The organism is Enterocloster alcoholdehydrogenati, from assembly GCF_013282095.1.
Taxonomy (GTDB): domain Bacteria; phylum Bacillota; class Clostridia; order Lachnospirales; family Lachnospiraceae; genus Enterocloster; species Enterocloster alcoholdehydrogenati.
In genome coordinates, this window is record NZ_BLTJ01000009.1 from 1 (window position 1) to 115,343 (window position 115,343).

A 115,343-nucleotide genomic window follows, 5' to 3' on the forward strand; every position below is an offset into this window, starting at 1 on the left:
GCGGTCATCTGCGCTTTCTTTTTCTTCTTTTCGGTCTTCCACTCTTCTGTAGTTAATTCTTTCTTTTCCATTTTTCTGAAAGGAACCTGCTATAGCATTACCCCGGCCGGAGGTTCCAGCTCCTTTCTTAAGTTTTAATTGTCAGTTTACCAAATCAGTTTCTGGCCACATCTATTACAATAATTCTGTGATCCCGAAACAACTCCAAGGCACTCTGGACAGTAATGTACCTTTGTTCCCGCTTTAAATACTACGATTCCTGCGCTTACATCTTCGTTTAAAATCTTTACTATCGTTTTTCTTGGGATTTGCAACTGCAATGCCGTATCTGCATCCTCTAATGCTTTGTATAAACTGTCATTGCACATATTACGTCCAGCATTTCCCATAAAATTTCGTATCACACTGATACTTCCAACTGCATCCACCTTTTTTTTCCTCCATCAAATCTTAATTTTCTTCATTCAGCCAGTCACGTATAAAATCCCGGCCAGCATCATGCGTACACGTTCCAAGGCAGCCATTCCCAAAACCAGGACATCTTTCCGCACAATCGAATGGAATTTCATGAAATAATTCCGTCAGTTCTTCTTCGCTCATGCTTTTTATGCGATCTATGTTTTTCATCTTCTCCTCCAAAGACTAAATTATCCCAAACTCACGTAACGTCAGCTGCGCCCTATGCGTTTCAAGCCTCTGTTTCGACATCTCATACCGATTAGGATCAATCTCAAATCCTACATATGGAATCTCAGCCTCCTCGTACGCTATCAGACTGCTTGCGCTTCCTACATGAGTGTCCAGTACCTTCCACCCGGGTTGTATGTACTTCTGGATCAGCCAGCGGTAGAGATTGACTGGTTTCTGGGTTGGATGGATCCGTTTCTCATTGAGTTTCTTATTTCCCTGCTGTATCCATCCTTCCTCTATGCTCTTTCCCTGCATCATCCCATTCCACATATACCGGAACAGACGGACTGAATCATGCAGGCTGCAGGAAGCTATCTCACAATCTGAGAAACTGCTGCTCCCATTGCACTTGTCCCACACAATTCTCCCCGCCGGGAAAATCCAGTTAAAATAATTACATCCCCATACGATCCGATGCTTGGAGACACGTTCCAGTTCCCGGAAGTAATCTTCCCCTGGCACCTCCCAACTCCCTGATGGCTCATAATGCCGCTGTACACCTATTGGGCTTACTTTCCTGCCGTAATATTCTCTGCGTTCTGGGCCAGAGAAGTAAGGCGGATCAACAATGGCAAGGTCAAAATACTTGTCCGAAAACTGCTTCATCCCGTCCATACAATCCATGTTGTAATATCCGAAATCCATACTCTCCTCACTCCTCTGGCCGGTATGGCTCCGGCAGCGGCTGCCAGGCATTAACATACAGATCCTCTGATAGACAGGTATCTCCCTCATCATTATCGCCCAGATAGAACGCTCCTCCACCATCATTATCAGCCTCATATCTTCCAATCAGCGGAAGAGAGAAATTGCTGAACGATAGTAGAATATAATTATCATCTTCCGGCAGCCTCTCCTCCACCGGGATCCAGCGGTGCTTGCGCTCCAATTCACGATATTTTTTTAATTCTTCAAGCCATTCTGCGAGTTGCTCATGCTCCTTTGCGCATTTAATGCACCCATCATTTTTCTTATTATTCTCAATATTTCCGCTATTCGCATAGCAGAGAAATCCTTCTATATATTTTTTCTCTGCCACCGCCCTTGCATGAATTATTGCTTCGTCAATGCTTAATCTCTCCGCTCTCGCTTCCTCCTCCCATTCAAGTGCCTCGCTGCATATCTGGCAGTATTTCTGCCCCGGCTCAATCCTCTCATTCTCACATACTGGGCACATAAATCTTTCTTTTCCCTGCATCAAAATCTTAGCCATGGCTATTTTCCTTCCTCTCACTCTTCAAAACGCCATCATCATTCTGGTGTCTATATTGATCCTTCGGCAGCCTCTGGATCTTAAACCTGTATTTTCGGGCATCGTCTCCTATTCGCTGAAACAATCTGGCTTCGGCCAGCATCGGCGTATCTTCGCAGATGCCAAACTGGAATTCCTTTCGGACGCTGTTCCAGATACCATATTTTTCTCCCTCACGGCCATAAATCCATTCAAAATGCTTCATTCTGTATCCTCCAACATCTCTATCTATTCAATCCCATCTATTTTCTTATTCTCCCACATCTGACGAAAACGTTCCCCTGCTGCTACCCGCTGCTCCTCTGAAACCTTCCTTGGAGGACTGCATTTAATCCAGGCAACTGGTACATGAAAAAATGCTGAACCGTCTTCATTAACCGCTATAACCTTTACATCCTCTGGATGTGATTCTGCATATCGGAGGAGTTTCGTTTTCCAAGCTGTACCACTGGGAACCGTCACACCTGCATAGTCCCGATCCTTTGTCCATTCAATCGCATATTCATTCATCGTCTTTTCCTTTCCTGACTGGCATACACCCATAATGGATATGCAGCTCTGTTCCTCTCCTTGTTTTGATATATACATGATCCCCGGCTATATCCTTCCCGCATATGCTGCAGATATAGACCGGTTCACTCTTTAGCTGTTTCATTTCTTCTGCCCCTTTCTGCTTCTGGCCTCCAGTTCATCCATAACAAAATTAACAAGTGGAGACGCTACCGGCTCTTCCTCCGTTGTAGGGGATGTACCTTCCCACTTCCGAACCATATGGTTCCCGTACTTTTCCTTGATTGCATCTGCTTCCGCTCTCAGTACATCCCATTCCCCTGAATCTTCTGGCGGCACACGGTCGCGCCATTTCATCCAGAACCGGTTATAGACATCCACGAAGATATCTGATATAGTTTTATTATCCATTTTTCCTCCTGTCGTCACAATGCGTTACAGCTTCATGTAACCAAATGATAGGCCTCAAACCCGCATAAATACTGGTTTTTTTATGACCGGTTACAAAGTTACAAGGTTACAACACTTTTTTCCCTATACGCGCGAGGCACATAGATGATTAAATTGTCTGACTTCTTTTACATACATATGCCTTCCTATAAGCTTATAAAAAACCTGTAACTTTTGTAACTTTGTAACCGCACCCCTCAAACCCGCATAAACACTGGATTTTTCGGTTACAAAATACGCTTTTTAAATTGTAACCCTGCCTCAGGATTCTGTAACGGCTTCATTTAAACGGCAGTTCGCCGTCCTCCACAGGGATAAATTCTTCCTGCGGGTAAATCTTCTCAGCCATGTTGATACACGCACACCGGGCCGCCTTTCCATTGACCTTGGCAGATTTATACAGGTTATCCTTCCCTTTTGACAGCCTTCCCGCCTGATCCAGCCATGACAGCAACGCTCTGGGATTGTATCCCCCTTCTTCACAGATGCGCTCAAACACGCTCTTGATTATACGCACCTCATCACCGGATACAGAGCCGTAGCAGGGATCTGCGCTGGGGTCAAACCTGGCAGCATTGCTGACATAAAAATCCTGGATATATTCATATCCGCGGGCACCGATATCTACCGCCTCCCTGGAATGGAGGTATGGTTCTATATCCCCAACCGTCAAACCCCTGCCATCGCAGAAGATCCATTCCGTAGCCAGCGCATCGGCTGTCAGCAGGATTGCAGCTGCCATGGTCTGTTTTTCCGTGCTGGATGTCCCTATATCACGGTAAAACTGCTTATAGATGCCGGCCGCCTTTTCTTTTGCCTGATCGGTGGATATAAATGCCATGAACAGTTTCCCGGCATACCCATAGTTAGACCGGATCACATCCAATACCTCAACTGCATCCTCAAACAGCATCTCCCTGCACTCAATTTCTATGATACGGTTTACCGCACCCGCACCGGATGCAGCATGGGTAATGGGGGATTCTCCTGATGTAATAGTGCAGTTCTTCCATGTAGGGGTCTTCTGTAAGCCTCCGGCTTTTGCCCCTCTTGTCTTCCCAATTCCTTCACACAGCATATATACGGTTTGTTCAAAGGATTTTTTATCTTTCACAAGCTGGAATTCATCCAGTATCAGGGGCAGGTTGTTCACAAAACCGGCCAGCTGCTCCAGGCCTACAAGGGTGCCGTTAAATGTCTGGAGATACCCGGCCCCGTCATTTGGGTCAGCCCATACAGAAACTGCCAGAAGCTGTGCCACTGTCTTTCCTGTTCCAGATCCGCCCCACAAATGCAGGAGGAAATTCAGCTTTCCAATGGCTTTAATGACGATTGATGCAAAGGCTGCTGCCAGAGCGATCCTCGCCGCCGATCCTGCCTGCCTGACTTTTCTTGTCATGCCGAGCCATTTCTCATAATCTCCATAAGGGTGCACCGATTCAAACACTTTCCGAAAGTTCTCCAGGCCGTCAAACTCCAGGTTTTCCATATACGGACTGAACAGCCCGTTGGATGTCCATCCCAGATGGCTCACGGACTGGGCCTCCGGGATGGTGTTATGGTTCAGATCCTCCAAGTCCTGAAGGTATTCCACCAGGAAGGCTGCGTTCTTGTCCGAGACCGAAATGTCCTTATCTGCCAGCTTCTTGATCTCCCTGGAACTGAAAAGGGTGCTTTTATTGGCAATCACCTCCCGCCAGCCGCGGAAATCCCTCCGAAACATAATCCGCAGCCGCACGGTCCCGTCATCAATATTTACCAGGCGCTGCACGGGCAGGATCGGGTGCACACAGGCAACATCCATCCCCTGTTCGCCGTTCCTCCGGAGGATCCCGTCATCATTGGCAATCCAGTCTCCGGTCAGCAGTTCAATGGGCTGGTCCTTAAAATCCGTCAGGTTATTTACCACGCTGCTCAGCCCGCTCCTGCGTTCTTCGTGCTGTTTCATATATGCCTTTACCATGGTCCCGAAACGCCTGAACCCGACACGTTCTGCGTTTGCATTCAAGTCATTATAAAGCTGCAGGTATGCAAACCCATTGTCCTTATGTTCAAACAGGAGACGGTATGGCTCTTCTGTATTAAATTCTTCCCTGCTGTACTCCTTCCTGATCTCATCCATCCCTGTTTTTCATTTCCTCCTGTTCCTGTTTCGTTCCAAATGCCAGTATCTCGTAATAATAGCGGCTCCTCTCCCTCAGGCTGACTGCTGCCTCCCAGACCTCCGAATACGGCTCCATACCAGGGATCAGCCTGTCCAGCATCCGGAGGGTCCGGCAGACTTCGCCCAGACGGCTCCATTTCCAGGCGGTTCTTTCCCGCTCCGCCTCACGCTGCTCTTCCCGTTCCCTTTTTATCTGTTCCCTCCGCCTCTGGGATGCAATCCGGCTGCAGGGCCGGTATGTGCCTCCCAGGCTCAGGAATGCTTCTTTGAATGAAACGCCCTCCATTTCCTGAACAAATGTAAAAATATCCCCGTTTGCCCCACAGGCATGGCAGTGGTAGTCTTTTTCATACACCTTCAAGGACGGGGTTCTGTCCCCCTGGTGGAATGGGCAGCTGATAAAGCCGGCCCGGTTCGGATGGAACCCATAACGCTCCACGATATCGCGCATACTGTATGTATTCTTAATCTCACTGCAATCCACATCTATCACCGCCCAAAAGCTCAATGATCCGTTTTCCCGTATCCTTCTTATCGCAGAATAGAAAAAGGCATCCATACTTTTCCTGGAATGTGCGCAATATCTTATACAGCTTGTCCCCTGTGATTGCTTTTGTCTCACGCTCCGTCCACTGGCCTGTCTCTGGATCTACAAACCGCTTATGCCGGCGTGGATTATCCCACCATATCACATCCTCCAGCTGTTCAATCCCTTTCCCATGTTCACACAGGATTATCATTTGTATTCCATGCTCCTGTGCCCGCAGTATTTCATTCCGAAACCGGCTGTGTCCCTGGCACACATTGCTGCACAGCTCTGTCAGGTTCTGTTTCCTGTCTATAATCAGACGGGGATTATCATAATTCATATAATCCCCCACATACAGCTTTGATACGAAATGATCCACGCCCCGGCGGTCAAATTCCTCTACAATCACTCGGATTGCCCTCGCTTTTTCCCTTGAGTCAATCTGTATATTCATGCAGCCACCTCTAGTTAAACGGCAATTCTTCGTCTTCTACATCATCCGGAATATCCATGAACCCATCTCCTATATCTTTTCCCTGGGATTGGGCCTGCCTGTCCCCCTGTTTACTGGATCCACTCCTGCTTTCTACAAATTCTGCTGTGTCCACCACAACATCTGTTGTATAGACTTTTTTTCCTTCCTGATTTGTATAAGATCCTGTCTGTATCCGGCCAGTCAGGCCCAGCCGCTGGCCTTTAAAGAACCATTTTTCCAGAAATTCCGCTGTTTTTCCAAATGCTACACAGGAAATAAAATCAGCGTTTTCTCCCCCTTCCTTTTTTATTCTTCGGTCCACTGCAAGGGTAAATCTTGTTACTGTAGATCCATTGTCCAAGTAACGGACTTCCGGGTCTCTGGTCAATCTCCCGACCAACTGAACATTATTCATTCTTTGGCTCCTCCCTCTTTTTCGTATAACTTCAACTTTTCCATGCAGTCCTTATACTGCTCTGTATCCATATCCGTAATTTCAGTCAACTTATACATGGAAAGGATTTTATCCATCTTAAGGCCCTTGGCACTGTAACGTTCTGTCATAGACTGCAACGTACGTATCATAGCTTCCGTAACCTTTCCTGCCTGTCCCTGGACTTTCCGTGCGTCATTTTTCCTGCTGCCCTTAGATGTCCCTTTCCCCGTTCCCCCGGAGGCATTATTCTGATTATCTGCATCCTTTACATCATCAATGCAAAACAGGCCATTCAGTGCATATTTCCTGGCATAGCTGCTCGTACTGCCAGTAACCTGTGAAACGTCCATGCCCTTTTTTTCCTGTTCTTCACGGGCATATGCCGTATTTTCCACAGTTTCTCCAGATTCGCAGTCTATGAACCTAGCAGTGGCCTTTATGTAATACCGATCTCCAATCAATACTAACTCATCCCCCACCACCAGCGCCGCCTTCACTGCTTTCAGGAGCGGCTTCACTGCCTCCTGAATATCTTCACAATTCCGATAATTATAACCGCCAAATTTGTTGTACTGGTTCTTGGGAGCCTTCAAATCGGATTGTACCTGCTGCAGTTTCTCATGTATGTTCATTCCATATCCTCCTCAATCTTAATAATCGTGTCATTGGACGCATATTTAATCATGCTGGATGCCAGTTCCTTTACTGACAGGCTTCCCCGCGCTTCACGGAGGAGCCGCTCCAGGGTATCCGCCGCTTCTGAGTTGATCTTTATCACTGCATCCCCGTGTACATCCCGGTTGATTTTCACGCCCTTGGGCTTCCTAACCATAATCACGTTAGGCATTTTCCACTACCTCCACAATCTCTTCCGGCTCCAACGCCAGGGTTGTATATATGCTGCCTGCGTGGCAGTCCACATTGATATATCTTCCATCCGGTTTTACCGCATCTACCTGGAACTTAACCCAGTTCCCGTAATCACCGTACTCCACCCGGATCGTCTGTCCTGAGATCAGTTCTTTTGCTTTCACTTTCATTCTGCTTTTCCTCTCTGTTCGTTGTCTTTATTCTCAGCCAGTTCAAAGCCCAGCGCCGCCGCAACCACTTCACGGTCAACGAAATACTTGCTTGCCTGGATAATCCCTGCCAGCGCATTGACCCGGCCCATAAGCATCAGAGCCTCCTCATACTGATTTTCAGCGCAAAATACATCATTTTTTCGATTTGCCATCTTGTTTCCTCGCTCATTCTCCCTTATAATAAGGGTGTGTTATTTGTTTTTTTGGACCCGCCACAGTTGCCGCTGTGCAGGTCCTTTTTCAGTTGCTTTAGCTGGCCGATCATCTCCCCTAGTTCGCCGGAACGGGTGATACGGGAAAGCAGCCGCTCTCCTATACCTACATACGGTTCCCAGCCATACCGAAACACACGTACACCCACACCTGCTGCACGGCCGTTAAACTCAAAAAATGCGGTGGGGTGATCCCCCGTAAGACTCCGCTTACTCTTCTGCAGCCCGTTGATCTGCAAACACAGATCCAGGGCCTCGCAGATCTGCTGCCTCCTGCGTTTCTCCGCCTTACGCTTCAATCTCTTGTTCATCCTTCCTCGCCTCCCTTCACAGCGCGATCACGCCATATGCCACCAGAAACAGCACCACTGATTCCGCTCCCAGCAGAAACGCCATCGCCGCGGCCAGGTTCCACGCCCAGCGGTTGTCCTGGCGGTATCTCTGAAGCTCATCCCCTACCAGGCCGCCCAGTGCCAGGATGTCGTCATATTCCTCCGGGGTGATGGTGATGGGGGCCTCTGGCTGGGGGGTATGTTTGATTACTTCCATAGCTTGTCCTTTCTGACCGCTCTCAGGCGGTCTTAGCTTTTTTTCTCATTTGGGCCACTGCCATGACCTGTTCCTGCATGGCGTATGCGACCTTCTTAAGCTCCTCAGGGCTGAGGGAATCCATTGGGACATCCTGCCCTGTATTTCCTATGTCGATGTAATTTGTGAAGCCGTATTCCCTCACTACAACCACCTCCTTCCTGATTCTATGCCTTATGGGCTGTACAACTTACGTTGTCCACCCTACCTAAGCTACTCCAAAATTCATTTGGGCATTGGCTATTTCAATTAGTTCTTCCAAAAATGTAGGAGCCTCGTAGCAGTCAATCAGCTCATGGGCATCCGCTATGTACTTCCGTTTCAGCGCCTTATAAGACTTCGGCCGTCCGCTGTCATCATAAATACCGAACTCCCTCTTGATCTGATCGTAAATATCCCGGTACACCTTGGAACGAATTTCTGTATCCTTATAAGCTTCTGACTGCTTTCCTCCTAATACAGACACGCCTTTGCGCTTAACATGACTGGACAGCTCGTCCGCTTCGGAACCATATAGAGGAATGTCATATTCCAGCTTATCCATACGCTGCTCCATCTTAACCTGCTTCTGATCGATCATCAGAATGGCTTTCATTTCAGTGGACAGATTAGGATTCTCGTAATATCCGTTTTGCCGGATAGCTGGGAGAACCTCATCAAACACCCAGCTTTCAAAACGTTCTGCTGATTCTAACTTGCTGTGTGTAATAAGGCGGTACATATCACCCTCTCCAATAAAATTCACATCCTGCATTTTCCCGCTGATAGGGGTAGAACGTTTCGTTATAGCCCTGCAATGGTCATTGATTGCTTTGTTAGGGTTTGTATATCCCAATGCCTTTGCTACATCACTTGCCATAAAGTATGGCTTTCCATCAATCTCGACCGTTCTGATTTGACCGAACTCCTCATTGTTAAAAATCTGTAACTCGTGCATTTTGTGTTTCCTCCTTTCTAACCTTTAAACTGCCTTGTCTTTTCTTCCCCTCCGCCCTATACTGTACTCACAGGCCCCGCTAGGCCGAGTACCAAAGAAAGGGGGAAATTGTTTTGACTAAAGAAACTGCCAAAATACTTGAAGACGCTATTTTGAAACGTATGGAAGAAATTTATCCGGAAGACAAAAGCGAGGATTACGCTCTTGCAAATGTCATTGCTCAAATTTCTGCCCGAACTGCTGTTGTTGCAATTTCTGAATATGAAAAGCTTAATCAAGATGATTGACTACAACCTTTTTTAATTCTTCAGCAAGTGCACTTGAAATATCGCTACCTCTTAACTGAGCTTTGATATTTTCAGAGAATCTTATCGGCTGGCTTTGAACTTGTCCTTCAAGGTCAGCTACTCTTTTTTCAAGAGCATCCCACTTCTTTTTTGAAATCCACACCTCTCTCACCTCCCTTCCTCTGATTTCCCGGAAGCTTTTGCACTTCTCTTTGCTTTCGCTTCCTTTTTCTTACTCATGGCAGCGGCCGTATTGATGGTTCCCATCATGTAGCCTTTTTCGTACTGATCCATTCCCGGAAGTACCTCTGCCAATGTATTAAGAATTTTTTGCTGTTTCTCCGACATTGTGATCGTCTCCTTTCTGCGCTTGTGAGGCGCTTTTTTGTTTCTGAGAATATAATACATCACAAAAACAAATTTGTCAACATTCATTTTTGTTTTTGTGAAGTTTTTTGTTTTTGTGAAGTTTTTTCTTGACTAAACAACTGAGGGGTTGTATAATCTTATATAGAAAGCGAGGTGAGCTGAATGACTACCGGCGAACGAATTAAGAAATTAAGAAAAGACTTAGATTTAACACAGCAAAAATTCGGTGAACGTCTTGGAATTAAAGGAAATACAGTAGCGCAATATGAATTAGGACGTAACGAGCCTATAGATGCAGTTTTATCCCTTATATGTAAGGAATTCCACGTTAATGAAGAATGGCTTCGCACTGGATCTGGCAATATGTTTGTAGAGCAAAGCGACGATGCTCAAATCGCTTCATTTATTGGAGATATCCTTAAAGATGAAGAAGAATCTTTCAAAAGGCGCCTAATCTCTGGCCTTGCAGCCTTAGATCAAAATGGCTGGGACGTTCTGGAGAAATTTTTGGATTCTATCCAAAAGAAAAAGGACTAGGCGTCACCCTAGTCCTAAAATCGCTTTGATATAGCAGTAAATCAAATGTAATCTACGGTTGTCTGCTTTGTCAAGCATTTCAATAATAAGTGTTTTATAATCCATATGACATCTCTCCCCAAATAGCACGTTTACTAAAAATTGCGGAACGGATTATGTGATTATGCGAGCAACACCGATAAAATCTGCATTGCTCCATTTACGAATACTGCCCCTATAAGGCTGTAATACGCACCATCAATATTTCGGCACTTGGTTTTCACTGCGATATATAATCCTTTAAAGAAAAGCACAAGGCCTACAACAAAGAAAACTACTAGAGTCACAAGAACCACATATCCTAGCACTATATTCTGACCTCCCTTCCTCAGTCTCTGCCTGCATTGCGGTACACTACTGTACAAACCTTTTGATTTCCCTTTGAATTTTCATAAGGAATTCTTGTTGGGTAGTTGTTTTCTGCCAGCCACGATCTCATATCTTTCAAAACGGATGGCTTGTACTGAATCGTTACATCATCATGTCCATTCCGACTAAATGCTGTAGTGATGATCTCGCTGTCTGGTATATGTAATTTCTTGATAATAACGCTTACGGCCTGATTGTGTGGATTGTTATTAGTGGAATAGATCCCCAGTTCCCTGGCTATCTCTGTACAATCATAAAGCTTTGGCATGGTCTCTTTATCCGTTATCAGAGGAGCCTTTACCTCGTATCCCAGATCTGTATACAGGCGTTTTACCTCAGCAGCAATAAATACAGGTTCAACTTTTGCCTTTTCCAAAACGCTCATGACATTTTTAACCATCATGTTAGCTGAGGATAATGCGGTACGGTTCGATTTGTTCTTTTTAGCTTTTGGCATTTCATAAGAACCTGTTTCGCGGAGCGTGGGAAGGACTTCATCAGTTACCCAATCGGTAAAGGCTTCTGCATTTGGTTTGCGGCTCTTAAAGACCAGCTTATACACACCGCTCTCGGTGAGGAAATTCTCTCCGGCGTTGTTCAGTTTTCGGAAGTTGGTTAAACCGACATCCGAATTTTTCACCTTTACAACCTGCTTTTTATTCATCTTGCTCATGTGATCCTTCACAGTTCCAGGTGCCATCTCAAGACACTCCCCCACATGATACGGATTAAAAAGTACGGCTCCATTCAATTCAAATACTTCTACTTCGTGACCTTCAAAAATCATTAACTCGTGCATCTCATTTTTTCTCCTTGAAATTCAATATTATTGAACTTTTTGTGTAAAAAAATATTTTTGAATCTCCTCGTTTTTTATCTTTAGTAGCTTCGTAGCTCGTGTGATTTCTGGTTGCTTCCAAAATACCTGATTACTTAATTTTAATGAACAGGTTCTTTGCGACCATCCCATTGCTGCTGCAAATAATTGCTGTTTTCCATAACACTCAATTATCCTCCCCCTTAATTTACTATAATCATATGACAAATATATCACCTCTCTTTTGCTCAATTTTTTTGAACATAATAATATTAACAAACCACACTCTATCTTGTCAATAGATTTATTCAAAATAATTGAATTTTTATCTTGAACTTTTGTTCAATGCGTGTTATTATTATTACATCAAATAAAAGGAGATTCATTATGAAGACTACGACTGCTAATCGGCTAAAAAAAGTCATGGACCAGAATGGTCTTAGGCAAGTTGACATTTTAAAAAAAGCCGAACCATATTGTAAGAAATTTGGTGTCAAGTTAGGTCGCAATGACTTATCACAATATATTTCTGGAAAAGTATCTCCTGGACAAGAAAAATTAACTGTACTCGCTTTAGCATTAAACGTTTCTGAGGCATGGCTCATGGGTTTTGACGTTCCTATGGAAAGAATTGATCCCGAATTATTGCAGTTGCAAAAAGAGTCCCGTAAAAATTTTGCTGAGAAATGGAATATTCAATATTATGAAAAACAATTATTGAAATATTTCACTCAGCTAATTGATGAAAACAAAAAAAGAGCCATTCGATATACAGAGAATCTCTGTAATGTTCAAAAAATGGAAGAAGAACAAGGATATAAATACATCCAGTCCCCAACTTCTGCCACCATTGTTGAATTTCACCCTAAGCAGGAAAGCAAGATTATTGCCCTCCCTTACTTCCGGGCCGGCGCATCCGCAGGAACAGGGATCTTTATTCTTGGAAATGAGGCAGAGGACGAAATAGAGCTTCCGGCTCTGCCAGAGTACGAAGCGGCTGATTTTGCTATTGATGTGAATGGTGACAGCATGGAACCTGATTTTTCCAATGAGGACATTGCTCTGGTACAAAGGGATGCTGAAATGTATGTTGGAGATATTGGCGTGTTTATAGTGAATGGGGATGCTTTTATTAAAGAATTAGGCGAAAAGGAACTTATTTCCAAAAATAAGGAATATAAAAATATTCCCATACGTGAAAACGACAATGTGGTTTGTATGGGGAAAGTAATCGGAAAAGTAATATATTGAATCGCCTCTGGCGTTTTAATAAAAATCAAAAGAAAGAGGAAATAGGTATGAGTATGATTAAATGCCCCGAATGTGGGAAAGAGATCAGCACAAAAGCTAAGTCTTGTCCGAATTGCGGATATCCACTCTCTAAAAAACATAGCGAACGCCAAAGCAAATATTATGTTTTTAATGTAATCCTGATCGTGTTTGGGATATTGATGGCACTCGCAGTCTTAAAAAGCAACGGAGGACTTCAGCAAAATCTTAATGCAGCACTAATTAGTTGGGCTTTAATTATTGGGGGTGTATTTTTCCTGACAGCGTTTAAAAAGAAGAATAAAGTTTTGATTTTAGTCGCTTCTGTTTTTTACGCATTGTCTTTCATTGCAGCCCTACGATCAATCCAAATTGCTCCCGCGTACTTAATGCTGGAGATTGCTATTGGTCTTGTACTTATTGGTAATATTGCTTTTGCCAAAAAAAATAGCATTATCTAAATGCAAAAACCGCCCCTGCGCCAACAGGAACGGCTTTAAATTAAAGAAAGTAATTGGAAAAGTAATATATTGAATCGCCTATGCGTTTTAATAAAGTAAACCAACGATTAGTGTTTTTACAGAATGGTGGTGACCTATTGGAAATACAATATTCTAAACAAGCAATCAAATTTTTAAAGAAACAAGACCTGCCGACCAGAAAGCGTATCATAACTGTAGTCAATGCACTTCCTGTCGGAGATGTAAAATCTTTGCAAGGACGCTCTGGATACTGCCTCCTGATTAGTGACCATAGAGTAATTTTCGATAAAGAAGGAAATATTCTCTATATTGAAAAAATTGATAACCGTGGACAAGTTTATAAAGGAGTGTGATTTATATGACTGCAATAAAAGAGCGTATTGTAGGTGCTGTCTCCCTGATGAGCGATCAGGAGGCTGCTGTATTTTGGAAGTTAATCCAGAACCGCTATATTATCACTCCCAAGACCCAAGATGCCTGGGATAGTGTTGAGGAAATCGAACCTGACGAATTTGATCTGGCTATGCTCAGAGAAATAGAAAATGATCCTGATTGCCACGAGTTTGTTTCCTCCAAAGATGCCATGGATGAGCTTGGTTTGTAATAAAGCAAGTAAAAACCTCCCCTGCCTCGCGCAGGGGCCGCCACCTTGACAATATAATATACTTAACCGAGCAGCCGGGAGGGCGTGCGTGCCATCCATCCTGAATCTTGACAGGAGGATGATGCTGAAAGTGGGGAAATTGTTATCGCAACTATAAATGGTACAGATGCAACCTGTAAGCGGTTAAGAAAAATACCGGGATGGAATTGAATTAATTTCCTTCAACCCGTCCTATGACCCCATGTTCTACAGCAACGAGGATATAGAAACAAAACCTGTTCGCATTGTAGGAAAAGTTGTGGAGCTGAGAGGGAAATTTTAAAGCGTTTAAATTAAAATCGCCGCTAGCGTTTTAATAAAATAATGGAGGTTCACTATGATTAATGAGGAAATGATAAAAAAATACGGTGTTGATTTTATAGGAAATGTAATACGAATTATTGATAATAGAACCCTTCTGGTAAATACCGGGCGGGGAGATTTAAGTGTTGGCCAAACAATCCAAGTCTACGAACCCGGCGAAGAAATCATGGACCTTGATGGCACTGTTCTTAGTAACTATTGCTTCATTAAAGATGAACTTGAGGTTATTCAGGTAGAAGATACCTATTCCGTTTGTCAAAAGCAAAAAGCTATTACCAAAAACATCAGTTTCGCCTTATCCCCTCTTTTGGAAACAAAAAGAACCGACTATATACCTTTAAATATTGATGAATCCGATATTCAGGAATTAAAACCAAAAGACCCCTTAGTACGAGTCGGAGACCCAATAAAATTAGCTTGACAAAGCATTATCAAAATGGTAAGATGGAGACCAACAGAAATGGTCGTTGTCGAGATGACTAGCAAAAGTCCCTCTTACCGGTTTTCGGAAGGAGGGACTTTTTCTTTTGCTATGGCAGAAACAATCACATATGATAAACCTTTTAAAACATATTCCGAAATGATAGACGTCTTAGAGTCTCGTAATATCATTATTGAAGATAAACACTTTGCTGAAGAAGCTTTAAGGAATTTTTCGTATTATGGTCTAATAAATGGTTACAAAAACACATTCTTGCAAAAACCTGGCAGCGATGATTTTAAAGATGGCACTCGTTTTGAAGAGCTTTACACACTTCATATTATAGATACTTCTTTAAACAGCATACTTTTTAAATATATTTTATATTTGGAAAGGGCGCTTAAATCCAGAATATCCTATCTAGTTTCTGAAAAGCATGGCGTATATACGGATTACCATGATTTACATTGCCTGAATCCTGATGATTATTTATATCTGCGTCATTACTCAAATGGTACTGGACGGCGGCTTAATATTTTGAAAAGTTTAAAGGAATGCATCACCCAAACGCGAAATAACCCTATGTTGCTTCACTATTTGAATGATAAAAACCATATTCCCGCTTGGATACTAACCACAAATATATCTTATGGTTTAACTATTGAATGGTACAGTATACTAAAAAACGAAGACAAGACCATCATCTGTGATTCATTTATATCTCCTGGATTGATAACAGAAGAGCAAACAAAAGAATTTGTTAAAAAGGCACTGACTTTAACAAAAGAATATCGTAATAAAATTGCCCATGGCAATAGAACCTTTAGTATTTTAAATCTTCCTCAATTACCCAGACAGCAGCTCTTGTCTCTTACTTACAATGTAATCTCTGAAGATGAATACAACGCTAAAATGGGCCAGGATGATACCTTAGCTATACTGTTTTCCATTATAATAATGCTTAGTGACCCTTATATAGTGACTAACTTTATTTCCGATTTAAAAATTGTTTTATCTCCTTATGAGAATACATCATTTAATGGAAACTCTGTTTTTAAATTGCTTGGTTTCCCAAACAACTTATTCGACCGATTAGAAAATCTAATGCAGAAAAAATATACATAAAGCAAAAACCGCCCCTGCGCCAACAGGAACGGCTTTCACATAGATTCTCTTGCCGGATACTCCAGCCATGATAAATCCAGACCAAACATCTGAATTATATCATTTCTGGTACATCCTGGCAAGGGGTGTATTTTTTACACCCATTTTTCATACAATCCACAAGGAGATGATATAATGCCGCCATTACCCACCAGTAATTCACAGACTTTGGAGATCGGCGCCGCCTACATCCGCGTCAGCACCGACGATCAGACAGAGCTTTCCCCGGATGCCCAGCTGCGTGTCATTCTTGATGCCGCCAAAGCGGACGGGTTCGTGATCCCTAAAGAATATATCTTTGAAGAGAAGAAAGGCATATCCGGCCGGAAGGCTGACAACCGCCCGGAGTTCCAGCGTATGATCGCTATTGCCAAGTCTCAGAAACCCGCTCCCTTCAAACGGCTGTACCTCTGGAAGTTTTCCCGATTCGCCCGGAATCAGGAGGAAAGCACCTTCTACAAGGGGATCTTACGAAAAAAGTGCGGAATCGAGATCAAAAGCATATCAGAGCCCATTATGGACGGAATGTTCGGCCGACTGATTGAAACGATTATCGAATGGTTTGACGAATACTATTCTTTTAACCTGTCCGGGGAGGTCATGCGCGGCATGACAGAAAAAGCCCTCCGGGAAGGCTATCAGACCTCCCCTTCTCTGGGATACAAGGCCGCCGGCGAGGGCAAACCATTTCTCATTGACGAGATGACTTACCCGATTGTGGAGTATATCTTCCGTACCTATCACGATGGCCGGGATATGACTGCCACTGCAAGGGCCGCCAACGCCATGGGCTACCGAACCCGCCACGGCAATCTCTTTGATCGTCGGGCAGTTTACCGCATTTTAACGAACCGGTTTTACAATGGAGAGGTTGTCTGGAACGGGATCACCTTTCAGGGATCACATGAAACCCGCCCCGCCGTAACCTCCATTTACGAGAACGTCCAAAATCGGATAACATCTGAATACCGCCCCCTCAAGCGCCGCGAGGCCTCTGCTAACGCGCATTGGCTGTCAGGGCTTTTAACCTGCAGCGTCTGTGGCAGCAGTCTGGGCTTTAACCGCTCCAACAATCAGAAAAAGCGTCCTGACTTCTTTCAATGCTGGAAGTACGCCAAGGGCGTCCACCCTGGTTCCTGCTGCGTATCTGCCCGGATTGCAGAGCAAACCGTGCTGAGTTCGTTGGAAAATGCCATGGGGCAGAACTATCTTGAGTATGAATATATCCCGAAAACAGCTGTGGAAACAAACGGAGAGGAGCTGGCCTTAAAAGAGGCTTTGGATCGGATCGCCATCAAAGAGCAGCGCATCCGGGAGGCATATGAGAATGAAATTGATACCCTGGAAGAATATAAGCAAAACAAAATCCGTCTGAATGCCGAACGGGAGCAGCTGACCGCCGCACTGGAACAACTTCGTCAGAAGATCCAGCAGTCCACATCCGCGCCGCCCAGTCAGGCCGAGGTCATGGCCAAAATCTCCTGTGTGTATCAGGTGCTTTCTGATCAGGAAGTCGATAACGAAACCAAAGCCAATGCCCTCCGAGCCATCTGTAAACAGATCGTTTTTGACCGTGAAACCCGGCGTTTTATCTTTTATTACTACACATCATAAGTTATTGCATTACGGGCCACCATACTGACTCATAATAAACTGTGCCAACTTTGCATTTGGTTCCTTAATATTAACCGGAAACTGCAGGCGTTTTTCATAAATCCACATTATACGTTCCCCCCTTCCCATGGCCATGGATCGCTGACCCAGGTCCAGTATGCGTTCTCAGGAACGTTTCCCGCATTCAAAGGGCCAAACTGTGTTTCATAGGCAGTCTTGGCCTGCTGGTAGGCCTGGGACATCTGATTAAAGTAAGAAAGAGCCTCTGTATCACAGGGATGTGTATCCAGATAGAGATTGGCTTCTATAACAGCAAATCCCGCCTGGTTCACGGCCTGAAGCATAGCCCCTCTGGCACTGTTTTGCATGGTTTCCATCATCGTCCGCACCTCCCATAATTAAACTGAAGATCCAGATCCGGGAAGATCGTCCCCTGCATGAGTCCCTGCTCCGGCGCATAGGTAGTCTGCCATTGCTGCCAGGGCACATAGGCCATGGCGACGGGGTAATTCTGCTCCAGATGGCTGGCGGCGGTATTCGGGCAGTTAGCAACCGGCCACACAAACGCCCTTTGATCTGAACCAGTTCCCATAGCCGGCTCCCCTCCCGTCTGAGGGTATGATGTCTGAGGATATCCCATTTGCGGATATCCATTTCCCATATACGGACAGGGCTGTGCCATATCCCGCCGTCCCATTTCCGGCATATTTCCGGAGTTTCCTGACATTCCGGCTCTTTGAGCGTTTCCGCTGTCCATACATCCCGGAATTACACGGTTTCTGCAGCCGCATCCACAGCCGCTGACTCTTCCATCCATGTAAGTTTCCATAGGTAATAGCTCCTTTTCCTTCTTTCTTTATCATATTATGAACCAATTACCAGAGGGTGACGCTTTTTATCCTTCATATGATATTCCTCCCTCAGACACACATTGTCCTCCTGTCCCATATAATATAGTACAAACAGCCGTTACCGCCCGGCAGACCTGCAGGCAGGTTTACCCGACGGATCGGCTGCACAGACAATAGAACCTGCTTTCCCCCTTCTATTGTCGTAATCAGGCAGAACCATATTTTTATAAGTGTTCTGCTGCCATCAATCAAAAAGGAGAGTTAATAATATGTGTTGTCTTTTTTCAAATTGCTGTAATAATCGCTGCTGGTGCGGAGGATGTGGAAATAATGGCTGTGGATGCCGGGGATTCAATGACAATGACGGCAGAGGTTCTAATGACGGACGCGGCGGATGCGGCTGTGGAGGCAGAGGCTCCAATGACGGGCGCAGCGGATGCGGCTGTGGCTCCAATGACGGGCGCGGCGGATGCGGCAGAGACTCCAATGACGGGCGCGGCTGTGATGGCCGAAATTCCTGGTGCGGATGCGGAAATAATCAGAATGACAGAGAACGCCGTGCGTTCCGGGAAGGTTTCCGGGACGGCTGGCGCCGCGGCTACTGGCAGGGCTTTCGCGATGCCTCCTGGGGCCGGGATTCCAGAGACGGCGAGTGCTGCGGAGATTAAATTTCTGTAAAGCTGACAAAACAGACAATGACGCATAAATAGCAAAAAGGTGTTTTCCTGCCTGGTCCTGGCCAGAGGAAAACACCTTTTTTTACAACTGATTCCTACAAACGGTTCCGCCACTCAAGCAGCTTCACAAGACATCTTGCCCCATCCTGATACCCCAGCTCATATACGCTCTGAAGCTTCTGAGGATTCTTTTCCATCCGTCCAATGGTCAAGGGAATGCTGGGACGGATCACAAAAGCGCTTCCCTCTTTTTCCAGGACCTCAATCTCTTCCAGTGTCCTGTTATAAACCTGCGGCCTCTGCTCCACCGCTTTGACAAACTCAGGATACCGGTGATAGCGGGCTCTGGTAATACTGCTGCCCTCGTCTTTCTTCCGATATCCCCTGTGCCTTGTAAGAATGACCACATTCCGTACATATCCCATTTCCATAAATGCCTTTACAGGGATACTGTCTGTACAGCCTCCGTCTAAAAGCAGCTTTCCTCCCGCCTTTACGATTCTCGATACAAGAGGCAGAGAGGCGGAAGCTCTGAGATAATCGATCTGCTCTTTCATATCTGTCAGATGCAGATATTCCGGTTTTCCCGTTTTCACGTTGCTGCAGCAAACATAAAACTCTGCCGGATTCCTGTTAAAGGTTTCATAATCAAATGGATCCAGCTGCTCCGGCAGCGTATGGTAGCAGAATTTTTCCCCTGCAATATTCCCCGTGAATAAAAGATTCCGAAGGCTCATGAATCTCCAGTCCCGGCAGTATTTCTTATAATAGCGAATATTCCTTCCTCTCTGTCCGGCAAGAAAGCTGCACCCATGGATTGCTCCTGCAGATACACCGATCACACCGTCAAAAGCCAGTCCCCGATCCATAAAAAGGTCCAACACTCCGGCTGTATAGATCCCCCTCATTCCTCCGCCTTCCAGCACAAGTCCGGTTTTCTTCATCTTTTGCAGTCTCCTGTCTCCATTTGATATCCTCTCTTAAGCCTCTGTCTGCAGCCCTGACTTATCCGTTTCCTTCACACCTTCTGCTTTTTTCTGAAACAGTTCCCGTCCGGAAGTATACACGATAATCACACCAAGTACCATCAAAAGAGCGGCGATAATCAGCTGCAGTCCCTCTACCATAAATACTGCCGTACCGGCGCCAAAGGCATTTACCAGGGCAATGGAGCGCTCGATCAGAGCGGTAAAGGTCACACACAGCATGATCACAAGGGGAATCAGCAGCGTCCGGTTCTCTCTTTGAGTCACCTTTAAGAATACGCACAGGGTAATGAGAACCAGACCGCTTAAAAGCTGGTTTGCGCTGCCAAACAGCGGCCAGATATTGGCATACCCGATCTTTGTCAGGATAAAGCCGCAGGCCAGTGTGACAACTGTTGCGAAATACTTATTGCAGAGTACCTTTCTCCATCCCTCGGCATATTTCATATCATCTGTGCTGAACAGTTCCTGAAAAGACATACGTCCGATCCTGGCAACTGAATCCAGACTTGTGAGGGCCAGAGCTGAAACACACATGGTCATAAAGCACTGCGCCGCATATACAGGGATTCCAAACATCTCCAGAAATCCTGCTACCCCCGCTGAAAAGATCTGGAATGGCGTTCCGGCAGCGGGAGTTCCGTCCGCCGATGCCGCAGCGCCTGCCACACAGAGAGCCAGGACAGCCAGAAGGCTTTCAAGAACCATTGCCCCGTATCCTACCTTCAGCATATCTCTTTCATTGGAAATGGTCTTTGAGGATGTTCCTGAGGATACCAGGCTGTGAAAACCGGATACTGCTCCGCAGGCTACCGTCACAAACAAGATCGGAAACATATCTCCCATCTGCTCATTCCTGAATCCGGTATATACCGGAAGATTCATCGAAGGATGAGCCACTGCCAGCCCCACCACTGCACCAATGATCATGCCCGCAAACATAAAGGTCGTCATGTAGTCTCTGGGCTGCATCAAAAACCACATGGGGAGCACAGCGGCCATAAAGATATAAGCAAATGTCAGATAAGACCATGTTTCCTTTCCTGCTGTCAGCGGAAATGCCATACCGATGGCAAAAGCCGCTGCCGTACAGGCCAGGCCCACAGCTGTTTCTTTCCATCCCGTCAGGTGAAGCTTCTTCTGGATCAGTCCGAATACCATGGCAAATACGATAAACAGCAGGGAAATGGAGCCGGCCGCACCATTGGTCTGCGCCGCCGGTGAAAGCGCTGTCACACCGTCCTTTACCGTATACGCGTTAAATGTGCCTGCCACCATATCAGCAAATGCGGCGATTACGATCAAAGTAAAAAGCCAGCAGAACAGCAGAAACAGCTTACGCCCTGTCTTTCCAATATACGTTTCAATGAGAAGCCCCATGGACTTTCCTTCATTCTTCACACTGGCATAGAGCGCGCCGAAATCTGTGACCGCGCCAAAGAAGATGCCCCCCAGGATTACCCACAAAAGTACCGGCAGCCAGCCGAATACCGCAGCCTGGATCGCTCCGGTCACAGGGCCTGCGCCCGCGATGGATGAAAACTGATGGGCAAATACCGTCCAACCGTCTGTGGGGACATAATCCTGTCCATCCTCCATCGCACAGGCAGGTGTTTTTGCCTTGGGGTCAACGCCCCATTTATTCGCCAGCCAGCGTCCATACAGGATATATCCCGCCAACAGACATACCGCTGCGATCAATACAATTACAAGTGTGTTCATACTCTTTTCTCCTTCCTCTTGATCCCTGTCCTCAGCCTTCCCTTATATGAAATGCCTTTAAACAAAAAACCTCCGTCTTCCTCAGAAATCATCTGCCGGAAGACGAAGGTAGTACCCCGCGCTGCCACTTTCATTGCCCGCTCGAATCTGTATCCGGGCACAGCCTCTCATCCAGGTTTCTGTATCTCTGTACAGACAACCTCTTTCCTGTAACGCAGGATATACGTCCTGTCCTGTTCTCGGCATTTCTCAGTGAAATGTTGAATTACTGTTATTATAATCATTTTTCCCAGGATGTCAACGGAGAAAGCTATACATGATTTTTATTGTTTTTATTCTTCCAGGTTATATCATTCCCACTGGATTATAACTGTTTGCCATATCATGCCCTGACCGGAAATACCATTCCAGTCCTAAGCTGGCCGCCATAGCCCGATCCACACCGCCCATCTGCCGCCGGTCCAGATGACCTATGTATTCCTTTAAGCGGCTGCGGTCAATGGTGCGGATCTGCTCTGTGAGCACAGTGGAATCCTGCTTTAAGCCGCAAAGCGTCCGATCCAGACTCACATGGGTGGGGATGGCGGCCTTGGTGGTGCGGCTGGTAATGGCGGCCACAATAACCGTAGGACTGTGCCGGTTTCCCGTATCATTCTGAATCACCAATACCGGTCGAATCCCTCCCTGTTCAGATCCCTTAACCGGCGATAAGTCCGCATAGAACAGATCCCCCCGGATCACGGTGCGGTAAGCTGCTTTATTTATATTCCATCCCGAATTTCTTTCCATGGCTTGTCTCCTTATTATGATCAATGTCATAGCCTTAGGATTACCATTTTTACAGATTTCAAACATTCTTTCCGCACCTTTTTTCCAATTTCACTACCATTTTTTTCAACCAGGGACTATAATAGTATCTGCTCCCCTTGTCCACTAAGACTGCCATCCGCAGACAGTGGAACCTGCGGTTTTCCGCCGCGGGATCCAAAGAGTGTGTCCCCCTGATCTGCTGACGGCAAAGAGAGGATATAACAAATATGAAAACTACGCACCAATCAAACCAGAACAAGGCGGTTTCCCCTTCAAAGCGCCGCCTGATCACCGCCTTCGGCGTTGCCGGCTGGCTTCTTCGCGGAATATTGTCGATCTTTACGGCGGTATTTATTTTTCTGGCTGCAGCCGGTCTAATCGTTTACGCAGCCGTCCGGCCAGAGCTAAACAAATGCCGTGAAATCGCCTATGACAAGCTGGCCCAAATGGACCGGTCCGACTTCTCCATGCTGTCAGATACGGTCATCTATGACAAGGACGGCCGGCAGATCGGCCTTATCAATGCCGGTCATTATCAATATGTGGATATTAACCACATCAGCATGAATCTCCAGAACGGCTACATTGCCCAGGAGGACCGGCGTTTCAAAAGCCATGGAGGAGTAGACTGGATCGCTACTTTCCGTGCAGGTCTGGCCCTTATAAAGCATGGCGGCCATGTGACCCAGGGCGGAAGCACCATCACCCAGCAGGTCATAAAGAATACATATCTGACCCAGGAGCGAACCTTTACCCGTAAGATTGTTGAGATCCTTCTGGCCCCTGAACTGGAAAAGAAATATTCCAAGGCAGATATTATGGAATTTTACTGCAACACCAATTTCTACGGCCATCAGTGTTACGGCGTAGAAGCCGCCAGCCTTTACTACTTTGGAAAACACGCCCAGGATCTGGAGCCTGAAGAAGCGGCTGTTCTCATCGGCATCAGCAACAGCCCCTCAGCCTATGATCCCGTTTCCCATCCTGACGCTTCCAAAGAGAAGCGCAATGATGTGCTAAAGAGTATGTATGAGATGGGCTATCTTTCAGATGAAGACTATGAAAAGGCTGTTTCCGCCCCACTTAAGATCGTTCAGCAGGAGACCGAGGGAACGGACGAAAACTACCAGAGCAGCTACGCCATCCACTGTGCTGCCCTCGAACTTATGAAATTGAACGGCTTTGAGTTCCAGTACACCTTTGCAGATAAAGAGGATTACGAAGCATATACCCAACGCTACACAGCGGCCTACTCCGAACAGTCTGACCGGATCCGCGCAGGAGGCTTTCAGATCTATACCTCTCTGGACAGCGATCTCCAGACCAGGCTTCAAAACCAGATCGATACCAGTCTCTCCGGCTTTACCGAGCTTCAGGAAAACGGTAAATTTGCCCTTCAGGGAGCAGGCGTCATCGTAGACAACCGCACCAACTATGTAACGGCCATCGTAGGCGGCCGCGGAACCAACGATCCCTTCAACCGGGCCTATTTAAGCGCCAGACAGCCCGGAAGCACCATTAAACCGCTCATCGACTACGGCCCTGCCTTTGACACCGGCGAATACTATCCCAGCCGCACGGTCAATGACCACAAATGGAAGGATGGTCCATCCAACAGCGGAGGACGTTACTTTGGAAATGTAACCGTCAGGGAAGCCTTAAACCGAAGCCTGAACACAGTAGCATGGCAGGTTCTAGAGGATATCGGCATTGATTACGGCCTGAATTATCTGGGCGAAATGCAGTTTCAGAAGCTGACCTACGTAGACAACGATGTTCCATCTCTAAGCATCGGCGGTTTCACCAACGGCCTCCGTGTGGTAGATATGGCAAAAGGCTACAGCACGCTGGCTAACGGCGGTGTGTACAATGACCGCACCTGTATCGTGAAAATTGTCCATGAACATGACGGAGAGCTGACAAAGGATATGAAGCCGTCGGCTAAACAGGTTTACCACAGCTATTCTGCCTTTATGCTCACAGATGTGTTAAAGGGCACCTTCACCGCTTCCTACGGCACTGGCCGAGGCCTGGGCCTTGAAAACAATATGCCGGCAGCCGGAAAAACCGGCACCACCAACAGCAGCAAGGATACCTGGTTCTGCGGCTATACCCGCTACTACACGACAGCCGTCTGGGTAGGCTACGATATCCCCCGCAATATGCCGGGTATATACGGAGCTACTTATGCAGGGAAGATATGGAAGAACGTTATGGATGAGATTCATCAGGGCCTGGAGCCCCTGGACTGGGAGCAGCCAGACACCGTTGAACGTCGGACAGATAAGAATAATGGCATTGAAGATTACTTCAGCACTACCGCCCAATTCCGGGCTGAACAGAGCCTTCACGAAAAAGAGCAGGCTGCTTTAGCTGAGAAGCTGAATACAGAAATCAATGCGTTCTGTACAAAGGAAATCGCTTCTGTAGAGGATACCTATACCATCAAAGATCAGTACAGCTCCATCACCTCACAGCTGCCTTTATTAGACGATGGGGAACTGCGGGCAGAACTGTTGGATAAGACTGAGAAACGGTACGATTATTTCAACGGGATCATAGCTCAGATGGGGGATGAGATCAAACGATATGAGGATCAGAAAGCAGCCGAGGCAAAAAAAGCCCAGGAGGAGGCAGCCCAGGCAGCGCAGGAACAAAGGCTGAAGGAAGATGCGGCCACTAAAAAGAACGCTTTCCTTCTGGCCCTGGAAGCCGTAGAGAACCTTAAATATCAGCAGGAAGATGCGGAAACCCTTGTAAACGATGCCATTGACAAGCTTTCTCTGATTGCCGGAGATGAGGAAGAGTCCTCTCTTTCCGCCCGGCTTCAGACAGCCATCAGCCGGATCTCCACCCTTCCCACCGCAGAGGAATGGAAGGCAGAACAGGCAAAGATGTCCGAGGAGGAGGCTCAGAAAGAGCAGCAGGCCCAGCTGGAAGTGCAGTCCCATCAGGAGCAGCTGCGTTCCACCTTAAATCAGGAACGTTTTAAATGGAACAATATGGAATATTACGGACCAGGAGGCCGGGGAGATTATGAGTGAAAACACAGCACACAAGCCAAAAATAAAGAAACGATCCTCTTTTCCCCTGTTTCCACCTAAACCCTCCGGAGCAGATGACTGGTTCTATACCTTCATGTGCATGAATATCCCGGTTTACGGATGGAAATACCTGAAACGGCTCCTGGAACAGGAACCAGAGGGAAGCCCTCAGAGAGAATTTGCAGCGGCTTACCTTTACTATAAACGGGTGTTTTTACGGATCTCGCTGCTGCTGACCGCCCTGCTGGCCCTTCTGGGGCTGGCAGGCTCTCTGTGGCTGATCGGATACATGACCCTGCTGTAAAACACGGCACAGACCGCAAAAAATGGCCCGCCGAATCTCCTTTATAGATTCGGCGGGCCATCTTTACTTTCTTATTTTTCCAAACTCTTTCTCAGTTCTTCCTTCAGACGCTTAATCTCCTCTTCCTGCTCCCTAAGTCTCTGATCCTTCTCATCCAGCTTTCGTCTCTGTTCATCAATAAACAGCTGGATCATCTTCTGATCTATAATTCCCTCAATGATTCCTCGCAGCTCGTCGACCGTCTGTCCCGGCGTCTTGCCTTCTTCATCGATGACAATATCCGCATATCTCTCATAATAAGGCACCCGCTCATTGTAGAGATCCCTCAGCGTAAAGCCAGGCTTTAAAGCCACTCCGCGGTCTACTACATTTCCGATTCGCTTTTCCATTTCCTCATAGCTCATCTTCAAGTAGACTACCTCGCTGATTTCCTTTAAATGCTTCATGGCCTTTTCGCCGTAGATTACGCTGCCTCCTGGAGCGATTACGGACATCTTCACATCCAGTCCTGCATTGATTGTCTCCTCCACCTTCAGAAAACCGTCCATGCCCTCATCTGCTATGATCTCCTTTAGCAGACGGCCCTCCTTCTCCTGGATCACAATATCCACATCCACAAAGGAAAAGCCAAGCCGCTTGGCGAGAAGCACGCCTACCGTGCTTTTTCCCGAAGACGGCATACCAATCATGGTAATATTGGGTTTCATCTTCCGCGCCTCCTTACCGTTTCTTCTTTCTGACCGGTTTTCTCACCGAGTATCCAAAGCTTCCCAGCTTCTTTCCCAGTTCAAAATACTCGCCGTGGGAGTAGGACACCAGGCCGGAAGTATTAAGGTTGAATCTGCCTTTTTCATCCATGTACTGATTATCAATGGTAACACCCGCGACCTGGGCCAGGAATAAGTCATGGCTTCCCAGTTCTTTCACCTCTGTCACCCTGCATTCAATATTCACAGGGCTCTCCTCGATCCCCGGAGCCTTCACGTATCGGGAAATCTGAGGCGTCAGCCCGGTTTCTTTAAACTTATCTGTATCCCGTCCCGACTTCACGCCGCAGTAATCCGTAGCCCGCACCAACCTCTTATTGACCAGGTTGATTACAAACTCCCCCGTCTCCTTTATGATAGCGTGGGAAAAACGCTCCTTTCGCACGGAAATGGATACCATAGCCGGATCGGAGCAGACGGTTCCGGCCCAGGCTACGGTAATAATATTAGGTTTCTCTCCTTCTCTGCCGCAGCTTACCATCACTGCCGGCACCGGATAAAGCATATTGCCAGGTTTCCAGTATTCTTTGCTCATGAAATAACATCCTTCCTTTCTGATACGCCATTCCGCCCGCATACTGTCAGACCGTCTGTCTGAACATGGATCTGATGCAGCAGTACAGTTCCTACTCCTGCTCTGCCAGCATCAGCTCAGGAATCAGCTGCTTCTTTCGTGAAACTACTCCCGGCAGACGCACCACCGGGCCCGCCGGCTCACCCTCGCCATCCTCTGTCTCTGTATGGAAGGCCTTAGATGCCAGCTGCAGCGCCCCATTTCCCTCGCAGATCAGATCCGTAGACTCGGTCAAAATATTGGTCAGCATGAAAAATACCATATCCAGGCCATTTGCCTGTCTCGCATTTTCCATATAATTCTGGATCCTGGGGCGAATACCTTCCAGCTCTTCCCCGTTTAAAGAAGTGATCTGTCCCACTCCAATCGCGATCTTTCCCGAAGTAAAGCGCTTGAAATCCTGGTAAAAGATTTCCTCATCGCCCTTTCCCTTTAAATTGCTGCCCGCGCCAAACATTTCCATGGCGTACTTCTCAATGTCCACGCCCGCGATATCTGCCAGAGTTCTTGCGGCCATCTCATCCATAGGCGTGCAGGTCGGAGAACGGAATAAAAGCGTATCCGACACAATGGCGCTGCACAGCAGGCCCGCAATCTTTTTCTCCACCTTCACCCCGGCTTCCTGATACATCTGATAAATGATCGTAGCCGTGCAGCCAAGAGGCTGATTGCGGAAAAATACAGGTGACATAGTCTGGATGGTTCCCAGCCTGTGGTGGTCAATGATTTCAAGAATCTCTGCATTTTCGATTCCCGCCACAGCCTGGTTCTTCTCATTATGATCCACTAAAATCACCCGTTTTCCCTTTGCACCCAACAGATTTCTGCGTGAGATCATTCCCAGATACCGTCCATCCTTATCAAGAATCGGGAAATCCCGATGACGCTTGCTGGCCATCACATCCCGGATCTCATCAATATAGTCGTCGCTGTTAAAGGTGATGAGATGTTCTCTTGTCATAAAGTAGCTGATAGGCATACTCTGATTGATGAGACGTGCTGCCGTATAGGTATCATAGGTAGTTGCAATGATGGTGCAGCCGCGCTCCTGCGCGATTTTTTTGATGGTCATGGACACTCCCGCGCCCTCGCATACGATGATGCAGTCCGCTCCCATCTCAATGGCGCAAAGCTGGGACTCGTAGCGGTTTCCCAGGATCACCAGATCATGGGGCTCAATATAAAATTCCATCAGGTCAGGATTAGCCGCCGCGATCAGCACCTTTCCTTTGCTGAAATAAGCATCGGCCCGGCCGATCACCAGATCCGCCTCCAAAGTCTCAATAATATTGGAATACTGGGTGTTTGCCTTTGAAAGGATGCTGCTGTCATAAATATTCATGTAGGTTTTTGTGATATCGCCCACGGTGATGAGTCCCTCCAGCGTGCCGTCCTCCCGCACCGCCGGAATCGTCACCACGTTATTCTCCTGCATAATATTCCAAGCCCGTTTTAAGGAAATGTTATCCGCAACGCCTTTTGTCTTGCGTATCTCAATATCGCGCACCTGCGTCCGCACATCCTCTTCCAGCTGCGGCTCCTCCACACCAAAATAATCCAGCACAAACCGCGTCTCCCCATTGACGTGGCCCGCCCTGGCCGGGATATATTCTTCTCCTGTTACCTTGCTCTTTAAATGAGCATAGCAGACTGCCGAGCAGATGGAATCCGTATCCGGGTTCCTGTGACCGATCACCAGTGTTTTTCTCTTTAATCCCTGATCCATTTTCTCTCCCTCTTTGCCCTGAGAACCTCCTTAACAAGACGCTCCCGTTGTTCTTATGAAATCGCTGCGAAACACTGTATTTTTTTAATGATTCATAATCTATTCACACAACATTCACAATTCGTTCATATTTATTATCTATACTTTTTATATAAACAATAAGTATTCACAATATGGTTTACTGGTAAAATTGCACATAGATTTTTCATAATTGCCCCGGCTGTCTGCAGCCGGGGTCTCCTCATTTCTCAGCGTTTTTCCTGTTTTTTGTGAGTCAAGTATAGCAGATGAGGGTAGGTTTTTCAACCTCTTTATCTCACATAAGATATCTCCCACCCCGCCGCCGGAAGGGCCGTTCCCTCCATGAGCTGTACCGCCTGGCCGCGGGATGTTTTTATTTCCCTGATCTGGCCTTTTTCAAGCTCATAGAGGATACCATCTGCTCCCTTATAGGTCTTTTCCTCTGTCAGGATACGGCCCTTTTCATCGGCCAGCCAGATCCGGTCTCCGATCTTAAAGGGAGCGCAGGAAGCCCCTGCAGGAGCGGCGGCCAGAAGGCCGTTGTAGTACAGGCAGCCGTCCGTAGATTTTCGCCATGCGGCGGCATTTTTCCAGGAGTTCTTCGTTCACCTCTCCCGGCAAAAGACGCCATTTCCAGTTTTTTCCCAGCGTAGACGGCTCGTTGATCCTGGCCTCCGTACCAAGCCCAAGATAATCCTGAACGGGGATCACAGCCAGCCTCGCCGGACTTGCCAGAGCCAGACGGATAAACTGCCAGGGCAGCTCTTTTTGCGGCACGCAAAGGCTGCCGGCGTATTCTCTTGCAAAGCTTTGATCCTTTTCGCTCAGAGAATCAAACCAGCCGGCCAGCGTATCATTGTCATGTGTTCCCGTATAAACTACACAATTTTCGCTGTAATTATGGGGCAGATAGCCGCTGGCCTCCGTATCGTCAAAAGCAAATTCCAATACCTTCATCCCAGGATAGCCGCTGGCCTTAAGCAGCGTGCGAACTTCCTGGGTAAGAAAGCCCAGATCTTCGGCGATCACCGGCAGTTCTGCGCCAAAATGCCTCTCCAGCGCTTCAAACAGCGAGATCCCCGGCCCCTTCTCCCAATGGCCGAATTCCGCCGTTGGATCGCCGTATGGTATGGAATAATAAGACTCAAAGCCTCTGAAATGATCCACCCGCACCACATCATACATCCGAAGGCTGTATTCCATCCGCCTAATCCACCACTCATAGCCTGTTTCCCTGTGATATCCCCAGTCATAAAGCGGATTTCCCCAGAGCTGCCCCGTAGCTGCAAAGGCATCGGGCGGACAGCCGGCCACAGCCTTTGGCAGGTTTTCCTCATCAAACTGAAACAGTTCCGGGTGGCACCAGCTGTCCGCCCCGTCAAAAGCTACATAAATGGGTATATCGCCTATGATCCGAATTCCTTTTTCATTGGCGTATGCCTTTAAAGCCTGCCACTGCTCCTCAAACTTGATCTGCTGAAACTCATAAAAGCCAATATCATCCGAGAGCAGCCGTCGGTAGCTTTCCATGGTTTCCGGCTTCCGCAGACGGATATCGCTCTCCCAGAGATACCAGCTCTTAGACTGAAAATGATCCTTAAGAGCCATATAGAAACAGTATTCCCTGGTTTCCCGGATCAGCCTTTCCTCAGAAAGCCTGTGTACCGCCGCCTGGATGCGATCGGTATACTCTGCCTTCCCATTTTCCTCCCCCTCATCCCCAGCCATGTTCCGTTTCCACCGTTCATAGGCCTTTCTTAAAAGAGGGAAGCGTTCATAATAGATCCTGTCATAGGAAATATACCGTCTCGACGGTCCAAAATCCGCCTGGTCACATTCCTCCTTTGTCAGCAGTCCTTCCGCGATCAGCTGCTCCAGGTCGATAAAATAGGGATTGCCCGCAAAAGCTGAAAAGGACTGGTACGGAGAATCCCCGTATCCCGTCGGCCCAAAGGGCAGCACCTGCCAATACCCCTGTCCTGCCCGTTTTAAAGCGTCTGCCCATTCATATGCTTCCTTTGAAAATGCCCCGATGCCGTATGGCGACGGCAGGCTGGCTACCGGAAGCAGGATACCACATTCCCGCATATTCGATCCCCCTTATTTTTGATGATACTTCTGGTATGCACGATCTGCATCTATCTCTGGTCTTCTGTCTTATCCTACTCGTCCCCGCCGCGATACTCCCCTGGCGTCATCCCATATTTCCTGCGAAACAGCCGGTTAAAGTAGGAGACATTCCCAAACCCGCACCGAGCTGCGATCTCTGTCACTGTATCCGAAGTAGTCCTAAGAAACCCTCCTGCCCTGAAAAGCCGGTAATCATTCAAAAAGTTCACAAAAGACTGTCCCGTATACTGCTTAAAGTATTTCATAAAATGAGACTGACTGTAAAAGCACAGTCCCGCCGCCTGTCCTGTATCAAGCGGTTCCCCATAATGCTCCTCAATATAACCCAGCACCTGCTTGATCCGTTCTCTGGCTTTGCCGGGACGTTTTTCCTGTAAAGGGATACCTGCCTGAAATACCTGATACATAAACTCATACAGCTGCCCCTTTACCGCCAGCTGATATCCCGTTTTCCTCTGCTCCGATACACGGTCAAGAAACGCAATGCACCTTTCAAACTCCCCATAATCCGCCATTCCCCTTCGCCGAAACAGCGGTGCCTTCATCTGCTCTTTGACAAGAGGCCAAAGGAGATATCCGGTACAAAGATCCTCCTCTCCTCCCATCAGAAGGGACAGCCTGAAAATGATATTTTCGTAATCCATCCGCTGTTCTCCGACGCCGCAGATGGAATGAAGCTGTCCGGGAAATATCCCCATGATATCGCCTTCCTCCACCTCATACTCCACCCGATCCACTGTTACTCTTCCATGCCCTTTTTTTATAGAAAGAATCTCCATCTCCTCATGCCAGTGAAGAGCTACATTTTTAAAATCTCCTGGAATGGAACAGGGATAAATGTTAAACGGAAATTCCCTTTGTCCATGGATTTTGGTCTCATGATACTCCGCAGATTCCATTTTTCCCCTGTCTTTCATCACGTTTTCCCCTTCCCTGTATACATGATGCAGGCTCCTGCAGACCACGGCTTCAGGCTGGCGCTTCGCAGCTCTCCCGTCACGCAGCGTGCATATACCGTATGAACAACGCTTTTTTTGTTTTGATCATATTGTACTATATTCCGCTGTCATTCTGCAAGAAAATTTCACCCGGCCATAGTAAAATGTACCTTAACCTGCAAATACCTGCTCCATGCAGAAAGGAAGATCTTATATGACCAAAAAAGAACTGGAAATCGCTCTGCGCAGCGCCTGTCCCCGGTCTGTCGCTGAGTGTACCAATGAAGAACTTTATACCGCCCTGCTTTCCATTTCCCAGCAGGCTGCCCGCGAAAAAAAGTCATCTCAGGGGAAGAAAAAACTCTACTACATTTCCGCGGAATTTCTTATAGGAAAGCTTCTGTCCAACAACCTGATCAATCTTGGTCTTTACGAACCGGCAAAGGAAATCCTTCTGGAAAACGGAAAATCTCTGGCGGCTATCGAAGAAACAGAACCGGAGCCATCTCTTGGAAACGGCGGACTGGGCCGGCTGGCAGCCTGCTTTCTGGACTCCATTGCAACTTTGGGATTAAATGGAGACGGGATCGGCTTAAATTACCATTTCGGCCTTTTTAAGCAGCTCTTTAAGGATAACAAGCAGAGCGAGGAGCCAAACCCCTGGATTCAGGAGGTCTCATGGCTTACCAAAAGGGATGTGACCTACAAAATACCTTATAAAAATTTCACCCTGACCTCCCGGATGTACGATATTGAAGTCACCGGCTATAACGGCCGTACCAACTGCCTTCATCTTTTCGATGTGGAAACCGTGGACGAATCCATTGTATCAGAAGGCATTTCCTTTGACAAAACGGATGTGGCAAAAAACCTTACCCTTTTTCTCTACCCCGATGACAGCGACCGTGCCGGACAGATCCTGCGGATCTACCAGCAGTATTTCATGGTAAGCAACGCGGCCAGACTGATCCTGTCGGAAGCGGCGGCCAGAGGCTCCAACTACCACGATCTGCCCGAATATGCTGTGATCCAGATCAATGACACACACCCAACCATGGTGATCCCTGAGTTGATCCGCCTGCTGATAACAGATCATGGTATGGAAATGAATGAGGCTATCGATGTGGTAAGCCGCACCTGCGCCTATACCAACCACACCATTCTGGCCGAGGCTCTGGAGACCTGGCCCATGGAATTTTTCAGGGAAGCCGTGCCTCAGCTGATTCCCATTATGGAAGTGCTGGACGATAAGATCCGCAGGAAATTTGACGATCCCTCCGTCTATATCATTGACAAAGAGGATCGAGTGCACATGGCCCATATAGATATCCACTATGGTTTCAGTGTAAACGGTGTGGCGGCCCTGCACACAGAAATTTTAAAAAACACGGAGCTTCACAATTTTTATCAGCTGTATCCTGAGAAGTTCAACAATAAGACAAACGGCATTACCTTCCGCCGGTGGCTGCTTTACTGCAATCCCCAGCTGACGGATTTCATCTCACGCTTTATCGGAAACGGCTTTAAAACGGATGCCTCCGAACTGGAAAAGCTGGATCAGCCTGCAATCTCCTGCAATCTAAAACATTTATACCGCCTGCTTTCCATCAAAGAACAGAAAAAAGCGGAACTGGCACAATATTTAAAGGAAACCCAGGAAATTGTGATTGATCCCGATTCCATTTTCGATATCCAGATCAAACGCCTCCATGAGTACAAACGCCAGCAGCTAAATGCCCTGTACCTGATACACAAATATCTGGAAATAAAAAAAGGCCGCAGGCCTTCCACTCCCATTACCGCTATTTTCGGCGCCAAGGCGGCTCCCGCCTATGTGATCGCCAGGGATATTATTCATCTGATCCTCTGCCTGCAGCAGATCATCCAGTCCGATCCTGAGGTACGTCCCTATCTCAATGTAGTGATGGTAAGCAACTATAACGTCACTCTGGCGGAAAAACTGATCCCGGCCTGCGACATCTCCGAGCAGATCTCCCTTGCTTCTAAAGAAGCCAGCGGTACCGGCAATATGAAGTTCATGCTGAACGGAGCCGTTACACTTGGAACCGACGACGGGGCCAATGTGGAGATCCACCAGCTGGTAGGCGATTCCAATATCTACATCTTCGGCGATTCCAGCGATACCGTCATCAGCCGGTACAGAAAAGGAGATTACTGTTCCCGTTTCTACTATGAGAACTCTCCAGAGCTGAAAGAAGCCGTGGATTTCATTCTGAGCAAAGAGATGCTCTCCGCAGGTGATGCGGAATGTCTCACCCGCCTTTACAATGAACTTTTAAACAAAGACTGGTTCATGACCTTCCCGGATTTCAACGCATACTGCCAGGTAAAGGAAAAGGCCCTGTCTGATTACGAGGACCGTGCTTCCTGGGCCAGAAAAATGCTGGTAAATATCAGCCGGGCCGGATATTTCTCCTCTGACCGGACCATAAACGAGTATAACCGGGATATCTGGAAACTTTAACCCTCCTGCCGGTTCTGTCTAAAAAACTCCGGGAAGTTCCTTTTACCAAACGCTGCGGTTCTGAAAATGGCACTTCCCGGAGTTTTCCATATCCGTCTCTTTTCATCCCTCTTCCCCCGAAGAAAGGCCTCAGTCTCCGGAAGCCTCTCTGGGAATGTCCTGATCCAGAATCTCTCCTGCAATTTCTCTGTCCTGCTGAATCTGCTGTCCGTATTTTCTCAGGCTGCAGAGCCGCTCTCCAAAGGCGGCAAGTACGGTCTGTACATCCTGCGCCAGCTCCTCTGCCGGCGAAAGCCATTCATTATTCACTACAAGGATCTCCATTTGATACCGATGGCAGAACTGTTCAAACCATTCATAGCCAAACCGTACAAACCGATCCCTTCCGGTAATCACGATGGTTTTTACCTGCCCCGCCATGACCATTTCCAAAAGACCGTTCCAGGCCTCTCTTTTATAGTCCAGTCCGCTTCCGTACTCCTCAATGCACTTCTCTACAATCATACCTCTGGCGTTGCAGAAAGTCTTTAAAAATGCAGTCTGGGCCATCAGTTCCCGCCTCCGGTTCCTGGATGATACCCTGGCATAGATCACCACCGCCCGTTCATCTTTCTCCGTGTGGATCCCCTGAAACGCACGGTACTGCTCTTCCGTATAATACCGCCGATTGGTAGGCGTCCGCTTCGCCTGCAGTACGCCTTCCCTATCCCATCTCTGTAATGTTTTCACCGACACGCCTAACCGTGCAGCAAACTCTTTTGGTTTGTAATTTGTGGTCTTCGTTGTATCCATAGCTTTTCCCTCTTCTTGGTTACAGTCTAACACAAATTTACATAAATATCACTACTCTTTCAGAGAAATTTACATATTTTTACAATATTTTTTATGCTGGTGTATCTCTGCAAGGATCCTGACTGTTCCCCACCCCACTATCGTTCCTGCAACATTGGTTGCAATATCATCAATCTGGAAGAATCCTCTGGCCGTCACAAGCTGCATTCCCTCAATCAGCCCGCTTATTGCCAGCCCTGCTGAAGCACAGTACCATCCATTCCGAAACCGCCCATGCAGCAGCGGCAGCAGGATCCCCAGCGGAATAAACATCAAAATGTTCTCAATCACATAGGCTCTGGATACAGCACTCTCCCCCCATGTATCAAACAGCCCCAGATCCATTCCGCTCCTGCTTCCCGGCTCCCGTGAAAAGAAAGCAGTCTGAAAGATTACCGTGGTATATATCCCTATCAGAAACACCGCCGTTTTTCTGACGCGCTGCCGACTGCTTTCTGCTTTACTGGCCCGCTCTTCTTTAGCGGATCTTTGCTCTCTTCCGGCATACCATTCCCACGCTGAACAGACGCACAGCGCCATCAGACCGAAACACATCCCAAGCGGCAGATATGATATAGGTTCCTGCATATCTTTACAAATATTAAATATAATATCCATTACACGGTTATCAATCGGAACAGCGTCCCAGCTGCGTATCCCCTTGGTTTATTGCATTCTATTCGCACAGTTTTTAGCAGCTGATATCGTTTTCCAAACATCTCCTTATATTTTAACAGCGGTTCACACTGCGCAGAAATCTTTTGAACGCTTTCTTACAAATCCTCAAACAGCTTCTCCTTATACACTCCGTTTTTGATCAGCTGTTCAAAGGATTTCACTACAAATTCCTTATCTTCCTTATAGGTCACGCCAAACCATTTGTCATTAGATTCCAGAACACGAACCGATGCCTGTCCCTTCTGAAGCAGTTCATCGATATATATAGGAAGAAGGTACTCTGCCTTTAAAATATCCTTTTCATTGTGCTTCTTAAAAAACTCCTCAAAACCACGCTCAAGCATCTCCAGAAATTCCGGAGTCAGGCCCCACATATTCATGGAAACGTAAGAATCTGCATCCACCGGGATACGAACGCCGTCTGTCTCTACTGCGGCTCCCTCTGCCGTCTTTACAATATTAGAAGTCTCGTGAACTGCTGTCAGATACTCTTTTTCATCGGTCTCACAGATACCTCTCGTCACTGCCCCGTTTTCACTCAATGTATTCTTAAGAATAAAGCCTGCCATGCAGAATGCATGGGGCTTTTCCGGTGAATACTGGATCAGGAAATCGTGAAGCTTCACAAAGGCCTCTTTCCCGTAATAATCATCAGCGTTGATCACGGCAAACGGCTCGTGGAGCACATTGCGGCAGGCAAGAACAGCCTGTCCTGTTCCCCAGGGCTTTGTGCGCTCTGCCGGGCAGGAGACTCCCTTCGGAAGATTCTCTCGCTCCTGATAGGCATATGCGATCTCCACTCCCAACTTCCCACAGATCTTCTCGATCCGATCGCCTATGGCCTCTCTGAAAGCCTCCTCTATATCCTTTCGGATAATAAATACGATCTTGTCAAATCCAGCTGCGATCGCGTCATGGATGGAATAATCCATGATGATCTCTCCATTCATTCCTACAGGCGCCAGCTGCTTGATCCCTCCGCCAAACCGGGAACCAATCCCGGCAGCCATAATTACTAATGCGGTTTTCATACTTGTGTTCTCCTTTGTCTTTTTAGCTAATTTTTATAAAGTAGAGCGCAAAACCATAAATAATTTTGTCCCTATCTCTACATCACCTTAAAAAATTTATATTTTATAGTATACCTATCGAAACGCTCTTAAATATGAACTCACATTACTTGCCTTGTTTTATGTAACACACCACTTTATAACCTTTATATTTTTTAAAGCACCACTGTTTATTTGTATTGCTGATCCTTACTTATCGTCTAACAACTAATCCCTCACTAATGCGCCTATCATACATATTAACAACATTACTTTTATTTACAAGACATAACTTAATTTATTTGTTTCACAGATCGTTTTCCAAAAAAACATCGGCAGTACCTGTTAACAGCTAACGTGCACACACACAGTAGACCTATTTCAAAGCAGTAGACCAGTAAACAGAGCAGAGTTCTACGCAGGTTATTTACTGACAAAAAAGATAGAAATCCTATTTTTTGAAACAGCAAATTAATCATCCCACGAATTCGATCATGAAGTAAATAAAAGATAAATGTATTTTGTCCACAAAACAAAACCAATTGATTTGGTGTAATCATATTCGATACACTGATTAATGCCGCAACTCCGGAAAATGTCAATACATACCATATACCATCCGGCAATACATATAAATTAATGTTAGCTGTTTCGTGAAAGCACACTGCAGATATAGCTACAAGAACAGCATACGAGAATACTAGAAACCACCTATTTTTTTGATTTTTTATACATTCAGTAAATTTCTCGCAATTTTGTAGACAATATCCGCATACAGAAAAAAACATACATACAAAAATAATATGCATATACCAATACGGAATCGTTTTCATGAAAAACTTAGTATACAAAATAGATGCTTCACAAAGTACTGCTGATACTAAAAACATTTTTTTTCGAGAGAGGAACTTACACATTACATACAGGGGAATTTCTGACAGAAATAAAACATATGTAAACCAAAGAACATCTCCTTGGCCACGTTGCTGACGAAGAAGAACACTCAAATCTCCCAGCCACTGTTGAATCGAATACCCTCCCTTGAGCAATGTTCCCATGTCTGTCGTATAAATAACAGAAAAAATAATCGTTGGAATCAAAATCGTGCTGATTCTTTTTTTTAGAAAAGATCCAAAATTATTTTTCACATGGAATGTGTATCCACTCATAAAGAAAAATCCTGTTAGAAAAATAGGTTTAAAAATGTACTCTGCATAACTTGGAACATACTCCATATGTGAAATCATTACCAACGATATACAAATAAATTTTGCTATATCCACCCACATAATTCGTGTTTTTCGTTGTATTCCGGAATCTTCCAATCTTTTTCCAGTCATTTTCTAATAACTACCATCCCTTCATATCTTGCTGGTACAATTATCGTACCATCAGAAGCAATAAATGGTGCATCTACAGCGCTGTCCACACAAAAGTCCAGCATAAGCTTTGGAATTTCCAAATTTTCTATATCGATTACAGAAATTCTTCCGGTTAGTGCATATGAAACAACCAGAACTCCATCACGGTAATTTGGAACACCCTTCAGAGGTAAATTATGTATGTTTACCTTTTCAGAAGCTGTTGTCAAATCCATCCCATTAGAAATATCCAACAATCGGTAACCATTCTGTGTAATCGCAAGAATTTGGTTATCCCTCGCATAAGTAAATCCTCCCGTGGACGTATAGAACGACGTATCATTGATCTGATTGTACTCGTATGTTCCATCTTCGTGAAACAGCAACTCTGAGATTCCTGCGGCTGTGGTAAGATAGATTGCATTTTTATTCGTATTAACTCCCTGGCAGACATTTCGATAATATGCTGCACCATTTTTCAGATACTCAACCACTTGAATATTGGTCGGATCAGATACATCTAGTAAAATAAAAAGATTTAATCTGCTAGTTACCACTGCATATTTCCCATCCGTAGAAACACCAATTTGATTACATACACTTGCTCTGTTTGGTTCAGAAAGAGCACTACCTCCCAATTTCGTAATTTCCATTTCTGAAATCTGATAAATACCAATTCCATCTACACTCTCTGCCGTAAAAATCTTATCTCCTATAATTTTCAGATCTCTAACAGCTGAATGAGTCTGCATAAAATTCACCGTTTTGAACTCTTTGTCTAAAACCACCATCCCATCAGATGTTCCAGCATAATAATATGTTCCATATTCCGCAATAGCAAATACCTGCCCTTTTTCCAGGGGAATCACCTCAATTCCATCTATCAGGAATTCACTGTAGACAAATTGACCTTCCTCAGAAAAATCAAATGATTCTTTTTCCTCTGCTGTCTTTGCATAGTGTGCTTCTACAACATGAACTCCCATAAGTTCGTCGGTAATGTAAAGAACTCCATTCCCTACAGAAACCGAGGTAATGGGAGATTGCATCTTCTGTGCTTTGTCGTAGGGAAATACAGTGCATTCTTCATTAAACTCTCGGTAATAAATACTTTTTCTATCTACGCAAAGAGTAATATGTTGGATTTCGATCGGTGCTTCTGGATTCTTAATGTCATAAACATACAGGCCGTTATAAAGATCTGAAAAATACACAAGATTTTCAACTACCATTACATTCCAGTAGTCTTTACCAATCTCATAGTACCTTCCGTCTGCACGAATTGTAGTTATTTCCTTTGGATTTTCTGGGTTCGCAATATTAAACAATGAAATTCCGTTGCCCGTACCATATCCAAAGTCTGTTGAATCTAATGCACTATTTTTGTTGGAATGGAATCCAGTAGATGCAACAAGAATATCTCCACTAACTTTTAGTCCATATGTATTGCCATCAGTATTTACATACCCCATATACTTAGGATAATAAATATTTCTTACATCATACACCTCAATTCTCTGCGTTCCCCAGACCCCTGCGTAAAGATAACCATTATGCACTGTACAGTCTATTCGTTCACTTGGCTCTGAAGATTTCATACAAGAGACAAACTCTGGATTGGATGGAATTGAGATATCATATATCTCAATTCCATAATAACGACTTGCAACAAATAAATACTTCCCGCAAACATCCATACCTGAAGCTAATTCTAATGTATCAATATGTCCAATAATCATCGGATTTTGAGAATCATGAACATCAATAAGATATACTCCATATTCACGGCTAGCTACTATCAGTGTATTCCTATCTTCGTTCAGCATTACTCGACGTACAGTACCTAATCCAGTAACAGCAGATATAGGAGTAAGCTCCTGATCCTTGCCAATCCGTATAACATCTACACGATCAAGAGAACCAACATATAACAGATTTCTATTCAAAACTGAATCTACAGCATTACTTATTTCTAATTCAGGAGTGGACAACTGAGTTCGTATGCAGTTATCATCAATTACAAAACTCCCATGCAAATACTCAGGAAAAGGTTCACTTCCAGATGTCAACAACTGCATATTACTGAGAACAATTCTCTCTTCCCCATCACTACTCCTAACTTTATATGTCACTTTCGAGAAAGACTCCTGCGAACTTAAAGGAATATAATATCCTGTTTTCTGTGCATTTAAGTATATTTCTATAGGTACTGACCGATGATCACTCAGATCATAAGTCGATACAGTAATTACAGAGCTTTTTGCAGCACTTGCTTCAAAATATAATACCATATTAGATGCCTCAACTTGATATCCACGACATTGTATCATATCAATGGAATTTGATATATCTATTCTTCCTTCCACAAATTGTTCTGGAGTCACCAAAACATCAATATTCTCCATTTTCTCATGCAAAGTTGTATTCACACTAGCAGTCAGTTTCATTTTCTGTTCTGCCACCACCGCTTCTCGTTCCAGCTTCTGTTGTTCCATAACTTCTAATAAATAGGCCTCATTATGTTTTTGCTCCAAATCCTCAAAGTATAACAATGCCATGATACCACTTGCAAACAAAACAATAAGCACCCAGACTATTTTTTTTGAAAAATCACGATGCCTCATAACTTTCCTCCAATTTCACTCACGACGACTTATATAAGATATTGCAAAGTCTTTTCCAATTCATTGTGACAATTATAATAGTCACAGCTACAAGTATTCCATACCGAATCAGCCAGTTTTCATAGTTCAAGATCAATACTACAGCCAAGGCACTTTCAATGATTATTGCTAAGTACATAACGCGATGATCATAAATATCTACATAAAGAATATATTTGGTAATTATATAATGAATAATCATCAGAACAAAATAACTAAAGAATGTCGTATACCCTGCCGCAATAAATCCATACTTGGGAATGAAAATAACATTTAGGATAATATTAAGGGTCGCAGCAATTACCGTTCCCATACCTATATAAGTTGTCTTCTTTAAATGAAGTTCAATATGCTCATAATTTCCATATATAAATTTACATACCAATCCAAGCACAATCGGTGCCACTACCCATTTACCAGACAGATAATCTTCACCACCTAAAATCCACATGGCCTCCGGTGCCACTGCAATACATCCAATTCCCAGATAGCAACCCAAAAGAATCAGGGGATTCAGGTTCTTTCGAATCTTTATAAAATCCCTTTTCTTATATGAATCATGGAACCATGGAAGCCATGCCTGACCAATAGAATCTAAAATGAGACTTACCAAAATTGAAAGCTGATATGCAATAGTATAAACTGCCGTACTCTCTGTACCGCAGACTTTTGTGATCACAACACGATCAGATTGAACTAGTATACTGAGTGAGACACTATTCAAAACCAACGGAAGAGAAATGAGCAATCCATATTTAGTAAATTCCCAGTTTGCCACCACATTGTGCTTACGAAATGCATTCCACCACAGAGCGATAGAAAGCAAAATAGTCGGAAAAACGATACCTATAATTCGCCCCAGATATCTTTCCTCTGGGAACACAAATAACAATCCAATAGAACATAAAACCGAAACTACTGTTGTATATAGTGAAATAAAAATATTCTCTTTGTATCGGTATTGATATTTAAATTTTGCTTGATATAAAGCAATAGTAGGCGCAAACACCAAATAAACAGCAAGAATTAACACAATATTTTTCGGAAGATCCAACAAATTCGATAGCTGACTACAAAATATAGTACCGGTTACTGCGAAGATAAGACTCATTATAAGGGAAAGTACCTGCATACAACCTACATATTGATCCAAACGTTCCGTATAATCTAACTTAGCTCGTCCGATACTATATGTCAGATTCAAAGAGCAAAAAGTTAATAAAAGTGTATACCATGAGGTAAAGGTTGCAGTAATTCCATAATCCTGTTGGGTCATAATTCTTGTAAAAATAGGTGTTGTCAATACAAGAATCGCTTTTGTTGCTACATTGGAGACTGTATACCATGCTCCCGCACGAAATGCCTTTTTATCAATATTATTTTCCCCTTTAGCCATAATTACTCCTTCTCTGTACTTTCTAAATAAGATTTCAGAATTTTCAAACTCCGTTCCCGTTTTTGCCTAATCAGAGTATTTATAGTACTGTAATCTAGTGGCTTTGCAATTAATACATCCACATTCATCCCGTTATGGTCTGTAATATTTAGCCATTGCCCAAGCGATTCCATTCTAGAGAAATTAGCACGGTTATAATAAAAAACTTCCTTCTCAAAATATAGTGAAAATAGCAAACCGTGATAAGATGCTGAAAACACATAGCGCGCAAATTCCACTAATCCCAAGAATTCTTCAATTCGTTCCGGCTGAATGGATTCCACATCCGCTTTCTTTTTTCCATAATTGATGTATTTGACAGGAATATGATATTTTTTCCCCATACGAATAGCATCCTTCAGAATTTTTTCCTCTGGATCACAAAAGTACACCAAAATATAATCTTGATATATTGGCTTTACAGCCATATTGTGCCAGTAATCACTCTCCCATAGCATAGTAGGGTCAGCAACTACATCCACTTTCATTTGATAAAACTCCTTAATCCACTCCGCAACAAGCTCTTCTCGCACACCAATATGATCAAATTTCTTAATTTCTCTGCCTATTGATTCCACTTTCTCATCCATCCATTTTAATCCTGCTGAAGATCCAAAGGCTATTCTTTTTTTTTTCGGTTCTACAAAATCTAAGAAATAAGACATATCATTTCCAGTCACATTCAACCCCCAAACAATATCGCTACCTACAACAAATGTATCAAAGTCAAAATTGACATCACCAATAGTCTGGCGGGTAAACGTTTGCGTTAGCTTTACATTTTCAGCAAAAAACTGATTAAATACTTTTGCCTTTCTGTGAATAACTGGTGTATATTTCATTTTTCTGTAAAACATACGCAAGCTTTTTACTGGACCAGTCATAAACTCTCGATTTTCTATTGCCTCACATCGATAATCAATAATGCTGATATCATATCCCATTTCACGAATTTTAGAATACAAGCCATAAGTCTGCAAAGCTGATCCAAAATTAGTTGTATGGTGGATTGTTAAAAGCCCTATTCTATTTGACATTTTTGATCTCCCTTTTCTATATATTTATCAATATGATCTCCATGCCAAGAAAAATACTCACTCAAAACCATTAGAACAAAAAAATAGTTCAATGATGACGGCACTTCGCTAACCATAGTGATCTCTAATCCTAAAATTCCCGCAAGCATGGCACACTTCAATTTTGAAGAAGAATATTTCTTAAAAAAACGTACTGCAAATACCAGAATCAGCACAAACAATGCTAAATCAACAATACCACCTTCTACACAGTGCTGCAAAAAATCATTGTGTACATACGATGTACTCGTTGCATACTGTCCCCTTGAAACATTGGCCATCGCATAACCGTATCCAAACAATGGTTTTTGTAAAAATGTTAATATGGCATTATTCCAAATCACGAGGCGCCCCGTCATTGTCATTGACTCCCCTAGCAAATTTTCAAAAATAAATTTCATATAATCAAAGTTTTGAAGAAAAACAATAGCAAAATTATAAATTACCAAAATGATTACATACACTGTTGCAGGAATCTTATCAAACTTGATTCGATAAAACACAGCATATAATACCAAGAAGATTACCATACCCAATATTGCTGTAGAAACTGACTCCTTTAGAATAAAAAAACTATTGATTAAAATAACAAGACTTGCATATCTTTGAAATCTTCGTCTATCCTGTCCTTTGGTATATGCCGCAACAAATATTACCATAATAAGCATCATAGGGAATGAAATAATCGTAAAATTTGTTCTTTGGCCAAACAAATATGTATTAAACACCATTCCATTACCAGCCAGTAAATTAAGCACCGTGTAAATCGTAAACATCAATGCAATTGTTCTGCACATACTTTTAGCATTTTTATTCAATTGATAATCGACAAGGAGACACACAATCGCTGCACCAAGCGTATTGCGAATCAAAGGGGTGCTAAATCCACCTTTATAAACAGTCAACAAAAACATATAAGCCTCTCGGACTATTACTATAGTCGTAACTACTGAAGGTCTGTAGCGATAACACGCTACCTTTAAAACAATACATACGCATGATAACACAAACCACATATCAAAAAGACTGCTGATCACCCTATATTCCGAAAAACCCGGTAATTTAAAAAAAGGGATCAACAAGAACAAATTTATAAGTAATTTCTTTGATATTTTCATTTTTCACATCCTTGCCTGTTAATATCAACGAACATTTAATTTACTGGGATATTTATGCTTATTCTTTATCCTTTATCCCTTTAACTATTATTTTATCAATAGCAGAACAGAGTACAGATTCTGTTTTAAGCAAAATAACGTCTATTTTAGTGGCCGTTATATCATATAATGGATATAAAAATTTCTTTTCTACACGACTAATTAGCAAATCAATTCCCCAGCAAACTATAAATACCAATGCTACCGCTACAATGGAGAAAGGGAAAAAAACGGCCGTTTCCAAGTAGCGCGACCCGCGGAAAAGTTTCTCAAATGGTGATACTGTGCTGTGCAGAATATAAATACCAAAAGTTGCTTTTCCCCAGCTATTAATCAGCATAGACTGTATTTTTATCTGTTTGCACCCCAAAAACAAGCATAGGCTTGCGACAAAAACAGGAAGATACCAGTTTGCTGTAAAATAGTAAATATGATCTCTAGCAACAGCAAAATACTGACCTAAGAATTTCAAACTTTGGACAGAACACCAAAGTCCAAATATCAGAATTGTAAATGTCAGAAAACACTTGTGGGAACTTATCGTTATCTCTGCTAGATAAATTCGAATATAGGCCGCCACACTATATAGATATATAAACCAAGCAAATCTGGACACCCAAATTTCTTCTAGTGTTATCATCGATAAAATGGTAAACAACACCCCTATAACCAAAAGCATCCGGAAATAATCTTCCTGCGGTAGTTTCATTAGCATCGTATTCAAAAACGGACTTAGCAGCAACAATCCAAGATGCATACTGACGTACCAATATTTCATCGTCAGAATTGGGAATAAATCTCTAATCCACTGCATCCCACTGTTGTTCGTATATCCAATACAGCCAAGCATACACACCGTTACAATTCCGTAAAGAAAAACCTTAGAATATAAATAAAAAATTTTTTTGGTGGAAAATTGCTTTTTGATCAAAAAATATCCACTGATTAACACAAAACAATTAACGCCTATTGTTCCAAATATGCGCATTAAATTCAGATACAATTCGTTTGGTGCCCAAACAAATATATCACTTTTGGCTGTCATTGCATCTCCCAAATGCTGGAATAAAATCATAATCATAGCTATGCAACGTAATAACTCAAAATTTGTACTTCTTTTTCCTACGTTAATTCTCTCATCCATCCTTTTTACCCCAAAAGTATTGTTTCAATGCCTCTTTATCTTCCCGATCCCATGGTCTGTCTTTACAAGTTTCTGCACGTCTCGCCGCCAATTCAGAAAGAAATCCAATTACCTTTGCAGGATTTCCGCCTACAATTGCACCCTCCGGAACATCCTTTGTAACTACGCTCCCCGCAGCTACCACTGCATTAGGGCCAATTTTAATATTATACAGTAAAGTAACATTGGCTCCAATAACACAATTATCCAGTATTTGAATTTTTCCCATATAAAATTGATTATCTCCACAGGGGTATTGGGGATCATTCATGTCCCTGAGCATAGACTGGATTACATCATGTGTAATAAAGCGCACATTGGCCGCGATATTCACGTTACGACCGATGGATACCAATTGGGGTTCACTTGGAATCGAAAATGGCTGGTACATCCCACCCTCTCCATATGAATGAAATATATTCCATTTTCGTAACAGATCCGCTCTTTTTCTACTATTATTGCCGCTTTTTAAAAACAGCCGCAGAGACAGTATACCTTTATTATTCAAAACTCGATGCCTTTTCACGTTTATACATCCTCCCTTAGGCTCTTATGAGCAAAACAGTTTATCATACCCCTCTATGAATGCTGCATTTCCATACTCATGTTTCAAAAGATACTGTGTGTACGTCTCCTTATATTCCTGCATTCGGATAATTCCTTGCGCAATTTTTTTAGGGTTCATCTCTACAATCATACCTTCCTTTTCGTTCAGTTGATCGTGGACAGTTGTATAATTGGTAGCTACTATCGGCTTTCCAAGAATTTTGGCTTCATCCAATACAATAGATTTACCCTCATATCGGGATGGCTGTACCACTATATCTGCACAGTGAAGATACGGATAAGGATTTAACTTTGAACCAATAAAAAAAACACAATCCGCCACATCAGAATTGTTCGCCTGATCCAACAATTTTTCTTCTAATTCACCAGACCCAAGAATATACCATTTAAAGCGGAAACCTTGTTTCTTCATAATTGCTGCAGCCTCTATCGCCATGTCAAATCCCTTTTGTGGATGAAGTCTACCAATTGAGACCAAAATCGTTTGATCCCCAGAATATTCTTTTGGAATAAATTCATTTGCCATATTGCGAATTACACTGGATGTGGTTAAATTTGGCAATACAGATATTCGTTCTGACAATCTAGGGAAAGTATTGCGTAGCACATCTGCACACTTGTCCGATATAGTTACAATATCAGATAACATTTCAAAGTACGGCAAATCTATTTCTGCAGACAGTCCCGTTTTCGTGTACTCATTATGTACCCAACCAATTTTTTTCTTTGCATGAACTTTATCTACAAGATAGTAAATTGGCTCGCTATGTAAATATGCAATTGCTGTATCATACTCCTTTTCCATTTCTGGAATAATATGTCGGTAAAACAATCTCCAGCGATACTGTTTAGATTTCAATTCTTTTCCTCCAATTATTCGAGAAATCACCGTAGAAACCACTCTATATCCTACTTTAAAAAAGCCTGATTCTTTGACTTGTTGCTTTAGTCTGCTATTCGAATACATACTTTTTAGAATCTTCTGTTCGTCAGTAATAATGCGAGCTTCTTTTGGCACTTGCTTTAAAAACATCCCTTTATCCTGAAACAGAAGAAGGTCTACATCATATACCGAATAATCCATGAGCTGTAGCAAGTTCACTAGGCTACGTTCTGCGCCACCACTATTCAGATTACTCATCACAAATAATAAGCGTTTCTTCACTTCAATTCCTCCATAACTCGCAATACAGCTGCGACCCATTTCAAGTAGATCTTTTCTACAGAAAGTCGTTCCACGGTCTTATGTGCAGCATATCCGAGTTGTTTTCTCATATGCTCATCTCTACCTAACTCCAACAACTTATTTGCAAGAAAATCTACATCACCAATTTCGAACAAATATCCATTTTCCCCCTGCTCAATCAATTCACTTGGACCACTCACACAATCGCTGGATACACATGGCAACATTGCATACATCGCTTCGCACAAAACATTAGGAAATCCCTCATAATAAGAAGAAAGGACAAAGATACTTCCCTTACTCATGTCGTAGAAAGGTCGCTCTGTGCGTCCACACAGTATTGCTCGTCCCTGTAATCCCTGTTTTTCAATTTCGTTCTGCAATTCCTGCTGCATTTCTCCAATGCCATAGATTTTCAGTTTCCACCCATCCATTTTGTTAGAAACTTTTGCAAATGCACGAATCAGTGTAACAAAATCTTTCTGCGGTTCCAAACGCCCCATAGATACAATAATTTTTTCACGTTGCAGTTTTTCATTATTAACTTGCTTTTGCAACATATTAAAGTCCACGGGATTTTCAATTACAGTAATTTTTTTTTGTAGGTAAGATGGATAAAAAGATCTAATTTTTTCTGTCTGCACAAAAATCCCATCTGCCCGGCGATACAATTGGCAGCTAAGCCAAAACACCAATTTAGAATGCTCTTTCAGAGGATTGTTTCTATCGCAAACAATTACTTTTCGTTTTGTTCCAAATGCCGCCAATAATGTCAGCATATTGCATCTACTTAAGAATGAAATTGTAACACCTTTTCCATTGTCACGCACATATTTTCTAATAGTGAGAAAATCTTGCCAATTTTCACGAATTTTCCCCAACTTTGTATGATTTGCATGGATAACCGAAACACGCCCATCAATTTGATAAAATTGGGGGCGCTTATCCAACGTCAAAATAGAAACATCATTTTCATCCTGAGCAAAGCTCTTGGCTAAAATTGAAAGAACCTTTTCAGCTCCTCCGCCAGACAAACTACTAATTAAAAATTGAATTTTCATATTATCTCCATATATTCTTAAGCAAAACTTTCTTTTTAGCGTCTTGCCTCATACCAGCTGTATGCAACACAAACGGAAAGTTACCTTGATAATATTCTTCTATTGTTTTAACTGGTCTTGCAGGGACTCCACAAGCAACTGTATTGTCCGGTATGTTTTTTGTTACAACGGAACCACAGCCAATAATACAGTTGTTACCAATTGTGACACCAGGCATCACAATCGTATTCCATCCGATATGGACATTATTCCCTACATGAATTGCACCAAATTTGTCTGCATTTTTCATATCATCTTTGCACCGGCGCAGTACCCACATTCCGCCATCATGCGTACAAAATTTCACACCATTGGTAATTCTTACATGATCTCCAATAATAATCAGATATGGCTCGCTACCAAAATTCACATCACGATAAATCTCACAGTTAGTCCCTATTTTTACTCCACTCTTTTTTAAAAGATTTGTTCTCTTTGTACATCCTGCCAAACTCCACAGTACCTTAAATAATACCTGATTCATTTTGTAATTTTTCTCCCAAATAACCAATTAAATAGTTTTCTTAATCTCTCAGGAAAATGTCTCTTGTATAAACTATATCCTTTACATCATCCAAGCACGTATCATATCGGTTAGCAATAATTGCCTGACTTTGAGCTTTAAACTGTTCCAAATCATTTATCACCTTGCTCCCAAAGAACGTTTCTCCATCTTTCAATGTAGGTTCATAAATAATAACCGTTGCCCCCTTAGCCTTAATACGTTTCATGACTCCCTGAATAGAAGACTGGCGAAAATTATCGGAATTTGATTTCATTGTCAGACGATAAACACCCACTGTAACTTCTTTTTCCTTGTTTTTATTCCACTCATCATTTGCTTCATAGGATCCAGTTAACTCTAATACACGGTCTGCAATAAAATCCTTTCTAGTTCGGTTGGATTCAACAATGGCCTCTATCAGATTTTCAGGTACATTTTCATAGTTTGCTAGTAACTGTTTTGTATCCTTTGGCAAACAATAACCACCATATCCGAAAGATGGATTATTATAGTGTGTACCAATTCTAGGATCAAGGCAAACACCATTAATAATTTCTTGAGTGCTCAGACCTTTCATTTCAGCATAGGTATCCAATTCATTGAAATATGATACTCGTAAAGCAAGATATGTATTTGCAAATAATTTTACCGCTTCCGCTTCAGTAAACCCCATAAAGAGAGTATCAATATCTTCCTTAATAGCCCCTTCTTGGAGCAATTCTGCAAATATATGGGCTGCCTTTATCAGCCGTGCATTCTTTGTGTCTGTACCCACAATAATCCTAGATGGATGCAAATTATCATACAAAGCCTTTGATTCTCTAAGAAATTCCGGGCTAAAAATAATATTATCACAATGATATTTTTCTCGAATAGACGCAGTGAAACCTACAGGTATCGTAGATTTGATCACCATGATTGCATCAGGATTATACTTGATAACCAGCTGAATAACAGCTTCTACTGCAGATGTATCAAAAAAATTCTTTTTAGGATCGTAGTTGGTTGGCGCTGCAATTACTACAAAATCTGCGTCTTTATATGCCACTTCTGCATCCAAGGTAGCAGTTAAATCAAGTTCCTTTTCTGCCAGATATTTTTCAATATACTCATCCTGAATCGGGGTTTTTCTCTGATTAATCAACTCCACTTTTTCAGGAACAATATCCACTGCAATGACTTTATGATGCTGAGAGAGCAAAGTAGCAACACTCAACCCCACATAACCAGTACCAGCAACCGCAATTCTAAGTTCTTTAAATTCTCTCATTTTTATTTCCTCCATCACCTACTATAAGTTCACACTCATATAAAAATCTTTGTACCACTGCGCAAACTTCCGCAGTCCAGTACGCAGCGACGTGGATGGTCTAAATCCATAATCATGCTCTAATGCTTCCGTATCAGCATAGGTAATTGTAACATCACCAGGCTGCATAGGTACCAGTTGTTTATGTGCTTCAAAATTATAATCCTCTGGTAATACGCCAGCTCTAATCAACTCTTCTTGTAAAATTTGAATAAAATCCAACAGTTTTTCTGGTTGATTATTACCGATATTATAAACTGCATATGGAGGAATTGGGAGACCATCTTCTCCATTCTTCTTTTCCGGAGCCCCCTGCATAACACGGATAACTCCCTCTATAATATCGTCTATGTATGTAAAATCTCTTTTACAATTACCATAGTTAAAAATTTGAATAGTTTCCCCATTTAACAATTTATTTGTGAAATCAAAGTAAGCCATATCCGGACGGCCAGCAGGTCCATAAACTGTGAAAAAACGTAGGCCCGTTGATGGAATGTTATATAATTTAGAATATGCGTGTGCCATTAATTCATTACTCTTCTTGGTTGCTGCATACAAAGACACTGGATTATCTACTTTATCTGCTGTGGAGTATGGTACCTTTTTATTAGTACCGTACACACTGCTGGAGCTTGCATATACTAAATGTTCTACACCTTTTTCATCATTATCATAAGAATGGCGACACGCCTCCAAAATATTGTAAAAACCAACCAAATTAGATTCAATATATGCATCTGGATTCGTGATAGAGTAGCGGACTCCAGCCTGAGCCCCAAGGTTTACAACTACAGCAGGCCTATATTTCTCAAAAATAGCAGTGATTAAAGATTTATCTGCCAAATCACCTTTAATAAATACAAAATTAGAATTCTTAGAAAGTTCTTGTAAACGTGTTTCTTTCAGTCGCACATCATAGTAATCATTCATATTATCAACACCAACGACTTTCACATCATCGATATCTGCCAATAATCTTTTTACAAGATTTGAACCAATAAATCCTGCAGCACCTGTTACAAAAACCGTTTTATTTTTTAATTCTACATACTGCATAATTAACATCCTCTTTAACTCTCTAATAAATGTAAAGTTCCAATGTTTTATCAGTAACGTCATTCCAACTATACTTATTACAAATAAAATCCACTACTTTATTCCTATATTCTGCAACAATTTCAGGATGATCACAAAGCATCTGACTTTTTTTCTTAAGGTCATTAACATTAGACTTTTCAAAAATAACAGCCTTATCCTCCACCACTGCTACACATTCTTCAATATCAGAAACCAAACAACAATTCCCGTAGCTCATTGCTTCCAGTAAGCTCAATGGCATTCCTTCCAAATCTGAAGGAAGTATGTAGACATAAGCGTTACTGTAAAGTTCCTCCAATAGAACCCCCTGAACAAAACCGGTAAATAAAATTCGCTCATCGCCTTCTGCCATTTTTTCTAACTCTTTCATAAATCCATCGGTATCAGAAGCCCCCCCAGCAACAACCAGTTTTTTATCCGTTTTTACATTCTTAAACGATTCTACCAAATATCGAAGTCCCTTCTCCGGAACTATCCTTCCTAAAAATAAGAAATAGCCATCTTTCGTTAAGCCAAACTTCTCTTTTATAAGATTTGCTTCTCTACAAACTGGTTTATTTACCCCATTCGGAATAAAATGTGTTTCTCTACCATAGGTATCCAAAAAGTATCTTTGAACTCCAGTTGATAAAACAATAATTTCATCTGCATACTTTACCGCATTGCGTTCACCCTGATGAATAAACTTAGAACCGAATCCACTTTTCCACTTTTCGCGGGACCAGTCAAGTCCATGCACCGTCACAACTACTTTTTTTTGAAACAGCTTAGGAATCCAGCAAAAAAATGCTGGTCCCTCTGCATGAATATGTACCACATCATAATTTCCCAGAGCCGTGAAAAGTGCTGCGAAAAATGATGATGATACTGCTGCAAGCCCCTTCTTTTTAATCGTCGGAACAATTTTTAATCGAATTCCTTTATAATCCTTTGTTGCTTTTGTATCGTATCCAGCACCACTCACGTGATGTCCTGCTCTGCTATAGCAGGTGATTTGGTGTCCTATCTGAACCATTCTGGTACACAGTTCTTCCACAACAATTTCTATCCCCCCCTCACGAGAAGGAATTCTCTTGTGTCCGAACATTGCTATTTTTAAATTACTTTTCATAAAACTCCTTATCCCCCTCTTTACTCCGCCCCTCTATGCATCAGCACCACCAGCACCGTCTGTACCAGTATCCTGCAGTCCAGCCAGATGGACCAGTTATCGATATACTCCAGATCCAGTTTCACCACATCTTCAAAGTTCTGGATCTCGCTGCGGCCGCTGACCTGCCACATTCCTGTAATGCCTGGTTTCAGGCTCAGACGTCTTTTGTGGTGTTCCTCGTACTGCATAAATTCGTCCAGCGTGGGGGGTCTTGTTCCTACCAGGCTCATGTCGCCTTTAAGCACATTGAAAAACTGGGGGAACTCGTCGATGCTGGTTTTTCTTATGAATTTTCCTACCTTTGTGATTCTTGGATCATCCTTCATCTTGAACATGAGGCCGTCCATCTGGTTCTGGGCCATGAGCTCTTTTTTGCGCTCCTCGGCGTCCATGTACATAGAGCGGAATTTGTAGATGGAAAACTGGCGGCCATTGCGGCCGATGCGGGTCTGTTTAAAGATCACAGGCCCAGGTGATTCCAGATAAATAGCCGGCACTACGAATATAGACAAAACCAATGTGAACAGAATTCCTACCAAACCTCCTGCGATGTCCATGGCACGCTTTAAGAACAGTTCTACAGGCTCAAAGATCCGCGGACAGTAGGTCAGCACTCGGTAGACACCGAAATTTTCTATGGCCTTTTCTTTTTCATCCATACCGAAGGTATTGACAGTGATATGTACCACAATTCCCAGTGCCTCCAGGCGTCGGATCAGGTCATTTAGCTTCTCTCGGCACATAGTGGGAAGGCATAAGAGGGCCTCGTCTACTACTTCTTTTTTCAGGTATTCCGTCAGGCCGTCCGGATTGGACCAGAGGTAGCTTCCGTTTTCGTTACGGCCTACCTGGTTTAATTCTACCTTTCCGTGGACGTACATCACTGCAATCGCTGAAACATCGTAGTCATACAGATTGGCATTGACAACCTGGTTCATTACGTTTAATACATTGCTGTCACAGGCGCAGATTAACAGACGTTTTCTGTTTTCCGGTTTTCCGTAGTGCCGAAACAGAAGAGTCTTGATCATCAGACGTCCCAGGTACATGGTCAGCGTATTAAACAGGAAAAATAATATATAAAACTTGCGGGAAGAATTGTCCCCCAATTTGAATGCAAATAGAATGAATGTCAGAGCCATTACCATATAGAAGTTGTCGGTAATGACCACACGCAGCTCGTTCCAGTGGCTGCGCTTCATAATAGGCTTGTCCGGCTGGTAGAATAGCAAAACTACCAGATAAATGAAGAGCATAAGGACACAGCCGTACCAGTGCCCAAGCTGGAAACTTCCGGCGTCCAGGGAAGCGAATCGACCCAACAGAGCCATTATAAATGACAAAATGACTGCAATGCTGTCTGCCAACATATAAAAGGATCTGTTTCGGATCAGCATACCTTATTTCTCCTCATTATTGTAATGTTTCTTAAAAATCCCCTTCTCAATGGCTGCTACCAGGCCAAAACCTGCAGCCAGAAACAATAGCTCGTATGTAAGGATATCCCAGTGAAACTCTCCCTGAAATGGGGTTGTTCTTTGAATTACTGCACAGTTTCTGATCTGGAATGCGGACCAGACCATCACTGCCGCCATCAGAATTTCAACTATTTTTCTCATACCTGTAGATTTCATTGATCTCTCCCCTTTTCCTCTGCATTTTTTCTTAATCCGGGCTGCTTTGGGCAGCCCGGGATCAGCATAAGATAAGCGTTTATCAGCGCTTATAGATAACTGAGAACGTTCCGGAGTTCGGAATGGTCACATGGATCATCTTATTTGCTGCATCAATAGAAGTGGGTGTAAGCAGCTCCCACTTGGATGTCATGTTGTTGTAAAACAGTACCTGTACTGTTCCAAGACCCTCTACCAGATTTGGTACATACAGCGGCAAATCAGTCGCTCCTGTTTTCTCTACTCTGGTGCCTGCCTGATAGGTCATAACAGCTGTGGTTCCCACCAGGGCGTTGTAGCCGTTTAAGTCCAGACCCGTTCCAGCCTGAGTCAGGCTGTTTCCGCTATTGATGGCCTGAATAGAAGATACTACATCTTCCGGCAGGCCACTTACTGCACTGTCGCTTCCCTGTACGAACTCAATGCCCGTATCGCCTACAACTGCCTGGCCGCCGCTGTGGCTGGCAGTTCCGCCCTCAGTAGGGGATGTAACGCCACTTGCAGTTTGTCCGCCGGGTGTTGAGGATGCTGCGCTATTTCCTGTGCCGGATGAGGATGATCCGCCCGTTACCCGGTCAACACGCTCACCGATATCGTAGTCGTCATCGTCATCATCGCTTGGAATCACAACGCCGGTTCCTGGACTGTTTGCCGCAAATACGGATGCATACTGGGAAACGGCCAAAGCCGCTGCCATTGCAATCACTACTGCTTTTTTCTTCATGATGATTTACCTTTCCTTTCCTTTTGATGGCTTGTTCTATGCTTCAACCCTGTAAAACAGGTCTAGAACCATTTGTTTTGTGTGTTCCAAATCCGGATAGTATTCGTCATAAATCTTTGTCTCTACCCCTTTTCCCGGCAGAATCTGAATATCGTCTCCGCTTAACTGCTGACTGCTGTTTAAAAATGCCATACACATATCCAGGTACTGGTCTTTAGAAAGATTCGTTACCATATACGGCGCGGCTATGTCCAGGAGTTTAAGAGCCAGTCCGTCTTCTTTAACCGCCTTTTCTCTCATGGAAGCGGCATAGCCGGTGATGTAGCTTTCCTGACGCTGCAGACGTGTAATGGCGCTCTGGTTCTTTTTTGTATCGCGGTAACGCAGGAAGGCCTCTGCCTGGTCTCCCATAAGGGTGATGGAAGAACCTGACTTAAAATCTGGATCCCGACTTTCTAATTCTGGATCATCAATGGCAACAGTAACTCCTCCTACGGCATCGTTGAGCTTCGCCAGAGCTCCCATGCTGACTGCCATATATCCGTCGATCTTTAAACCGCCCAGAAGTTCCGTTACTGCCTCGCACATATACTGGCAGCTCTTTTCCCGGCCGTCACCGTAGGCGTAAGCCAATGTGAGGTGCTGAGTATCATAGCCGAGGATATTTCCACTTAAATCTGTCAGGGGAATACTTGTCATGGTATCACGGGGAATCGCCAGGATTCGGACCGTGTCTCTGATTGTGTCCTGGGCTACAAGGAAAATGCCGTCAGACTGTCCGCCGGCTCCTGCTACAGTTGTCTGGGTCAGCTCATCCCTGCGGTCGATTCCCATACACAGGAATGCTTTTATATAAGTGTTGCGGCGGTATGTTTTCCCCTCATACTCTACCCGATCCCGATTCTGGCCATAAAACGATTCTTCTGAAGGTAAGGTTTCCTTTGCCTGGCTGTTCCAGGCCTGATTCTCCTGAACCGCCAATTTTTTTTCCTGCCAGAGATTCCAGGTCACGGCTGCAAAGAGGATCACCAGCACCATGGCTGCTGTAATAAGAAATTCCCTTAAATAACTTCGGGAGAATCCGGTCTGTTTTTTACCGTTCTGTTTCACAGCTCACCCTTTCCCGCACAGAATCATAGCCAATACTTTCGTCTGTTCCATATTTGCTGTAATATTTCTTATAGTATTTCCCATAGTACTTCTTATAGTATCCGGCCCCATATTCGCCGCCTACCCGATTGAGCACCGTTCCCAGAATCCGGCAGCCGCTCTTCTCCAACTGTGTCTTCACCTTCTGAACCATGCGGTAGCTAATAGCTCCGCTCTCTACTACAATAACCGCCCCATCGCACTGGCTTGCGATAATGGCTCCGTCGATCAGATTCAGCATGGGAGGCGTATCGATGATAATATAGTCATAAATCTCTCTGGCGTTCTCCAGCATCCGCTTAAACAGCTCGTCTTCCAGAAGTTCCGCCGGATTAGGGGAGTAAGGGCCTGCAAGGATCAGGTCTACATTTTCCACATTGGTATGGTACGTAACCTCTCCCAGTTTTTTCTGACCGCTCAGGTACTGGGACAAGCCATTGGGGCGTCCGCTGATCTCGTGGCGCTTGACCAGTACGGATTTGCGGATATCGGCATCCACCAGAAGAACCTTTTTTCCAATACTTCCCAGAGAAGCGGCTACTGCTACCGTAGTAGCGCTTTTTCCTTCTCCAGACACGGTACTGGTAAAAAGAATCGTCTTTATGCTGCTGCCGCAGAACTGAAGATTGGTTCGCAGGGTCTTAACTGCCTCTGTATAGTAATAATCACTTCTCTCCGTATTCTTAAGTTCCAGTCGCATCTCCATCATTTATACCTCCCCTTTCTTACTATTCTTTTTCCTGCTTGTTCCCTTTTTCTCAACGTTCTTGTTCTCATCTGCGTCAGGGACGGAAGCAAGGACGGTAAGCCCCAGATATTTCTCCACATCCTCCTCCGTCTTAATGGTATCATTCATAATCACCTTTAAGCATATGATGCCACTAATCAATATTGCTGCTATCAGTCCGCCCATAATCGCATTCTTTTTGGTGTTGGGCGAACTTGGATATACCGCCGGAACACCTTCTTCGATGATCTTTGGAGGAACCATTTCCATAATATCGCCTATGTAGTTGGATGAGGTCTTTGCTACTTCCTCAGCCAGTGCCTGAGCCCGGATGGGATCCGTATCTGAAATAGTAATGGACAGCACTCTCGTATCCGTTGGATTTCCGATACTGATTTTGTTCTTTAATTCTTCAACAGACATATTCAGACCCTGATTCTCAATCACCTGCTCTAATACAGGGCGGCTGGTTACCAGCACGCTGTAATCTTTCGTCAGCTGGCTTCCAATCTGCAGATCGGCTAGAGAAGTCAGCGTTGTTTCTTTTGAGAGAACATATACCATAGCCGTAGACTTATATATGGGTGTCAATACCATTTTGCTGTAAAATCCCGCGCCAAGTCCGCCTACGATAACCCCCAGAAGAATCAGCCACAGCTTTTTCTTTAAGGCGCAGCACAGCTCTAATAAATCAATCTGTATCTCGTCATTCTCTTCATGTCTCTTTTCCATAATTTTACAATCCCTTTTCCCTGTTGTAGTAAATATGTTACAGCATCCTGTCTTTCAGTATAAATACCTGATTATTTCCAACGATCCCCTGTATCTGTGCCGGAGACAATCGTTTCGCCAAACATTCTGCCGCTGCCTCAAGCCGCGGAGGCCGATGGCCTATATTGTGCATATCCGATGCAAGAAAATGAATGCGGCCCTGCATAACCGCTCTTCGGCACCAGAAAGCAGTCTTATCAAGAATACCTCCCAAAATACTTCCCGCATTTGCCTGAAGGTAAGCTCCGCTATCAATCAGTTCCTCAACTCTGCTGTCTTCTCTGAGGCACCGATACCGTTCCGCATGAGCTATAATTGGAAAATAACCGGTCTGTACCAGTTCCCGTACTGCTCTCCATACCCGCTGGTAGCTGTCATTCGGCTGAAATTCCACCAACACATAACGGCTTCCTGCCAGTGACAGAGCCTTTCCCTGCTCAAGATAAATGGGAAGATCTTCAAAATAGAGGATTTCCTGCCCAAGACTGACCGTTAATTCGAGTCCGGCATTCTGTGCCAGCTTCTGCGCCTGATCCCTGAGGCTTACCAGCTTATCAATATCAACCCGACTTGAATAATGAGGCGTGGCAATCATATGTATGGTTCCCTGTGCATATGCCGTCTGCATCAGCTGCAAAGTATCCTTCCAGGTCCCTGCCCCATCGTCTACTCCTGGGAGAATATGTGTATGTATGTCAATTATCCTAAACATGGATGCTCCCTCTTATCCGCACACGTCTTTAAAGTCCCCTGTACGAAGGAGGAAGAGATGCCGCGGCTGTTTCCGTATACTGGTAGTATAATTGATTCAAATAGGGAAGCACTTCTTTTCCCCAGGCATAGCCCGGCATATAGTTGCCTAAAAAACTGTGTACAAATGCAGGGTTTCCTTCAATAAATTCATATAAATCGCAGGTAAAGCTGCCGGCATTGACAGCGTAGCTTCCGCGCTTTTTAATCAGTATATTTTCAATCCCCCAGTCCTTCAGGATCTTTTTGAGACGATAATATATAACCCTGAGATTGTTCTTTGCGATCTGCTCCGGCGACTGCTCATACAGCAGCCATGCCATCTGAGATAAAGATACGCTGCTGCCCCTTCTGTCAACAAGAATAGCCAGCATCTCTTTTGCTTTTTCACTGGAAAAATAAATCCGTTCTCTGTTCACAAATACGTCAAAGCCACCAAAGGTTTTGATAAAAATATCCATTTCCTCCCTCTGATTCATTGATCTTCTCCTGTAATTTTTATATTTTGTTTATAATTTCGTAAGATTTCTTTTAATACAATACAACATAGCTACTTTCATAACCGTTACAGATTTTTCCATTTTTGTCATTTTAAGTAGTTTTATTACATTTGTTGTATTTTTCCGTTTACATCTTATTTTTTATATTTAATTTTAATTAAACAAAAAAAGGAACTGCATTTTTCCTCTGCAGTTCCTCATGTTTACTAATTTTTTTGTGCATATCTTTCTATTATTCTATAATCAAACCGCAACAGATCCACCTCAGCATGGTTTCTCTGAATCGTCTTATGATTGATCTATAGAAGTATCTTTCCATTGTTTCATATACCCCCCCCCCCACCCGTTTTTTGTGCCTCTATTTCATCAAATTTTTGAATTAGATACGATAATGTAACCTCTGCCCAACTGTATTCAGGCATATATTCCCCCATAAAATACCGATCTTGCGACTTCTCCATCATATCCCAGGAATCGCATTCAACCATGTCACAGTTAATTGAATACATTCCCCGTCCTTTTTTTACAATGCCCTCTATTCCGCAGGACTCCAGTGTTTTTTTCAGCCGATGCCAGGCCATATGCACACTCTGCTTTGCAGCGGCATCTTCTTTATCCGATAAAAAATGAGCAAGCTGGGCAAGACTGACTTCTTTTCCTCCATGATCCACCAGAATCGCAAGAAGCTCCTTGGCTTTGCTGTTTGAAAAATAAATGGCCTTTCCTTTATAGTACAGATCAAACCCATCAAATGTTTTTATGTAAACCTTATTGCTTTCCTTTGAACTTATCTTTCTGTACATTTATCTTCCCCCTCGAAACCATTTCTACCCTTATATTAGCACCAAAAGATATATAGTTCCAGTAAAATATATGCTAAAAACCAAAAAACACAAAAAGATCCGCAAAGCCTGATATACAGTTTCTGCGGATCTTTTTCATTTCTGTTTTCGGTTTTAAGACATCGAAGGGAAACTTATTTTTCTCCCTTCAAATACTCATGGATTCCTCTTGCTCCGGCCTTTCCTGCCTCCATGGCCAGAATTACCGTAGCTGCACCTGTCACAGCATCGCCTCCGGCATATACGCCTTCCTTTGTGGTCTTGCCGTTGTTTTCATCAGCGATGATACACTTCCACTTGTTTGTCTCCAGCCCTTCTGTAGTGGATGAGATCAGCGGGTTGGGGGATGTTCCCAGGGACATGATGACCGTATCTACATCAATGGTGTAGTCCGATCCTTCTACCTCTACCGGTCTGCGGCGTCCGGAAGCATCGGGCTCGCCAAGCTCCATCCTGCGCACGACCATACCGGTTACCCAGTCATTTTCATCAGTCAGAATCTCTACCGGGTTGGTGAGAAGATCAAACTGTACTCCCTCCTCCTTTGCGTGGTGTACCTCTTCCACACGGGCGGGAAGCTCAGCCTCGCTTCTTCTGTATACGATGTGAACCTCAGCTCCCAGACGAAGTGCAGTTCTTGCCGCGTCCATGGCTACGTTTCCGCCGCCTACTACGGCTACCTTTTTGCCGAGGAAAATGGGGGTGTCATAGTCATCTCTGAAGGCCTTCATCAGGTTGCTTCTGGTCAGATATTCATTTGCGGAAAATACGCCGTTTGCATTTTCACCGGGGATACCCATGAACTTGGGAAGTCCTGCGCCGGAACCGATAAATACGGCCTTAAAGCCCTCTTCCTCCATCAGTTCGTCGATGGTGACAGACTTTCCGATGATCACATCCGTTTCAATCTTTACGCCCAGCTTCTTTACGTTTTCAATCTCAGGGCGCACAACCCTTGTCTTTGGCAAACGGAATTCAGGAATGCCATAGGTCAGTACGCCGCCAGCCTCGTGAAGGGCCTCAAAAATAGTTACCTCATAGCCCATCTTTGCCAGGTCTCCGGCGCAGGTCAGGCCAGAAGGACCGGAACCAATTACGGCAATTCGGATGCCGTTGGTTTTCTCTGGCTTTGCAGGAACAACACCGTTTTCTCTGGACCAGTCAGCCACAAAGCGCTCCAGCTTTCCGATGGAAACCGGCTCGCCCTTGATACCGCGGATACATTTTCCCTCGCACTGGCTTTCCTGAGGGCAGACGCGGCCGCAGACGGCGGGAAGGGCACTGGACTCTGCGATGGTCGCTGACGCTTCAGAGAATTTCCCCTCTTTGACCTCTGAAATGAATTTTGGAATATTGATGGATACAGGACAGCCCTTTACACACTGGGCGTTCCTGCAGTTTAAGCAGCGGGCTGCCTCCTCCTGCGCCTCTTCCTGTGTATAGCCAAGGCAGACCTCTTCAAAATTCGTGGCTCTTACCTTTGGCTCCTGCTCTCTGATCGGTACTCTTTTTAATACGTCCATTATTCTTCACCTCCGCAGTTTCCGCAGCCGCCATGATGGGTTGCGCCTTCCTGAAGCTTGAGCGCTGCTCTGCCTTCTTCTGTCTTATACATCTGCTGACGCTTCATTGCCTGGTCAAAGTCTACCAGATGGCCGTCAAATTCCGGTCCGTCTACACAGGCAAACTTCACTTCTCCTCCAACAGTCACGCGGCAGGCACCGCACATACCGGTTCCGTCTACCATAATGGGGTTTAAGCTGACAATGGTGGGGATTCCCAGCTCTTTTGTAAGCTTACATACGAATTTCATCATGATCATGGGGCCGATGGCTACGCAGACATCATACTTCCTGCCCTGGTTTTCCACCAGATCCTTAATGACCTCTGTTACCATGCCCTTGCGCTCGTAGGAGCCGTCATCGGTAGTCACATAGAGGTTTCCTGCAGCGGCACGCAGCTCGTCCTCCAGGATCAGCAGATCCTTTGTCTTGGATCCCTCGATGACATCCACATCAATTCCATGCTCACGCATCCATTTTACCTGGGGATATACGGGAGCGGAACCTACGCCTCCTGCCACGAAGAGGTATTTTCTCTTCTTTACTTCCTCGATATCTTCCTTTACAAACTCGGAAGGCTGTCCCAGGGGGCCTACGAAATCCTGGAAGTAATCCCCGGCCTTTAACTCTGCCATGCGCAGGGTAGATGCTCCTACTGTCTGGAATACGATGGTGACCAGTCCCTTTGCACGGTCAAAATCGCAGATGGTTAACGGGATACGCTCTCCCACCTCGTCAATCTTTACAATAACAAATTCTCCCGGCTGACAGGCTCTTGCCACTCTGGGCGCTTCTACGTCCATCAGATAAATCTTGTCCGCCAGGCACTCCGCCTTAACGATTTTGTACATGATTCTCCTCCTCATTTTTGCTTATGTGTCTCGGATCTGCCGGAACGCGATGCCGGATTTTTCTGACATCAGGCTCCTCTTTTTCACCATTCCGAAAGCACGCGTAATTTATAGATCCAGCCCGGCGGTTTTATTCGATCCGGATGCTGTAGCTCTTCTCCCAGGTTCCCCAGGCATTAAGTTTCTGAATCCCCGGCCGGTCCTTTAATTCTCCTGCATAGCCGTCAGGAGCGCAGATGCCGTACCATGGCTCCAGGCATACGAAAGGATGGGTGGCCTCCATGGTCCACACTCCCAGGTAGGGGAAACCGCCGCAGCTGACGGTTACATAGGGCTTTCCATCCACCAGCAGGCCGACGCTTGAAACCTGTCCGTCATCAAACATATAGGTAAGCGCTGCATCGAAAAATCCCTTCGTAATGGGAACCTGTCCGTCTTTCAGCTGCAGAGTCCCGCTGCGGCGCTCCTCCTGGTATCCGTTTTCATTGGGCGCCAGATAATGAAGCTGCTGTGCAGACTCTTCTGCCCCGGATCCCTCTTTATTAAAACTTAGCGTATAATCATAGATTGTCTTTCCCTGGGGCGTCTGAAAGGCCGGGTGGCCTCCGATCATGAACAGCAGTTCCCCGGAATCAGGATTAACCACTCTCCATATAACCTCAATGACCCGTCCCGTCAGGCGGTGCCCTACCTCCAGTTCAAAATGGAAGGGATAGACCGCATACGTCTTTGGCGTGTCCTTTAACCGATACCAGCATTCATCCATATCGCATAGCACAGGCTCAAACTCCATATCTCTGGCAAAGCCATGGGGCATGATCTCATACTCCGTACCATCGCAGAGATATTTTCCCTCAAAACTCTTTCCCACAAAGGGGAAAAGGATCGGCGCATGGCGGCCCCATACAGACGGGTCGGCCTTCCACAGAATTTCCCTGCCTGCTTTCTTATCGTAAATCCCTGTCAGCTCTGCGCCGCGGCGGTCTATTGTAACCAAAAGTTCTTCATTTTCCAGTGTAAACACACTGCCGTCCTGCTTCATAAGACTACCCCCATTTCCGCTCTCAGCGTCCTTTATGGACGCTGCTGCAAACCTGCTGTTTTCACACAAAAATCATCTTATCATTTTCTGCCGGATGTTACAACTGTTTTTACACAATATCTGTGCTCCTCTTTGTTCTCACATAGCGGCAGAAGGTATAACAAAGGTCAAAATAGGTCTGTTCCTCCCCTTCCTGGGCCAGCACCCACTCCGGGCTCTGATCCAGGTTTATGGGAAACCTCATATCCGCGTCATACGCATAGTCGATACGAGTCAGGTGAATGGTATCGCAGCAGGGCAGAAACTGTTTGAAAATACTGCCGCCACCGATCACATAAATATCCCCAGAAGGGATATCCCGCAGTCTATCCAGAGCTTCCTGCATATTTCTGCATACCTCTGCACCCCTTATCTTAAACGAAGGATCCTCCGACAGGACAAGGTTCGTCCGTCCTCCCAGAGGCTGGCCCCCCGGAAGGGTTTCCAGGGTTCTGCGTCCCATAACTACGGTCTTGCCTGCTGTTTCCTTCAGCAAAAGCTGACGTTCTGCAGGAATGGTCACCAGCGGCCTTCCGTTCTTCCCGATAGCCCAGTTCTTATCTGCCGATACCAGAAAATTCATCGCGTGCCTCCCATCTGCTCATAGAGTCGAAATTCATAGCGGATTCCATGATCCTCTCCTTCTCCCAGGACACGGGCCAGCCGCCAGCCTGGTTCTTTATCCAGATCAGGCAGTGCGGTATCTGCCGGAAAAGCCTTGAAAATATGGGTAATATAGGCTTTTTTACAGTATGGAAGAAATTCCCGGTAGATCATGCCTCCGCCAATGATGAATATATCGTCGTTTCCATACTGTGTCAGATACTCCAGTGTTTCCTCCACGCTCCTGCAGATCACAACGTCCTCCGGAGCGCTCAGGCCGCTCTTTGTGAGAACCACATTAACACGGTTTTTTAACGGCTTGCCGCCTGGAAAACTCTCCAGTGTCCTGCGTCCCATGACAACTACCCGGCCTTTGGTCGTTTCTCTGAAAAACTTCATATCCCCTGGAAGATGGGCTAAAAGGCCGCCGTCTTTTCCGATGGCCCAGTTTTCATCTGCTGCTGCAATAAGATTCATATCGCGTCTCTCCTGTATTTCAATCGCATTCTTATGACCGATTATAGCATGGGTGCGGGTAAATGAAAAGGCGCGCCGGGATATTTCACACAATTTCCCGGCGCGCCGAACGATCCTGCTTTATAATACGTTTTAGATCCTTCCCTGTCTGCGCTTTTCTTCATAGTCTTTAAGAGCAGCCAAAGCTTTTCCTGCCATGGGGTACAGGGCGATGAGGTTAAAGATAGTCATCAGTCCTACGCCAACGTCTCCCAGATCCCATACAACGGTATAGGCAGTCAGTCCGCCCACAAAGAGCATGATGAGCGCCAGCACCTTGTATGCTGTCTGAGCCGCCCAGCTGTCTCCAAACAGATATGATACGTTGGAACGGGCATAGTAGAGGATTCCTAAAAATGTGGAAAAGCTGAACAGCCACAGAATTACTGCAATGAAGATAATTCCAAAGGAACCAAGGTGGTATCCCATGGCCGCCTGCAGCAGATCCATTCCCTCCAGGGAGCCTGTTACCTGCTCTGGAGCCAGAAGCATTAAGAAGGCGGTACAGCTGCAGATAACGATCGTATCAATGAATACGCCCAGCGCCTGTGCCAGCCCCACCTTGGCCGGATGGTCTGTCACAGCGGCCGCTGCGGCACAGGGAGCCGACCCGCTGCCTGCTTCATTGGAAAAAAGCCCTCGTTTTACGCCGTTCATAATCACAGCTCCTATTCCTCCTGCCACTGCCTGGCGCAGCCCGAAGGCCTCTGAGAAGATACGCTGAAACACAGAGGGAATCTGCTGGAAATTCAGAACGATCACTGCCACTGTGATCAGAAGATACAGCCCAGCCATCACCGGCACCATCACATCCAGAGCCTTTACGGTCGCGTTTTTGCGCAGAACGATCACTGCGCCAAGAATCACCAGGACGATGGTGCTGTAAAGGGGCGGTATGTGAAACGCATTTTTGAAGGCAGATGCCACGGAATTACTGATAACCTGGCTGATTCCGCACCAGCAGATCAAGCCGGATAAGGCAAACAGCACCGATAAGGGCATCCATCTCTTCTTTTTATCCTTTTTCTCGAAAAATTTGTGCATATAGTAGGCAGGGCCGCCCCGATAGCCGCCGTAAAGAGGATCTTCCTCTTTATAAAGCTGAGCCAGCGTGGCTTCAATAAACGCGGTGGTTGAGCCTAAAAGGGCTGTGACCCACATCCAGAACACGGCACCTGCGCCGCCGGCGGAAATGGCCGCCACTACGCCTACCAGATTTCCCATTCCCACACGGGTAGCGGTAGACACGATCAGCGTCTGACACGCTGAAAGCGCCGTTGTCTCTCCATCCTTTTTCTCCAAAGTTACCCGCACCATGTCTTTAAACAGACGCAGGGAAAGAAAACGTGTGCGCAGCGTAAAATAAATTCCCGTAGGAATCAGCAGCAGCACCAGAAGCGAAAAGCGGATACTTGCGCCTCCCGGCAAAGGCAGCGTGAGCAGATCCCCCCATAAAAACCGGTAAACTGTTTCAATTACTGTAACCATGATTGTTTGCCACTCCTTCTCCTTTGTTCAGACCGTACCTGCGGCCTGCCCCTCTCCATATTTCAGGGGATGGATTTTTACTTCATATTAGTATATAATAATTATCATCATTTGTAAAATTGATACTTTAAATTATATTGATCTATTTTTTCAATTGTAGCAGGCTGCCTCACACAGCAAACCATGGGAGGAAAATATGGGTGTTGATATGAAAAACATGGAAACCTTTATTCAGGTAGCGGAGCTGTGCAGCTTTACAAAAGCGGCAAAAAAGCTGGGGTATTCACAGTCCACTGTATCGTTCCAGATCCGGCAGCTGGAGGAGGATCTGAAGGTGCAGCTTTTAGAGCGCATCAACCATACCGTAGCGCTGACAGAAGCCGGACGCAAGGTTCTGGACTATGCCCATCAGCTAGACCGGCTGACCATGAATATGAAAAAGGAACTTAAGCCTCAGCCTTTCATAACCGGACACATCCGCATCGCCATGGCAGATTCCCTGGCCTGCTGGATCCTCCAGGATCACTTTGAGGCTTTCCGCAGAGAGCGGCCGGGAATCACACTGAAGCTCATGACGGCCAGCACGCAGGAAATGTTCCGGCTTCTGAACCAGAATGAGGCAGATCTGGTGTACACTCTTGATCAGCATTTTTATAACAGCGATTATATAATCGCAGACGAAGAGCAGATCGAGGCCCATTTTGTAGCGGCCCCTGATTTCCTTCCTGTTTCATCCCGCCGTGTGCCAGTCCGGGAATTGATTCAGTTCCCCTTTCTCCTGACAGAAAAGGGCATGAGCTACCGCCGTCTGATGGATGAGCACCTAGCTCAGCTCTCCTTGGAGGTGCGTCCTGTTCTGGAATTCGGCAGCGCCGACCTTCTGTGCCGCCTTGTGACCCAGGGAGCCGGGATTTCCTTTCTTCCTGACTATGTAACAGAACCAGCGCTGCTGGAAGGGCGGCTGATACGGCTGGAGGTACCTGACTTTGCCCCCCAGCTGTGGCGTCAGCTTCTGTATCACCGGGATAAATGGGTCTCCCCGGCCATGCAGGCAGTCATCGGGTATTTTTCCGGCAAATCCCCTGCACCTGACAGCAGGGATTCTCATATGCTGTCATAGATCACTCCTTCAGGAGATTTTGCCATGAATCAGTCTGCAGCTGCTACACCGGGCGATCAGTTCGCTCAAATCCTGCGTTTTGGCACCCCTGCCGCTCTGGCCTGGGTCCACGGAAATACTTCCTTTGCCCCCGCCCTAAGCGGAGTGGTGCGCTTTTATGACACGCCTTATGGAGGCGTCCTGGTTGAAGGTGAGTTTTTCCAGCTTCCCAATAAGGGCATTTTGGGCTCTACCGCTTTTTATGCCATGCATATCCACGAAAACGGGGATTGCTCCGCTTCCTTTACCCACACAGGCGGACACTATAATCCTACCCATACGGAACATCCCTGGCACTCCGGGGATTTGCTGCCCATCATGGGAAATGAGGGCTATGGATGGATCGCCTTCTATGATAAGCGATTCACTGTGGCTGAAATTCTGGGACGTTCCCTGGTTCTCCACCTGAATGCAGATGACTTTACCAGCCAGCCGTCCGGAAATTCCGGGATGATCATAGGATGCGGAATTGTGAGAAAGTATACGCCCTAAATGCAACAATACCGCAGGACAGAGAACGTTTCCCGTTCTTTTTCTGCGGTATTTCTGTTGATAAACTGATTTTCCTGAAACGTCTTTTCTATGAGCGGGCCGTCTGTCTGTTTGGCTCCTGCTTTACTGCTCCCATGCTCCGTCCTTATTTACAAAATAATGATCCGGCGTCTGCTCCTGACGGTACATGGAGCCGTAAGGGCGCTTTTTATTTTCATAATACCAGTATCCGTCCTCCTTCCGAAAGTAGGTCTGCTCTGAGATGTCCTCCACCTCTGTAAAATAGTAATACGTTCCATCTACCTGTACCCAGCCGTCTCTCATAACGGCTGTTTCTGGATCAAGATAATACCACTTCCCATCCATTTTCTCAAAATACCAGCCTTTTTCAAGAACGCCTAAATTGCCATCAGATACATCATGGGTATGATACCATTTCCCATTATGACTTCTGATCCATCCAAACTCCATGATGCCCTCAGCATTAAACTTAAACCAGCTGAATCTTCCCTGCATATCCTTTCCATAGGGATTTTCAATAAACATCCAGCCGTTTTTAGGCGTGATATTTCCAGATGTTGCGTAGGTCCATTTATGACGGCCAGCATCCAAGAGCGTCCAGCGTCCGCCTCTGGAGCCATTAGCAAGACCGGGAACCGGATCGGAATAGATTCTGTCATTGCCTGCGCTGCGGCGTCCTGAAGCAGAGGTTGAACTGCTGTGTGAAAAACCGCCTGAGCCGTGCTTTCCTGGCTTATGCGGCTTTTGAGGCTGACTTGGTGAAACGATGTCCGGCTTATCCGGCTTTTGAGGCTGACTTGGAGAAGCAATGTCCGGCTTATGGGGCCTGTCTGGCTTTTGAGGCCTGTCCGGCTGTTCCGGACGCTCCGGCTCGCTTGGGGATGCAGTCCCCGGTTTCTTTTTTACACGGATTTCGACTCTGAAGTTCTTACTGCTTCCATCGGGATATATCACCTTTATTTTACCCGTATATTTTCCCGGTATATCCGTATCAATCTCCTCTTCCGTGACATCTTCCACCAGAGTTCCTTCTGGAAGTTCTTCCCAGTTAGAGATATTATCTGACAGGTCGATCTCTCCCCCCTGCTCTGTCTCCTCACGTTCTATTTTGGGCCGGTAAATTTCAGCATCCATTTTCTCAATTTCTGTTCCTGGATAAGAGCCGGCATCCTTGGGATCCGAACCCTTGGCTGTCTCCTCACTGTCCGCTGTGCCGTCTCCGTCATCATCCTCGTCTGCCCGGTCCGGTGTCCCGTCTCTGTCTGTATCCCGTTCTACGTTCACCGCCGCCATTACCTGTTTTTCCTGCTTTATGCCTTTATCCTCAAAAGTAACCTTTACAGGAATATACACCGTCTGGATCTCATAGTCTGCATGATCCTTATCCCCCCATATAAGATTCTCAGGTGTTCCCTTCAGAAAACCATTCTCATCTGCCAAAAGCCCGTTGGTCTCTTCAGACGCGATCACTGCCGCTGCTTCATTTGGTTCTGCCAGTTTCTGATTCGGTATCACTTCCATGCCCTCCACGGCATTTTGAACCAGCCGGATCGTCACCTTAAGCTCCTTTGCCCATACAGCAAACACTTCTCTGCTTCCATCCAGCTGCTCCAGAATATGAGGATCTGCCTCTAAAGCATCTGCCGAAGCCGCCCAGCCGGCAAATACATACCCGGTTCTTTCAGGACTTACTGGCGCTGTTATGGTCCCGCCGGCTATATTTTCTGTCCTGCTCTCTGCTGTCCCGTCTTCCCAGTTTCCTCCATTAGGATAGAAAATCACCTTTGCGGTGCCTGCACTGATCCTGTGTTCAGCGGCCGCTGTGTGCATACCATTGGGTGAAAAGGCTACAAGCAGAATCTGATCCCCATCCTGGAATATGCCTGCTGGTATTTCCATGGAAAATTCCCCGGTCATAATTGTTTCAAAGGGAATCACAGCCTGAGCCCTGGGATCGTCTGGATCGTATCCCAGACCGCCATTGATATATTTAAATGCTTTTACCACTGCGTTGCCTGCATTCTGATCCGTCACATCCAGATTTCTTTCAGGATGCCCCGGATGTTTGTAAACAGCCTTTGGAAGCCGGCCTGCGATGACTGCGTTTTGATCCGCTCTTACCGAAGAAACCTCTGTTTCCGGTTTTGAAACCAAATAATCCCCCGCATTTTTCGGATCTGTTTTATCCTCTGTCACTTCCCGGCCGTCAGGAACGCCGTCCCCATCTGTATCCGCATGATATGCATCCGTCCCCAATTCATCTTCCACAAAATCATATAACCCGTCCTTATCTGAGTCCAGAACGGTTAAAAAGCCATTAGAATATGAATTCTGCAGCCTTTTATTAGGCTTTTTTCCGTCCGGCTTTCTGATACCCAAAGAGGAATCGCTATGATCTACAAAGTCGGCTTCCAGCCAGGATTCGAAGTCGATTTCTCCTCCGCTGCTTTCCATATATCGGTTCAGCGCCTGTGCAAATTCCTCATTTGTCACCTGGTCTCTTAACGCATACTTAATAGCAAATGACCGCCTCTGCCCCAGAGCACCGTAAAAAATCTGGCTGTCCTGCAGTTTTCTCACCTCCGTGACCTTATCCCAGTCTGCATCGATGATGCTGAGACTGTCCGTATCCTTGGTAGAGATATGGCCATTTCCATCGGGATTCACAGTCAGCTTCACAGGCGCATCCTTCAGAAAATTACCCCGGGCATCCGATAGCCCCAGATATATCCGGTCAGTATCAATATACGGCAGCAATTCCTCTGGAATCACTTCATTGATATATAAGACCCAGCCGCTGTTTGACAGCAGAAAGTTCTGATTGGGCTTAAAAGAGGAAACAGAGTTAATTATGCGGTTCTTCCCGTCATAAATGACTGTCTTGGCGACAGGCCCTCTTGTAAAATTTCCATCTTTTGACTGCGTTCCGTCAGTCTCTAAAATATTACCGCCGGTTCCCAGATAAAATTCATTTCCCTCTGCTGTATTCTGAGGAAGTTGTGGTACATTAGGATTGTTTTTCAGAATAAAACCATTATCATTTCCGCCGATATCCGCCAGATTATCATTTCTCACCCACAGCGTCGTAAAGCGGAGCTTTTTATCGCCGAACCCCAGATCATCCAGACTTTTTCCGCCTTTGAGCACGATCTCAATTTCATGGTTAGTGACGGCGCCAATGATTCCGCTGGAAAATGTGCCGGTGTTAACAGGGACCTTCCACAATGCCCCTTCTGCTTCTTTTTCAAAATCCTGCCCATTGACTGAAACTGACTTAATATTCTCATAAAAATCGGAATCAAAAAAATTCAGGAGATATCTTCCTGTATAGGGGCCTCTGTCTGTATAACCCCAGGATGTTGATCCCTTTGCCCATTTCGTCACTCTCAGAATGACCTTATCTCCGTCGGACCGGAGGTAATCGGTTCTTGCGTAATCAAGCACCCCTTCTGTTTCCCCGTCGATCTCATAATGTATCTCCAAACCAGGTTCCTGATCTGAGAGAATCGTTGAAACAGCCGTTTCTCCCTCCATAGTCTGTGCATAGATACCTGTGGAAGCCATAAAAAAGCTGCAGCCAACCACACAGGAAACAATGCCAATCGTCCGTTTTCTCAGATAATACCTGGGCTGTTTTTCCATCCCTTTTCTTCTGATCCATTCTTTCATTTTATTCATCTGATCCATTTTTTGCCTTTCTTTAATCATTTTCCAGCCCATTATTTCATAATTGTTTTAAAAACGATTGTACATTATACTATTTCCATGTATAAATCAGCTTTTATTATCAGAAATCCTTTTGTTTTTCACGCTGCACTCATCTTAAATATAAATATTTTCTATATTTTTACAGTTTTATCATGTATTTTTCAGCAAACCGACGTATAAAACCTCTTTTTATTTGTTCAACGCTTGAATTGTCTTCACAATCCCCCTATAATATTAATATAGTTTTAACAGAAAGAAGGCCGGAGAAATGAATCACTTTCAGGAATCGTCTGTCATCCCGCCAGAGCAGTTCGACCAAACACAGCCAAGCAGTTCACAAATACGTATACCCCCTCAGGAGTCCATTGCCTGTGATCCCTTTGACCAGCTCAGGCTGATCAAGTCCATCCATGTAATATCCCATCTGCCGGTTCAGGTTTTTGACCACAGCATGAACCTGCGGCACTCATACGTTTCTGACCGGGTCTGGCTTCTCCCCTATGACTTTAGAAAATACTGCGGGAATGCCCCTGTAGATTCTTTTTTATTTTCCGGTATTCTGGAGGAAGTCTTTATCCGATATCCCTATCCGGACGGCACACTGATCATTGGTCCCCTCTCCACGGTCAAGCTGACGCCTGAAACCATTCAGACCAGAGTACAGAAGCTTATTTCAAATAAGAAAGTACATTCCCAGATGATGCAGTATCTAAGCCTTCTTCCAGTATTTTCACTTGGAGATGTTCGGGATTTTCTGATCCATCTTAACTTTCTGTTTCATAATGACGCAAAGTGCCCCTATTCCCATAAGCTGCATGAATTGGTAGACAAAAATCGTATTTCCCTGGAAACAGAAAAGCTGACAAACAGCAGTCTGCGTATGTTCCAGTCCGATTATTATACCTATACATATGAAAACAGGCTGCTTGATCTGGTACAGAAAGGGGATACCAAGCAGCTGCGCCAGCTTCTGTCCGGCACCAGCAGCAGCGTGGTTCCTTCCAACGCCTCCACACCGATTCGTTCTGAGAAGAATTATACGATCATTGTTCTAGAAAAGCTGTCTGAATACGCGATCCAGCAGGGGCACGAGGTATCGGAAATCTATCAGCTGAGGGATTTTTATATCAGAAAATTAGAGGAAAAGAGAGAACTTTTGGATGTACTTTATATCCGAGACTGTGCGATCATCCACTTTACAGAGCTGATGCACAATTTTATCAACGCAGGATATTCGCCTCTGGTTAAAGCAGTAATTCAGTACATCAGCCTGAATCTTTACGGCCCATTGAAGGTCAGGGATATTGTCCGGGAATTTTATATGTCTGAATCGTCGCTGCGCAGTAAATTCAAGAAGGAAACCGGACTCAACGTCATCGAATATATCCATAAGCGCAAGATCAATGAGTCCAAGCTCCTTCTGCGTTCAGGACTTGCTCCCATCGATGTCTCTACAGCGCTTAATTACTATGATTATGCCCATTTTCAGAGGACGTTTAAAAAGTATGTGGGCTGCTCTCCCAAGGATTTTCAAAAGAACAACAGCATCAATCTCTGGGAGCCGCAGCATAAAAGGGAACAGCCTGACCTTTCCAAATAAAACACATAAAAAACACGAAAGGAGAACACATCATGAGAAGCATTACCACACTGGATCTTCAGTATGCCCATCGTTTTTACGGATTTGGAGGAGAGGCACAGTATCTTCACGGCCACACCGGCATCCTTACCATTGAGGTGGAGGACTCGGTTGAAGAGGGCGTCAATATGGTCTTCCCCTGTAATGAGATCAAAAAAACAGCCTGGGAGATGCTGCAGAATTTCGACCATGCTCTGATTCTGCGCCAGGACGACCCGCTGCTTCCTGCCATCCTGAAAGTTTATGAAGAGCAGGGAATTCGAAACGGAACGCCTGTAAACCGACAAAAAGGGCCTGCCTTTCAAACGGAACTGGCTACCGCCTACCCAGAATGTCGTCTTGTAGTCACTAAGGAAACCATGACTGTAGAGGGCATGATCCGAATCGTCTATGAACTTCTGAAAGACCGGCTGAACATCGCAAAGCTCACCTTCACCAGCGGTGTAAACGGTGCCGCACAGGAGTATCCTGTAAGCGCCCCGTACAAAAAGCGCTGTCCAAAATGCGGGATTCTGCTAAATGAAAATGGCAGCTGCCCCAAATGTGGGTATATGGCGCCGCGCGATTAGGGATTTTCAGATTCAGGAATCAGCAAACGTATTTCCGCTGTCTTTCTGGCCATCTTACTCTGCCCCATAGCCTGATGCTCCCTTCTGATGTGGGTGGTTGACGTGTTGAGATTAGTGCAGCATAGAGTATAGGAAGGTACAGCCAGACCCTTGCAGGTATGGCTTCCGCCTCTCTGCATAAATAAAGACCTGCTGGCAAAAGTTCTGTTTCAGTCTTTTCCAACAGGTCTCTATTTTCTTTAAAAATACTTCTTGCTTCCCCAAAGATTACTCTTCTTCAGATCCAGATACTCATTATACGCCTTCTCAAGAATCTGCTTTTCATTGGAAAACTTCAGCAGATGGTAGGCCTCATAAAACTTATAGTATCCGGAGTCCAGAAAGTATTCTTCCCGCTGTGGTTTGCTGTAATAGCTGTCGGCCATCATCAGATACCAGTGTACGTCTTTCTCCACCACATCCTGAGGCGTGTTGAAGGTGTACTGGCTTTTGCCGATGTATTTGATGATGGAGGCGCTGACGCCGGTCTCTTCTTTTACCTCTCTCAGCGCCGTTTCCTTGTATTCCTCTCCAGCTTCTACGGTTCCTTTGGGAAGAACCCAGCCCTCGTACTTGTTCTTGTAATTTTTATACAGAACCAGGATCTTTCCTCGAAATATAACCACACCGCCGCAGCTCGTTGCCTCAATCATTGCAATCCCTCCTGGTTTTGGTGTGAACCTGACTGCTTTCTGCAGCCGTAACTGGTCTTAGTATACAACGTTTGGAAGGGATATGCAAGAATTTTCATGGCCCGCCCGCTTAAAGCTTCTTTAAAATTTCCTGCAGATCCAGCGTCTTTGTTCCGTCCTCCGCTTCAAAATAGGGGATTCCGATATAACCGTTTGCCTTGGCTTCATCAAACAGAGTGCAGTTGTCCCTCACCGCGAGAAATTCCTTCATATCTGCCAGACTGGCGGAAATATTTTTAAATTCCAGGTCAGCTCCCATCTCCTGCAGCTTGTAAATAGCATACAGAGCATCCTTACATAAATGGCTTCCAAACATGGTTACTTTCATTGTCTGATTCTCCTGTCTGTGTATTTTTTATCTTTATTTTAATCTATTTCTGCATATTTTTCCACTCGTCTTTTTCTCGATTCCTTTCATAATGTCCCTTTTTAACATCCTCTTGACAAAATCCGGTTTCGGATTTATACTAGCTTTTACAAAAACCGAAATCGGATTATAACTGCAAACAGTGCTCAGGGCGGCATATGACCCGCAGCAGGTGAATCTGCCCTGAACCTTACGCCATCACAAAGGAGAGCTGCCGCCATGTACAGACATTCTGCCAAGGAACAAAATATTCGCTTTAATCAGTTATACCGCCGTCAGTCCAATCTTTACCATACCTACGCCGCCGCCCATCACCTCTCGGATGCGGCATTTTCCATCCTCTACTGCCTCTGTGAAACCATACCAGAGGAGAGGGAAACCGCCCCGTATACCCAGCACGGACTGGCACAGCTTTGCAGTCTTCCCCGCCAGACGGTAAATTCTGCCATCAGCAGCCTGGTTCGCCAGGGTTATGTCCGTCTGCAGCAGCTTCCCGGTTCCGGAAATACCAAAGCGGTCTTTCTCACCGATGAGGGAGAGTCCCTCTGCCGCCATGTGATTGATCCGCTGATTGAGGCAGAGCAGCGATCTCTCGCCCAGATGGGACACGAAGAGGTGGAGCTGTATCTGAGGTTTTCCCTTACGCAGCTGGATCTGTTTGAACAGGAACTGGCAGCTATTCTTCCTGATAAAAATGGAAGCAGCCGCCGGGATCATTTAAAAAATGAAGATGAAACAGGAGAATAAAACGACCTATGCGATACTTTTTACAATTCCTGAAACCATACCGAAAAACCTGCATCCTGATTTTTCTTACCGTCCTCCTGGACGTGGCCGGGGCGCTCCTGGTGCCTACCGTTACCGCCAATATGCTGAACCTGGCGGCTGCGGGAAGCGGGATCACCCCTATCCTGCATCAGGGACTGATCATGCTTATTATCTCCCTGTTAGCCGGTTTTGGCGCGCTGACGGGAAGCTTTCTCTGCGCACGCCTGTCTGCCAGACTGGGCCGTGATATGCGGGTGGCCGTCTATAAAAAAAGCCTGACATTTTCCGCAGCGGATTTCGAGCGCTTCGGCACAGCTTCCATGGTAACGCGAACCTTAAATGACATCAATTCCATCCAGAGCGCCTTTGTGATGTGCGTCCAGATGGTGCTTCCCGTACCGGTGATGTGTATTCTCGGAATCCTGTTCGCCTTCCGAATCCATCCTTATATGGGATATCTGGTGACTGCTGTAGTAATTCTTCTTCTGACCGCCGGTTTCTTTATCATCCGCCGGGCTGCCCCTATTTTCGAGCGCCTGCAAAGATTTCTGGACCGGGTCAACACGGTTCTGCGTGAAAATATTACCGGCGTCCGGGTAATCCGCGCCTTCGGAAAAGAGACCCATGAAGAAGGGCGTATGGGGCGCAGCTTTATGGACTATGCCCAGTCGGCCATACAGGCCAACCGCCTTTTTGCAGCCCTGGACAGCATTGCCACTCTGGCGATCAATCTGTCAGTTGCAGCTATCCTGTATACAGGGGGAAACCTGGCCGGCTCCGGCGCTATGGAAATCGGAGGCATTACGGCAGTGACGGAGTATGCTATCTGGATCCTGTTTTATATCATGATGGCCCAGATGGTAGTCATTATGGTTCCCAAGGCACTTGTCTGCATGGAACGAATGGCGGAGATTCTGTCATTGGAGCCTGAGATTCAGGATAAACCAGGTGCTTTATCCCCTTCTCTTCCATCCGATCAGGAGGGCCGCTTATGCTCCCCTGCGCCGGCCTCTGTCACAGAAAACGAAACTCCCGTCGTCTCCTTTTCAGACGCTACCTTCCGTTTCCCGGACGCAGATGAGGATACCCTGAGCCATCTGACTTTCCAGTGCAAAAAGGGCACTACCACTGCCATTATCGGCGGTACGGGAAGCGGAAAGTCCACCATCGCCAAGCTGATCCTGCGTTTCCATGACGTGACCGCCGGTCAGATTTCCCTTCTGGGAACGGACGTCAGGGACCTTCCACAAAAGGAACTTCGCGATTCTATCGCCTATGTACCTCAAAAGGCGTGGCTCTTTTCCGGCACCATCGAGGATAACCTGCGCTATGGAAATCCAGATGCCTCCAGGGAAGAGCTGCTTTGTGCCCTTGACACCGCTCAGTCCGGTTTTGTACGCCAGCTGCCCGACGGCCTTTCCTCCCATGTGGCACAGGGAGGCACCAACTTTTCCGGTGGGCAGAAACAGCGCCTTTCCATTGCCAGAGCGCTGGCTAAAAAAGCGGACCTCTATATTTTTGACGACAGCTTCTCAGCTCTTGATGCAAAGACAGACGCCGCCCTGCGCCATGCCCTGAAGGAAGCCACAAAGGAGGCTGCCGTACTGATTATCGCCCAGAAAGTCAGCACAATCCTTCACGCAGACCAGATCCTGGTATTGGAGGACGGCAAAGCGGCAGGCCTTGGCACCCACGCTGATTTAATGGAGCGCTGCCCCGTCTATAAGGATATTGTACGCTCCCAGATGCGGGATGCATGATGGGGCAGAACCTGAAAATTTTCGATAAACCTACAGGAGGTTCTTTCATTTTATGGAAAACGATCCGAATTATTTTGATACAGAAGTGTTTGAAGCAAAACATATGAAAAAGACCATTCTGCGCTTTATCCGCTCCATGGGAAGGCAGAAATGGCGGCTGACGGTGGTATTTATCTGCATTGCCTTTTATACCTATTTCACCGTCATGGCCCCCTTATACAGCGCCAACGTGGTGGACCTGATCTGGAATCAGATAAAAGCAAACCAGAATGCGGGCCACCCTTTCCGGATCACCTGGGAGCTGGGAGGAAGACAGCTTTTCCTGCTTCTTGTCATGTACCTTGCCTGCGGCGTTTTCTACACGCTCCAGAGCTTTCTCATGGCAGGCTTCGCGGAGAAATTAAACCTTCAGCTCAGGGAAGAGATCAGTCGGAAGTTAAACCGCCTGCCGCTCTCCTTCTTTGACCGCCAGCAGCCGGGAGCCATCATGAGCCGGGCCACCAATGATCTGGAAAAAATGTCCGAGGCCCTTCAGACCGGCCTTCTGCGCCTGTTTATGGCTGTAGGCACCATCATTGGCTCTCTGATCATCATGGCTGCCTTTGACTGGCTTCTCACCGCCGTTTTCCTGGTGTTTACGGCGATTTCTCTGCTGGCGGCCAGGGCTGCCTCCCGGCAGACCCTGCGCTATGCCAGCAGGCGTCAGGACTGCACTGGACGGCTCAACGGCCTCATCGAGGAAGCCTATAGCGGACGTATGCTGATAAAGGCCTTTAACCGGGAGGAGGAAAGTCTGGCTCAGATCGAACGGGCCGCCATAGAACTGGCCGATGCCTCTGAAAAAACGGACTGGATCACAGGCGCCATCAATCCCGGCATCCGCATCATCAACCGGGGCGGCCAGGTTGCCATCGCCGTCCTGGGAGGCTTTATGCTCCTGAAAGGCCATCTGACCCCCGGACGGTTCCAGGCGTTTTTCCAGTACGCCAACCAGGCCGGCGAACCCATTACTGAGCTGTCCTATATGATCAACTCCCTCCAGTCGGCTCTGGCATCCGTAGAGCGGGTCTATGAGCTTTTGGATGAAGAGGAAATTTCCCCTGATCCCGAAACGCCTCTTTTACTGCCCCGGCCAAAAGGGGATGTGGACTTTTCCCATATCCGTTTTGGCTACGATCCCAGCAGGCCTCTTATGAAGGATGTAAGCTTTTCTGTCAAAGCAGGACAGAAGATCGCCATTGTGGGATCTACCGGAGCGGGAAAGACCACTCTTATCAACCTTCTGATGCGCTTTTATGACATCGGAGGCGGAAAAATCTCCCTGGACGGCACAGATACCAGAGACTTAAGCCGCAGAGGGCTTCGGCAGGCCTTTGGCATGGTTCTTCAGGATACCTGGCTGTTTGAGGGCACCATCGCGGAAAATATCGCCTATGGAAAGTCCGATGCCTCCAGGGATGAGATTATCGCCGCCGCTAAAGCCGCAAGGGCGGATTTCTTCATCCGCACCCTTCCAAAAGGCTATGATACTGTCCTTGGAAATGACGCGGAAAACATTTCCATCGGCCAGCGCCAGCTTCTTACCATTGCCAGAGTCATGCTCTGCGATCCCGCAATCCTGATTCTGGATGAGGCTACCTCTTCCGTAGATACACGCACAGAAATGGAAATCGGCCGGGCCATGAATACGCTGATGAAGGGCCGCACTACCTTTGTGATCGCCCACCGCCTTTCCACCATCGTAGATGCAGATCTGATCCTTGTAATGCAGAACGGCACCATCATTGAGCAGGGAGACCACAAACGCCTCCTGCAGACAGGAGGCGCTTATGCGGAATTATATAACAGTCAGTTTGCTTAGATCACTGGTTTAATCCCTTAAAGATCTTTTCAGCCGTCACAGGCAATTCCCGAATGCGGACGCCTGTGGCGTTGTATACTGCATTGGCAATAGCCGGGGACGGAGTGTTGATCACGATCTCGCCGATAGACTTGGCGCCAAAGGGGCCTGTGGGTTCGTAGCTGCACTCAAACTCCACCTGAACGTTTCCAATATCCAGACGGCTTGGAAGCTTATACTGCATCAGGGAGTTTTCGCATACATGGCCGTTCTTTAAGTAGGTTACATCCTCATAAAGAGCCATTCCGATTCCCTGAACCAGACCGCCCTCCGTCTGGACTCTGGCCAGATTTTCGTTTAACGGAGTACCGCAGTCTACGGCAGCCACAAACTGGATCAGTTCGATACTGCCGGTTTCCATATCGACCTCAACCTCTGCCGCTCCTGCCATAAACGGAGGCGGAGATACCGGGGAGGTGCAGGATTCCGTGGCCTGAAGGGCTTCGTTGTTAAAGCACATGGCCCTGTTTCCGATATCCTTGAGGGAAATCTCATTTTCAAGGCCGGATTCCTCAGAAACCGGGGTAAGACGCCGTACAGCCGTTCCGGTAAATTCCAGTTCCTCCTCGCTGCAGTTTAAATACTCTGCGGCTTTTTTTATGATCTTTTTTTTCAGGGTTTCACAGGTCTTTACCACTGCATTTCCTGTAAGGTAAGCGGTGCTGGAGGCATAAGAACCGGAATCATAGGGAGAAATATCCGTATCTACGCCATAAACTACAATATCATCTGCCTCGCAGTTCAGACACTCCGCAGCCACCTGAGCCAGTGTGGTATCGCAGCCCGTTCCCATATCGGAAGCGCCGATGGTCATGGAGTAGAAACCATCGTCATTTACCTTGATAGTGACAGCGGCTACATCCACGTGTGAAATCGCAGATCCCTGCATAGCCATGGCAAGTCCCACTCCCCGTACCTTTCCGTTGCCCATATCTCTTTTTGGGTATTTCTCATCCCAGCCGATCATTTCCTTTGCACGCTCCACACAGCGGTCCAGGGCGCAGCTTCTGGCGGTCTCCCCATAGTAAGCAGGCATCACCTGGCCTTCGCGAACCATGTTTTTATCCCGCAGCTCAGTCGGATCCATCCCCAGCTCAGCCGCCAGCTCATCCATGGCAGACTCTACGGCAAAAATACCCTGAGTGGCGCCATAACCCCGGTACGCGCCTGCCGACATCCGGTTGGTGTAAACTACGTCATAGGCAAAGCGGAAGGCTTTGGGCGTCCCGTACAGAGGGATGGATTTGTGGCCTGACAGCCCTACCGTGGTAGGCCCGTGTTCCCCGTATGCGCCTGTATTGGACAATGTATACACATCCATTGCCTGCAGAATCCCCTGATCATCGCAGCCTATTTTTACCCGAACCTCCATCTCATGGCGGGGAGAGGATGCGATTTGGGATTCATAGCGGCTGTATATGATCTTTGCCGGCTTTCCCGTTTTCATGGTAACAATGGCCGGATATACCTCTGCCACTACGGTCTGCTTTGCGCCAAAGCCTCCGCCGATTCTTGGCTTGATCACACGTATCTTTGATTTGGGCACATCCAGGGCATGGGCTAAAATCCGGCGCACATGGAAGGTTACCTGGGTGGAGGCAACTACATTGAGACGGCCATATACATCCATATAGGTGAACGCCCGGAAGGTCTCCATCATAGCCTGCTGGTTGGCCTTTGTATGGTATACGCGCTCGATCACATGGCTGCTTTGTGCAAATGCCGCGTCCAGATCTCCATGGGTCTCGCCGCCGCAGGCGCAGAGGTTTCTCTTATTGTCGGCGCCCACACTGCACAGAGCCTTCCAGTCATCCTCAGGATGAACCAGGATATCCCCATCCTTGGCATCGTGCATATCAAGAACCGGCTCCAGCACCTCGTATTTTACCTTAATCAGACGCATGGCCCGGTCTACACAAGCCTCATTTTCACCGGCCACAATGGCTACGGCATCACCTGCAAACCGCAGCCTCTGATCCAGGATCAGACGGTCATAGGGGCTGGGTTCTGGATAGGTCTGTCCCGCCAGGGTAAAGCGCTTTTTCGGAACGTCCTTCCAGGTCAGGATACACTCAATGCCCTGAACCTTTGAGGCTACGCCGCAGTCGATCTCACGGATCAGCGCATGGGCGTAGGGGCTTCTCAGCACCTTTACCACCAGACAGTCCTTCATTGCCAGGTCATCGGTATAGACAGGCTTTCCTGTTACAAGGGCTTTAGCGTCCTTTTTGATCAGAGGCGCGCCTACCACCCGCAGAGCTCTGGCCTCAGAGGGCCGTTTTTGTGAATTTGCCATCACTCCCTGCCTCCTTTCTGCTGTGCCTTAACCTCCAGATATTTCCTGACCGCCCGAAGCTGGGACATATATCCGCTGCAGCGGCAGAGATTTCCGGCCAGATACTCCTTGATCTCCTCCTCTGTGGGATCAGACAGTTCCCGCTCCATGGCTAAAACGTTCATGATAAAGCCCGGACTGCAGAAACCGCACTGCTCGCCGCCCTCGGCAGCCAGGAACATACCGAACTCCTCAGCCTCCTTCTGTAGGCCCTCCAGCGTGGTCACATGGCGTCCCTGCGCCCGCATGGCCAGGACTGAGCAGGAAAGAACCGGCTTTCCGTCCAGCCATACGGTGCACAGACCGCAGTTTGCCGTCTCACAGCCCCTTTTTACGCTGTAGCAGCCAAGTTCACGGACCAGATCAAGGAGCACCATATCCGGGCGCACCTCGGCCTGTACCTGTTTTCCATTTAAACGAAAGCTCATTTCCATTACCGGCTCACACTCCTTCCCTTTAACCTCTCCATCAGACGTCTCACAAATACCTCTGCAAGGCTGTGCCGGTATTCTGCGCTGCCCCTTACATTATCTCCATAGGAAAATGCGTCTGCCGCCTGCTTTGCCATTTCCTTCGTAGTGTCAAAATCATCCTCTGTGAACTGGATCAAAGAAGCCTTGGCCGGTCTTGCCCCGATGGATACAAACCACTGATTTCCAAGGTTGGCCGTACAGACTGCCAGAATCGGGAAATCGGTCTGTGAATTTCTCTGGCTCATATAGGCGGCCTTCCTGCCGTCCTTTTTTATCACGATCCGTACCAGGATATCCTTATCATCCCGATGGGCAGGCCGGGACGCAAGCTCCCTGACAGGCACCATCCCGCCGTGATACAGCTCTGCATAAGCGTCAAGAGCCAGCAGGCAGGTCAGGATGTCGGAGAAACCGAAACGGCCGTAAACGCTGCCTCCTACCGTAGCGCAGTTACGCATCTGCACGCCTACGATATGCCTCGTACACTCCTTAAAAATACCCCCGAAATATGTATTCAGCCCCTCATGGGTCTCCAGCTGCCGCAGGCTGCACATGGCTCCCACAGAAAATTCCCCGTCGTTTTCTTCGATCCGGTCCAGTCCAAGACCTGATAAATCGATCACCGTACGTTTTGTGACGCTGGTCATCTTCAGCCATACCATTCCGCCTACCACCAGGCTGCTGCGCTTCTGGCACAGCTCATATGCCTCTGCCAGACTGCTTACCTTTACATAATCATCCGCTCGAAACACCTGATCGCTCCTTTCATCATCTGCAAACTTGATCCTCTGTGTCAATTGTTCCTGTATATTAGACAAACAGAGGCATTATACCATGAAATGCCTCTGTTTGCCAGATTGGACGTTATTTTTTCAAAAGATATGTGTCAAACAGCTTTCTTGCAATCGGGCCCGCGATCTTTCCGCCGCTGCCCGACTCCTCTACCAGCACGGTTACCACGATCCTGGGAGATTCGGCGGGAGCAAAGCCGGTAAACCAGGCGTGCGTCTCCCTGCCCGTTTCAAATTCTGCTGTCCCCGTCTTTGCCGCCACGGTATAATCCCCGGTGCGGACAGAGGAACCCGTTCCCTCTGTTACTACAGCTCTCATGAGCTCGGTCAGCTTTGCCGCCTCATCGGCGGTCATCAGTGAACCGTAGGCCTCAGGAAGAAACTTTTTGACCTCTTCCCCGCCTGCGCTGACAATCCGATCCAGCAGATAGGGTTTCATCAGCGTCCCTCCGTTGGCAATGGATGCCGTGATCAGTGCGTTGTGAAGGGGAGTGATCAGCGTGGTTCCCTGTCCGATAGATGTCTGCAGGATCTCCCAGGTATCGGCTCCTGCCTTCATGTTAAAGCTGCTCTCCTTATAGGGAAAGCCCGAAAATGGCAGCGGCCTGTTGTATAAAAGCTCCTCTGCCGATGTCCGAAACCGATCCAGATCCATCTCCAGGCCCATGCTTGCAAATGCCCCGTTGCAGGAGTTGGCAAATGCCTTTACAAAATCCTGGCTGCCGTGCGCCTCGCTCTGGAAGCATTTGATGGAATACTCCCCGTTGTGGTACACGCCGCTGCAGTCAAAATGGAAATTTTTGTAATCTTCTGGATGTTCCCGGATATATTCCAGAGCCGTCAGGATCTTAAAGGTAGATCCTGGGGCATAAAGTCCCTGTGCGGCCCGGTTTAAAAGCTGGCTCTGGGTATTGGAGCTGTCTGTTAAGGCAGCCCAGTCATTCAGAAGGGTATTGGGGTCATAATCCGGCTTTGACACCATGGCAAGGATCTTTCCCGTGCCAGGCTCCATGGCGATCACTGCCCCTCTTCTGTCTCCCAAAGCGGAATAGGCGGCCTGCTGTAAGTCCATGTCCAGGGTAGTCACCGCGTCATCTCCCAGATTTTTCTTGCCTGCCAGCTCATTTCCCGCCTGTTCGATCAGATTTACGTGGGAGGTGAGAAGGTAGAAGTTGGCCAGCGCCTCAATACCTGTTTTTCCCTTGGTGGAATATCCCACCACATGGGCGAACACATCCCCGTGATCGTAAACCCGGATCTCGTTTCCATCCTCATCCTCCTCGTTGTGGGCCAGTACCGTACCGTCAGCGGCCAGGATCCTCCCCCGATGCACCCGGTCTGCAAAACTGTCCAGCCGGGCATTGTAGGAGTTGTTAATCACCTCCGGGCCCTGAAACCGGAGAAAATAGCCTATATAGACCGCCAGCCCTAAAAACAGCAGAACCATGGCGTAGGTGATCCACAGGATATTCCGGTTCGTCGGCGGCTCTTTCATCTCCTGTTTTTTCTTCTTACTCATCTCTGTTCTGCCTCCTCCATCTCTTCCTCATCATTTCTCTTAATAATATACAGCCCCTGGATCATTGCAAAGAGCATGAAGGTACTGACTATGGAGCTTCCGCCGTAGCTCACAAAGGGCAGCGTTACTCCTGTGGAGGGAATAAATTTCGTCACGCCTCCCACGGTTAAAAACACCTGCGTAACATACTGGATTCCCAGGCCAAAGGCGATCAGCTTGTAAAACATGGCCTGCATCCGGGACGCAATCATCATAAACTGGATGAAACATCCCAGACAGATCAGCAGGAGACAGATGGCAAATATCCCGCCGAACTCCTCAGAAATAGCCGCAAAGATAAAGTCCTTTTCCACCACCGGGATCTTCCCGGGCATCCCCTGGCACAGTCCCATGCCGAACCACCCGCCGGTGCCGATAGCAAAAAGAGACTGGGTAATCTGATATCCGGTATTGTCAATATCGGCCCAGGGATTCTTCCAGGCGGCCACCCGCCGTTTTACATGGTCAAAAAGGTGATAGGCCGCCACTGCAGCCCCGCAGCCCAGTCCCAGCCCTCCAGTCAGATAGAGCCAGTTTCCGGTGGCGATAAACAGCATAAGTACATAACTGACAAAAAGGATCAGCGCTCCGCCCAGATCCTTTGACAGCACCAGAATCAGCACATGGGCTGCCGCTGCCGCAGTGGTAATGCAGATCTGCTTAAAGTCCGTAGACTGGTAAAACATGGAGGCCGTAAAAAGGACAAAGGTTAGCTTTACAAACTCCGAAGGCTGTATGGAAAAACCGCCGATGCTTAAGGACAGCTGCGCTCCAAAGCTTTCATTCCCCACAATCCAGACCAGAAGAAGGGCAGCGATTCCCACGGCGGCATACAGCCACTGAAACCGGTAAATCTGCCAGAACCGCTCCATGATATAAGGGATCAGCCAGGAAATGACCGCCGCAGCGCAGACAATCACAAACTGGCGCAGAGCTTTGTCCAGAGGGACTTTTGCGTTCATGGACAGTCGGCTTAGCATAATAAAGCCTACTGCCAGCAGCATACAGGTGTTATTTATCAGCAGCCTTGACACATTCCGGTAAAACCGTCTGGTCAGGAAAATGTAAATCAGGAAAAACAGCACCTGCGCCGCATAAAAGCCTGCCAGGGCCGCTGTGATCTCCTGGCTGTCTGATTTCAGACATAAAGTCAGATAGGCCAGAAAATGCAGCAGAAACATAACCCGGTTCTGCCTGCCGCAGATACTTTGTTTCCGTTCCTCATCCGAAAAGGAAAAGTAACGGAAATTAGCCCAGGTATAGACGGCCATGAGAAAAATCATCATATATTTGGATACTTCCAGAATCAGATTGATCATAGGCTACTCCACTCCCCGTCTGAAATGTCCTCTTGTAAATTCCTTAAAGGGCGGCTCTTTCTCCTCTCCCCGGATCAGATCGCCGGAAAATGCGTCCAGCACCGCCTTGGTCTCATCCTGGCTTTCCATGGTAAAACACAGCCGCAGTCCCTGGGGCGCCAGACGGCGAATGGAGCCGCCGCAGCCGTGAAGTGACACCGGCAGCGGATTTAAAATGGTATTGTAGCAGAAGGCACACTGATTCTGTACCGGCAGACTGGCTCCGGTGCGGTCTTTCATCCACAGGAGAGACGGCCTTTTCGTACATCCCTTTACCGTCTTTGTAACGCACTGGGCCGACACCATCATGGGAGCATGGCCGTAGACGATCAGCTCTGCAGCAATCCCCTCTTGGCGGCAGGCTTCAAAGACCGGATCCAGTTCCCTGCTGTTAAGCTCCCAGGACATGGTAAGAAATACAGGCTCCTGCTCCTTTAGTGTGTGTACTGCCAGAGAATTCCATCCATATACCGTGCCGTCAAAAGCCGCCGGGATACCAATACCTTCGTCCTTCATCCACTGAATTTCCTCAAAAGCCCGAAGAAGAAGGCCGTCAAAGCCTGCATTTTCCAGACAGGCGCGGTTTGTCTTAAAAAATTCCACAGCATGGGTGCGGAAAATATGAGGGAGCGTTAAAAAGCACTCTTTTCCCGCCTGATGGCAGGCATCGGCGTATTCTTTCCACCGGGAAGGCGCAAAGGAAGCGGCATCCAGGCAGATTCGGGACACCTCAGGGGATGCCAGACACGGCGCAAGCTGAACCGGGGATTCCAGAGAAACCGTAAAGACCAGTGCATCTGAAACAGCCATACCGTCTGCCAGTATACGGGACTTTACAGCCGTTTCTTCGCCCCTGGCATCCGCTCCAAAAGCCGGCGCCGTTCGTCTCCACTGCTCCTTTATGGCCTCGGTCAGTTTCTCAAACCCTTCTCTTCGCAGCTCATTTAAGGCCTGCACCGGCATAAACAACGCCCCTGTCACCTCTGTCTCAAGCTCTGTAAATTCATAGGCTGTGGCCCCGGTCTTTCCCAGCTGACGACTGATCTTTTCCTTTGTCATGGGCTGATTTTTGGCTGCCTGAGGTATCTGGCCAAAAACAGTGACAGATACCTCCTGGCTGGTCAGCGTCAGCGCTGCAGGAACCCCCTCTGCCAGATACGCATATCCGGACACTGGCTCTTTCTTTTCCTTTTCCACATATTCCCGATCCAGAAAATCAAACAGCTCCTTATCTGTCTCGCGAAACTCCGGTTTCTCTTTTAAGGCGATCATATCCTTCCCATTGTGGCGGGTGTAATAGCCAGAGGTAAAACCTCCCCGGTCAAAGAGATCCAGCAGTTCCTTTTTATCCTCCGGCTCCACATAATATCCCTCCAGGCCATATTCAAGACAGCGATCCAAATACTTCCGGTAAATCCGAACAACACCGGCCGTATACCTTGGGCTCTTCATCCTTCCTTCAATCTTCAGAGAAAATACGCCCGCTTCCAGAATCTGGGGAAGAATATCCAGTGTACAAAGGTCTTTCATGCTGAGAATACATTTCTGATCCTCTTTATTGATGGCGGCCCCATTTTCCTGTTCTGTCACCCGGTAGGGCAGGCGGCAGGGCTGGGCGCAGCGTCCTCTGTTGCCGCTGCGGCCTCCGATCAGACTGCTCATAAGACACTGGCCTGAGTAGCTGTAACACAAAGCTCCATGGACAAACGTCTCAATATCCATTCCTGTTTCATCATAGATCCGGCGTATCTCCGCCAGGGACAATTCCCTTGCAGGCACGACCCGGCAGCATCCCAGGCTTTTCAGTTTCTTTGCTCCATACACACTGGTAATGGTCATCTGTGTGCTGGCGTGAAGCTCCATTCCCGGAAAATGTTCCTTTATAAAGGCCAGAGCGCCCAGATCCTGAACGATAACGCCGTCCAGCCCTGCTCTGTAGTAAGGGAGAAGATAGCTGTAAAGTTCCTTTAACTCCCCCTCCTTAAACAGGGTATTCACGGTCATATAGAGACGGCAGCCATGCAGATGAGCGTATTCGATGGCCTCTACCATCCCGTCCTGATCCGCATTTTCCGCATAAGCCCTGGCCCCAAACCGCGCCCCGCCCATATAGACGGCGTCCGCTCCTGCCGCTATTGCCGCTTTTAAGCTTGCAAAAGAGCCTGCCGGAGCCAGCATCTCTGCCCTTTTTTTCTCTCTCATTCTGTTCCTGCCTTTCTTATTCTCCTGGGACGCCTCATGCTTATGAGGAAATATCCGCCCCTTTTGCTAAAGGTAAAGAAGGGATGCCCCACTGATTCTCCATGAGACATCCCCCCGCTGTATTCATTCTGTGTAAATGTTTCTGTAATATTTATCTGCGGCCTCTGTGAAAACCGGCTTTTCTGGCAGCCTGAAGCGCTCTTCTGGCCAGTTCCTCATCGGACATTGGCTTAGGCTGGTAATAGGAAGTCTGAGACTGTCCTCCCGGCTGAAGCCTGTTTTCTGTCTGCGCATACACTTCTTCATGGGCTTCCGCTTTGGCCTCCGCCTTAAGCTCATCTTCTCTCTGGGCTGCTTCTGCTGATGAAACCGCGCCGTCTTCCGGCTCCTGCAGCTCATCCTCACGGAAATCTGAGGCTGGCTGATGGAGGTTTGGGGCTGGCTGTGCCGGACTCATTGCTGACTCCTCCTGTATTATGTCGGACTGAGCAGTCTCCTCTACTGGCTGTTCCGGCATCATGGCCGACGGCTCGGTTTCCTCTCCAGGCTGCTTCTCCATCCCAGCTGACTGGGTAATTTCCTCCCCAAACGGCTCCTCCATCACTGCCGACGGCCCAGTTTCCTCTCCAGGCTGTTCCAGCGTCACTGCTGACGGCCCGGTTTCCTCAGCAAACTCCGCCTGAATTGCAGCCGGCTGCGCCGTTTCTTCCCCGCGCATCTGCGCTTCACGGCGCTCTGCCGCTGCAGCTTCTTCCCTGGCTGCCTGTGCAGCCCTCTCCAGCTGGGCGGCCCGTATCGCCTCTACCTCTGCCACAGCATCCGCCTGTTCCTCCGCCAGCTTTTCGTTCTGACGCTTCAGGCCCTTGATCTCGCGGTCCATCCGGGCGATCCGGGAGGTCATCTCCTCCAACTGCAGCTGACGGTCCTCCAGATCCTTAAGCACCGCCTCCAGCTTCATCTGGGTGCTCACCAGTTCATGCTTTAAGCTGTAGCTCTCCTTTTCCATCTGATTCCGGGCCTCTTCCATCTGCTCTGACCGGTTGGCCGCCTTAAAATAATCATCTGCAATATTCAGCTGAATCATCGCCTGCTGATAATCGGCGCTCTGTTTGGAAAAACCCGGAATCCCGTGAAGTCCGGCAATCTTATCATTTACATAGCTGGCCGTCCGCTGAAGATAGGCTTCGTCCTCGCTTCCGCCCAGGGTATATATCTTTCCGTCAATCAAAACCTGCGTATAATTCTTTGTCTCCATATTTCACTCATTCTCCTGTCTTGTGCGGGGCTTGCGGGCAGCTGTCTCCCCATTTCCCCTCTAAACAAAAGAATACCACATTTTCAGCCCATTTCCAACCCCAAATGACGGTAAGCATTCTCCGTAGCCATCCTCCCCCTGGGCGTGCGGTTTATCAGGCCATTCATCAAAAGATAGGGTTCATACACATCTTCCAGCGTACCCGCATCCTCTCCCAGAGCCGCCGCCAGGGTATCCAGCCCCACAGGTCCTCCGGAAAACTTCTCAATGATCATAAGAAGAATATTCCGGTCATTCTGATCCAGCCCCAGCTTGTCCACGTCCATAATATCCAGGGCAAAATCCGTCACTTCCTTTGTGATGGCTCCCTCATACTTCACCTGTGCAAAGTCTCTTACCCGCTTTAAAAGCCTGTTTGCAAGCCTCGGAGTACCTCTGGACCGTCTCGCAAGTTCCAGCGCTCCCTCCGGGTCGATCTCCACTCCCAGCACCCTGGCAGAGTGCATGATAATCGTCCGAAGCTCCTGAGGGGTATAAAATTCCAGCCTCTGGATCACACCAAAACGGTCTCTTAGGGGAGCCGTCAAAAGGCCTGCCCGCGTAGTGGCCCCCACCAGGGTAAAACGGGGCAGTTCCAGACGGATAGACCGGGCCGTAGAGTCCTTCCCCAGCATAATATCAATGGCAAAATCTTCCATGGCCGGATAAAGCACTTCCTCTACCTGACGGTTCAGACGGTGGATCTCATCCACAAAAAGCACATCCCCCTCCTGAAGATTGTTTAAAATAGCCGCCATCTCCCCCGGCTTTTCGATGGCCGGGCCGCTGGTGACCTTCATCTTTGTCCCCATCTCATTTGCAATAATCCCGGAAAGAGTGGTCTTTCCCAGTCCGGGAGGGCCGTAAAACAGCACATGGTCCAGGGCTTCTCCTCTGGACTTTGCAGCTTCGATATATATTTTTAATGTAGACTTGATTTTTTCCTGCCCTATATAGTCATTCAGGCACTGAGGGCGCAGCGTAGTCTCAATGACGACATCCTCTGTCGTTGCCTCTGTTGTAATGATCCTGCGTTCCATAGATACCTCTGTTCTCTCAATATCTCTTTCTGTACGGTTCTGTTACAGAAAGGTAAGAAATTTCAGCGAAGCCTTCAGCACATCCTCTGCGTTCATCCCTTCTGTCACTTCCACCTGCTTTACCGCTCTGGAAGCCTCCGCTGCCGTATATCCAAGAGCAGTGAGGGCTTCCGCCGCCTCCTTCGCCGCGGCGGCGAGGCCGGAAATCTCCCGGACAGAACCGCTTCCCGCGGCCGTGCCCGTCTCAGAAAAGCCGGCAATCACCTCATCTAAGTCTACCTTATCCTTCAGATCCAGGATCAGGCGCTGGGCTGTCTTGGGGCCGATTCCCGGAGCCTTTGAGATAGCCTTCGCATCGCCGCTTACCACTGCCATGCGAAGATCATCCGGCCGCATCACAGACAGGATCCCCAGCGCCCCCTTGGGGCCGATTCCGTTTACGCCGATCAGCTGCCTGAACATCTCCCGGTCCTGAGGATGAAGAAAGCCGTACAGCGTCATGGAATCTTCCCTTACCTGAAAGCAGGTGTGCACCGTTATCTCTGTTCCCAGCGCCGGAAGTTCCTCCAAAAGCGATAAGGGAACCCGGATCCCATAACCGATCCCGCCGGTCTCCACCACAATTCTGTCCTCTTCAATTGCTGTAAGTGTTCCTTTAACATATGAAATCATTCTTTTTCATTCCTTCTGTTTTCTGACCTTCATCATATCATACCGCTCCCGTCAATGCAAGCATTCCACCGAACATATTTTCTGTTTTTCAGTTATTTTTAAAACCAGACCTCCCCTTTGCTTGCGCTTTCTCCCATTTTCCAGTAAACTATCCAGATAAACGGCACTGTCCGAAGATAGAGGAGGAGTTTTCCATGATCACCATTAAACACCCCGCAGATTTTCCGGAAACCTATCCCTTAGACAGGATTGGCCCCCGAAAGGATCTGCTGTTTTTCGATATTGAGACCACCGGCTTTTCCGGCGATACCTCTCAGCTCTACCTCATTGGCTGCGTGTACCATGACGGATTTGGCTGGAAGCTGATCCAGTGGTTTGCCGATACCCGTCAGGCTGAGGCTAAACTGCTTGACGCCTTTTTCTCCTTTATGAAACGTTTTAAGATCCTGGTTCATTTCAACGGAGACCGTTTTGACATCCCTTATCTTGAAAAATGCTGCCGCAGGCTGGGATTAAACCACAGTTTTGAGGGGATGAAAAGCCTGGATATCTACCGGAGGGTCCGCCCCTTCCGTCAGCTCCTTGGCCTGGAAAGCATGAAGCAAAAGGCGATTGAACAGTTTCTTGGCGTTTCCAGAGAGGATAAATACAGCGGAGGCCAGTTGATCGAGGTCTACCGGGATTATCTGCATACCCATGACAAAAGGCTTTACGATCTGCTGATCCTCCACAATGAGGACGATTTAAAAGGGATGCCTGCCATCCTTCCCATCCTAAGCTACCCGGATCTTTTTGAATCCGATTTTACATTAAGCAGTCTGGAAATGTGCACCGCCCCACAGGATGAGATGCCTTCTGAGCCATATTTGCAGCTTCGGTGGAACAGCCCATTTTCCGTTCCCGTCCCTCTGGACTGCACGCTGGATCCTGTCAGTATGGAACTGTTGGGAAATGAAATTGCCTGCAGCATCCGTCTCTGCCAGGGGCAGCTGAAACATTTCTATCCTGACTACAGGGACTACTACTATCTGCCCTTTGAGGACACTGCGATCCACAGGAGCGTAGGAGAATATGTGGATCGATCCGCCAGAAAAAAGGCCACTGCCAAAACCTGCTATACAAAAAAAGAGGGCCTGTTCCTCCCTCAGTTCGGCCCCCTGTGGGAGCCGTCCTTTAAGGAGGATTACAAGTCCTCTCTCACCTATGCAGCCTACAGCGACGAGCTCCTTTCACAGCCGCAGACAGCCTCTGCCTACGCAAAGCAGCTTTTGGGCTGGCTTGCAGGGCAGCCCGGAAAATGACCGGGCTGACTTAAAGCCTCATCCCTGAACGGTTCCGTATACAGCATACATCTGAGCCGTAGTTGAATCCGCATGGCCCAGCATTGCCTGAACGGAACGGATGTCTGCTCCTCCCCGGATCAGATGGGCCGCAAAGGAATGACGAAGGGTGTGGGGCGTGATATCTGCCTGGATCCCTGCCTTCTCCCCGTAATATTTCACTATTTTCCAAAAGCCCTGGCGGCTCATGGATCCTCCGCTGCAGTTGGTAAACAGCCATTCTGACTCTCTTCCCTTTAAAAGCTCGGTCCGGGCATATTCCAGATAGCGTCCCAGCGCCTTTCCCGCCCGTTTCCCAAATGGCACCATACGCTCCCTGCGGCCATCCCGGCAGGTGATATAGCCAATCTGCATATTTAAGTCCTCCAGCCGTAGGCTGATAAGCTCCGATACCCGGATTCCCGTAGCATATAAAAGCTCCAGCATCGCCTTATCCCGGATTTCCTTGGCAGAAGTTAATCCCGGCTGTTTTAAAAGAGCATTGACTTCCTCTACGCTTAAGATCACAGGCGCCTTTTTCTCCACTCTGGGCGCCTTCAAAAGTTCGGACGGATCCGCAGCAATCCGCCCCTGCTGCAGCTGATAATGAAAAAACGCTTTTATGGAAGCAAGCTCCCTGGAAATGGTAGCTGCCGCTTTTCCTTCCTTTTCCAGGTAAAGAATGTAGGAATTCAGGCTGGTTTCTGTAACTTTCTCCACCTGATAGATCTCCAGGGTCTGCAAAAACGCCGCCAGCTGCATCAGATCCCGCTGATAGGAGATCTCTGTGTTCTTTGATTTTTTTTTGATGTCACGCAAATAATCTGTAAATTCTCTGATTTCCGCTGTCATACAATTTCATGCTCCTATATCATTTTCCGAGGGCCGTCCAGGCGCTTTGCCCTTTCGGCCCACAGCCTCCCCAGGCCATAACGTTTTCGTCTTATTCACCGAATAAGGCCCATTACCTTTCATTATAATGGGATTATTTTATAAAATCAAACACATTTTTCTACTTTTGTCCCCATTTCTGTAAAATCCTGGTAATGTACATATAAATGATACAATATGTGGAGCAATGATTTGTCCGGCCCCCATATGTGGTTACCGCCAGACGATTTTTTTATAAACATATTCAGCCGTGAAACACACATTCAAGCGCCGCTCCCATAGCCGTCACAGCCATCAGTAAAAGAAAAGCCCCCGCTCTCAGGCGCCGTTCTCTTCCCCCTGCCCAGCCTGCAAGGACTGTCCATACAAAAAAATAAATAATCCCCTGGGGAAATGAATACCAGAGATAAGACGGCAGCGCCACGGCCCCCTTTTCCAGGGTCAGCGCAGCAAAAGAAACAGAAACGCACATCCCGGCCCAGACTGTCAGGCACCCGAAAAAGAAACGGCTGCAGATCATAAGGCCGGCAAGCCAGCCTGCGCCGGCCTGAAACAGGCGTTTTATAAGCACCGTAAGAAAAACACCATTAGCCAGCGTCTTTTTGATCCCTCCCGCAACCACCGCATCCGCCAGCCGGGCCTTAAGGCCGGCTGCCCAGAGAGAAGCCGACGGGACTGCATATTCAAAGGCCCTGATCTCTGCAGAAGCGGCGTTCCCGAAACTCAAGGCAGCCGCCGTTCCGGCTGTGACTCCGGCTATAAAGCAAAAACACAGCCAGTCCCCATAGGAAAACCGCCTGTGTCTGCGTGCCGTCATATTTCTGGCCGCCTCGGCCAGCCTCCATCCTTTTCCTGTTCTCATGCCTGCCGTCCTGCTATTTCTTTAAAACAGATGTATGCAGACAGCCCGCCTGCTATTCTTCCCAGTACAGAATCCCGTTTTTGCTGGTTCTGACAGCCAGATCCGAATCGTACAGATATTCCAGACAGGAAAAGGTCTTAGTCATCACCATTTTCAGCTTGATAAAGTCCTCTTCATCCTTGGGCACTTCATTCATCCCGTAGGCCAGACAGGCCAGTTCCCGCACCGTCATGGGCCTGCGTCCGTGCTTTAGAAGGCTCTGAATCAGACCCGCCTTGTCCATGTAGGAAAATACGATCCGCTCTGCCGTAGTCCTCATCCGGACCAGTTCTTCCCTGTGGGATGGAAAGATCCGGCAGTCATGAAATTCCTTCTTAAAATATTCCAGGGATGCAAAATACCCTTTGAGCAAATGCTCGTCGGGATAGCTGGTGGCCACAATAGGCACAATGCCGTCAATCACCTGATCCGCGGAAAACACAATCCTCTTTTCCCTGTCGTACAGCCCCATCTGGCCATATGTATGTCCCTTTAAAAGCACAGCTTCAAAGGTATAGTCTCCATAGGAAAATATCTGTCCCGGCGCCGCAGGCTCATAGGGAAAATCACGGACCTCAAAATACCATCCCCTGTCCCCGGCCACTCTCCGGTTCACCTCCATAAACATTTCCCAAATCCCGGGCGTCAGCTCCTGCGTCACGCCAACTGCCCTTAGAACCCTGATCTGGCTTCTTAAATATCCTCCGCTCTTATCCATGTGAAGACAGTCATAGCCATGACGGTCCTCCTGGGGATTCATAAAAAGCCTGGCCCCCTGTGCGGCAAATTCACTGGCAAGTCCGCAGTGGTCTGTGTGCTTGTGGGTCAGGAAAATATCCAGATCCGTCACCTCTATCTTTAACTTTGCCAAAGCCTCCTTAAGCATATCCATACACTGCGTCCTGGCAAATCCTGTATCTACCATCAGGCTGCGCTCCCCAGGCTTTCCGGGGATCAGAAAGATCCGAATCTCCTCTACGCCGCCTCCTGTGCCGTAAAGCTTTACTTCAAAAATCCCTGGCGCTCGTTCTATCATACTCAGGTTCCTTTCTCTGCTGTTTTCTGCCTCCACGATGCTGCAGCACGACTGACAAAAGCCCCCGGCTCATCTGTCCGGTGGCTTTTATTTTCATCTGATATTTACGCTCAATTGCTATACCAACTCGTCCTTCTTATCCACACTGCGGTACTTGCGCCCATAGGCCATAATCGCCGCGATGGTCTTTCCGTCCGTGATTTTTCCCTCATAAATCAGCGCCTCTAAGTCCTTAAGCTCCCAGGCCTCCACCTCGATGACCTCGTCCTCATCCAGATGCTGATGACTGGGAACCAGGTTGTGGGCCACGAAAATGTCAATGGCCTCATCACAGAAGGCAACCGTTGTATTGACGCTGATCAGATATTCCAGTTTCTCTGTCTTAAAGCCGGTCTCCTCCTCCAGCTCACGGTAAGCGCACTCAATCTTCGGCTCTCTGGGATCATCCAGCTTGCCTGCGGGAATTTCCAGAGTGAAGCGGTCCAGCGCATTTCTGTACTGGCGTACCATCAGGAGCTTTCCCTCATCTGTTACCGGCACCACAGCGGCAGCCCCGTCATGGTGAATGTAATCCCAGTGAGCCTCATGGCCGTTGGCAAGAACCGTGTCCTCATAAATCTTTAAGATATTTCCCTGATACTTTAACTGCCGGTCTAAGCGCACCACCGGCATTCCTTCGTTTTCTGGCTTCTGTCCCATGTTCCCTTTCCTTCCCTTCTTTGCTGTGCCTTTCAGCTATCCCGTCTGTTTTTATTCACCGGGCCGGCTTTCTTTTCCTCATCTATTTCATCTTCTGGCTTTTCTCAAAGCAGGCGTCGGCGGCCTTGATCACAGAATTCCTAAGCCCCCACTCCTCCAGCGCGGACACTCCTGCAATGGTAGTCCCTCCTGGAGAGCACACCTCGTCCTTCAGCTGGCCAGGGTGCTTTCCTGTCTCCAGAACCATCTTTGCACTTCCAAGGACGGTCTGAGCGGCCATTTCATAAGCCGTCTTTCTCGGCAGGCCATATTTGACGCCTCCGTCAGCCAGCGCCTCGATAAACATATACACAAAGGCAGGGGAACAGCCGCTGACGCAGCCTACTGCTTCCATCTGGCGCTCCTCCACCATTTCTACCCGGCCGCAGCTTTCAAAGATCCGGCAGATCTCTGCCTTTTCTTCCTCTGTAAAGCTGTCCTCACCAAAAGCTACTCCCGTCATACCCGCTCCCAGCATAGCCGGCGTATTAGGCATGGCCCGCACCACACGGATCTCATCTCCCAGCCGCTCCTTCAAACCGGAAATCGTCTGTCCCGGAGCCAGAGAAATGACGATTCTGTCCTCCTTCAGCACTTCCCGGATCTCGTCAAATACAGCGTCAAAATACTGGGGCTTTACCGCCAGGATCAGGTATTTACAGCTGTCCGCGCAGGCTGCGTTGGAGGACGCATGAGGCACTCCGGTAGCCTTTGTCACCGCCTCCATCTTATCTGTATGCGCAGCCGTAAAAATAAGTTCCTGTGGCTCATAGGCCTTTAAAAGCCCGTTTAAGATCGCTGATCCCATATTTCCCATTCCTATAAAACCGATCTTGGCCATTTTCTCAAAACCTCCCTGTCTTTCAAAGAGTACGCCGGGCAAGCTCCCGGCTTTATCCATTTACTCTGCACCCTTTAGTATATCACAAAAATCAAAGGTGGCAAAATAATCCTTTGCCGTCTCCGCTCTGCGAATCATTTCCACAGAGCCATCCTCCTTCAGCAGAAGCTCGGCGGACTTTAATTTTCCGTTGTAATTATATCCCATGGCAAAGCCGTGGGCTCCTGTATCGTGGATCACCAGAAGATCTCCCTTTTCGATCTCAGGCAGCATCCGGTCAATGGCAAATTTATCATTATTTTCACACAGGGAGCCTACCACATCATACATATGGTCGCAGGGCGCATTTTCCTTTCCCATCACCGTAATATGATGGTAGGCGCCGTACATGGCCGGACGCATCAGGTTTACCGCGCAGGCATCTACGCCTGCATACTCCTTGTGAGTGTGCTTTTCATGGATCGCCTTTGTCACCAGGCAGCCATAAGGCCCCAGCATAAAGCGCCCCAGCTCGGTGCACAAAGCCACATCCCCCATTCCCGCAGGCACCAGGATCTCCTCATATACCTGGCGCACGCCTTCTCCGATCACGCGGATATCGTTTGGCTCCTGATCCGGCCGGTAAGGGATTCCGATGCCGCCTGACAGATTGATAAAGGAAATGTGAGCGCCCGTTTCCTCATGCAGACGCACTGCCAGCTCAAACAGGATCTTCGCCAGCATGGGATAATACTCATTTGTCACCGTATTGCTTGCCAGGAACGCATGGATGCCGAAATGTCTGGCTCCCTTTTCTTTTAAGATCTTAAATGCCTCAAAGATCTGCTCCGTGGTCATACCATATTTGGAGTCTCCTGGATTGTCCATAATATCATTGCTGATCTTAAACACACCGCCCGGATTAAAACGGCAGCTGATGGTCTCTGGAATATACCCCAGCGTCTTTTCAACGCACTCAACATGGGTAATGTCGTCCAGATTGATGATCGCTCCCAGCTTATCCGCATAAGCAAACTCCTCCAGAGGCGTGTCATTGGAGGAAAACATGATATCACTGCCTGAAAAGCCGCAGGCCTCTGACATTTTAAGCTCTGTCATAGAAGAGCAGTCTGTGCCGCAGCCGAATTCCTTTAAAATATTCAGGATAAAGGGATTGGGCGTTGCTTTTACAGCGAAATATTCCTTATAGCCCTTATTCCAGGAAAAGGCTTCTTTGAGCCGTCTGGCATTTTCCCGGATTCCTTTTTCGTCATAGAGGTAAAATGGCGTTGGATATTTTTTTGTGATCTCCTGCAGCTGTTCCAGTGTAACAAATGGTTTCTTTTCCACGTTATGTCTCCTTCCCTTACATAAACATCAGTCATTGGCTCATACAGGCAGCCTGTATAAGTATAAAAAAAGTCTGTCGGAAGCACAATGTCCTTGCGGAACATTGTACTCCCAGGCAGACTTCTTTGTCCAGTCTTATTTTACAGCGCAGCGGTATGATGCTGTCAGTCGATGGATACCACACGCATAATATTGGTCTGAGCAGCAGCCTCATGGCGTCTTGCATAGCTTACCACACCTGCGGTCAGGACAGCCAGCTTTCCGCTTTCTACGATATTTCTGCTCTTAAGCTCCTCTATGGAGTTTTCGATCAGCTCATCCGTAGAATCGGCACGGCGGGACCATACCGGTGTTACGCCCCACTGCAGCTGCATCTGGCGAACGGTAGCCATGCTTGGGGACATACCCAGGATGCGGGCAGCCGGTCTCCACTTGGAAAGCATCATGGAAGTAAAGCCGGTGATGCTTGGAACTATGATATAATCAGCGCCGATATCATGAGCGGTGGAAGCAGATGCGCAACATACGGCGTTGGAAACGTTTTTCATGTTCTCCGCGTTTACCTTGCGCTGACGGTAGCCGGCGTAATCCAGGTAGCCCTCAGTCTCCTCAACGATGGAGCTCATCATCTTTAGGGCCTCCACAGGATACTTGCCCATCGCAGTCTCGCCGGAAAGCATTACTGCATCTGTGCCGTCGTAAACCGCGTTTGCAACGTCTGTCACCTCGGCTCTGGTAGGTCTTGGGTTGCGGATCATGGAATCCAGCATCTGAGTCGCTGTGATAACAGTCTTGCAGGCCTCGTTGCACTTGCGGATGATTTCCTTCTGGATGTGCGGAACCTTCTGGGCGGGGATCTCAACGCCCATGTCGCCGCGGGCTACCATGATGCCGTCTGCCTCAGCAATAATGGAATCCAGATTCTCGATGCCCTCTGCATTCTCAATCTTTGCGATTACCTTCATGGAAGAACCAGCCTCATCCAGCATCTCCTTGATCTCCTTAATGCAGTCAGCAGTACGGACAAAGGATGCCGCGATAAAGTCAAAGCCCTGCTTGATGCCGAAACGGATATCTTCTTTGTCCTTCTCGGTCAGAGCCGGAAGCTTGATGCTTACGTTGGGGACATTTACACCCTTTCTCTCGCCCAGCTCGCCGCCGTTTATAACGGTACATATAATATCTGTGTCATTTACCTCATTAACCTTTAACTCAATCAGGCCGTCGTCGATCAGAATTGTGTTTCCAGCACAAACATCCTCATTTAAACCGTTGTAATTGATGTGTGCGATAGTATCATCACCGACAATCTCTCTGGTAGTCAGCGTGTAGGTCTGGCCTTCCTTTAATGCAACCTTCTTGCCGTCCTTTAACACACCGGTACGAATTTCAGGTCCCTTTGTATCCAGAAGGGCTGCCACCGGAATATCCAGCTCCTTGCGCACTTCCTTTAAAATCTCCAGACGTCCCAGATGCTCGGCATAATCGCCGTGGGAGAAGTTAAAACGTGCAACATCCATGCCGTTCTTTGCCAGCTCCCGCATCACATTCCTGTCACTCGTGTTTGGACCCATAGTGCAGATGATCTTTGTCTTTTTCATTGTTAAAAATCCTCCATCATTGAATGTAAATTATGTTGTATATCTGTTCAGGAGCGGCCTGTGATGTGGGGAAACCGTTCCTGAAATGGAAAGGGGCGCTCTCCTTTTATTTAGGAAGGCATATCTCCTTTTTTGACGTGTTTGTGTGTGTACAGATGATCCATACAGTATTCGTAGCTGCCCTCGCACTTGGAGCAGTAGCGGAATTCCATGCCGGGACTCTCCTCGTCCGTCCGTCCGCAGACCGAGCACTTATGGCGGCTCCTGCTCACAGGGCGGATAGTGGTCTGAGCCTTAAAATCCTGTCTGCGTTTTACCTCTCTGGGACTGTATTTCTTAAAATCCCTGGTCATCAGGAAGTAGATAATGAAATTGGCCAGGCACATGAAAATAGCAATGCGGTCGGCCAGTCCTCCCCCGGCAAAGCTAAAGACCAGCAGGAGCGCGTCAAAAAGCGCCAGCCACTTGGCCTTTATGGCCAGAATAAAGTAAATGTAAAAATATTCCTCCGGAAATGTGGCCGCATAGGCAAGGAATATGGACAGCGTCAGATAATAGGTGTTGAGGTGCATATCCCAGCCCGTGAGAAAATATACAAAAAACTCCGCAAAAATGATCCCAAGCACTCCCATAAAAAAGAAAACATTGAATCGGAATGCTCCCCAGACCGCCTCCAGCGACTGGCCCAGCGAATAATACATGAGCACAGCAAAAATGATCCAGAACGGACTTAAGGTAGGCGGGTAAAACAAAAACGTAATAAGACGCCAGACCTGACCGTGAAGAATCGCCTCCGCGTCCAGAGACAAATATAACTGAAAAAATCCAGGGGCCATATACATCATAACAAAGCCGATGCCATACATAATGATAATATAATACATCAGGTTGTGGATCGCATAGCGCCCATACTTATGTTCCATCTTATGAAAAAATTTCATTTCACCAATCCTTTTCCATATTTAATCACAAAGACAATGCCGTTTTCAGAACAGATCTTTCTTATTAAAAATGTAAGCTACAATCAAAGACAGCGCCACCGCAAATCCCAGGACGATCCAGAAACCGTAAGGGCTGTCGGCAAAAGGCATCCCCTTTGGCAGCACATTCATACCGTAAAAGCTCGCCACCATCGTAGGGATCGACATCACAATGGTCACCGTTGCCAGAAACTTCATGACAATATTCAGGTTGTTGGAAATAACTGACGCAAAAGTGTCCATGGTACCGCTTAAGATACCATTGTAAATACTGGTCATCTCCATGGCCTGCTTGTTCTCGATAATAACATCCTCCAGAAGATCCGTATCCTCCGGGTACTTCTTAATCTTATCAATCTTTAACAGGCGTTCCAGAACCACTTCGTTAGAACGAAGGGAGGTGGTAAAGTACACCAGCGACTTCTGCAGTTCCAAAAGCTCGATCAGTTCCTCATTCTTCTGAGACTGATGAAGCTTATTTTCAATGACCTCGCTCTTCTTGTCGATGATGCGCAGGTACTGCAGATACTGCGTGGCATTTTTATAAAGGATCTGTAAAATAAACCTTGTTTTCATAAACGTATGGAAGTCTCTCACTCTTCCGTCCATAAAAGAACTCAGGATCGGCGTCTCCTCCAGGCAGACCGTGATCAGCACATCCTTTGTGGTGATAATAGCCATAGGAATGGTAACAAACCAGTCCTTGCCGTTTCTCTCCTCAATGGATGGTATATCCACCAGGATCAGAGTGTATTCATCCTCCGCCTCAATACGGGAACGCTCCTCCTCATCCAGAGGGGCTTTTAAATGATCCGGATCAATGCGGCAGGCATCGGCGACATCCATGATCTCAGAGGCGGTAGGGTTCGTAAGGGCGATCCAGCTTCCAGGCTGCATCTCTTTCTTTTCATGAATCGTACCGTCCTCGGTTTTGAAAATCCGTATCATGCGAACTCTCCCCCATTCTGAAATTTTACCCTCCTAATTATAGTTACTGCCCGGTGTTTTGTCAAATGGATTAGAACTCCATTTAACATAAAACGCAAATTTTACAAATATCGCTTCTTTTATTAACATTTTTTTAACGTCCTTCCCTAATTGTATTTGCCTTTGATTTATGCTACACTTTAGTGTGATGATTTAGGCTCATGGGTATTTTACTATTTTTTCCAACTATCAAATACCCTTTGTCTGTTGCTTATGTCACAGTTTTTACAGAAAAATTATATTAAAATACATAACTGACTTGCGCAGCCCTTGTAGATCCGGGCTGCCTCTTTCATTACTAACCATCCGCCGCGTTTCCTTAATTTATTTGCGCCCGGATGATCGAAATGTATCAACGGGACCGGTCCCGCAGATGCGTCAGATTACAAAGGAGGTCAGGGTCCATACCCGTATCTATGAATCAGCTCAGTACAACCTATACCCTCGGTATCGATATCGGCTCCACCACCGTAAAGGTGGCTCTGCTGGATCAGGAATACCATATCATTTTTTCCGATTATGAACGCCACTATGCCAATATCCAGGAGACCCTGGCGGGACTTTTAAAAAAGGCCTGCGCTCAGACAGGCCCTGTTTTTGTGATGCCTGTGATCACCGGCTCCGGCGGCCTGACTCTCTCTTCCCATTTAAACGCGCCCTTTGTCCAGGAGGTAGTGGCCGTGGCCTCCTCGCTCCAGGACTATGCCCCCCATACCGACGTAGCCATTGAGCTGGGCGGCGAGGACGCCAAGATCATTTACTTTACCGGCGGCATTGACCAGCGCATGAATGGAATCTGCGCCGGCGGCACCGGTTCCTTTATCGATCAGATGGCATCCCTTCTGCAGACCGATGCCTCCGGCTTAAACGAGTACGCCAGGGATTATAAGGCTATTTATCCCATCGCAGCCCGCTGCGGTGTATTTGCCAAATCCGATATCCAGCCCCTGATCAATGACGGTGCTACCCGGGAGGATCTGGCCGCTTCCATTTTCCAGGCAGTGGTCAACCAGACCATCAGCGGTCTGGCCTGCGGAAAACCCATCCGTGGAAACGTAGCCTTTCTGGGCGGCCCCCTTCATTTCCTCCCGGAGCTGCGAAAGGCTTTCATCCGCACTCTGCACTTAACTCCAGAGCAGGTCATCGCCCCGGATCATTCCCATCTTTTTGCCGCCATCGGCGCTGCCATGAATCCCAGAGAGGGCCAGCAGCCAAAGGCCATCACAGAACTGATCGAGACCCTGTCCTCCGGTGTTCAGATGGATTTTGAGGTTAAGCGCATGGATCCTCTCTTTGAGAACCAGGCCGACTATGAGGCATTTCTGGCCGATCACGCCCACAATCATGTAAAGTCCGCGGATCTGGCTTCTTATGAGGGACTCTGCTATCTTGGAATTGATGCTGGCTCCACCACGACCAAGGCAGCTCTTGTAGGTGAGGACGGAAGCCTTCTGTACCGTTTCTACGAAAATAATAACGGCAGTCCCTTGGCGGCCGCCATCCGGGCCATCACTGAAATCAAGTCCCGGATCCCGGATACGGCAAAGATTGCATACTCCTGCTCCACCGGCTACGGAGAGGCCCTGTTAAAGGCTGCTTTCCTGTTGGATGAAGGGGAAGTGGAAACAATTTCCCACTATTATGCCGCTGCCTTCTTCGACCCGGAGGTGGACTGTATACTGGACATCGGCGGACAGGATATGAAATGTATCCGCATCAAGGACGGCACGGTAGACAGCGTACAGCTAAACGAGGCCTGTTCCTCCGGCTGCGGTTCCTTTATCGAAACCTTTGCAAAAAGTCTAAACTACAGCGTGATGGATTTCGCCAGGGAGGCCCTGTTTGCCAAAAATCCTACAGATCTTGGAACCCGCTGCACCGTGTTTATGAACTCCAACGTAAAGCAGGCACAGAAGGAAGGGGCTACCGTAGCAGATATCTCCGCAGGTCTGGCTTATTCTGTCATTAAAAATGCGCTGTTTAAGGTTATCAAGATCACAAATGCCTCTGATCTCGGCCGTCATGTAGTGGTTCAGGGCGGTACCTTTTACAATGACGCAGTGCTTAGAAGCTTTGAGAAAATCTCTGGCTGCCGGGCTGTCCGCCCTGATATCGCGGGCATCATGGGAGCCTTTGGAGCGGCGCTGATTGCAAAGGAGCGCTACCATATGGGCGGAGAAAAGGAGACGACCACTCTGCCTCTGGACAAGATCATTTCCTTAAATTATAAGACCTCCATGACACGGTGCAAGGGCTGCAACAATCACTGTGTCCTTACCGTCAACCAGTTTGGCGGAGGCCGCCGCTACATATCCGGCAACCGCTGTGAACGCGGGCTGGGGCTTGAAAAGGCCAAAAAAGAGATTCCCAATCTCTTTGACTATAAGTACCGCCGGATGTTCGGCTATGAGCCTCTCCCCATGGATGAGGCTGACCGCGGCACGGTAGGCATACCCAGAGTCTTAAATATGTACGAGAATTTCCCCTTCTGGGCCGTATTCTTTAAGAAGCTGCGCTATCATGTGATCCTCTCCCCTCAGTCCACCAGACAGCTTTACGAGCTTGGCATTGAATCCATCCCCAGTGAATCGGAATGCTATCCGGCCAAGCTGGTTCACGGCCATGTGTCATGGCTCATCCGACAGGGCGTGAAGTTTATCTTCTACCCCTGCATCCCCTATGAGCGCAATGAAAGCCCTGAGGCAGGCAACCACTATAACTGCCCCATGGTCACCTCCTATGCGGAAAATATCAAGAACAACGTAGAGGCGCTGGAAGAAGAAAAGGTGCATTTCATGAATCCATTCATGGCCTTTACCAACGAACAGGTGCTGACTGAGGCCCTGGTAACAGAATTTTCCAAAACCTTCCAGATCCCAGCAGCAGAGATCCGCATGGCAGCACACGCAGGCTGGCAGGAGCTGATCGCTTCCAGAGAAGATATGAAGAAAAAAGGGGAGGAAACCCTGGACTGGATGAAGGAACACGGCAGGCGGGGCATCGTCCTGGCGGGCCGCCCCTACCATGTGGATCCGGAGATCCACCACGGTATCCCGGAACTTATCACCTCCTACGGCTTTGCGGTGCTGACCGAGGATTCCGTTTCCCATCTGGGAAAGGTGGAGCGCCCTCTGGTGGTAACAGATCAGTGGATGTATCACTCCCGCCTCTATGCGGCCGCCAGTTTTGTAAAGACAAGAGACGATCTGGATCTGATCCAGCTAAACTCCTTTGGCTGCGGCCTGGACGCCGTTACCACAGATCAGGTATCTGATATTCTTACCCGATCCGGCAAGATCTACACGGTGCTGAAAATCGACGAGGTCAACAACCTGGGAGCTGCCCGGATCCGGATCCGTTCCCTGATCGCGGCCCTGCGCGTGCGGGATCAGCGCCATTATGAGCGCCGGGTGGTATCCAGCGCCTATAACCGGGTGGTATTTACAAAGGAGATGAAGAGGGACTATACCCTTCTCTGCCCCCAGATGTCACCCATTCACTTTGACCTCATCGAACCTGCCGTGAGAGCCTTTGGATACCATATAGAGGTTCTTCAAAATCACAACAAAAATGCCGTGGATGTGGGCTTACAGTATGTAAATAATGACGCCTGCTATCCCTCCCTGATCGTGATCGGCCAGATCATGGACGCCCTCTTGTCAGGAAAATACGATTTAAACCGCACGGCGGTCCTCATGAGCCAGACCGGCGGCGGCTGCCGTGCCTCCAACTATATCGGCTTTATCCGCCGGGCGCTGGAAAAGGCCGATATGCCCCAGATCCCCGTAATCTCTGTCAATGCCAACGGCATGGAAACCAACCCCGGCTTTTCCATCACCCTGCCTCTGCTCACAAAGGCCATGCAGGCGGTTGTATACGGCGATATCTTCATGCGGGTGCTCTACGCCACCCGTCCCTATGAGGCTGTACCGGGAAGCGCCGATGCCCTCCATGAGAAGTGGAAAAAACGCTGTATCGCATCTTTATCCAAGCGCTCTGCGGCCATGATGGAATTTGGCCGCAACATCAAGGGAATCATACGTGATTTTGACCAGCTGGAACGCAAAGACATCCAAAAACCAAAGGTTGGCATTGTAGGGGAGATCCTGGTAAAATTCTCTCCTCTGGCAAATAACCATATTGTTGAGCTGCTGGAATCCGAGGGTGCAGAAGCTGTAATGCCGGATCTGATGGATTTCCTGCTCTACTGTTTCTACAACAGCAATTTCAAGGCCGAGCACCTGGGCACGAAAAAATCCACTGCCCGGCTGTGCAACGCCGGAATCTCCCTGCTTGAATATTTTCGGCGAACTGCAAAGAAGGAACTGGCAGCAAGTAAGCATTTTGCTCCTCCCTCTGCTATCAATGAGCTGGCAAATATGGCAAAGGGCTTTGTTTCCCTTGGAAATCAGACTGGTGAAGGCTGGTTTTTAACCGGCGAGATGCTGGAACTGATCCACAGCGGTGTGAAAAATATCGTATGCACCCAGCCATTCGGCTGTCTGCCCAATCATATCGTAGGAAAGGGCGTGATCAAGGAACTGCGCAAAAACTATCCAGATTCCAATATCATTGCAGTAGACTACGATCCCGGCGCCAGCGAAGTAAACCAGTTAAACCGCATCAAGCTGATGCTGGCAACGGCTCAGAAAAACCTGAAAAAGGAGTTGGAGCCGAAAGTTTCCGTATAAACAGGCAAACGGCATCTGCCGCTTACACAGTATGTCAAATGGCCCGGAAAACACAGATAAAACAGTGTTTTCCGGGCCATTTTTATTCATGTATGAAGGGATCAGCTGTCCTAACCCTCGTACAGAGGATACTTCTCGCAGAGTTTTGTCACCTCTGCCCTGATATACTCTTTCTGCTTTTCAAAATCCGCGGCAGTAAGCCAGATGCACTCTGCAATCTTCTCCATATCTGCCTCCCTCAGGCCTCTTGTAGTCACAGCCGGGGTGCCGATGCGGACGCCGGAGGTGACAAAGGGGCTTCTTGGGTCGTTTGGAACGGTATTTTTATTCAGGGTAATAAATACTTCATCACAGCGATTCTGCAGTTCCTTGCCGGAGATCTCCATTCCCCGCAGATCCACCAGCATCAGGTGATTATCCGTACCGCCGGTCAGCAGCTTAAAGCCCTGCTTTTTAAGAGCCGACGCCAGAGCCTGGGCATTTAAAACAACCTGATGCGCATATTCCTTAAATTCAGGCTTTAACGCCTCGCCCAAGCATACTGCCTTGGCAGCGATGACGTGCTCTAAGGGGCCGCCCTGAGTTCCCGGAAAAATAGCCTTGTTGAAGTTAAACTTCTCCGCCGCCTCTTTATTTGCCAGAATCATACCGCCTCTGGGGCCTCGTAAGGTCTTGTGTGTAGTCGTGGTCACTACGTCTGCATAGGGGATGGGGCTTGGATGCTCTCCCGCTGCCACCAGGCCCGCGATATGAGCCATATCCACCATCAGATATGCGCCGACCCCATGAGCGATTTCACGGAACCTCTTAAAGTCAATGGTTCTTGCGTAGGCGCTGGCTCCTGCCACGATCAGCTTCGGCTTTGACTCCTTTGCCTTGCGCTCCACCTCGTCATAGTCAATAAATCCCTCATCATCCACCCCATAGGGAACAATGTTAAAATACATACCGGAAAAGTTTACAGGGCTGCCATGGGTCAGATGGCCCCCGTGATCCAGGTTCATGCCCATCACCGTATCTCCCGGCTTCAGCATAGCCAGGAAAACCGCCATATTTGCCTGCGCGCCGGAATGAGGCTGTACATTGGCATAATCGCACCCAAAGAGTTTCTTAGCCCGCTCAATGGCCAGGGTCTCTACGATATCCACACACTGACAGCCTCCGTAATAGCGTTTGCCGGAGTATCCTTCTGCATATTTATTCGTCAGAACCGTTCCCATCGCCATCATCACCGGTTCTGAAACAATGTTCTCCGAAGCGATCAGTTCCAGATTCTGCCGCTGACGTCTGCACTCCGCCTGGATCGCCTCGCCTACCTCTTTGTCATAGCCTGTGATAAAATCCATAACTGTATTTACCATTGAACCTACCATCCTTTCCGTTCTTTTTCTGCGATTATACTCCATCCGGCAGTAAAATGCAATACTGCCCCAGGCGGACAAAACTTCCCCTTATGTCCCTGTATTTTCCCGCGTCAGTCTCTGAATTTCCAGGCTTTTACCACCACCTGAAGGGTGCGGTTTCCGTTGTATTCATTGACAGTCGGATAGTAGATAATGTCGATCCCGCGGCGGCGGCCCATCTCCTCCAAAAATGCATCCCCGTCTCCGAAGATAATCCCATCCATGGAAAAGCCCCGCTCATTTGCCAGGGAAAGACGTACCACATTGCGGTTTCTTCCCATAACGCGGACGCTGCGGACAGTCATGGATTTCTGCGCAAACTGCGGTTTTTCATTTCCCTGTCCAAATGGTTCCAGACGTTCCAGATCACCGATCAGTTCCTCGGTCACATACTCAAAAGGCATTGCTGCATCGATCCATACTCTGGGGATAAAATCGTCCTCTGTGAGCCTGTCCTCTGCATTTTCATTGAGCCGCCTGCGAAACTCGCCGATATCCGACTCTTCCAGTGAAAAACCTGCCGCCATAGGATGGCCGCCGAATTTCAGCAGCAGATCCTTTACCTCCACCAGGGCATGGAACATATGGTAGGCTTCAATGGAACGCCCGGAGCCCTTGGCACAGCCCTCAGCCCGTGTGAGGACGAAAACAGGCTTATTGTACCGCTCCCTGATCCGCCCCGCCACGATCCCTGCCAGAGATTCATGGCAGTCGGGCAGAAAAATCACCAGCACCTTGTCCCTAGAAAGTTCCTTTTCCACCTGATCTGCTGCGGCCTCTACGTTTTCCTGGGTCATGGCCTTTCGTTTGTCATTTAATTCCTTTAGTTCCTCTGCAATCTCATCCGCTCTGGCCGGATCCCCGCACAGCAAAAGTTCCACCGCAAGCTCTGCTGTCTGCAGGCGTCCGCTGGCGTTTAAGCATGGCCCAAGAACAAAACCAATATGGTAAGCGCTGATATTGGCAGGGTCAATGGCATTTTTAAGGATAAGACTCTTCAGTCCCGGGTTCCCTGTGCAGGCCAGCCGTTTCAGACCCTCCTTTACCACAATGCGGTTTTCATCCTTTAGCTTCATCACATCGCCAACCGTAGCGACGGCGGCAAACTCCAGAAGTTCCAGCCACTCCTGACGATCAATGCCGTATGAATCATACAGTGCTCCGATAAGCTTAAATGCCACCATGGCCCCGCAGATCTCCGGCCAGGGATACCGGCTGTCCCTGCGCTTTGGATTGACAATGGCATCTGCCGGGGGCATCAGGTCTGCCCCAGTCTCCCCATCAGTCTGGATATCATGATGATCCGTAATAATCACCTCCAGGCCAAGCTCCTTTGCCCTGGCGATCTGGCTGATGGCCGCAATGCCGTTGTCGCAGGTAACAAGCGTCTCGATCCCGTCTGCGGCGGCCGCCTCTATGATCTGTTCATTGATCCCATAACCATCTCGGATCCGCTCCGGGATCACATAGTCCGCATCTGCCCCGATCCGTGCAAATCCCTTGTACAAAACAGCCGTGGCGCACACACCGTCAATGTCGTAATCCCCTACGATCCGCAGGCGGCGTTTTTCCTTTACTGCCCTGCGGATCCGTCTTACAGCCTCTTCCATATCGGGCAAAAGCCCAGGGGAATAAAGATCCTCCAGGCTTCCGTTTAAATAGCGGTCAAACGCCGCCTCATCCTCTATATCTCTGTTGCGTATGATTCTGGCTGTGACCGGGCTTATATCAAACCGGGCCGCCAGGCCGTCAAAATCCGCTTTCTTTGCGTGCAGCATCCAGATAGACTCTGTCATCTTGCCGTCCCTTTCTTATATCCTTTGTCAACCGTCTCCCTGACGGTCTTTACTCTTCTTTTTCCGCTGCCTCTCCTGGAATCAGCAGGCCAAGCAAACCGCCCGCCACTGCCGGCAGGATCCATCCAAGTCCCGGCTCATATCCCGGCAGCTGACGGATAAGACCTGTAAGTCCGAACATACTGATCTTTGCCTGATCCAGTGCCCAGACCACACTGACCACAGCCGTAAACAGGATAGACAGACGGTATACCCAGGTTCTCTTTCCAGCAGCCCGGCTGGCAAAAGCCAGAGCAATCAGCACAATGGCGATGGGGTAGATGGCGTTCAGTACGGGAACGGAATACTTTAAGATCCGATCCAGACCTGCGCTGGAGATCAGAAGGCTCACCAGGGCAAAAATTACCGCCCATACCCGGTAGCCGATTTTAGGCGCCAGCATGGAAAAATACTGGCTGCAGCAGCTGATCAGCCCTACACAGGTATTTAAACAGGCAATAAAGAAGATCACGCCCAGGATTACCATTCCCGACGCCCCAAAAAGGTTGCCTGCCACAAAGGTAAGAATCCTGGCTCCGTTGGCCCCCTCTCCCGCCTGCTGTCCCACCGGACCTCCGATAAAAGCAAGGGCAGCATAAACAAGAGACAGAAGAACCCCTGCCACTGCACCGGCCTTTACGGTCTCCCGCACCACAGAGTCCTCTCTGGATATTCCCTTATTTTTAATATTCAGGGCAATAATAATGCCGAAATTGAGGGCAGCCAGCGTATCCATTGTCTGATATCCCTCTGTAAATCCCCTTACAGAGGCACCGGCAGCAAACTCCGCCTCAGGGGCTCCCGGCGCTCCCATGCTCCAGATCAGACTGCCTGTAAAGAGCACCGCAATCAGCACAAGCAGAGCCGGACACATTACCTTTCCCAAACGTTCGGATAAGGTTTCCGGATGAAAAGACAAAAGAAGGGCCGTCCCAAAAAATACAAGAGAATAGCCCAGCTGCGCGCCAAACTGCACCGTCATCCCCGTACCGCCTAAAGGCGCTCCCAGATGAACGCCTGCCCCTGTGAGAATGGGAAGAACCGTCATTTCAAAGGAGGTGCTTGCTGTTCTTGGAATCGCCAGAAAGGGGCCGATCGCCAGATAAGCCGTCAATGTAAATATGAGAGCAAAGCTTTTTCCCACTCTGCCTGACAGCTTTTCCAGACCGCCTGACAGCGCCACCGCAGCGACGCCAAGTACCGGAAACCCTACTGCGCTGATCAAAAAACCTGCCATGGCAGGAATCACCTCACTGCCCGCCCTTGCGGCCAGATAGGGCGGAAAAATAAGATTTCCCGCCCCAAAAAACATAGAAAACAATGTAAATCCCACCAGAAGAAGATTCTGAAGGGAAAGCTTTTGTACTTTCATAGCCCGTCACCTGCCTTTATCAGATTTGCCTGTATCCGCGGATATATTCTCCTGGGAAACTTTCTTCATCATACCATATTCCTGTGTATGTTTCAACTGCGGCGGCAACCTCCTGCTGCATATGCAAAAAAACCGTAAAGCAGGCTCCGCTCTGCCTTGAAAGCGCAGCACACTTCCTGGACTGCCCTCTCCCTTCCATCGGAGCGCAGTATGGCCGGTTTGATACATCTTCAAAAAAGTAATTGACAACTTTTGATATCTGCCTTATAATAATGACTGTTCGCGCAGGTGTAGTTCAATGGTAGAACACTAGCCTTCCAAGCTAGATACGTGGGTTCGATTCCCATCACCTGCTTTTTGTTTACAGCGGAATCCCCTGATTATCAGGGCATTCCGCTGTTTTTGTTTGCCCCATGGCTGAATCGTTACAAAATAATAAAAACTCTGCAAAAACAGGTTGACGCTGGACCGAAGCAGGAGTATACTGCATATAGTTACAATTCTTCGGGGCAGGGTGAGATTCCCTACCGGCGGTATAGTCCGCGACCCGCTTAGGGCGGCTGATCCGGTGTAATTCCGGAACCGACAGTTACAGTCTGGATGAGAGAAGAATGCAGAATCACCATAGTGTGGACATTCTGCACAGACACGCATTTTATATCCCGGAGGATCCAAGATCTGCCGGGATTTTTTATATTATGCCCTGGCAGATCCCATTTATTGGGCGTCTCAAAACAGTTGCGTTTCACCTGTATCCTGTACATGAAACCATTTTGCGGCAGCCCTGTCAAAAAAGGAGGATCTGAAAATGAAACTGAAAACGAAACAGGTTGTACTGATGGGAATGTTTGGTGCTCTGGCGGCTGTGCTGATGCTTTTTGAAGTGCCTCTTCCATTCATCGCGCCAAGCTTCTACGGCCTTGATATTTCCGAAGTTCCGGTACTGGTAGGCACCTTTGCCATGGGGCCTGTGGCCGGAATTGTGATCGAAGCGGTAAAGATCCTGGTAAAGCTTCTCCTCAAGCCTTCCACCACTGGCTTTGTAGGGGAATTTGCCAATTTTGTAATCGGCTGCTCTCTCGTGGTTCCCGCCGGTCTGATCTACCGCCGTCACAAGACCAAGGGAAGCGCTGTCCTTGCCATGGCTGTGGGAACCATACTTATGGCCATTGCAGGAGCCGTACTCAACGCCCTGGTGATGATTCCCTTTTATTCCCATTTTATGCCGCTGGAAAACATTCTTGCAGCAGGGGCCGCTATCCAGCCGGCAGTCAGCAGTGTGTGGGGACTGGCTATCTTCTGCGTAGCGCCCTTTAATCTTTTAAAGGGCGCCATCGTTTCCCTTCTCACTGCCCTGGTCTACAAGCGCATCAGCAGCCTGATCCACAGTACAGACTGTGAAAAATGCGCCGCCTGACCGTGAAAAAATACATCTGAAAAAAGTTTTAAAAAAACAAAAAAAGTACTTGCATTTATTCACGAAGTATGATAAAGTATAACACGTTGACACGGCAAGTGTCGCGGATGAGTCTGTAGCTCAGTTGGATAGAGCAACGGCCTTCTAAGCCGTGGGTCGGGGGTTCGAATCCCTTCAGGCTCATTGAGCGTAAGCTCTAATTGAATGAAATATGGTGGGTATGGCGAAGTTGGTTATCGCGCCAGATTGTGGCTCTGGAGGCCGAGGGTTCGAATCCCTCTACTCACCCTTTCCTCTTTTCGCGATGATGAGAAGAGGATTTTTTAATATAATGGGCTGTCGCCAAGCGGTAAAGGCACAGGACTTTGACTCCTGCATACGAGGGTTCGAATCCCGCCAGCCCAGTAACGCCAATGAGCCGGAAACCTTTGATTTGTTAAGGTTTCCGGCTCATTCTTTGTGCATTGGGGAAGCATAAAGCGAAACGAAAAGATGCCGATTGTAATCATGCGGCAGTTTTAAGGCCGAGCGTATGACGAGGTTCATAAATCACATCATTTTCTAAAGACAGCAGCAAAAAAGAGAGACCTGTTTCAGATCCGTGTTATATCATCAACAATACGTTTATATTTTAATATTTTATAACTTCAAATACACAAAAGCCCCGTAAGTTTTACACTTACGAGGCTCTCAACGTGCGCCAAAGAAGATTCGAACTCCCGACACTACGGTCCGTAGCCGTATGCTCTATCCAGCTGAGCTATTGACGCATCCTGGTGCTTTGGCCTGTCTGCCTCAGCAACGTAGATCATTATATTATATCAAACAGCAAATGTCAATAGTTTTTTTATTTTTTTTGAAAGACAGCGCGGAAAGTTTCTGCGGCCCCCTTCCGCGCTGTGCTGTCAGACATTTTTCATTTTTACAGCATGATATATTTCCCTACAAACAGCGCCGCCAGAACATACATCAGCGCACTGATCTTCTTTTCCTTCGCCTTTCCCGTAAACACATTGATCACAACGTATGCAATCACTCCCATGGCAATGCCTTCGGATATACTGTACATAAACGGCATGGCAATAATGGAGATATAGGCAGGGATAGCCTCTGTGAAGTCATCAAAGTCAATCTTTGTAATTGAGGTCAGCATCAGGAAACCTACCACTACCAGAGCCGGAGCCGTGGCAAAAGACGGAATAGCCAGAAAAATCGGAGACAGGAACAGCGACAGACCAAACAGGATTGCCGCTACAATGGCCGTCAGGCCGGTGCGCCCGCCTTCTGCCACACCGGATGCGCTCTCTACAAAGGTGGTGGTGGTAGAAGTGCCCAGCACTGCACCTACAGAGGTTCCGATGGCATCCGACAGCAGAGCACCGCGGATCCTCGGAAGCCTTCCGTCCTTATCCAGCATATCCGCCTTGGACGCCACACCGATGAGCGTTCCCAGCGTGTCAAAAAGATCCACAAACAGGAAGGCAAACATGACTACAAAGAAATCCAGGCTAAGGATGCCTGAAAAGTCCATCTGCATCAGAGTGGGAGCAATACTTGGAATACGGATCCCTCCTGAGAAATCCGGCAGCAGGCTGTACATTCCGATCTCTGGATTGATCTGATACAGGCCGGTAAGCTGACAGAGAATGCCAAGGCCCCAGGTAATCAGAATTCCCCAGAGAATGTTTCCCTTAACCCCCTTAACAACCAGAATGCCCGTAATGAGAATCCCTGCCAAAGCCAGGACTACAGTGATCCCTTCACTGTTAAACATACCGTTTGATACGGAATTTTTAAAGGAATACACACCTACCAGGGTAGCGCTGTCCACTACGATCTTGGCATTCTGCAAGCCGATAAACGCGATGAACAGACCGATGCCTACTGAAACCGCGTGCTTTAAATTCATGGGGATTGCATTAAAAATAGCTTCCCGCACGCTGGTCAGAGACAAAAGAATAAATACAATTCCTTCAATAAACACGGCTGCCAGGGCCGTCTGCCAGCTGTAGCCCATCTGCAGAACTACAGTATAGGCAAAATAGGCGTTTAAGCCCATGCCCGGAGCAAGCACAAAGGGATAGTTTGCAAATGCCGCCATCATCACAGTAGCGATCAGGGCCGCTAAAGCCGTTGCGGTAAAGACAGCTCCGCTGTCCATACCGCAGGCGCTTAAAACACTTGGATTGACTGCCAGAATATAGGCCATCGTCATAAAGGTGGTCACACCCGCGATCACCTCTGTTTTCACATCCGTCTTATTTTCTTTCAGGTGAAATATTTTCTCCAGATCCATACAATTTTCCTCCTACTTTTTCATTCCTAAACTGTGTTTCCCCAAAGGAAACCTCCAGAATTTCCTGCCGTTCCACATCAATAAGGCCGCAGGTATTAAGACGCAGCGCCGGGATCACCGGAAGACTTACAAACGCCAGAGTCATAAAGGGGTCAATCCCTTCCCTGACACCGAGACCGGCCGCCAGCCTCTTAAGTTCTTCCAGTTTCTCATCCACTGCCTGCGCGGTCATCGGGGTCATAAGCCCTCCGATGGGAAGAGGCAGGATCCCCAGAAGCGTTCCTCCCTTTACAACGGCAATCCCTCCTTCTGCCTTGCGCACCGCCTCTGCTGCCAGAGCCATATCGCTGTCACTCACACCGGCCACGATCAGATTGTGGGAATCATGGGCTACGCTGGTGGCTACCGCCCCGGCTTTTAAACCATATCCGCCCAAAAATCCGACCCCTTTGTGTCCTGTTCCTTTATGACGCTCAAATACCGCCAGTTTTACGATATCTCTGGCCGGATCCACCCCTGGCGGAAAACCGGCAACGTGTGTCCATGGTTCCAGCCGCTCCCTCGTCAGCAGTTCTTTCGGAGT

The 115,343-nt window shown here is 47.3% G+C and carries 114 protein-coding genes, 5 tRNA genes, 1 pseudogene and 1 riboswitch (1 of these 121 running past the window's edge); of the genes and pseudogenes, 27 read left to right on the top strand and 93 right to left on the bottom strand.

Annotated elements, in window-relative coordinates; translation table 11 throughout:
• Positions 1-146 precede the first annotated feature (146 nt).
• The 19 genes from HW447_RS11145 to HW447_RS11235 all read right to left on the bottom strand — a co-directional run bounded on the left by HW447_RS11145 (position 147) and on the right by HW447_RS11235 (position 9,325).
• On the bottom strand, positions 147-428 hold the full coding sequence (locus HW447_RS11145; protein ID WP_176255346.1) for a hypothetical protein: 282 nt from the start codon (positions 426-428) through the stop codon (positions 147-149).
• Between the two features lie 22 nt (positions 429-450).
• The gene (locus HW447_RS11150; RefSeq protein ID WP_176255347.1) at positions 451-627 is read right to left on the bottom strand and encodes a hypothetical protein; all 177 of its coding nucleotides are present in this window, start codon (positions 625-627) and stop codon (positions 451-453) included.
• Between the two features lie 15 nt (positions 628-642).
• The gene (locus HW447_RS11155) at positions 643-1,335 is read right to left on the bottom strand and encodes a DNA methyltransferase (RefSeq protein ID WP_176255348.1); all 693 of its coding nucleotides are present in this window, start codon (positions 1,333-1,335) and stop codon (positions 643-645) included.
• Between the two features lie 7 nt (positions 1,336-1,342).
• Positions 1,343-1,903, bottom strand: coding sequence for a DUF551 domain-containing protein (locus HW447_RS11160; protein ID WP_176255349.1), 561 nt, complete (start codon positions 1,901-1,903; stop codon positions 1,343-1,345).
• Positions 1,896-2,147 carry a hypothetical protein gene (locus tag HW447_RS11165; protein ID WP_176255350.1) on the bottom strand — a complete coding sequence of 84 codons (252 nt, stop codon included), beginning with the start codon at positions 2,145-2,147 and terminating at the stop codon, positions 1,896-1,898. Before HW447_RS11165 ends, HW447_RS11160 begins: the two co-directional genes overlap by 8 nt.
• Positions 2,148-2,170: 23 nt before the next feature.
• Positions 2,171-2,452: a hypothetical protein gene (locus HW447_RS11170; RefSeq protein ID WP_176255351.1), complete on the bottom strand. Its 282-nt coding sequence runs from the start codon at positions 2,450-2,452 to the stop codon at positions 2,171-2,173.
• A gap of 141 nt (positions 2,453-2,593) precedes the next feature.
• Complete coding sequence (locus tag HW447_RS11175) at positions 2,594-2,863, bottom strand: hypothetical protein (protein WP_176255352.1); 270 nt, start codon at positions 2,861-2,863, stop codon at positions 2,594-2,596.
• A 319-nt stretch (positions 2,864-3,182) separates the two neighbouring features.
• Positions 3,183-5,024 (bottom strand): DUF927 domain-containing protein, encoded by a 1,842-nt coding sequence (locus HW447_RS11180; protein ID WP_176255353.1) that lies wholly within the window; start codon positions 5,022-5,024, stop codon positions 3,183-3,185.
• A complete protein-coding gene (locus tag HW447_RS11185) occupies positions 5,017-5,550 on the bottom strand; it encodes a CHC2 zinc finger domain-containing protein (protein WP_176255354.1) in 534 nt (177 codons plus the stop codon). Before HW447_RS11185 ends, HW447_RS11180 begins: the two co-directional genes overlap by 8 nt.
• Positions 5,537-6,049 carry an ERCC4 domain-containing protein gene (locus HW447_RS11190; RefSeq protein WP_176255355.1) on the bottom strand — a complete coding sequence of 171 codons (513 nt, stop codon included), beginning with the start codon at positions 6,047-6,049 and terminating at the stop codon, positions 5,537-5,539. Before HW447_RS11190 ends, HW447_RS11185 begins: the two co-directional genes overlap by 14 nt.
• A gap of 10 nt (positions 6,050-6,059) precedes the next feature.
• A complete protein-coding gene (locus tag HW447_RS11195; protein WP_176255356.1) occupies positions 6,060-6,485 on the bottom strand; it encodes a single-stranded DNA-binding protein in 426 nt (141 codons plus the stop codon).
• Positions 6,482-7,138, bottom strand: a complete 657-nt coding sequence (locus HW447_RS11200; RefSeq protein ID WP_176255357.1) for an ERF family protein — start codon at positions 7,136-7,138, stop codon at positions 6,482-6,484. Before HW447_RS11200 ends, HW447_RS11195 begins: the two co-directional genes overlap by 4 nt.
• Positions 7,135-7,353: a hypothetical protein gene (locus HW447_RS11205; protein ID WP_176255358.1), complete on the bottom strand. Its 219-nt coding sequence runs from the start codon at positions 7,351-7,353 to the stop codon at positions 7,135-7,137. Before HW447_RS11205 ends, HW447_RS11200 begins: the two co-directional genes overlap by 4 nt.
• Entirely contained in the window at positions 7,346-7,546 is a 201-nt protein-coding gene (locus HW447_RS11210; protein ID WP_176255359.1) for a phosphatase, read from the bottom strand. The genes HW447_RS11205 and HW447_RS11210 overlap by 8 nt, the downstream gene beginning before the upstream one ends.
• Positions 7,543-7,740 carry a hypothetical protein gene (locus HW447_RS11215; protein WP_176255360.1) on the bottom strand — a complete coding sequence of 66 codons (198 nt, stop codon included), beginning with the start codon at positions 7,738-7,740 and terminating at the stop codon, positions 7,543-7,545. The genes HW447_RS11210 and HW447_RS11215 overlap by 4 nt, the downstream gene beginning before the upstream one ends.
• Before the next feature lie 23 nt (positions 7,741-7,763).
• A complete protein-coding gene (locus tag HW447_RS11220) occupies positions 7,764-8,111 on the bottom strand; it encodes a hypothetical protein (protein ID WP_176255361.1) in 348 nt (115 codons plus the stop codon).
• A 16-nt stretch (positions 8,112-8,127) separates the two neighbouring features.
• A complete protein-coding gene (locus HW447_RS11225; protein ID WP_176255362.1) occupies positions 8,128-8,349 on the bottom strand; it encodes a hypothetical protein in 222 nt (73 codons plus the stop codon).
• 22 nt (positions 8,350-8,371) lie between these two features.
• Positions 8,372-8,533 (bottom strand): hypothetical protein, encoded by a 162-nt coding sequence (locus HW447_RS11230; protein WP_176255363.1) that lies wholly within the window; start codon positions 8,531-8,533, stop codon positions 8,372-8,374.
• Positions 8,534-8,596: 63 nt separating this feature from the next.
• Positions 8,597-9,325: an ORF6C domain-containing protein gene (locus tag HW447_RS11235; protein ID WP_176255364.1), complete on the bottom strand. Its 729-nt coding sequence runs from the start codon at positions 9,323-9,325 to the stop codon at positions 8,597-8,599.
• 113 nt (positions 9,326-9,438) lie between these two features.
• Here HW447_RS11235 and HW447_RS11240 point away from each other — a divergent pair, with 113 nt between their 5' ends.
• Positions 9,439-9,612 carry a hypothetical protein gene (locus tag HW447_RS11240; protein WP_176255365.1) on the top strand — a complete coding sequence of 58 codons (174 nt, stop codon included), beginning with the start codon at positions 9,439-9,441 and terminating at the stop codon, positions 9,610-9,612.
• Here the strand turns inward: HW447_RS11240 and HW447_RS11245 are convergent.
• Together HW447_RS11245 and HW447_RS11250 are read right to left on the bottom strand one after the other, a co-directional pair.
• On the bottom strand, positions 9,596-9,775 hold the full coding sequence (locus HW447_RS11245; RefSeq protein ID WP_176255366.1) for a hypothetical protein: 180 nt from the start codon (positions 9,773-9,775) through the stop codon (positions 9,596-9,598). The two genes, HW447_RS11240 and HW447_RS11245, sit on opposite strands and share 17 nt — an antisense overlap.
• 5 nt (positions 9,776-9,780) lie before the next feature.
• The gene (locus HW447_RS11250; RefSeq protein WP_176255367.1) at positions 9,781-9,960 is read right to left on the bottom strand and encodes a hypothetical protein; all 180 of its coding nucleotides are present in this window, start codon (positions 9,958-9,960) and stop codon (positions 9,781-9,783) included.
• A gap of 183 nt (positions 9,961-10,143) precedes the next feature.
• On the opposite strand from HW447_RS11250, the gene HW447_RS11255 reads away from it, so the two are divergent.
• Entirely contained in the window at positions 10,144-10,518 is a 375-nt protein-coding gene (locus HW447_RS11255; protein ID WP_176255368.1) for a helix-turn-helix domain-containing protein, read from the top strand.
• 367 nt (positions 10,519-10,885) lie between these two features.
• Here HW447_RS11255 and HW447_RS11260 read toward each other — a convergent pair whose 3' ends face one another.
• Entirely contained in the window at positions 10,886-11,725 is an 840-nt protein-coding gene (locus HW447_RS11260; RefSeq protein WP_243176279.1) for a BRO-N domain-containing protein, read from the bottom strand.
• A gap of 27 nt (positions 11,726-11,752) precedes the next feature.
• Complete coding sequence (locus tag HW447_RS11265; RefSeq protein ID WP_243176288.1) at positions 11,753-11,980, bottom strand: DUF739 family protein; 228 nt, start codon at positions 11,978-11,980, stop codon at positions 11,753-11,755.
• A 150-nt stretch (positions 11,981-12,130) separates the two neighbouring features.
• Between HW447_RS11265 and HW447_RS18015 the strand changes: the two genes are divergently transcribed.
• The 7 genes from HW447_RS18015 (at position 12,131) to HW447_RS11300 (ending at position 17,660) form a co-directional block, all read left to right on the top strand.
• The gene (locus HW447_RS18015; RefSeq protein ID WP_243176280.1) at positions 12,131-12,994 is read left to right on the top strand and encodes a S24 family peptidase; all 864 of its coding nucleotides are present in this window, start codon (positions 12,131-12,133) and stop codon (positions 12,992-12,994) included.
• A 47-nt stretch (positions 12,995-13,041) separates the two neighbouring features.
• A complete protein-coding gene (locus tag HW447_RS11275) occupies positions 13,042-13,473 on the top strand; it encodes a zinc ribbon domain-containing protein (RefSeq protein WP_176255371.1) in 432 nt (143 codons plus the stop codon).
• Positions 13,474-13,610: 137 nt separating this feature from the next.
• A complete protein-coding gene (locus HW447_RS11280) occupies positions 13,611-13,847 on the top strand; it encodes a type II toxin-antitoxin system RelE family toxin (RefSeq protein WP_243176281.1) in 237 nt (78 codons plus the stop codon).
• A gap of 5 nt (positions 13,848-13,852) precedes the next feature.
• Positions 13,853-14,098, top strand: coding sequence for a hypothetical protein (locus HW447_RS11285; protein ID WP_176255373.1), 246 nt, complete (start codon positions 13,853-13,855; stop codon positions 14,096-14,098).
• 376 nt (positions 14,099-14,474) lie between these two features.
• The gene (locus HW447_RS11290) at positions 14,475-14,882 is read left to right on the top strand and encodes a hypothetical protein (protein ID WP_176255374.1); all 408 of its coding nucleotides are present in this window, start codon (positions 14,475-14,477) and stop codon (positions 14,880-14,882) included.
• A gap of 39 nt (positions 14,883-14,921) precedes the next feature.
• On the top strand, positions 14,922-16,007 hold the full coding sequence (locus HW447_RS11295; RefSeq protein WP_243176282.1) for an Abi family protein: 1,086 nt from the start codon (positions 14,922-14,924) through the stop codon (positions 16,005-16,007).
• Positions 16,008-16,181: 174 nt separating this feature from the next.
• On the top strand, positions 16,182-17,660 hold the full coding sequence (locus HW447_RS11300) for a recombinase family protein (protein WP_176255375.1): 1,479 nt from the start codon (positions 16,182-16,184) through the stop codon (positions 17,658-17,660).
• Between the two features lie 12 nt (positions 17,661-17,672).
• Here HW447_RS11300 and HW447_RS18415 read toward each other — a convergent pair.
• The 3 genes and pseudogenes from HW447_RS18415 to HW447_RS11315 form a co-directional block, all read right to left on the bottom strand.
• A pseudogene (locus HW447_RS18415) lies at positions 17,673-17,768 on the bottom strand (manganese catalase family protein); the annotation flags it as partial.
• Positions 17,768-18,040 carry a spore coat protein CotJB gene (locus HW447_RS11310; RefSeq protein WP_176255376.1) on the bottom strand — a complete coding sequence of 91 codons (273 nt, stop codon included), beginning with the start codon at positions 18,038-18,040 and terminating at the stop codon, positions 17,768-17,770. The pseudogene HW447_RS18415 and the gene HW447_RS11310, both read right to left, overlap by 1 nt.
• Positions 18,037-18,489: a spore coat associated protein CotJA gene (locus HW447_RS11315; RefSeq protein ID WP_176255377.1), complete on the bottom strand. Its 453-nt coding sequence runs from the start codon at positions 18,487-18,489 to the stop codon at positions 18,037-18,039. Before HW447_RS11315 ends, HW447_RS11310 begins: the two co-directional genes overlap by 4 nt.
• A gap of 352 nt (positions 18,490-18,841) precedes the next feature.
• Here HW447_RS11315 and HW447_RS11320 point away from each other — a divergent pair, with 352 nt between their 5' ends.
• On the top strand, positions 18,842-19,189 hold the full coding sequence (locus HW447_RS11320) for a hypothetical protein (protein WP_176255378.1): 348 nt from the start codon (positions 18,842-18,844) through the stop codon (positions 19,187-19,189).
• Between the two features lie 94 nt (positions 19,190-19,283).
• Here HW447_RS11320 and HW447_RS11325 read toward each other — a convergent pair whose 3' ends face one another.
• From HW447_RS11325 to HW447_RS11335, 3 genes are all read right to left on the bottom strand, one after another.
• Entirely contained in the window at positions 19,284-20,132 is an 849-nt protein-coding gene (locus HW447_RS11325) for a patatin-like phospholipase family protein (protein WP_176255379.1), read from the bottom strand.
• 36 nt (positions 20,133-20,168) lie between these two features.
• Positions 20,169-21,896, bottom strand: coding sequence for a carbon starvation CstA family protein (locus HW447_RS11330; RefSeq protein WP_176255380.1), 1,728 nt, complete (start codon positions 21,894-21,896; stop codon positions 20,169-20,171).
• A 345-nt stretch (positions 21,897-22,241) separates the two neighbouring features.
• Positions 22,242-22,685, bottom strand: a complete 444-nt coding sequence (locus HW447_RS11335) for a type II toxin-antitoxin system PemK/MazF family toxin (RefSeq protein ID WP_176255381.1) — start codon at positions 22,683-22,685, stop codon at positions 22,242-22,244.
• Between the two features lie 248 nt (positions 22,686-22,933).
• Here HW447_RS11335 and HW447_RS11340 point away from each other — a divergent pair, with 248 nt between their 5' ends.
• Entirely contained in the window at positions 22,934-25,750 is a 2,817-nt protein-coding gene (locus HW447_RS11340; RefSeq protein WP_176255382.1) for a transglycosylase domain-containing protein, read from the top strand.
• Entirely contained in the window at positions 25,743-26,054 is a 312-nt protein-coding gene (locus HW447_RS11345; RefSeq protein ID WP_176255383.1) for a hypothetical protein, read from the top strand. Before HW447_RS11340 ends, HW447_RS11345 begins: the two co-directional genes overlap by 8 nt.
• Before the next feature lie 71 nt (positions 26,055-26,125).
• Here HW447_RS11345 and HW447_RS11350 read toward each other — a convergent pair whose 3' ends face one another.
• The 5 genes from HW447_RS11350 to HW447_RS11370 all read right to left on the bottom strand — a co-directional run bounded on the left by HW447_RS11350 (position 26,126) and on the right by HW447_RS11370 (position 32,189).
• On the bottom strand, positions 26,126-26,761 hold the full coding sequence (locus HW447_RS11350) for a shikimate kinase (protein WP_176255384.1): 636 nt from the start codon (positions 26,759-26,761) through the stop codon (positions 26,126-26,128).
• 13 nt (positions 26,762-26,774) lie between these two features.
• On the bottom strand, positions 26,775-27,356 hold the full coding sequence (locus tag HW447_RS11355) for a flavin reductase family protein (protein WP_176255385.1): 582 nt from the start codon (positions 27,354-27,356) through the stop codon (positions 26,775-26,777).
• Between the two features lie 91 nt (positions 27,357-27,447).
• Positions 27,448-29,121: a putative manganese-dependent inorganic diphosphatase gene (locus tag HW447_RS11360; RefSeq protein WP_176255386.1), complete on the bottom strand. Its 1,674-nt coding sequence runs from the start codon at positions 29,119-29,121 to the stop codon at positions 27,448-27,450.
• Positions 29,122-29,634: 513 nt separating this feature from the next.
• Complete coding sequence (malQ, locus tag HW447_RS11365) at positions 29,635-31,230, bottom strand: 4-alpha-glucanotransferase (RefSeq protein WP_176255387.1); 1,596 nt, start codon at positions 31,228-31,230, stop codon at positions 29,635-29,637.
• 74 nt (positions 31,231-31,304) lie between these two features.
• Entirely contained in the window at positions 31,305-32,189 is an 885-nt protein-coding gene (locus HW447_RS11370; protein ID WP_176255388.1) for an AraC family transcriptional regulator, read from the bottom strand.
• A gap of 235 nt (positions 32,190-32,424) precedes the next feature.
• On the opposite strand from HW447_RS11370, the gene HW447_RS11375 reads away from it, so the two are divergent.
• Positions 32,425-34,695 carry a glycogen/starch/alpha-glucan phosphorylase gene (locus HW447_RS11375; RefSeq protein WP_176255389.1) on the top strand — a complete coding sequence of 757 codons (2,271 nt, stop codon included), beginning with the start codon at positions 32,425-32,427 and terminating at the stop codon, positions 34,693-34,695.
• 129 nt (positions 34,696-34,824) lie between these two features.
• Here the strand turns inward: HW447_RS11375 and HW447_RS11380 are convergent, their stop codons facing one another.
• The 31 genes from HW447_RS11380 to HW447_RS11530 form a co-directional block, all read right to left on the bottom strand.
• Entirely contained in the window at positions 34,825-35,487 is a 663-nt protein-coding gene (locus HW447_RS11380; protein ID WP_176255390.1) for an IS607 family transposase, read from the bottom strand.
• Positions 35,488-35,556: 69 nt separating this feature from the next.
• Positions 35,557-36,144, bottom strand: coding sequence for a VanZ family protein (locus tag HW447_RS11385; RefSeq protein WP_308464085.1), 588 nt, complete (start codon positions 36,142-36,144; stop codon positions 35,557-35,559).
• A gap of 155 nt (positions 36,145-36,299) precedes the next feature.
• Positions 36,300-37,235 carry a nucleotidyltransferase family protein gene (locus HW447_RS11390; protein WP_176255392.1) on the bottom strand — a complete coding sequence of 312 codons (936 nt, stop codon included), beginning with the start codon at positions 37,233-37,235 and terminating at the stop codon, positions 36,300-36,302.
• A gap of 311 nt (positions 37,236-37,546) precedes the next feature.
• Positions 37,547-38,593 carry an acyltransferase family protein gene (locus tag HW447_RS11395; protein ID WP_176255393.1) on the bottom strand — a complete coding sequence of 349 codons (1,047 nt, stop codon included), beginning with the start codon at positions 38,591-38,593 and terminating at the stop codon, positions 37,547-37,549.
• Positions 38,590-41,238 (bottom strand): LVIVD repeat-containing protein, encoded by a 2,649-nt coding sequence (locus tag HW447_RS11400; protein ID WP_176255394.1) that lies wholly within the window; start codon positions 41,236-41,238, stop codon positions 38,590-38,592. The genes HW447_RS11395 and HW447_RS11400 overlap by 4 nt, the downstream gene beginning before the upstream one ends.
• Before the next feature lie 19 nt (positions 41,239-41,257).
• Complete coding sequence (locus HW447_RS11405; protein WP_176255395.1) at positions 41,258-42,673, bottom strand: oligosaccharide flippase family protein; 1,416 nt, start codon at positions 42,671-42,673, stop codon at positions 41,258-41,260.
• 2 nt (positions 42,674-42,675) lie between these two features.
• Entirely contained in the window at positions 42,676-43,749 is a 1,074-nt protein-coding gene (locus HW447_RS11410; protein ID WP_176255396.1) for a polysaccharide pyruvyl transferase family protein, read from the bottom strand.
• Positions 43,734-44,906: an O-antigen ligase family protein gene (locus tag HW447_RS11415; protein ID WP_176255397.1), complete on the bottom strand. Its 1,173-nt coding sequence runs from the start codon at positions 44,904-44,906 to the stop codon at positions 43,734-43,736. The genes HW447_RS11410 and HW447_RS11415 overlap by 16 nt, the downstream gene beginning before the upstream one ends.
• Positions 44,907-44,964: 58 nt before the next feature.
• Positions 44,965-46,089 (bottom strand): acyltransferase family protein, encoded by a 1,125-nt coding sequence (locus HW447_RS11420; protein ID WP_176255398.1) that lies wholly within the window; start codon positions 46,087-46,089, stop codon positions 44,965-44,967.
• Positions 46,082-46,519 (bottom strand): acyltransferase, encoded by a 438-nt coding sequence (locus tag HW447_RS18135; RefSeq protein ID WP_176255509.1) that lies wholly within the window; start codon positions 46,517-46,519, stop codon positions 46,082-46,084. Before HW447_RS18135 ends, HW447_RS11420 begins: the two co-directional genes overlap by 8 nt.
• A gap of 159 nt (positions 46,520-46,678) precedes the next feature.
• Complete coding sequence (locus HW447_RS11430; protein ID WP_176255399.1) at positions 46,679-47,860, bottom strand: glycosyltransferase; 1,182 nt, start codon at positions 47,858-47,860, stop codon at positions 46,679-46,681.
• A complete protein-coding gene (locus tag HW447_RS11435) occupies positions 47,857-48,942 on the bottom strand; it encodes a glycosyltransferase family 4 protein (protein WP_176255400.1) in 1,086 nt (361 codons plus the stop codon). The genes HW447_RS11430 and HW447_RS11435 overlap by 4 nt, the downstream gene beginning before the upstream one ends.
• 1 nt (position 48,943) lies before the next feature.
• Positions 48,944-49,465 carry an acyltransferase gene (locus HW447_RS11440; protein ID WP_176255401.1) on the bottom strand — a complete coding sequence of 174 codons (522 nt, stop codon included), beginning with the start codon at positions 49,463-49,465 and terminating at the stop codon, positions 48,944-48,946.
• A 40-nt stretch (positions 49,466-49,505) separates the two neighbouring features.
• Positions 49,506-50,756, bottom strand: a complete 1,251-nt coding sequence (locus tag HW447_RS11445; protein WP_176255402.1) for a nucleotide sugar dehydrogenase — start codon at positions 50,754-50,756, stop codon at positions 49,506-49,508.
• Between the two features lie 21 nt (positions 50,757-50,777).
• On the bottom strand, positions 50,778-51,854 hold the full coding sequence (locus HW447_RS11450; protein ID WP_176255403.1) for an NAD-dependent epimerase/dehydratase family protein: 1,077 nt from the start codon (positions 51,852-51,854) through the stop codon (positions 50,778-50,780).
• Between the two features lie 22 nt (positions 51,855-51,876).
• Entirely contained in the window at positions 51,877-53,007 is a 1,131-nt protein-coding gene (locus HW447_RS11455; RefSeq protein WP_176255404.1) for a glycosyltransferase family 4 protein, read from the bottom strand.
• Positions 53,008-53,027: 20 nt separating this feature from the next.
• Positions 53,028-54,446, bottom strand: coding sequence for a sugar transferase (locus HW447_RS11460; protein WP_176255405.1), 1,419 nt, complete (start codon positions 54,444-54,446; stop codon positions 53,028-53,030).
• A 3-nt stretch (positions 54,447-54,449) separates the two neighbouring features.
• Positions 54,450-54,683, bottom strand: coding sequence for a hypothetical protein (locus tag HW447_RS11465; protein WP_176255406.1), 234 nt, complete (start codon positions 54,681-54,683; stop codon positions 54,450-54,452).
• An 82-nt stretch (positions 54,684-54,765) separates the two neighbouring features.
• Positions 54,766-55,446 carry a hypothetical protein gene (locus HW447_RS11470; protein WP_176255407.1) on the bottom strand — a complete coding sequence of 227 codons (681 nt, stop codon included), beginning with the start codon at positions 55,444-55,446 and terminating at the stop codon, positions 54,766-54,768.
• 36 nt (positions 55,447-55,482) lie between these two features.
• Positions 55,483-56,556 (bottom strand): LCP family protein, encoded by a 1,074-nt coding sequence (locus tag HW447_RS11475; RefSeq protein ID WP_243176283.1) that lies wholly within the window; start codon positions 56,554-56,556, stop codon positions 55,483-55,485.
• On the bottom strand, positions 56,540-57,301 hold the full coding sequence (locus tag HW447_RS11480) for a CpsD/CapB family tyrosine-protein kinase (protein WP_176255511.1): 762 nt from the start codon (positions 57,299-57,301) through the stop codon (positions 56,540-56,542). The genes HW447_RS11475 and HW447_RS11480 overlap by 17 nt, the downstream gene beginning before the upstream one ends.
• 3 nt (positions 57,302-57,304) lie before the next feature.
• Positions 57,305-58,054 (bottom strand): YveK family protein, encoded by a 750-nt coding sequence (locus HW447_RS11485; protein ID WP_176255408.1) that lies wholly within the window; start codon positions 58,052-58,054, stop codon positions 57,305-57,307.
• A 37-nt stretch (positions 58,055-58,091) separates the two neighbouring features.
• A complete protein-coding gene (locus HW447_RS11490; RefSeq protein ID WP_176255409.1) occupies positions 58,092-58,805 on the bottom strand; it encodes a CpsB/CapC family capsule biosynthesis tyrosine phosphatase in 714 nt (237 codons plus the stop codon).
• A gap of 28 nt (positions 58,806-58,833) precedes the next feature.
• Positions 58,834-59,322: an AfsR/SARP family transcriptional regulator gene (locus HW447_RS11495; protein WP_176255410.1), complete on the bottom strand. Its 489-nt coding sequence runs from the start codon at positions 59,320-59,322 to the stop codon at positions 58,834-58,836.
• 344 nt (positions 59,323-59,666) lie between these two features.
• A complete protein-coding gene (locus HW447_RS11500) occupies positions 59,667-60,146 on the bottom strand; it encodes a helix-turn-helix domain-containing protein (RefSeq protein WP_176255411.1) in 480 nt (159 codons plus the stop codon).
• Between the two features lie 173 nt (positions 60,147-60,319).
• A complete protein-coding gene (gltA, locus tag HW447_RS11505; RefSeq protein ID WP_176255412.1) occupies positions 60,320-61,708 on the bottom strand; it encodes an NADPH-dependent glutamate synthase in 1,389 nt (462 codons plus the stop codon).
• Complete coding sequence (locus HW447_RS11510) at positions 61,708-62,598, bottom strand: sulfide/dihydroorotate dehydrogenase-like FAD/NAD-binding protein (protein ID WP_176255413.1); 891 nt, start codon at positions 62,596-62,598, stop codon at positions 61,708-61,710. The genes gltA and HW447_RS11510 overlap by 1 nt, the downstream gene beginning before the upstream one ends.
• 130 nt (positions 62,599-62,728) lie before the next feature.
• Positions 62,729-63,640, bottom strand: coding sequence for an aldose 1-epimerase family protein (locus tag HW447_RS11515; RefSeq protein ID WP_176255414.1), 912 nt, complete (start codon positions 63,638-63,640; stop codon positions 62,729-62,731).
• Between the two features lie 109 nt (positions 63,641-63,749).
• Positions 63,750-64,262, bottom strand: a complete 513-nt coding sequence (locus tag HW447_RS11520; protein WP_176255415.1) for a dihydrofolate reductase — start codon at positions 64,260-64,262, stop codon at positions 63,750-63,752.
• A complete protein-coding gene (locus HW447_RS11525; RefSeq protein ID WP_176255416.1) occupies positions 64,259-64,759 on the bottom strand; it encodes a dihydrofolate reductase in 501 nt (166 codons plus the stop codon). Before HW447_RS11525 ends, HW447_RS11520 begins: the two co-directional genes overlap by 4 nt.
• 132 nt (positions 64,760-64,891) lie before the next feature.
• A complete protein-coding gene (locus HW447_RS11530) occupies positions 64,892-66,289 on the bottom strand; it encodes an alanine/glycine:cation symporter family protein (protein WP_243176289.1) in 1,398 nt (465 codons plus the stop codon).
• Between the two features lie 193 nt (positions 66,290-66,482).
• On the opposite strand from HW447_RS11530, the gene HW447_RS11535 reads away from it, so the two are divergent.
• Together HW447_RS11535 and HW447_RS11540 are read left to right on the top strand one after the other, a co-directional pair.
• On the top strand, positions 66,483-67,406 hold the full coding sequence (locus HW447_RS11535) for a LysR family transcriptional regulator (RefSeq protein ID WP_176255418.1): 924 nt from the start codon (positions 66,483-66,485) through the stop codon (positions 67,404-67,406).
• A 24-nt stretch (positions 67,407-67,430) separates the two neighbouring features.
• Positions 67,431-67,937: a superoxide dismutase family protein gene (locus tag HW447_RS11540; RefSeq protein ID WP_176255419.1), complete on the top strand. Its 507-nt coding sequence runs from the start codon at positions 67,431-67,433 to the stop codon at positions 67,935-67,937.
• Between the two features lie 123 nt (positions 67,938-68,060).
• Here the strand turns inward: HW447_RS11540 and HW447_RS11545 are convergent, their stop codons facing one another.
• Positions 68,061-71,645, bottom strand: a complete 3,585-nt coding sequence (locus HW447_RS11545; protein WP_176255420.1) for a Rib/alpha-like domain-containing protein — start codon at positions 71,643-71,645, stop codon at positions 68,061-68,063.
• A 289-nt stretch (positions 71,646-71,934) separates the two neighbouring features.
• Between HW447_RS11545 and HW447_RS11550 the strand changes: the two genes are divergently transcribed.
• Entirely contained in the window at positions 71,935-73,266 is a 1,332-nt protein-coding gene (locus tag HW447_RS11550) for a YSIRK-targeted surface antigen transcriptional regulator (protein WP_176255421.1), read from the top strand.
• 32 nt (positions 73,267-73,298) lie between these two features.
• Complete coding sequence (locus HW447_RS11555; RefSeq protein WP_176255422.1) at positions 73,299-73,874, top strand: 6-carboxytetrahydropterin synthase; 576 nt, start codon at positions 73,299-73,301, stop codon at positions 73,872-73,874.
• On the opposite strand, the gene HW447_RS11560 is transcribed toward HW447_RS11555, so the two are convergent.
• The 3 genes from HW447_RS11560 to HW447_RS11570 form a co-directional block, all read right to left on the bottom strand.
• Positions 73,871-74,053 (bottom strand): hypothetical protein, encoded by a 183-nt coding sequence (locus HW447_RS11560; RefSeq protein ID WP_176255423.1) that lies wholly within the window; start codon positions 74,051-74,053, stop codon positions 73,871-73,873. The two genes, HW447_RS11555 and HW447_RS11560, sit on opposite strands and share 4 nt — an antisense overlap.
• Before the next feature lie 60 nt (positions 74,054-74,113).
• Complete coding sequence (locus HW447_RS11565; RefSeq protein ID WP_066544480.1) at positions 74,114-74,566, bottom strand: NUDIX hydrolase; 453 nt, start codon at positions 74,564-74,566, stop codon at positions 74,114-74,116.
• A gap of 109 nt (positions 74,567-74,675) precedes the next feature.
• Positions 74,676-74,933, bottom strand: a complete 258-nt coding sequence (locus tag HW447_RS11570; protein WP_176255424.1) for a glutaredoxin — start codon at positions 74,931-74,933, stop codon at positions 74,676-74,678.
• 258 nt (positions 74,934-75,191) lie between these two features.
• On the opposite strand from HW447_RS11570, the gene HW447_RS11575 reads away from it, so the two are divergent.
• Genes HW447_RS11575 through HW447_RS11585 form a run of 3 tightly spaced genes read left to right on the top strand, consistent with a single transcriptional unit; the run spans position 75,192 to position 79,361 of the window.
• Positions 75,192-75,719 carry a MarR family winged helix-turn-helix transcriptional regulator gene (locus tag HW447_RS11575; RefSeq protein WP_176255425.1) on the top strand — a complete coding sequence of 176 codons (528 nt, stop codon included), beginning with the start codon at positions 75,192-75,194 and terminating at the stop codon, positions 75,717-75,719.
• A gap of 8 nt (positions 75,720-75,727) precedes the next feature.
• Complete coding sequence (locus tag HW447_RS11580; RefSeq protein ID WP_176255426.1) at positions 75,728-77,500, top strand: ABC transporter ATP-binding protein; 1,773 nt, start codon at positions 75,728-75,730, stop codon at positions 77,498-77,500.
• Between the two features lie 52 nt (positions 77,501-77,552).
• Entirely contained in the window at positions 77,553-79,361 is a 1,809-nt protein-coding gene (locus tag HW447_RS11585) for an ABC transporter ATP-binding protein (RefSeq protein ID WP_176255427.1), read from the top strand.
• Position 79,362: 1 nt separating this feature from the next.
• On the opposite strand, the gene HW447_RS11590 is transcribed toward HW447_RS11585, so the two are convergent.
• From HW447_RS11590 to ruvA, 9 genes are all read right to left on the bottom strand, one after another.
• Positions 79,363-81,696 (bottom strand): xanthine dehydrogenase family protein molybdopterin-binding subunit, encoded by a 2,334-nt coding sequence (locus HW447_RS11590; RefSeq protein WP_176255428.1) that lies wholly within the window; start codon positions 81,694-81,696, stop codon positions 79,363-79,365.
• Positions 81,696-82,169, bottom strand: coding sequence for a (2Fe-2S)-binding protein (locus tag HW447_RS11595; protein WP_176255429.1), 474 nt, complete (start codon positions 82,167-82,169; stop codon positions 81,696-81,698). Before HW447_RS11595 ends, HW447_RS11590 begins: the two co-directional genes overlap by 1 nt.
• Positions 82,169-82,960, bottom strand: a complete 792-nt coding sequence (locus HW447_RS11600) for an FAD binding domain-containing protein (protein ID WP_176255430.1) — start codon at positions 82,958-82,960, stop codon at positions 82,169-82,171. Before HW447_RS11600 ends, HW447_RS11595 begins: the two co-directional genes overlap by 1 nt.
• A 112-nt stretch (positions 82,961-83,072) precedes the next feature.
• The gene (locus tag HW447_RS11605; RefSeq protein WP_176255431.1) at positions 83,073-84,518 is read right to left on the bottom strand and encodes a peptidoglycan D,D-transpeptidase FtsI family protein; all 1,446 of its coding nucleotides are present in this window, start codon (positions 84,516-84,518) and stop codon (positions 83,073-83,075) included.
• Positions 84,515-85,876, bottom strand: coding sequence for an FtsW/RodA/SpoVE family cell cycle protein (locus HW447_RS11610; RefSeq protein WP_176255432.1), 1,362 nt, complete (start codon positions 85,874-85,876; stop codon positions 84,515-84,517). The genes HW447_RS11605 and HW447_RS11610 overlap by 4 nt, the downstream gene beginning before the upstream one ends.
• 3 nt (positions 85,877-85,879) lie before the next feature.
• Positions 85,880-88,117 carry a U32 family peptidase gene (locus HW447_RS11615; protein WP_176255433.1) on the bottom strand — a complete coding sequence of 746 codons (2,238 nt, stop codon included), beginning with the start codon at positions 88,115-88,117 and terminating at the stop codon, positions 85,880-85,882.
• A 151-nt stretch (positions 88,118-88,268) separates the two neighbouring features.
• Complete coding sequence (zapA, locus tag HW447_RS11620) at positions 88,269-89,372, bottom strand: cell division protein ZapA (protein WP_176255434.1); 1,104 nt, start codon at positions 89,370-89,372, stop codon at positions 88,269-88,271.
• Positions 89,373-89,455: 83 nt separating this feature from the next.
• Positions 89,456-90,451: a Holliday junction branch migration DNA helicase RuvB gene (ruvB, locus tag HW447_RS11625; RefSeq protein ID WP_176255435.1), complete on the bottom strand. Its 996-nt coding sequence runs from the start codon at positions 90,449-90,451 to the stop codon at positions 89,456-89,458.
• Between the two features lie 42 nt (positions 90,452-90,493).
• On the bottom strand, positions 90,494-91,123 hold the full coding sequence (gene ruvA / locus HW447_RS11630) for a Holliday junction branch migration protein RuvA (protein ID WP_176255436.1): 630 nt from the start codon (positions 91,121-91,123) through the stop codon (positions 90,494-90,496).
• Between the two features lie 194 nt (positions 91,124-91,317).
• Here ruvA and HW447_RS11635 point away from each other — a divergent pair, with 194 nt between their 5' ends.
• Positions 91,318-92,424, top strand: a complete 1,107-nt coding sequence (locus tag HW447_RS11635) for a ribonuclease H-like domain-containing protein (protein WP_176255437.1) — start codon at positions 91,318-91,320, stop codon at positions 92,422-92,424.
• An 18-nt stretch (positions 92,425-92,442) separates the two neighbouring features.
• Here the strand turns inward: HW447_RS11635 and HW447_RS11640 are convergent, their stop codons facing one another.
• The 9 genes from HW447_RS11640 to HW447_RS11680 all read right to left on the bottom strand — a co-directional run bounded on the left by HW447_RS11640 (position 92,443) and on the right by HW447_RS11680 (position 101,707).
• On the bottom strand, positions 92,443-93,294 hold the full coding sequence (locus tag HW447_RS11640) for a tyrosine recombinase (protein WP_176255438.1): 852 nt from the start codon (positions 93,292-93,294) through the stop codon (positions 92,443-92,445).
• Positions 93,295-93,577: 283 nt separating this feature from the next.
• Complete coding sequence (locus HW447_RS11645; protein ID WP_176255439.1) at positions 93,578-94,195, bottom strand: hypothetical protein; 618 nt, start codon at positions 94,193-94,195, stop codon at positions 93,578-93,580.
• Between the two features lie 52 nt (positions 94,196-94,247).
• Positions 94,248-95,270 (bottom strand): MBL fold metallo-hydrolase, encoded by a 1,023-nt coding sequence (locus HW447_RS11650; protein ID WP_176255440.1) that lies wholly within the window; start codon positions 95,268-95,270, stop codon positions 94,248-94,250.
• Positions 95,271-95,387: 117 nt separating this feature from the next.
• Positions 95,388-95,969 carry an NUDIX hydrolase gene (locus HW447_RS11655; protein WP_176255441.1) on the bottom strand — a complete coding sequence of 194 codons (582 nt, stop codon included), beginning with the start codon at positions 95,967-95,969 and terminating at the stop codon, positions 95,388-95,390.
• A gap of 82 nt (positions 95,970-96,051) precedes the next feature.
• Positions 96,052-96,849 carry a pyrroline-5-carboxylate reductase gene (gene proC / locus HW447_RS11660; protein WP_176255442.1) on the bottom strand — a complete coding sequence of 266 codons (798 nt, stop codon included), beginning with the start codon at positions 96,847-96,849 and terminating at the stop codon, positions 96,052-96,054.
• A gap of 60 nt (positions 96,850-96,909) precedes the next feature.
• Complete coding sequence (locus HW447_RS11665) at positions 96,910-98,178, bottom strand: diaminopimelate decarboxylase (RefSeq protein WP_176255443.1); 1,269 nt, start codon at positions 98,176-98,178, stop codon at positions 96,910-96,912.
• 164 nt (positions 98,179-98,342) lie between these two features.
• Complete coding sequence (gene pyk / locus HW447_RS11670; protein ID WP_176255444.1) at positions 98,343-99,779, bottom strand: pyruvate kinase; 1,437 nt, start codon at positions 99,777-99,779, stop codon at positions 98,343-98,345.
• Positions 99,780-99,889: 110 nt separating this feature from the next.
• The gene (locus HW447_RS11675) at positions 99,890-100,720 is read right to left on the bottom strand and encodes a rhomboid family protein (RefSeq protein ID WP_176255445.1); all 831 of its coding nucleotides are present in this window, start codon (positions 100,718-100,720) and stop codon (positions 99,890-99,892) included.
• Between the two features lie 45 nt (positions 100,721-100,765).
• Positions 100,766-101,707, bottom strand: coding sequence for a magnesium transporter CorA family protein (locus tag HW447_RS11680; RefSeq protein WP_176255446.1), 942 nt, complete (start codon positions 101,705-101,707; stop codon positions 100,766-100,768).
• A gap of 455 nt (positions 101,708-102,162) precedes the next feature.
• Between HW447_RS11680 and HW447_RS11685 the strand changes: the two genes are divergently transcribed.
• Positions 102,163-106,437: a 2-hydroxyacyl-CoA dehydratase gene (locus HW447_RS11685; RefSeq protein ID WP_176255447.1), complete on the top strand. Its 4,275-nt coding sequence runs from the start codon at positions 102,163-102,165 to the stop codon at positions 106,435-106,437.
• Between the two features lie 110 nt (positions 106,438-106,547).
• Here HW447_RS11685 and glyA read toward each other — a convergent pair whose 3' ends face one another.
• The 3 genes from glyA to brnQ all read right to left on the bottom strand — a co-directional run bounded on the left by glyA (position 106,548) and on the right by brnQ (position 111,047).
• Positions 106,548-107,798 carry a serine hydroxymethyltransferase gene (gene glyA / locus HW447_RS11690; RefSeq protein WP_176255448.1) on the bottom strand — a complete coding sequence of 417 codons (1,251 nt, stop codon included), beginning with the start codon at positions 107,796-107,798 and terminating at the stop codon, positions 106,548-106,550.
• A 113-nt stretch (positions 107,799-107,911) separates the two neighbouring features.
• Positions 107,912-109,636 (bottom strand): single-stranded-DNA-specific exonuclease RecJ, encoded by a 1,725-nt coding sequence (recJ, locus tag HW447_RS11695; protein WP_176255449.1) that lies wholly within the window; start codon positions 109,634-109,636, stop codon positions 107,912-107,914.
• Positions 109,637-109,685: 49 nt separating this feature from the next.
• Positions 109,686-111,047: a branched-chain amino acid transport system II carrier protein gene (gene brnQ, locus HW447_RS11700; RefSeq protein ID WP_176255450.1), complete on the bottom strand. Its 1,362-nt coding sequence runs from the start codon at positions 111,045-111,047 to the stop codon at positions 109,686-109,688.
• A 284-nt stretch (positions 111,048-111,331) separates the two neighbouring features.
• Between brnQ and HW447_RS11705 the strand changes: the two genes are divergently transcribed.
• The 5 genes from HW447_RS11705 (at position 111,332) to HW447_RS11725 (ending at position 112,869) form a co-directional block, all read left to right on the top strand.
• Positions 111,332-111,402, top strand: a tRNA-Gly gene (locus tag HW447_RS11705).
• 141 nt (positions 111,403-111,543) lie between these two features.
• Positions 111,544-111,663, top strand: a riboswitch (FMN riboswitch).
• A gap of 192 nt (positions 111,664-111,855) precedes the next feature.
• Positions 111,856-112,464 carry an ECF transporter S component gene (locus tag HW447_RS11710; RefSeq protein WP_176255451.1) on the top strand — a complete coding sequence of 203 codons (609 nt, stop codon included), beginning with the start codon at positions 111,856-111,858 and terminating at the stop codon, positions 112,462-112,464.
• 109 nt (positions 112,465-112,573) lie between these two features.
• Positions 112,574-112,647: transfer RNA gene (locus HW447_RS11715), tRNA-Arg, on the top strand.
• Between the two features lie 31 nt (positions 112,648-112,678).
• Positions 112,679-112,752: transfer RNA gene (locus HW447_RS11720), tRNA-His, on the top strand.
• A 44-nt stretch (positions 112,753-112,796) separates the two neighbouring features.
• Positions 112,797-112,869, top strand: a tRNA-Gln gene (locus HW447_RS11725).
• Positions 112,870-113,160: 291 nt separating this feature from the next.
• On the opposite strand, the gene HW447_RS11730 is transcribed toward HW447_RS11725, so the two are convergent.
• From HW447_RS11730 to ade, 3 genes are all read right to left on the bottom strand, one after another.
• Positions 113,161-113,234 (bottom strand) — tRNA-Arg (locus HW447_RS11730).
• A gap of 152 nt (positions 113,235-113,386) precedes the next feature.
• Positions 113,387-114,760, bottom strand: a complete 1,374-nt coding sequence (locus tag HW447_RS11735; RefSeq protein WP_176255452.1) for an NCS2 family permease — start codon at positions 114,758-114,760, stop codon at positions 113,387-113,389.
• Positions 114,723-115,343, bottom strand: partial view of an adenine deaminase gene (ade, locus tag HW447_RS11740; protein ID WP_176255453.1) — the end only. Its footprint extends 1,245 nt past the window's final position; the window shows 621 of its 1,866 coding nt (coding positions 1,246-1,866); the start codon falls outside the window, past its right edge; its stop codon occupies positions 114,723-114,725. Before ade ends, HW447_RS11735 begins: the two co-directional genes overlap by 38 nt.

Excerpts from the sequence above, each read along its gene's own strand:
- HW447_RS11315 (WP_176255377.1), bottom strand. The coding sequence starts at position 18,489 with ATGGAAACTTACATGGATGGAAGAGTCAGCGGCTGTGGATGCGGCTGC.
- zapA (WP_176255434.1), bottom strand. The coding sequence starts at position 89,372 with ATGGAGACAAAGAATTATACGCAGGTTTTGATTGACGGAAAGATATAT.
- HW447_RS11200 (WP_176255357.1), bottom strand. The coding sequence starts at position 7,138 with ATGAACATACATGAGAAACTGCAGCAGGTACAATCCGATTTGAAGGCT.
- HW447_RS11160 (WP_176255349.1), bottom strand. The coding sequence starts at position 1,903 with ATGGCTAAGATTTTGATGCAGGGAAAAGAAAGATTTATGTGCCCAGTA.
- HW447_RS11205 (WP_176255358.1), bottom strand. The coding sequence starts at position 7,353 with ATGCCTAACGTGATTATGGTTAGGAAGCCCAAGGGCGTGAAAATCAAC.
- HW447_RS11335 (WP_176255381.1), bottom strand. The coding sequence starts at position 22,685 with ATGGAAAGAAATTCGGGATGGAATATAAATAAAGCAGCTTACCGCACC.
- HW447_RS11735 (WP_176255452.1), bottom strand. The coding sequence starts at position 114,760 with ATGGATCTGGAGAAAATATTTCACCTGAAAGAAAATAAGACGGATGTG.
- HW447_RS11465 (WP_176255406.1), bottom strand. The coding sequence starts at position 54,683 with ATGAAATCTACAGGTATGAGAAAAATAGTTGAAATTCTGATGGCGGCA.
- HW447_RS11680 (WP_176255446.1), bottom strand. The coding sequence starts at position 101,707 with ATGATACGGATTTTCAAAACCGAGGACGGTACGATTCATGAAAAGAAA.
- HW447_RS11150 (WP_176255347.1), bottom strand. The coding sequence starts at position 627 with ATGAAAAACATAGATCGCATAAAAAGCATGAGCGAAGAAGAACTGACG.
- HW447_RS11535 (WP_176255418.1), top strand. The coding sequence starts at position 66,483 with ATGGGTGTTGATATGAAAAACATGGAAACCTTTATTCAGGTAGCGGAG.
- HW447_RS11480 (WP_176255511.1), bottom strand. The coding sequence starts at position 57,301 with ATGGAGATGCGACTGGAACTTAAGAATACGGAGAGAAGTGATTATTAC.
- HW447_RS11515 (WP_176255414.1), bottom strand. The coding sequence starts at position 63,640 with ATGAAGCAGGACGGCAGTGTGTTTACACTGGAAAATGAAGAACTTTTG.
- proC (WP_176255442.1), bottom strand. The coding sequence starts at position 96,849 with ATGGCCAAGATCGGTTTTATAGGAATGGGAAATATGGGATCAGCGATC.
- HW447_RS18135 (WP_176255509.1), bottom strand. The coding sequence starts at position 46,519 with ATGTACCAGCCATTTTCGATTCCAAGTGAACCCCAATTGGTATCCATC.
- pyk (WP_176255444.1), bottom strand. The coding sequence starts at position 99,779 with ATGAAAAAGACAAAGATCATCTGCACTATGGGTCCAAACACGAGTGAC.
- HW447_RS11220 (WP_176255361.1), bottom strand. The coding sequence starts at position 8,111 with ATGAACAAGAGATTGAAGCGTAAGGCGGAGAAACGCAGGAGGCAGCAG.
- HW447_RS11540 (WP_176255419.1), top strand. The coding sequence starts at position 67,431 with ATGAATCAGTCTGCAGCTGCTACACCGGGCGATCAGTTCGCTCAAATC.
- HW447_RS11165 (WP_176255350.1), bottom strand. The coding sequence starts at position 2,147 with ATGAAGCATTTTGAATGGATTTATGGCCGTGAGGGAGAAAAATATGGT.
- HW447_RS11350 (WP_176255384.1), bottom strand. The coding sequence starts at position 26,761 with ATGAAACCCAATATTACCATGATTGGTATGCCGTCTTCGGGAAAAAGC.
- HW447_RS11370 (WP_176255388.1), bottom strand. The coding sequence starts at position 32,189 with ATGAAAGACAGGGGAAAAATGGAATCTGCGGAGTATCATGAGACCAAA.
- HW447_RS11360 (WP_176255386.1), bottom strand. The coding sequence starts at position 29,121 with ATGGATCAGGGATTAAAGAGAAAAACACTGGTGATCGGTCACAGGAAC.
- HW447_RS11710 (WP_176255451.1), top strand. The coding sequence starts at position 111,856 with ATGAAACTGAAAACGAAACAGGTTGTACTGATGGGAATGTTTGGTGCT.
- HW447_RS11210 (WP_176255359.1), bottom strand. The coding sequence starts at position 7,546 with ATGAAAGTGAAAGCAAAAGAACTGATCTCAGGACAGACGATCCGGGTG.
- HW447_RS11190 (WP_176255355.1), bottom strand. The coding sequence starts at position 6,049 with ATGAATATACAGATTGACTCAAGGGAAAAAGCGAGGGCAATCCGAGTG.
- recJ (WP_176255449.1), bottom strand. The coding sequence starts at position 109,636 with ATGACAGAGTCTATCTGGATGCTGCACGCAAAGAAAGCGGATTTTGAC.
- HW447_RS11655 (WP_176255441.1), bottom strand. The coding sequence starts at position 95,969 with ATGGGACAGAAGCCAGAAAACGAAGGAATGCCGGTGGTGCGCTTAGAC.
- HW447_RS11470 (WP_176255407.1), bottom strand. The coding sequence starts at position 55,446 with ATGAAGAAAAAAGCAGTAGTGATTGCAATGGCAGCGGCTTTGGCCGTT.
- malQ (WP_176255387.1), bottom strand. The coding sequence starts at position 31,230 with ATGCGGGAATGTGGTATCCTGCTTCCGGTAGCCAGCCTGCCGTCGCCA.
- HW447_RS11650 (WP_176255440.1), bottom strand. The coding sequence starts at position 95,270 with ATGATAGAACGAGCGCCAGGGATTTTTGAAGTAAAGCTTTACGGCACA.
- HW447_RS11640 (WP_176255438.1), bottom strand. The coding sequence starts at position 93,294 with ATGACAGCGGAAATCAGAGAATTTACAGATTATTTGCGTGACATCAAA.
- HW447_RS11375 (WP_176255389.1), top strand. The coding sequence starts at position 32,425 with ATGACCAAAAAAGAACTGGAAATCGCTCTGCGCAGCGCCTGTCCCCGG.
- HW447_RS11605 (WP_176255431.1), bottom strand. The coding sequence starts at position 84,518 with ATGAGTAAGAAGAAAAAACAGGAGATGAAAGAGCCGCCGACGAACCGG.
- HW447_RS11320 (WP_176255378.1), top strand. The coding sequence starts at position 18,842 with ATGGCTGTGGATGCCGGGGATTCAATGACAATGACGGCAGAGGTTCTA.
- HW447_RS11330 (WP_176255380.1), bottom strand. The coding sequence starts at position 21,896 with ATGAACACACTTGTAATTGTATTGATCGCAGCGGTATGTCTGTTGGCG.
- HW447_RS11180 (WP_176255353.1), bottom strand. The coding sequence starts at position 5,024 with ATGGATGAGATCAGGAAGGAGTACAGCAGGGAAGAATTTAATACAGAA.
- HW447_RS11595 (WP_176255429.1), bottom strand. The coding sequence starts at position 82,169 with ATGGAAATGAGCTTTCGTTTAAATGGAAAACAGGTACAGGCCGAGGTG.
- HW447_RS11255 (WP_176255368.1), top strand. The coding sequence starts at position 10,144 with ATGACTACCGGCGAACGAATTAAGAAATTAAGAAAAGACTTAGATTTA.
- HW447_RS11395 (WP_176255393.1), bottom strand. The coding sequence starts at position 38,593 with ATGACTGGAAAAAGATTGGAAGATTCCGGAATACAACGAAAAACACGA.
- HW447_RS11455 (WP_176255404.1), bottom strand. The coding sequence starts at position 53,007 with ATGAAAAGTAATTTAAAAATAGCAATGTTCGGACACAAGAGAATTCCT.
- HW447_RS11260 (WP_243176279.1), bottom strand. The coding sequence starts at position 11,725 with ATGCACGAGTTAATGATTTTTGAAGGTCACGAAGTAGAAGTATTTGAA.
- HW447_RS11420 (WP_176255398.1), bottom strand. The coding sequence starts at position 46,089 with ATGGATGAGAGAATTAACGTAGGAAAAAGAAGTACAAATTTTGAGTTA.
- HW447_RS11390 (WP_176255392.1), bottom strand. The coding sequence starts at position 37,235 with ATGAAAACCGCATTAGTAATTATGGCTGCCGGGATTGGTTCCCGGTTT.
- HW447_RS11295 (WP_243176282.1), top strand. The coding sequence starts at position 14,922 with ATGGTCGTTGTCGAGATGACTAGCAAAAGTCCCTCTTACCGGTTTTCG.
- HW447_RS11520 (WP_176255415.1), bottom strand. The coding sequence starts at position 64,262 with ATGAATTTTCTGGTATCGGCAGATAAGAACTGGGCTATCGGGAAGAAC.
- glyA (WP_176255448.1), bottom strand. The coding sequence starts at position 107,798 with ATGGTAAATACAGTTATGGATTTTATCACAGGCTATGACAAAGAGGTA.
- HW447_RS11400 (WP_176255394.1), bottom strand. The coding sequence starts at position 41,238 with ATGAGGCATCGTGATTTTTCAAAAAAAATAGTCTGGGTGCTTATTGTT.
- HW447_RS11410 (WP_176255396.1), bottom strand. The coding sequence starts at position 43,749 with ATGTCAAATAGAATAGGGCTTTTAACAATCCACCATACAACTAATTTT.
- HW447_RS11545 (WP_176255420.1), bottom strand. The coding sequence starts at position 71,645 with ATGGATCAGATGAATAAAATGAAAGAATGGATCAGAAGAAAAGGGATG.
- HW447_RS11675 (WP_176255445.1), bottom strand. The coding sequence starts at position 100,720 with ATGAAATTTTTTCATAAGATGGAACATAAGTATGGGCGCTATGCGATC.
- HW447_RS11490 (WP_176255409.1), bottom strand. The coding sequence starts at position 58,805 with ATGTTTAGGATAATTGACATACATACACATATTCTCCCAGGAGTAGAC.
- HW447_RS11405 (WP_176255395.1), bottom strand. The coding sequence starts at position 42,673 with ATGGCTAAAGGGGAAAATAATATTGATAAAAAGGCATTTCGTGCGGGA.
- HW447_RS11460 (WP_176255405.1), bottom strand. The coding sequence starts at position 54,446 with ATGCTGATCCGAAACAGATCCTTTTATATGTTGGCAGACAGCATTGCA.
- HW447_RS11415 (WP_176255397.1), bottom strand. The coding sequence starts at position 44,906 with ATGAAAATATCAAAGAAATTACTTATAAATTTGTTCTTGTTGATCCCT.
- HW447_RS11250 (WP_176255367.1), bottom strand. The coding sequence starts at position 9,960 with ATGTCGGAGAAACAGCAAAAAATTCTTAATACATTGGCAGAGGTACTT.
- HW447_RS11590 (WP_176255428.1), bottom strand. The coding sequence starts at position 81,696 with ATGGCAAATTCACAAAAACGGCCCTCTGAGGCCAGAGCTCTGCGGGTG.
- HW447_RS11445 (WP_176255402.1), bottom strand. The coding sequence starts at position 50,756 with ATGAGAGAATTTAAAGAACTTAGAATTGCGGTTGCTGGTACTGGTTAT.
- HW447_RS11575 (WP_176255425.1), top strand. The coding sequence starts at position 75,192 with ATGTACAGACATTCTGCCAAGGAACAAAATATTCGCTTTAATCAGTTA.
- HW447_RS11355 (WP_176255385.1), bottom strand. The coding sequence starts at position 27,356 with ATGAGCAAAGAATACTGGAAACCTGGCAATATGCTTTATCCGGTGCCG.
- HW447_RS11325 (WP_176255379.1), bottom strand. The coding sequence starts at position 20,132 with ATGAAGAAAACCGGACTTGTGCTGGAAGGCGGAGGAATGAGGGGGATC.
- HW447_RS11275 (WP_176255371.1), top strand. The coding sequence starts at position 13,042 with ATGAGTATGATTAAATGCCCCGAATGTGGGAAAGAGATCAGCACAAAA.
- HW447_RS11170 (WP_176255351.1), bottom strand. The coding sequence starts at position 2,452 with ATGAATGAATATGCGATTGAATGGACAAAGGATCGGGACTATGCAGGT.
- HW447_RS11635 (WP_176255437.1), top strand. The coding sequence starts at position 91,318 with ATGATCACCATTAAACACCCCGCAGATTTTCCGGAAACCTATCCCTTA.
- HW447_RS11380 (WP_176255390.1), bottom strand. The coding sequence starts at position 35,487 with ATGGATACAACGAAGACCACAAATTACAAACCAAAAGAGTTTGCTGCA.
- HW447_RS11615 (WP_176255433.1), bottom strand. The coding sequence starts at position 88,117 with ATGAGAGAGAAAAAAAGGGCAGAGATGCTGGCTCCGGCAGGCTCTTTT.
- HW447_RS11450 (WP_176255403.1), bottom strand. The coding sequence starts at position 51,854 with ATGCAGTATGTAGAATTAAAAAATAAAACGGTTTTTGTAACAGGTGCT.
- HW447_RS11580 (WP_176255426.1), top strand. The coding sequence starts at position 75,728 with ATGCGATACTTTTTACAATTCCTGAAACCATACCGAAAAACCTGCATC.
- gltA (WP_176255412.1), bottom strand. The coding sequence starts at position 61,708 with ATGGACGTATTAAAAAGAGTACCGATCAGAGAGCAGGAGCCAAAGGTA.
- HW447_RS11300 (WP_176255375.1), top strand. The coding sequence starts at position 16,182 with ATGCCGCCATTACCCACCAGTAATTCACAGACTTTGGAGATCGGCGCC.
- ruvB (WP_176255435.1), bottom strand. The coding sequence starts at position 90,451 with ATGGAACGCAGGATCATTACAACAGAGGCAACGACAGAGGATGTCGTC.
- HW447_RS11290 (WP_176255374.1), top strand. The coding sequence starts at position 14,475 with ATGATTAATGAGGAAATGATAAAAAAATACGGTGTTGATTTTATAGGA.
- HW447_RS11510 (WP_176255413.1), bottom strand. The coding sequence starts at position 62,598 with ATGTACAAAATCGTTAAGGCGGAGTGCCTGGCGGACAAGATTTATCTG.
- HW447_RS11435 (WP_176255400.1), bottom strand. The coding sequence starts at position 48,942 with ATGAAAATTCAATTTTTAATTAGTAGTTTGTCTGGCGGAGGAGCTGAA.
- HW447_RS11560 (WP_176255423.1), bottom strand. The coding sequence starts at position 74,053 with ATGCAGAGAGGCGGAAGCCATACCTGCAAGGGTCTGGCTGTACCTTCC.
- HW447_RS11645 (WP_176255439.1), bottom strand. The coding sequence starts at position 94,195 with ATGAGAACAGGAAAAGGATGGAGGCTGGCCGAGGCGGCCAGAAATATG.
- HW447_RS11685 (WP_176255447.1), top strand. The coding sequence starts at position 102,163 with ATGAATCAGCTCAGTACAACCTATACCCTCGGTATCGATATCGGCTCC.
- HW447_RS11340 (WP_176255382.1), top strand. The coding sequence starts at position 22,934 with ATGAAAACTACGCACCAATCAAACCAGAACAAGGCGGTTTCCCCTTCA.
- HW447_RS11555 (WP_176255422.1), top strand. The coding sequence starts at position 73,299 with ATGAGAAGCATTACCACACTGGATCTTCAGTATGCCCATCGTTTTTAC.
- brnQ (WP_176255450.1), bottom strand. The coding sequence starts at position 111,047 with ATGAAAGTACAAAAGCTTTCCCTTCAGAATCTTCTTCTGGTGGGATTT.
- HW447_RS11485 (WP_176255408.1), bottom strand. The coding sequence starts at position 58,054 with ATGGAAAAGAGACATGAAGAGAATGACGAGATACAGATTGATTTATTA.
- HW447_RS11175 (WP_176255352.1), bottom strand. The coding sequence starts at position 2,863 with ATGGATAATAAAACTATATCAGATATCTTCGTGGATGTCTATAACCGG.
- HW447_RS11235 (WP_176255364.1), bottom strand. The coding sequence starts at position 9,325 with ATGCACGAGTTACAGATTTTTAACAATGAGGAGTTCGGTCAAATCAGA.
- HW447_RS11610 (WP_176255432.1), bottom strand. The coding sequence starts at position 85,876 with ATGATCAATCTGATTCTGGAAGTATCCAAATATATGATGATTTTTCTC.
- HW447_RS11550 (WP_176255421.1), top strand. The coding sequence starts at position 71,935 with ATGAATCACTTTCAGGAATCGTCTGTCATCCCGCCAGAGCAGTTCGAC.
- HW447_RS11215 (WP_176255360.1), bottom strand. The coding sequence starts at position 7,740 with ATGGCAAATCGAAAAAATGATGTATTTTGCGCTGAAAATCAGTATGAG.
- HW447_RS11285 (WP_176255373.1), top strand. The coding sequence starts at position 13,853 with ATGACTGCAATAAAAGAGCGTATTGTAGGTGCTGTCTCCCTGATGAGC.
- HW447_RS11225 (WP_176255362.1), bottom strand. The coding sequence starts at position 8,349 with ATGGAAGTAATCAAACATACCCCCCAGCCAGAGGCCCCCATCACCATC.
- HW447_RS18015 (WP_243176280.1), top strand. The coding sequence starts at position 12,131 with ATGAAGACTACGACTGCTAATCGGCTAAAAAAAGTCATGGACCAGAAT.
- HW447_RS11525 (WP_176255416.1), bottom strand. The coding sequence starts at position 64,759 with ATGAATCTTATTGCAGCAGCAGATGAAAACTGGGCCATCGGAAAAGAC.
- HW447_RS11500 (WP_176255411.1), bottom strand. The coding sequence starts at position 60,146 with ATGTACAGAAAGATAAGTTCAAAGGAAAGCAATAAGGTTTACATAAAA.
- HW447_RS11440 (WP_176255401.1), bottom strand. The coding sequence starts at position 49,465 with ATGAATCAGGTATTATTTAAGGTACTGTGGAGTTTGGCAGGATGTACA.
- HW447_RS11385 (WP_308464085.1), bottom strand. The coding sequence starts at position 36,144 with ATGGATATTATATTTAATATTTGTAAAGATATGCAGGAACCTATATCA.
- HW447_RS11585 (WP_176255427.1), top strand. The coding sequence starts at position 77,553 with ATGGAAAACGATCCGAATTATTTTGATACAGAAGTGTTTGAAGCAAAA.
- HW447_RS11155 (WP_176255348.1), bottom strand. The coding sequence starts at position 1,335 with ATGGATTTCGGATATTACAACATGGATTGTATGGACGGGATGAAGCAG.
- HW447_RS11310 (WP_176255376.1), bottom strand. The coding sequence starts at position 18,040 with ATGATGGAAACCATGCAAAACAGTGCCAGAGGGGCTATGCTTCAGGCC.
- ruvA (WP_176255436.1), bottom strand. The coding sequence starts at position 91,123 with ATGATTTCATATGTTAAAGGAACACTTACAGCAATTGAAGAGGACAGA.
- HW447_RS11565 (WP_066544480.1), bottom strand. The coding sequence starts at position 74,566 with ATGATTGAGGCAACGAGCTGCGGCGGTGTGGTTATATTTCGAGGAAAG.
- HW447_RS11345 (WP_176255383.1), top strand. The coding sequence starts at position 25,743 with ATGAGTGAAAACACAGCACACAAGCCAAAAATAAAGAAACGATCCTCT.
- HW447_RS11195 (WP_176255356.1), bottom strand. The coding sequence starts at position 6,485 with ATGAATAATGTTCAGTTGGTCGGGAGATTGACCAGAGACCCGGAAGTC.
- HW447_RS11495 (WP_176255410.1), bottom strand. The coding sequence starts at position 59,322 with ATGAATCAGAGGGAGGAAATGGATATTTTTATCAAAACCTTTGGTGGC.
- HW447_RS11570 (WP_176255424.1), bottom strand. The coding sequence starts at position 74,933 with ATGAAAGTAACCATGTTTGGAAGCCATTTATGTAAGGATGCTCTGTAT.